The organism is Flavobacterium dankookense, assembly GCF_004362665.1.
Lineage (GTDB): Bacteria > Bacteroidota > Bacteroidia > Flavobacteriales > Flavobacteriaceae > Flavobacterium > Flavobacterium dankookense.
Genome location: NZ_SNXR01000015.1, coordinates 1 through 115343 on the forward strand (window position 1 = coordinate 1; position 115343 = coordinate 115343).

The 115343-nt window shown below is 32.3% G+C and carries 113 protein-coding genes and 3 tRNA genes (1 of these 116 running past the window's edge); 51 read left to right on the top strand and 65 right to left on the bottom strand.

The window, feature by feature from the left end:
- The 3 genes from BC748_RS10235 to BC748_RS10245 all read left to right on the top strand — a co-directional run.
- Window positions 1–117 (top strand): T9SS type B sorting domain-containing protein (locus BC748_RS10235; RefSeq protein WP_133532187.1); only part of this gene is annotated, 117 nt, incomplete at its 5' end.
- An 8-nt stretch (window positions 118–125) separates the two neighbouring features.
- The gene (locus tag BC748_RS10240; protein ID WP_133533666.1) at window positions 126–1124 is read left to right on the top strand and encodes a PorP/SprF family type IX secretion system membrane protein; all 999 of its coding nucleotides are present in this window, start codon (window positions 126–128) and stop codon (window positions 1122–1124) included.
- Between the two features lie 41 nt (window positions 1125–1165).
- Window positions 1166–1681, top strand: coding sequence for a gamma carbonic anhydrase family protein (locus BC748_RS10245; RefSeq protein WP_133533404.1), 516 nt, complete (start codon window positions 1166–1168; stop codon window positions 1679–1681).
- Window positions 1682–1836: 155 nt separating this feature from the next.
- Here BC748_RS10245 and murI read toward each other — a convergent pair whose 3' ends face one another.
- The 8 genes from murI to BC748_RS10285 all read right to left on the bottom strand — a co-directional run bounded on the left by murI (window position 1837) and on the right by BC748_RS10285 (window position 10140).
- A complete protein-coding gene (gene murI, locus BC748_RS10250; RefSeq protein WP_133533405.1) occupies window positions 1837–2616 on the bottom strand; it encodes a glutamate racemase in 780 nt (259 codons plus the stop codon).
- Window positions 2617–2693: 77 nt separating this feature from the next.
- A complete protein-coding gene (locus BC748_RS10255; RefSeq protein ID WP_133533406.1) occupies window positions 2694–3194 on the bottom strand; it encodes an OmpH/Skp family outer membrane protein in 501 nt (166 codons plus the stop codon).
- Window positions 3195–3222: 28 nt separating this feature from the next.
- The gene (locus BC748_RS10260) at window positions 3223–4218 is read right to left on the bottom strand and encodes an OmpH/Skp family outer membrane protein (RefSeq protein ID WP_133533407.1); all 996 of its coding nucleotides are present in this window, start codon (window positions 4216–4218) and stop codon (window positions 3223–3225) included.
- A 34-nt stretch (window positions 4219–4252) separates the two neighbouring features.
- Entirely contained in the window at window positions 4253–6916 is a 2664-nt protein-coding gene (locus tag BC748_RS10265; RefSeq protein WP_425459552.1) for a BamA/OMP85 family outer membrane protein, read from the bottom strand.
- A gap of 37 nt (window positions 6917–6953) precedes the next feature.
- Window positions 6954–7694 (bottom strand): undecaprenyl pyrophosphate synthase, encoded by a 741-nt coding sequence (locus BC748_RS10270; protein ID WP_133533409.1) that lies wholly within the window; start codon window positions 7692–7694, stop codon window positions 6954–6956.
- A gap of 2 nt (window positions 7695–7696) precedes the next feature.
- On the bottom strand, window positions 7697–8383 hold the full coding sequence (gene porG, locus BC748_RS10275; RefSeq protein ID WP_133533410.1) for a type IX secretion system protein PorG: 687 nt from the start codon (window positions 8381–8383) through the stop codon (window positions 7697–7699).
- 165 nt (window positions 8384–8548) lie between these two features.
- Window positions 8549–9430, bottom strand: a complete 882-nt coding sequence (locus BC748_RS10280; RefSeq protein ID WP_133533411.1) for an NAD kinase — start codon at window positions 9428–9430, stop codon at window positions 8549–8551.
- Window positions 9431–9480: 50 nt separating this feature from the next.
- Window positions 9481–10140 carry a CBS domain-containing protein gene (locus BC748_RS10285; RefSeq protein WP_133533412.1) on the bottom strand — a complete coding sequence of 220 codons (660 nt, stop codon included), beginning with the start codon at window positions 10138–10140 and terminating at the stop codon, window positions 9481–9483.
- 135 nt (window positions 10141–10275) lie between these two features.
- Here BC748_RS10285 and BC748_RS10290 point away from each other — a divergent pair, with 135 nt between their 5' ends.
- The 6 genes from BC748_RS10290 to clpX all read left to right on the top strand — a co-directional run bounded on the left by BC748_RS10290 (window position 10276) and on the right by clpX (window position 15577).
- Window positions 10276–10989: a pyridoxine 5'-phosphate synthase gene (locus BC748_RS10290; protein ID WP_133533413.1), complete on the top strand. Its 714-nt coding sequence runs from the start codon at window positions 10276–10278 to the stop codon at window positions 10987–10989.
- 5 nt (window positions 10990–10994) lie between these two features.
- Complete coding sequence (locus BC748_RS10295; protein WP_133533414.1) at window positions 10995–11756, top strand: alpha/beta fold hydrolase; 762 nt, start codon at window positions 10995–10997, stop codon at window positions 11754–11756.
- Between the two features lie 4 nt (window positions 11757–11760).
- Window positions 11761–12102 carry a phage holin family protein gene (locus BC748_RS10300; protein WP_133533415.1) on the top strand — a complete coding sequence of 114 codons (342 nt, stop codon included), beginning with the start codon at window positions 11761–11763 and terminating at the stop codon, window positions 12100–12102.
- A gap of 96 nt (window positions 12103–12198) precedes the next feature.
- A complete protein-coding gene (gene tig, locus BC748_RS10305; RefSeq protein ID WP_133533416.1) occupies window positions 12199–13527 on the top strand; it encodes a trigger factor in 1329 nt (442 codons plus the stop codon).
- An 89-nt stretch (window positions 13528–13616) separates the two neighbouring features.
- Window positions 13617–14306, top strand: a complete 690-nt coding sequence (gene clpP / locus BC748_RS10310) for an ATP-dependent Clp endopeptidase proteolytic subunit ClpP (RefSeq protein WP_133533417.1) — start codon at window positions 13617–13619, stop codon at window positions 14304–14306.
- A gap of 38 nt (window positions 14307–14344) precedes the next feature.
- Window positions 14345–15577: an ATP-dependent Clp protease ATP-binding subunit ClpX gene (clpX, locus tag BC748_RS10315; protein ID WP_133533418.1), complete on the top strand. Its 1233-nt coding sequence runs from the start codon at window positions 14345–14347 to the stop codon at window positions 15575–15577.
- A 65-nt stretch (window positions 15578–15642) separates the two neighbouring features.
- Here the strand turns inward: clpX and BC748_RS10320 are convergent, their stop codons facing one another.
- The 6 genes from BC748_RS10320 to BC748_RS10340 all read right to left on the bottom strand — a co-directional run bounded on the left by BC748_RS10320 (window position 15643) and on the right by BC748_RS10340 (window position 21327).
- The gene (locus tag BC748_RS10320; RefSeq protein WP_133533419.1) at window positions 15643–17829 is read right to left on the bottom strand and encodes a TonB-dependent receptor domain-containing protein; all 2187 of its coding nucleotides are present in this window, start codon (window positions 17827–17829) and stop codon (window positions 15643–15645) included.
- Window positions 17830–17903: 74 nt separating this feature from the next.
- Window positions 17904–18050 (bottom strand): hypothetical protein, encoded by a 147-nt coding sequence (locus tag BC748_RS14200; RefSeq protein WP_162846445.1) that lies wholly within the window; start codon window positions 18048–18050, stop codon window positions 17904–17906.
- Window positions 18047–18682 (bottom strand): hypothetical protein, encoded by a 636-nt coding sequence (locus BC748_RS10325; protein ID WP_133533420.1) that lies wholly within the window; start codon window positions 18680–18682, stop codon window positions 18047–18049. The genes BC748_RS14200 and BC748_RS10325 overlap by 4 nt, the downstream gene beginning before the upstream one ends.
- A gap of 2 nt (window positions 18683–18684) precedes the next feature.
- Window positions 18685–20211, bottom strand: a complete 1527-nt coding sequence (locus tag BC748_RS10330; protein WP_133533421.1) for a GH3 auxin-responsive promoter family protein — start codon at window positions 20209–20211, stop codon at window positions 18685–18687.
- Window positions 20212–20295: 84 nt separating this feature from the next.
- Window positions 20296–20907, bottom strand: a complete 612-nt coding sequence (locus BC748_RS10335) for an N-acetylmuramoyl-L-alanine amidase family protein (protein ID WP_133533422.1) — start codon at window positions 20905–20907, stop codon at window positions 20296–20298.
- A 15-nt stretch (window positions 20908–20922) separates the two neighbouring features.
- Entirely contained in the window at window positions 20923–21327 is a 405-nt protein-coding gene (locus BC748_RS10340) for a hypothetical protein (protein WP_133533423.1), read from the bottom strand.
- Between the two features lie 85 nt (window positions 21328–21412).
- Between BC748_RS10340 and BC748_RS10345 the strand changes: the two genes are divergently transcribed.
- Window positions 21413–22207 (top strand): DUF2797 domain-containing protein, encoded by a 795-nt coding sequence (locus tag BC748_RS10345; RefSeq protein ID WP_133533424.1) that lies wholly within the window; start codon window positions 21413–21415, stop codon window positions 22205–22207.
- 156 nt (window positions 22208–22363) lie between these two features.
- On the opposite strand, the gene BC748_RS10350 is transcribed toward BC748_RS10345, so the two are convergent.
- On the bottom strand, window positions 22364–24964 hold the full coding sequence (locus BC748_RS10350; protein ID WP_133533425.1) for an AsmA-like C-terminal region-containing protein: 2601 nt from the start codon (window positions 24962–24964) through the stop codon (window positions 22364–22366).
- A gap of 167 nt (window positions 24965–25131) precedes the next feature.
- Here BC748_RS10350 and folK point away from each other — a divergent pair, with 167 nt between their 5' ends.
- Window positions 25132–26265, top strand: a complete 1134-nt coding sequence (gene folK / locus BC748_RS10355) for a 2-amino-4-hydroxy-6-hydroxymethyldihydropteridine diphosphokinase (protein ID WP_133533426.1) — start codon at window positions 25132–25134, stop codon at window positions 26263–26265.
- Between the two features lie 4 nt (window positions 26266–26269).
- Here the strand turns inward: folK and BC748_RS10360 are convergent, their stop codons facing one another.
- From BC748_RS10360 to BC748_RS10370, 3 genes are all read right to left on the bottom strand, one after another.
- Window positions 26270–28405, bottom strand: coding sequence for an Ig-like domain-containing protein (locus tag BC748_RS10360; protein ID WP_133533427.1), 2136 nt, complete (start codon window positions 28403–28405; stop codon window positions 26270–26272).
- Between the two features lie 56 nt (window positions 28406–28461).
- Window positions 28462–28992 (bottom strand): RNA methyltransferase, encoded by a 531-nt coding sequence (locus BC748_RS10365; protein WP_133533428.1) that lies wholly within the window; start codon window positions 28990–28992, stop codon window positions 28462–28464.
- Window positions 28993–29078: 86 nt separating this feature from the next.
- A complete protein-coding gene (locus BC748_RS10370; protein ID WP_133533429.1) occupies window positions 29079–29543 on the bottom strand; it encodes a DUF1573 domain-containing protein in 465 nt (154 codons plus the stop codon).
- 152 nt (window positions 29544–29695) lie between these two features.
- Here BC748_RS10370 and mutS point away from each other — a divergent pair, with 152 nt between their 5' ends.
- The 5 genes from mutS (at window position 29696) to BC748_RS10395 (ending at window position 33402) form a co-directional block, all read left to right on the top strand.
- On the top strand, window positions 29696–32302 hold the full coding sequence (gene mutS, locus BC748_RS10375; RefSeq protein WP_133533430.1) for a DNA mismatch repair protein MutS: 2607 nt from the start codon (window positions 29696–29698) through the stop codon (window positions 32300–32302).
- A gap of 143 nt (window positions 32303–32445) precedes the next feature.
- Window positions 32446–32518, top strand: a tRNA-Gly gene (locus BC748_RS10380).
- Window positions 32519–32532: 14 nt separating this feature from the next.
- Window positions 32533–32618: transfer RNA gene (locus BC748_RS10385), tRNA-Leu, on the top strand.
- Window positions 32619–32637: 19 nt separating this feature from the next.
- Window positions 32638–32943: a GIY-YIG nuclease family protein gene (locus BC748_RS10390; protein WP_133533431.1), complete on the top strand. Its 306-nt coding sequence runs from the start codon at window positions 32638–32640 to the stop codon at window positions 32941–32943.
- 84 nt (window positions 32944–33027) lie between these two features.
- On the top strand, window positions 33028–33402 hold the full coding sequence (locus BC748_RS10395) for a DUF1508 domain-containing protein (RefSeq protein ID WP_133533432.1): 375 nt from the start codon (window positions 33028–33030) through the stop codon (window positions 33400–33402).
- 57 nt (window positions 33403–33459) lie between these two features.
- On the opposite strand, the gene BC748_RS10400 is transcribed toward BC748_RS10395, so the two are convergent.
- The 4 genes from BC748_RS10400 to BC748_RS10415 form a co-directional block, all read right to left on the bottom strand.
- Complete coding sequence (locus tag BC748_RS10400) at window positions 33460–33687, bottom strand: PG1828 family lipoprotein (protein WP_133533433.1); 228 nt, start codon at window positions 33685–33687, stop codon at window positions 33460–33462.
- Window positions 33688–33826: 139 nt separating this feature from the next.
- Complete coding sequence (locus BC748_RS10405) at window positions 33827–35986, bottom strand: S46 family peptidase (protein ID WP_133533434.1); 2160 nt, start codon at window positions 35984–35986, stop codon at window positions 33827–33829.
- Between the two features lie 5 nt (window positions 35987–35991).
- Entirely contained in the window at window positions 35992–36438 is a 447-nt protein-coding gene (locus BC748_RS10410; RefSeq protein ID WP_133533435.1) for a GNAT family N-acetyltransferase, read from the bottom strand.
- Window positions 36439–36527: 89 nt separating this feature from the next.
- Window positions 36528–37787, bottom strand: a complete 1260-nt coding sequence (locus tag BC748_RS10415; RefSeq protein ID WP_133533436.1) for a 3-deoxy-D-manno-octulosonic acid transferase — start codon at window positions 37785–37787, stop codon at window positions 36528–36530.
- Between the two features lie 99 nt (window positions 37788–37886).
- Between BC748_RS10415 and BC748_RS10420 the strand changes: the two genes are divergently transcribed.
- Genes BC748_RS10420 through BC748_RS10430 form a run of 3 tightly spaced genes read left to right on the top strand, consistent with a single transcriptional unit; the run spans window position 37887 to window position 40982 of the window.
- The gene (locus BC748_RS10420; RefSeq protein WP_133533437.1) at window positions 37887–39017 is read left to right on the top strand and encodes a DegT/DnrJ/EryC1/StrS family aminotransferase; all 1131 of its coding nucleotides are present in this window, start codon (window positions 37887–37889) and stop codon (window positions 39015–39017) included.
- 9 nt (window positions 39018–39026) lie between these two features.
- Complete coding sequence (gene galE / locus BC748_RS10425) at window positions 39027–40043, top strand: UDP-glucose 4-epimerase GalE (RefSeq protein WP_133533438.1); 1017 nt, start codon at window positions 39027–39029, stop codon at window positions 40041–40043.
- A gap of 48 nt (window positions 40044–40091) precedes the next feature.
- Window positions 40092–40982 (top strand): DMT family transporter, encoded by an 891-nt coding sequence (locus BC748_RS10430; RefSeq protein ID WP_133533439.1) that lies wholly within the window; start codon window positions 40092–40094, stop codon window positions 40980–40982.
- 33 nt (window positions 40983–41015) lie between these two features.
- Here BC748_RS10430 and BC748_RS10435 read toward each other — a convergent pair whose 3' ends face one another.
- The 3 genes from BC748_RS10435 to fabD are packed head-to-tail and all read right to left on the bottom strand — an operon-like array spanning window position 41016 to window position 42834.
- The gene (locus BC748_RS10435; RefSeq protein ID WP_133533440.1) at window positions 41016–41276 is read right to left on the bottom strand and encodes a hypothetical protein; all 261 of its coding nucleotides are present in this window, start codon (window positions 41274–41276) and stop codon (window positions 41016–41018) included.
- Window positions 41277–41278: 2 nt separating this feature from the next.
- The gene (locus tag BC748_RS10440) at window positions 41279–41956 is read right to left on the bottom strand and encodes a peptidoglycan DD-metalloendopeptidase family protein (protein ID WP_133533441.1); all 678 of its coding nucleotides are present in this window, start codon (window positions 41954–41956) and stop codon (window positions 41279–41281) included.
- A gap of 8 nt (window positions 41957–41964) precedes the next feature.
- Window positions 41965–42834: an ACP S-malonyltransferase gene (fabD, locus tag BC748_RS10445; RefSeq protein WP_133533442.1), complete on the bottom strand. Its 870-nt coding sequence runs from the start codon at window positions 42832–42834 to the stop codon at window positions 41965–41967.
- A 133-nt stretch (window positions 42835–42967) separates the two neighbouring features.
- Between fabD and BC748_RS10450 the strand changes: the two genes are divergently transcribed.
- The gene (locus BC748_RS10450; protein WP_133533443.1) at window positions 42968–44593 is read left to right on the top strand and encodes a hypothetical protein; all 1626 of its coding nucleotides are present in this window, start codon (window positions 42968–42970) and stop codon (window positions 44591–44593) included.
- 30 nt (window positions 44594–44623) lie between these two features.
- On the opposite strand, the gene BC748_RS10455 is transcribed toward BC748_RS10450, so the two are convergent.
- The 5 genes from BC748_RS10455 to BC748_RS10475 are packed head-to-tail and all read right to left on the bottom strand — an operon-like array spanning window position 44624 to window position 46848.
- The gene (locus BC748_RS10455; RefSeq protein WP_133533444.1) at window positions 44624–45148 is read right to left on the bottom strand and encodes an NADPH-dependent FMN reductase; all 525 of its coding nucleotides are present in this window, start codon (window positions 45146–45148) and stop codon (window positions 44624–44626) included.
- Window positions 45148–45375, bottom strand: coding sequence for a (4Fe-4S)-binding protein (locus tag BC748_RS10460; protein WP_133533445.1), 228 nt, complete (start codon window positions 45373–45375; stop codon window positions 45148–45150). The genes BC748_RS10455 and BC748_RS10460 overlap by 1 nt, the downstream gene beginning before the upstream one ends.
- Window positions 45376–45377: 2 nt before the next feature.
- The gene (locus BC748_RS10465) at window positions 45378–45785 is read right to left on the bottom strand and encodes an OsmC family protein (RefSeq protein WP_133533446.1); all 408 of its coding nucleotides are present in this window, start codon (window positions 45783–45785) and stop codon (window positions 45378–45380) included.
- Between the two features lie 9 nt (window positions 45786–45794).
- Window positions 45795–46079, bottom strand: coding sequence for a GNAT family N-acetyltransferase (locus tag BC748_RS10470; protein WP_133533447.1), 285 nt, complete (start codon window positions 46077–46079; stop codon window positions 45795–45797).
- 52 nt (window positions 46080–46131) lie between these two features.
- Window positions 46132–46848 (bottom strand): pirin family protein, encoded by a 717-nt coding sequence (locus BC748_RS10475; RefSeq protein ID WP_133533448.1) that lies wholly within the window; start codon window positions 46846–46848, stop codon window positions 46132–46134.
- A gap of 143 nt (window positions 46849–46991) precedes the next feature.
- On the opposite strand from BC748_RS10475, the gene BC748_RS10480 reads away from it, so the two are divergent.
- Entirely contained in the window at window positions 46992–47975 is a 984-nt protein-coding gene (locus tag BC748_RS10480; protein WP_133533449.1) for a Gfo/Idh/MocA family protein, read from the top strand.
- On the opposite strand, the gene BC748_RS10485 is transcribed toward BC748_RS10480, so the two are convergent.
- From BC748_RS10485 to BC748_RS10505, 5 genes are all read right to left on the bottom strand, one after another.
- The gene (locus BC748_RS10485; RefSeq protein ID WP_133533450.1) at window positions 47972–48553 is read right to left on the bottom strand and encodes a Crp/Fnr family transcriptional regulator; all 582 of its coding nucleotides are present in this window, start codon (window positions 48551–48553) and stop codon (window positions 47972–47974) included. The genes BC748_RS10480 and BC748_RS10485 overlap by 4 nt on opposite strands.
- Before the next feature lie 2 nt (window positions 48554–48555).
- Window positions 48556–48879 carry a DUF6370 family protein gene (locus BC748_RS10490; RefSeq protein WP_133533451.1) on the bottom strand — a complete coding sequence of 108 codons (324 nt, stop codon included), beginning with the start codon at window positions 48877–48879 and terminating at the stop codon, window positions 48556–48558.
- Window positions 48880–48890: 11 nt separating this feature from the next.
- The gene (purT, locus tag BC748_RS10495) at window positions 48891–50054 is read right to left on the bottom strand and encodes a formate-dependent phosphoribosylglycinamide formyltransferase (RefSeq protein ID WP_133533452.1); all 1164 of its coding nucleotides are present in this window, start codon (window positions 50052–50054) and stop codon (window positions 48891–48893) included.
- A 98-nt stretch (window positions 50055–50152) separates the two neighbouring features.
- Window positions 50153–51340 carry a pyridoxal phosphate-dependent aminotransferase gene (locus BC748_RS10500; protein ID WP_133533453.1) on the bottom strand — a complete coding sequence of 396 codons (1188 nt, stop codon included), beginning with the start codon at window positions 51338–51340 and terminating at the stop codon, window positions 50153–50155.
- Between the two features lie 74 nt (window positions 51341–51414).
- Entirely contained in the window at window positions 51415–52515 is a 1101-nt protein-coding gene (locus BC748_RS10505; protein WP_133533454.1) for a fatty acid desaturase family protein, read from the bottom strand.
- Between the two features lie 110 nt (window positions 52516–52625).
- Here BC748_RS10505 and rsmG point away from each other — a divergent pair, with 110 nt between their 5' ends.
- Window positions 52626–53255: a 16S rRNA (guanine(527)-N(7))-methyltransferase RsmG gene (rsmG, locus tag BC748_RS10510; protein WP_133533455.1), complete on the top strand. Its 630-nt coding sequence runs from the start codon at window positions 52626–52628 to the stop codon at window positions 53253–53255.
- Between the two features lie 33 nt (window positions 53256–53288).
- Here the strand turns inward: rsmG and BC748_RS10515 are convergent, their stop codons facing one another.
- From BC748_RS10515 to BC748_RS10545, 7 genes are all read right to left on the bottom strand, one after another.
- Window positions 53289–55586, bottom strand: a complete 2298-nt coding sequence (locus tag BC748_RS10515; protein ID WP_133533456.1) for a T9SS type A sorting domain-containing protein — start codon at window positions 55584–55586, stop codon at window positions 53289–53291.
- A 275-nt stretch (window positions 55587–55861) separates the two neighbouring features.
- A complete protein-coding gene (locus BC748_RS10520) occupies window positions 55862–56308 on the bottom strand; it encodes a TlpA family protein disulfide reductase (protein ID WP_162846446.1) in 447 nt (148 codons plus the stop codon).
- Between the two features lie 22 nt (window positions 56309–56330).
- The gene (locus tag BC748_RS10525; protein ID WP_133533458.1) at window positions 56331–57383 is read right to left on the bottom strand and encodes a hypothetical protein; all 1053 of its coding nucleotides are present in this window, start codon (window positions 57381–57383) and stop codon (window positions 56331–56333) included.
- A 63-nt stretch (window positions 57384–57446) separates the two neighbouring features.
- On the bottom strand, window positions 57447–57662 hold the full coding sequence (locus tag BC748_RS10530) for a hypothetical protein (RefSeq protein WP_162846447.1): 216 nt from the start codon (window positions 57660–57662) through the stop codon (window positions 57447–57449).
- A gap of 522 nt (window positions 57663–58184) precedes the next feature.
- Window positions 58185–59813 carry an L-glutamate gamma-semialdehyde dehydrogenase gene (gene pruA / locus BC748_RS10535; protein ID WP_133533460.1) on the bottom strand — a complete coding sequence of 543 codons (1629 nt, stop codon included), beginning with the start codon at window positions 59811–59813 and terminating at the stop codon, window positions 58185–58187.
- Between the two features lie 114 nt (window positions 59814–59927).
- On the bottom strand, window positions 59928–60314 hold the full coding sequence (gene apaG / locus BC748_RS10540) for a Co2+/Mg2+ efflux protein ApaG (RefSeq protein ID WP_133533461.1): 387 nt from the start codon (window positions 60312–60314) through the stop codon (window positions 59928–59930).
- 69 nt (window positions 60315–60383) lie between these two features.
- Window positions 60384–61637, bottom strand: a complete 1254-nt coding sequence (locus BC748_RS10545; protein WP_133533462.1) for a type IX secretion system plug protein — start codon at window positions 61635–61637, stop codon at window positions 60384–60386.
- Window positions 61638–61825: 188 nt separating this feature from the next.
- On the opposite strand from BC748_RS10545, the gene BC748_RS10550 reads away from it, so the two are divergent.
- Entirely contained in the window at window positions 61826–64636 is a 2811-nt protein-coding gene (locus BC748_RS10550) for a M16 family metallopeptidase (protein ID WP_133533463.1), read from the top strand.
- 60 nt (window positions 64637–64696) lie between these two features.
- Here BC748_RS10550 and BC748_RS10555 read toward each other — a convergent pair whose 3' ends face one another.
- From BC748_RS10555 to BC748_RS10610, 12 genes are all read right to left on the bottom strand, one after another.
- The gene (locus BC748_RS10555; RefSeq protein WP_133533464.1) at window positions 64697–65467 is read right to left on the bottom strand and encodes a class I SAM-dependent methyltransferase; all 771 of its coding nucleotides are present in this window, start codon (window positions 65465–65467) and stop codon (window positions 64697–64699) included.
- A gap of 49 nt (window positions 65468–65516) precedes the next feature.
- Window positions 65517–65894 carry a GxxExxY protein gene (locus BC748_RS10560; RefSeq protein ID WP_133533465.1) on the bottom strand — a complete coding sequence of 126 codons (378 nt, stop codon included), beginning with the start codon at window positions 65892–65894 and terminating at the stop codon, window positions 65517–65519.
- A 47-nt stretch (window positions 65895–65941) separates the two neighbouring features.
- Window positions 65942–66760, bottom strand: coding sequence for a type I methionyl aminopeptidase (map, locus tag BC748_RS10565; RefSeq protein WP_133533466.1), 819 nt, complete (start codon window positions 66758–66760; stop codon window positions 65942–65944).
- Between the two features lie 42 nt (window positions 66761–66802).
- On the bottom strand, window positions 66803–68188 hold the full coding sequence (locus tag BC748_RS10570) for a TolC family protein (protein ID WP_133533467.1): 1386 nt from the start codon (window positions 68186–68188) through the stop codon (window positions 66803–66805).
- A gap of 143 nt (window positions 68189–68331) precedes the next feature.
- A complete protein-coding gene (locus tag BC748_RS10575) occupies window positions 68332–69678 on the bottom strand; it encodes an HlyD family secretion protein (RefSeq protein WP_133533468.1) in 1347 nt (448 codons plus the stop codon).
- A 5-nt stretch (window positions 69679–69683) separates the two neighbouring features.
- Window positions 69684–71348, bottom strand: coding sequence for a peptidase domain-containing ABC transporter (locus tag BC748_RS10580; RefSeq protein ID WP_133533469.1), 1665 nt, complete (start codon window positions 71346–71348; stop codon window positions 69684–69686).
- A 2-nt stretch (window positions 71349–71350) separates the two neighbouring features.
- The gene (locus tag BC748_RS10585) at window positions 71351–72025 is read right to left on the bottom strand and encodes a TetR/AcrR family transcriptional regulator (RefSeq protein WP_133533470.1); all 675 of its coding nucleotides are present in this window, start codon (window positions 72023–72025) and stop codon (window positions 71351–71353) included.
- An 8-nt stretch (window positions 72026–72033) separates the two neighbouring features.
- Complete coding sequence (locus tag BC748_RS10590) at window positions 72034–72735, bottom strand: TerC family protein (RefSeq protein WP_133533471.1); 702 nt, start codon at window positions 72733–72735, stop codon at window positions 72034–72036.
- 10 nt (window positions 72736–72745) lie between these two features.
- The gene (locus BC748_RS10595) at window positions 72746–73378 is read right to left on the bottom strand and encodes a leucine-rich repeat domain-containing protein (protein WP_133533472.1); all 633 of its coding nucleotides are present in this window, start codon (window positions 73376–73378) and stop codon (window positions 72746–72748) included.
- Window positions 73379–73463: 85 nt separating this feature from the next.
- Window positions 73464–73841: a mechanosensitive ion channel domain-containing protein gene (locus BC748_RS10600; protein WP_246014035.1), complete on the bottom strand. Its 378-nt coding sequence runs from the start codon at window positions 73839–73841 to the stop codon at window positions 73464–73466.
- Between the two features lie 138 nt (window positions 73842–73979).
- A complete protein-coding gene (locus BC748_RS10605; protein WP_133533474.1) occupies window positions 73980–74759 on the bottom strand; it encodes a DUF2490 domain-containing protein in 780 nt (259 codons plus the stop codon).
- A 54-nt stretch (window positions 74760–74813) separates the two neighbouring features.
- Complete coding sequence (locus BC748_RS10610; RefSeq protein WP_211338555.1) at window positions 74814–75479, bottom strand: hypothetical protein; 666 nt, start codon at window positions 75477–75479, stop codon at window positions 74814–74816.
- 200 nt (window positions 75480–75679) lie between these two features.
- On the opposite strand from BC748_RS10610, the gene BC748_RS10615 reads away from it, so the two are divergent.
- Complete coding sequence (locus BC748_RS10615) at window positions 75680–76951, top strand: acetyl-CoA hydrolase/transferase family protein (RefSeq protein WP_133533475.1); 1272 nt, start codon at window positions 75680–75682, stop codon at window positions 76949–76951.
- A gap of 138 nt (window positions 76952–77089) precedes the next feature.
- Here BC748_RS10615 and gpmI read toward each other — a convergent pair whose 3' ends face one another.
- Both gpmI and BC748_RS10625 read right to left on the bottom strand, forming a co-directional pair.
- Window positions 77090–78607: a 2,3-bisphosphoglycerate-independent phosphoglycerate mutase gene (gpmI, locus tag BC748_RS10620; RefSeq protein WP_133533476.1), complete on the bottom strand. Its 1518-nt coding sequence runs from the start codon at window positions 78605–78607 to the stop codon at window positions 77090–77092.
- A 90-nt stretch (window positions 78608–78697) separates the two neighbouring features.
- Window positions 78698–81133 carry a DUF5916 domain-containing protein gene (locus BC748_RS10625; RefSeq protein ID WP_133533477.1) on the bottom strand — a complete coding sequence of 812 codons (2436 nt, stop codon included), beginning with the start codon at window positions 81131–81133 and terminating at the stop codon, window positions 78698–78700.
- Window positions 81134–81320: 187 nt separating this feature from the next.
- Between BC748_RS10625 and BC748_RS10630 the strand changes: the two genes are divergently transcribed.
- A complete protein-coding gene (locus BC748_RS10630; protein WP_133533478.1) occupies window positions 81321–82013 on the top strand; it encodes a murein L,D-transpeptidase catalytic domain family protein in 693 nt (230 codons plus the stop codon).
- Here the strand turns inward: BC748_RS10630 and BC748_RS10635 are convergent.
- Window positions 82010–83593, bottom strand: a complete 1584-nt coding sequence (locus tag BC748_RS10635; RefSeq protein WP_133533479.1) for a L,D-transpeptidase family protein — start codon at window positions 83591–83593, stop codon at window positions 82010–82012. The two genes, BC748_RS10630 and BC748_RS10635, sit on opposite strands and share 4 nt — an antisense overlap.
- The gene (locus tag BC748_RS10640; protein ID WP_133533480.1) at window positions 83590–84033 is read right to left on the bottom strand and encodes a GNAT family N-acetyltransferase; all 444 of its coding nucleotides are present in this window, start codon (window positions 84031–84033) and stop codon (window positions 83590–83592) included. The genes BC748_RS10635 and BC748_RS10640 overlap by 4 nt, the downstream gene beginning before the upstream one ends.
- A gap of 158 nt (window positions 84034–84191) precedes the next feature.
- Between BC748_RS10640 and BC748_RS10645 the strand changes: the two genes are divergently transcribed.
- Window positions 84192–84267: transfer RNA gene (locus BC748_RS10645), tRNA-Gly, on the top strand.
- A gap of 39 nt (window positions 84268–84306) precedes the next feature.
- On the opposite strand, the gene pepE is transcribed toward BC748_RS10645, so the two are convergent.
- Window positions 84307–85020, bottom strand: a complete 714-nt coding sequence (pepE, locus tag BC748_RS10650; protein ID WP_133533481.1) for a dipeptidase PepE — start codon at window positions 85018–85020, stop codon at window positions 84307–84309.
- Window positions 85021–85115: 95 nt separating this feature from the next.
- Here pepE and BC748_RS10655 point away from each other — a divergent pair, with 95 nt between their 5' ends.
- The 5 genes from BC748_RS10655 (at window position 85116) to BC748_RS10675 (ending at window position 89649) form a co-directional block, all read left to right on the top strand.
- Entirely contained in the window at window positions 85116–85892 is a 777-nt protein-coding gene (locus tag BC748_RS10655) for a hypothetical protein (protein ID WP_133533482.1), read from the top strand.
- Window positions 85873–86370: a DUF6702 family protein gene (locus tag BC748_RS10660; RefSeq protein WP_133533483.1), complete on the top strand. Its 498-nt coding sequence runs from the start codon at window positions 85873–85875 to the stop codon at window positions 86368–86370. Before BC748_RS10655 ends, BC748_RS10660 begins: the two co-directional genes overlap by 20 nt.
- Before the next feature lie 63 nt (window positions 86371–86433).
- The gene (locus BC748_RS10665) at window positions 86434–88692 is read left to right on the top strand and encodes a M1 family metallopeptidase (RefSeq protein ID WP_133533484.1); all 2259 of its coding nucleotides are present in this window, start codon (window positions 86434–86436) and stop codon (window positions 88690–88692) included.
- A gap of 76 nt (window positions 88693–88768) precedes the next feature.
- Window positions 88769–89092 carry a Sec-independent protein translocase subunit TatA/TatB gene (locus BC748_RS10670; RefSeq protein WP_133533485.1) on the top strand — a complete coding sequence of 108 codons (324 nt, stop codon included), beginning with the start codon at window positions 88769–88771 and terminating at the stop codon, window positions 89090–89092.
- Window positions 89092–89649 carry a phosphatase PAP2 family protein gene (locus BC748_RS10675; RefSeq protein WP_133533486.1) on the top strand — a complete coding sequence of 186 codons (558 nt, stop codon included), beginning with the start codon at window positions 89092–89094 and terminating at the stop codon, window positions 89647–89649. Before BC748_RS10670 ends, BC748_RS10675 begins: the two co-directional genes overlap by 1 nt.
- A 3-nt stretch (window positions 89650–89652) precedes the next feature.
- Here the strand turns inward: BC748_RS10675 and BC748_RS10680 are convergent, their stop codons facing one another.
- Window positions 89653–90294, bottom strand: a complete 642-nt coding sequence (locus tag BC748_RS10680; protein ID WP_133533487.1) for an O-methyltransferase — start codon at window positions 90292–90294, stop codon at window positions 89653–89655.
- Window positions 90295–90354: 60 nt separating this feature from the next.
- Between BC748_RS10680 and rlmN the strand changes: the two genes are divergently transcribed.
- From rlmN to dnaG, 6 genes are all read left to right on the top strand, one after another.
- Window positions 90355–91395 carry a dual-specificity RNA methyltransferase RlmN gene (gene rlmN, locus BC748_RS10685; RefSeq protein ID WP_133533488.1) on the top strand — a complete coding sequence of 347 codons (1041 nt, stop codon included), beginning with the start codon at window positions 90355–90357 and terminating at the stop codon, window positions 91393–91395.
- 232 nt (window positions 91396–91627) lie between these two features.
- Window positions 91628–92608, top strand: coding sequence for a polyprenyl synthetase family protein (locus tag BC748_RS10690; protein WP_133533489.1), 981 nt, complete (start codon window positions 91628–91630; stop codon window positions 92606–92608).
- 230 nt (window positions 92609–92838) lie between these two features.
- Window positions 92839–93399 carry an RNA polymerase sigma factor gene (locus tag BC748_RS10695; protein WP_133533490.1) on the top strand — a complete coding sequence of 187 codons (561 nt, stop codon included), beginning with the start codon at window positions 92839–92841 and terminating at the stop codon, window positions 93397–93399.
- Window positions 93386–94180 carry a hypothetical protein gene (locus BC748_RS10700; protein ID WP_133533491.1) on the top strand — a complete coding sequence of 265 codons (795 nt, stop codon included), beginning with the start codon at window positions 93386–93388 and terminating at the stop codon, window positions 94178–94180. Before BC748_RS10695 ends, BC748_RS10700 begins: the two co-directional genes overlap by 14 nt.
- Before the next feature lie 107 nt (window positions 94181–94287).
- Complete coding sequence (locus BC748_RS10705) at window positions 94288–95424, top strand: hypothetical protein (protein WP_133533492.1); 1137 nt, start codon at window positions 94288–94290, stop codon at window positions 95422–95424.
- Window positions 95425–95590: 166 nt separating this feature from the next.
- Window positions 95591–97582: a DNA primase gene (gene dnaG / locus BC748_RS10710; protein WP_133533493.1), complete on the top strand. Its 1992-nt coding sequence runs from the start codon at window positions 95591–95593 to the stop codon at window positions 97580–97582.
- A 32-nt stretch (window positions 97583–97614) separates the two neighbouring features.
- Here the strand turns inward: dnaG and BC748_RS10715 are convergent, their stop codons facing one another.
- Both BC748_RS10715 and nadE read right to left on the bottom strand, forming a co-directional pair.
- Window positions 97615–98244, bottom strand: a complete 630-nt coding sequence (locus BC748_RS10715; RefSeq protein ID WP_133533494.1) for a response regulator transcription factor — start codon at window positions 98242–98244, stop codon at window positions 97615–97617.
- 69 nt (window positions 98245–98313) lie between these two features.
- Entirely contained in the window at window positions 98314–99135 is an 822-nt protein-coding gene (gene nadE, locus BC748_RS10720) for an NAD(+) synthase (RefSeq protein WP_133533495.1), read from the bottom strand.
- 96 nt (window positions 99136–99231) lie between these two features.
- Here nadE and gldB point away from each other — a divergent pair, with 96 nt between their 5' ends.
- Window positions 99232–100197, top strand: coding sequence for a gliding motility lipoprotein GldB (gene gldB / locus BC748_RS10725; RefSeq protein ID WP_133533496.1), 966 nt, complete (start codon window positions 99232–99234; stop codon window positions 100195–100197).
- On the top strand, window positions 100190–100525 hold the full coding sequence (gene gldC / locus BC748_RS10730) for a gliding motility protein GldC (protein ID WP_162846448.1): 336 nt from the start codon (window positions 100190–100192) through the stop codon (window positions 100523–100525). The genes gldB and gldC overlap by 8 nt, the downstream gene beginning before the upstream one ends.
- 33 nt (window positions 100526–100558) lie before the next feature.
- Here the strand turns inward: gldC and BC748_RS10735 are convergent, their stop codons facing one another.
- From BC748_RS10735 to BC748_RS10745, 3 genes are all read right to left on the bottom strand, one after another.
- Window positions 100559–101110: a hypothetical protein gene (locus BC748_RS10735; protein WP_133533497.1), complete on the bottom strand. Its 552-nt coding sequence runs from the start codon at window positions 101108–101110 to the stop codon at window positions 100559–100561.
- On the bottom strand, window positions 101100–101717 hold the full coding sequence (gene yihA / locus BC748_RS10740; protein WP_133533498.1) for a ribosome biogenesis GTP-binding protein YihA/YsxC: 618 nt from the start codon (window positions 101715–101717) through the stop codon (window positions 101100–101102). The genes BC748_RS10735 and yihA overlap by 11 nt, the downstream gene beginning before the upstream one ends.
- 69 nt (window positions 101718–101786) lie before the next feature.
- Window positions 101787–102551, bottom strand: a complete 765-nt coding sequence (locus tag BC748_RS10745) for an alpha/beta fold hydrolase (protein WP_133533499.1) — start codon at window positions 102549–102551, stop codon at window positions 101787–101789.
- Between the two features lie 398 nt (window positions 102552–102949).
- Between BC748_RS10745 and mraZ the strand changes: the two genes are divergently transcribed.
- From mraZ to murC, 12 genes are all read left to right on the top strand, one after another.
- The gene (gene mraZ, locus BC748_RS10750; protein WP_133533500.1) at window positions 102950–103420 is read left to right on the top strand and encodes a division/cell wall cluster transcriptional repressor MraZ; all 471 of its coding nucleotides are present in this window, start codon (window positions 102950–102952) and stop codon (window positions 103418–103420) included.
- Entirely contained in the window at window positions 103407–104303 is an 897-nt protein-coding gene (rsmH, locus tag BC748_RS10755; protein WP_133533501.1) for a 16S rRNA (cytosine(1402)-N(4))-methyltransferase RsmH, read from the top strand. The genes mraZ and rsmH overlap by 14 nt, the downstream gene beginning before the upstream one ends.
- A 6-nt stretch (window positions 104304–104309) precedes the next feature.
- On the top strand, window positions 104310–104657 hold the full coding sequence (locus BC748_RS10760) for an FtsL-like putative cell division protein (protein WP_133533502.1): 348 nt from the start codon (window positions 104310–104312) through the stop codon (window positions 104655–104657).
- Window positions 104648–106648 carry a penicillin-binding protein gene (locus BC748_RS10765; RefSeq protein WP_133533503.1) on the top strand — a complete coding sequence of 667 codons (2001 nt, stop codon included), beginning with the start codon at window positions 104648–104650 and terminating at the stop codon, window positions 106646–106648. Before BC748_RS10760 ends, BC748_RS10765 begins: the two co-directional genes overlap by 10 nt.
- Window positions 106645–108108 carry a UDP-N-acetylmuramoyl-L-alanyl-D-glutamate--2,6-diaminopimelate ligase gene (locus tag BC748_RS10770; protein ID WP_162846449.1) on the top strand — a complete coding sequence of 488 codons (1464 nt, stop codon included), beginning with the start codon at window positions 106645–106647 and terminating at the stop codon, window positions 108106–108108. The genes BC748_RS10765 and BC748_RS10770 overlap by 4 nt, the downstream gene beginning before the upstream one ends.
- Window positions 108109–108163: 55 nt before the next feature.
- The gene (gene mraY / locus BC748_RS10775) at window positions 108164–109390 is read left to right on the top strand and encodes a phospho-N-acetylmuramoyl-pentapeptide-transferase (protein ID WP_133533504.1); all 1227 of its coding nucleotides are present in this window, start codon (window positions 108164–108166) and stop codon (window positions 109388–109390) included.
- A gap of 24 nt (window positions 109391–109414) precedes the next feature.
- The gene (locus tag BC748_RS10780; RefSeq protein ID WP_133533505.1) at window positions 109415–109768 is read left to right on the top strand and encodes a four helix bundle protein; all 354 of its coding nucleotides are present in this window, start codon (window positions 109415–109417) and stop codon (window positions 109766–109768) included.
- Window positions 109769–109828: 60 nt separating this feature from the next.
- Entirely contained in the window at window positions 109829–111160 is a 1332-nt protein-coding gene (murD, locus tag BC748_RS10785; protein WP_133533506.1) for a UDP-N-acetylmuramoyl-L-alanine--D-glutamate ligase, read from the top strand.
- Between the two features lie 73 nt (window positions 111161–111233).
- Entirely contained in the window at window positions 111234–112535 is a 1302-nt protein-coding gene (locus BC748_RS10790) for an FtsW/RodA/SpoVE family cell cycle protein (protein WP_133533507.1), read from the top strand.
- Between the two features lies 1 nt (window position 112536).
- Complete coding sequence (gene murG, locus BC748_RS10795; RefSeq protein ID WP_133533508.1) at window positions 112537–113631, top strand: undecaprenyldiphospho-muramoylpentapeptide beta-N-acetylglucosaminyltransferase; 1095 nt, start codon at window positions 112537–112539, stop codon at window positions 113629–113631.
- The gene (locus tag BC748_RS10800) at window positions 113628–115088 is read left to right on the top strand and encodes a T9SS type A sorting domain-containing protein (RefSeq protein WP_133533509.1); all 1461 of its coding nucleotides are present in this window, start codon (window positions 113628–113630) and stop codon (window positions 115086–115088) included. Before murG ends, BC748_RS10800 begins: the two co-directional genes overlap by 4 nt.
- 8 nt (window positions 115089–115096) lie before the next feature.
- Window positions 115097–115343: the beginning of a UDP-N-acetylmuramate--L-alanine ligase gene (murC, locus tag BC748_RS10805; RefSeq protein ID WP_133533510.1), read on the top strand. Its footprint extends 1094 nt past the window's final position; only the first 247 of its 1341 coding nucleotides appear in the window; the start codon lies at window positions 115097–115099; its stop codon lies beyond the right edge, outside the window.

The following is a 115343-nucleotide window of genomic DNA, read 5'->3' on the forward strand; positions in this document are numbered from 1 at the left end:
TGGGATGGAAGTTACAACGGTCAACCACTACCATCAACTGATTACTGGTTTAGTGTACAGTATTTAGAACAAAATGTAAGTAAGGAGTTTAAGGCCCATTTCTCAATAAAAAGATAATAACAATGATGATTTTAAGAAAATTTTATTTAGCACTTTTATTAGTATTTGCTAGTCAAACTTTCGCTCAGGAAGGATTGCCAGTTTATTCAGATTATTTATCTGACAACTATTATTTACTACATCCTTCTATGGCTGGAGCAGCAAATTGTACCAAAGCAAGATTAACAGCAAGACAACAATGGTTTGGACAAGAAGATGCGCCAGCATTACAAACGTTGAGTATAAACGGTTCGATTGGTGAAAGGTCTGGTGGAGGAATTATTGTTTTTAACGATAAGAACGGTTACCATTCACAAAAGGGTATGAAGTTGACTTATGCGCATCATTTAATGTTTTCAAGAGACAATGTTGATTTAAACCAACTTTCATTTGGTATGAGTGCTGGTTTTGTTCAAAGTCAATTGGATGAAACTAGTTTTTATGATAATAACCCGGAGTTAGATCCAGCAATTTATGGAATTGTACAAAGTGCTTCATATTTTAATATGGATATTGGTGCATCTTATAATTTTCTAGATTTTTATGTTCATGCTACTGTGAAGAATGTTTTGGCTAGTGATAGAAAACTATATACAGACAGAGAACCTGTTAATTTACGTCGATTTATTTTGAATTCAGGCTATACTTTTGGAGAAGAAGATGGAATTCTTTGGGAACCATCATTTATGTTTCAATTGGTAACTCAAACACAAGAGAAAACAGTAGATTTAAATTTAAAAGCTTATAAAGAACTTGACTTTGGAAGGCTTTGGGGTGGAATATCTTATAGAAGAAGTCTTGATGGCGCACAGTTTGTTGAAGGGCAATCTGTAGGCGATCAAAAATTACAATATGTTACTCCAATTGTTGGATTGAACTTTAAAAATTATATGGTTTCCTATACTTATTCTCACTTGTTAGGAAATGTTCAGTTTGATACTGGTGGTTTTCACCAAATAACTTTGGGTATTAATTTGTTCTGTAAAAGAGATAAATACCACTGTAATTGTCCTGCTATTAATTAATATAAATGTCCCGATAGTATCGGGACAATTTTTTTTGAACTATGGTTATAAAAGCTGTAAACGGAAAATCGCCTTCAGTTCCTGAGGATTGTTTTGTTGCTGAAAATGCAACTATTCTTGGCGATGTTACTTTTGGAAAGTTATGTAGTGTTTGGTATAATGCTGTCATTCGAGGTGATGTTCATTATATCAAAATAGGTGATAAAGTAAATATTCAGGATGGAGCTGTTATTCATTGTACGTATCAAAAGCATCCAACAGAAATTGGGAATAATGTTTCTATTGGTCATAATGCAATAGTCCATGGTTGTAAAATTCATGATAATGTTTTGATTGGAATGGGAGCAATTGTTATGGATAATTGTGTTGTTGAAAGTAATTCTATTGTTGCGGCTGGCGCTATTGTTACTCAAAATACAGTGATTGAATCGGGTAGTATTTATGCTGGTGTTCCTGCTAAGAAAGTGAAATCTATTGATCAATCTGATTTTGCTGGTGAGATTGAACGGATTTCGAATAATTATGTGATGTATTCGAGTTGGTTTAAGGAAGATTAAAAGAAGCCGATAGTTTGATTTTTAGCCCCGATTGAAGTGGAAATCCTGTCATTGCGTTTGCGTAATGTGTTTGATTGGATTGCTTCGTTCCTCGCAATGACAGATTGCAACGGAAAGCAGGAAAAAGGCTTAAAAAAGTTATTATTGTTTGGCTTCTAAAAATCTTTTTTTATTACCGAGTGTTTATTCTTTAGAATTTCTTCAAGTACTTTTGGGTCTGAATTGGTGTAGAAAATGGTTTTGGCTTTGTGATTTTCTTCGTTTAGTATTTCTTTTTCTTGTAGAATATTTTTTGTTTGACGGGCAACAGCTTCGCCAGAGTCTATAATTTTAATCTTTTTTGGCAGAATTTTTTTTATCTGTGGAATCAAGTAGGGATAATGACTGCAACCAAGGACTAGATAGTCGATATTAGCATCGATCATGGGTTGTAAGTAATCATTGAGCAGTTGTTTCATTTCGGGCGAATTAATGGCTCCATTTTCGATTAATGGTACTAATCTGTGCCCAATTTGTTCTATGATTTTGGTATTGTGGAATTGTTGGGCTGTTTGATGGAATAATTCACTATTTAATGTTCCTTTTGTTGCTAGTATTCCGATGGTTTGTGTTTTCGAATGTAAAGCGGCTGGTTTTATTGCTGGTTCTATTCCGATGAAAGGAATGTCGTATTTTGCTCTTAATTCTTTGATTGCGTTTGTGGTTGCAGTATTGCAGGCAACGACTATTATTTTACAATTTTGGTTGAGAAGGAACTCGGTGTTTTTAATGCTTAAAGCAATAATTTCTTCTTTGGATTTTTGTCCGTAAGGTGCGTTTTTACTATCGGCTAGATAAATGGTATCTTCATTTGGGAGTAGTTCGTGTATTTCTGCCCAAATGGATGTTCCGCCAATGCCAGAATCGAAAAGTCCTATAGGATTATTTTTTGTCATAGAAACAAAAGTAAAAAAAAACTGCTCAATCCATCAATTTGGTTGAGCAGTTTTTTGATAATTATTTGAATTAATTCTTAGAAACCTAAGTCTTTTTTAATGTCATCTGTTAAGTCTGGTCCATCAGTTAAAAGTAAGTCTGCAGCATTAAGTACATATTGGTATCCTTTTGCTTTACCCACTTTTTGGATTGAAGCTTTTACTTTGTCCATAAGTGGTTTTACTAGGTCAGATTCTTTCTTTTGTAATTCTTTTTGAGCATTATCTCTGTAATCTGTAATACGTTTTACTAAGTCTTGCACTTCTGTTTGACGAGTTGCATTGACAGCGTCTCCAACAGTTGCAGCTTCTTGGTCGTATTTTTTGATTTTGTTTTGATATTCCTCAGCCATTGTTTTGTATTCTGCATCATAAGTAGCGCTCAATTTTTCTAATTGTTTTTGAGCATCTAACATCGCTGGCATTTTAGAAATAATTTCATTTACATCTACGTGTGCAGTTTTAGCTTGAGCATTCATCGTTTGCATTGTTCCTAGAAACAATACTCCAGCTATAAGTAATGATTTCAATCTTTTCATTGTTTTAAAAGTATTAATTAATTATTGTTTATTCTTCTTTTTTTGGTTCTTCCTTTGGTTGCGTTTTTTTCTCTTCTCTTGCTTTCTTTGCTGCTTCCCTGTCTTCTAGAATTTTTTTCTTTTTGTCTTCTAAAGCTTTTTTTCTGTCTTCTATAATTTTTGCTTTTGCAGCTGCTTTATCTTCTTTTGGTGTTTCAGTTGCTGTTCCGTCAACTGCTTTCTCCGTTTCATCAACTTCACCTTCTTTATTGTCATTTGCAGAAACCGTGCCAGTTTTTTTATTTTCTCTTGCTTCGGCAGCAGCTTTTCGTTTATCGTCTTGTTCTTTTTTTCTAGCTTCAGCTGCTAATTTTCTGTCTTCTAGCTGTTTGTCTCTTAAAGCTTTTTTGTCTTCAAGCGCTTTTCTTCTTGCTGCTAAAGCTGGATTTTCATCTTCAACATCTTCTTGATATTCTTTAGCTTCTTGCGCTTTTAATTGTTTCTTTGTCATTTCCTGTCTTTTTTCAGCTCTTGTAATTGTTCTAATTACTTGGTCGCTTATATCGTGTCTTTTGGCTGTAAAAAGCATAGTTAAATCGGAAGATTTGTCAAAAACGTAATCATATTTTTTTAGTTCAGCTATATCTTGAACGGCGGTAAAAACTTGGTCTTGAATTGGTTTTACTAGAACGGCTTTTTGGGTAATTAAATCACCATTCGGACCAAATTTCTTTTGTTGGAAGTCTAGTAGTTCCGTTTCTTGAAATTTTATTTCTTCTTCACGTTCTTCAATTAATTCTCTTGTAAGCAATGCTTTTTCAGTTTTTAACGCATCTTTTAATTTAGCGATTTCAATTTTTTTTGCTTCAATATCTTGTTTCCACTTTTGTGCTTTTTGCTCTAATTGACTATTAGCTTCGGCATAATCAGGTACATTCTGTAAAATGTATTCCATATCTATATAACCTATCTTGATTCCTCGTGATTGGGCATTTGCTTGGAATACTAAAAGTAGAAGAAATGCTGCTAAAAAATATTTTTTCATACAATTATGATTTAGAAATAAATATCAAATATAATTAAAATTGTTGACCAATGATAAAATGTGTTTCCCAACCGTTCTTTTGTGTCAATCCTGGCAACGCATCAAATCCATGTGCGAAATCAATTCCTAATAATCCAAAGGCTGGCATGAATACACGTAAACCAAATCCTGCTGAACGTTGTAGCACAAATGGATTGTATTCTTTAAAACCATCATAAGAAGCTCCAGCTTCAAGGAAAGTTAAAGCATAAATGGATGCAGCCGCTTTCAATGTTAATGGATATCTTAATTCTAGAGAGAATTTATTATAAATTGTTCCACCTACTTGGTCTCCATTAGCGTCAATTGGTGTTAGCGATTGGTTTGGATAACCTCTTAGTTGAATTACTTCTCTACCATCAAGTGCAAAATTCGCTAAACCATCACCACCAAGAAAGAATCGTTCAAAAGGAACTACACCTCGTTCATTATTGTACGCGCCTAGGTAACCGAATTCGCTCAGTGCTCTTAATACTAATGCTTTTTGTGGAGTACCAATTAATTTAGTGTACCAATCGGCTTTGAATTTTAGTTTATAGTATTCTAACCAATTGAATCGCTCTTGGTCAACTTTTGGTTCGTTTGCAGAGGCTTGTGTAAAATCTGAACCAACGGTTTGATATATTCTTGAACCTTCCGAAACTTCTTGAAGATAATCTCCAATCGCTGGACTTTGATTATTGGCATTAGGTTGAACTGTAAATTGAAAATCATCAGTATATTTCAATTTGTATTTTTCTTGATTTGAAAGATTACCATAATCAATTCCATTCCATAAAGAATAAGGTAATGTGAATTTTGCAGAAAAGCTAAACTCAGAACCAGATGTTGGATATATTGGGTTAACACCTTTGTTGTTTCGTGTTAAGCCTAAAGTAAACGCTAAATTTCTTGATGCACCATTTCCAAAAGTAAATAAGCCGGTATTATAATTGTTCAAATCATAATATTGAAAACTTGTTGCGGCTGATAATACAAAGAAATCGTCAGGAATAGTCAAGCGTTTTGCTAAACCAACAGATAACGATGTAATGTTGAAACTTCTGCTTCTGTCTACATTACTGTTTCCTCCGTTGAATAAAAATTGTTTACTGTGAGAAAGCGATGTAGAGAATTGAATTGGTTTTTTTCCACCTAACCATGGTTCTGTAAAAGATAAACTATAGGTTTGGAAGAATGTACTTGCTTGAGCTCTCAAAGATACTTTTTGACCATCACCCATTGGAAGTGGTTTGTAAGCTTCTTTGTTAAATAAATTTCTTAGCGAAAAATTATTGAAAGATAAACCAAGCGTTCCAATAAATCCACCACCGCCATATCCACCTTGAAGTTCAATTTGGCTAGAACCTTTTTCTACTAAATTATATTCAATATCTACTGTTCCTGCTGCTGGATCAACATTTTTAAATTTAGGATCAATAGCTTCTGGATCGAAGAAACCTAGTTGACCAATTTCACGAATGGTTCTTACTAAATCCTCTTTGCTATATTTTTCACCAGGATGTGTTTTTAGTTCTCTGTATATTACTCTATCATGAGTTTTTTCGTTTCCAACAACTGTTATATTATTGAAGTAGGCAATTGGACCTTCAACTACTCTAATTTCAAAATCGATTGTGTCGTTTGCTGTTTTTACTTCTACTGCATTTATTGTCGAGAACAAATAACCGTTATTTTGGTATAAATTGGTAATGTCTTCTCCGTCGGGTTTTGATTTGTCAGCAATGCGTTTTTCTAATAAAACGCCATTATAAGTTTCTCCTTTTTTAATTCCAAGAATTCTTCCCAACAGTTGGTCTGAATAAACCGAATTTCCTAAGAACTTGATGTTTCCAAATCGGTATTTTTTTCCTTCTTCAACCTTAATATTAATAGCAAGTTTTGATTTTTTGTCATTTAAATATACTGAATCCGTAATTACACGTGCATCTCGATACCCTTTTTCTTTATATTTTTCTACAATAGAAGTAAGGTCTTCTTTGTATTTATCTTTTACAAATTTTGAGGCTTTAAATATTCTAATTGGATTGATTTGCTTGGTGTTTTTCATTGCTTTTCGCAATGCTTTATCACTCAATTGTTCGTTACCATCAAAAGCTATCTGAGATATTTTTAATTTATCACCTTTGTCAATATTTACAAGCATTCTTACATTGTTTCCTTCTGCTGTGTCTACCTCTGTTTTTATAAGTACTTTGGTGTTGAAATATCCGTCTTTTTTATACTTATTTTCAATATAGTTTTTGGTTGTGGTGATAAGGTTTTCGTTTACAATTTTTCCTTTGGTAAGTGAATTGTCTTTAATTAAACCTTCAACTTTTGATTTTTTTACACCATTAATTTTTACTTCACTAAGTTTTGGAAGTTCGCTAATATTTAAATCTAACCAAATACTATCGTTTTCAATTTTATCCACATAGAAGTCTATATCACTAAACAAACCAAGTTTTCCAAGTTTTTTGATGGCATTACTAACTTCTTCACCAGGAACAGTAATTTGTTGACCTTTTTCAAGTCCAGTAAAGGTTACTACTGTTTGTTGGTTGTAGCTAATTTTGCCAATAACATTTACATTAGCTAAAATGTATTTTTTTCCTTGATCAAAAGGTGTTCTTTCTTGGGCTTGTAATTGAAAAATATTTCCAAGGCACAATGCCATTAGAAATAGTTTAAGTGTCTTTATTTGCACTGAAAATTTATTTAATTTGTTCACTTGTTTTTCCAAATCTTCTTTCTCTTTTTTGATAGCTAATGATGGCATCGTATAAATCGTTTTCTTTAAAATCGGGCCACAAAACATCAGTAAAATAAAATTCGGCATAGGCAATTTGCCATAGCAAAAAGTTACTGATTCTGTGTTCGCCACTGGTTCTTATTACCAAATCTACATCGGGTAAATTGTGCGTGTAAAGATGCTCATTAATAATTGATTCGTCAATACCGTCTAGAGAAATTATATTATTTTTAACTTTATCACTTATTTTTTTAACAACATTTAACAGTTCTTCTCTTGAGCCATAACTCAAGGCAAGCGATAATGTCATTCGGGTATTATTTCTTGTCTTTTCAATTACTGAGAGGAGTTCTTTTTTTACTTTTTCAGGAAGGTGCTCAAGATTGCCAATACAGTTTAATCGAATGTTATTTTTTTGAAGTGTATCAAGTTCTTTTTTTAAGGAAGAAATTAATAATTTCATCAAAGTATCTACTTCTAGTTTTGGTCTGTTCCAGTTTTCGGTAGAAAATGCATAAAGCGTTAGATTTTGAATTCCAAGTTTAGCACAAGTTTCAACAGTAGTTTTCACGGATTTAGTTCCATTTTCATGACCAAAAACGCGTAGCATTCCTTTTTGTTTTGCCCATCGACCATTGCCATCCATAATAATGGCTAGGTGTTTTGGAAGGTTGTCTTTATCTATTGTTGTTTCTAAACTCATTTTTATTCTGCGCAATAACACGGTTTGTTTCCAAAGGTGTAAGTTAATGTAAACCCAGTAAAAACATACCAATCATTACTATTTATATTACCAAATTTTAATGGTTCTAAATTTTTATTTTTTGGCAAACTTCCATCTAAATTATCAGTGAAAGTATATCTTGCTCCAACTTCTACACCAAGAATGAAATGATCCAGAATATTGGTTTTAATACCAATTGTCATCGGAATCGCAATTGCTCCCGTTGTATAGTCTTTTTTTGTTTCATTATTCAAAACGTATAATTCATCATACACGACATAGGTCAATCCTGAATGCACATATGGTGTTATTTTTCTAACTAGAACTTCGTGAAGATTAAAATCAAAAAAATTAAATTCTAATCCTGCTGAAAATTCTTTTATATTATTCTTAAAATTATAGCCTCTTAAATATCTCCCCGGAACATTAGAATCTAAATCGTTTGCCGTGATGGATGTTTGAGTATAGGAAAATCGATACGAATGTCGTGGCGATTTGTTCCATTTATACAAAATTCCAACGGCAACTTCATTAGGATTGATGTAGTTGGTTTTTCCAACATCTCCAATATAATTGCTTCCACCAAGAAATACTCCAATCTCGTGGATTTGAGCACTTAAATAGTTCTGAAACAGCAAACAAAAAAATACTATTAAACTCTTTTTCATCAATTTGAAAATAGCGTGCAAATATAACAATTCTGACTACTTATGAAACATCTAAACTAGATTTCTGTTAAATAAAATTGAAGTAGTCAATGAATTGGAACTTGAACAATGATATTTTTAAAACGATTTTTTTTGATTTGTAGTATAATTAGAAATACTTTTTTTCTAATTTCTTTTGTCTTCTCCCCAAAGTAGCTTGTTGCGTAAGGTTTTTAGAAATGTTTCTTCAGGTATTTCTACCATGTTGATTTTGAATGGTGTTTTTCTGATTTTTAATTCAGTGTGGTTACTAACAGAAGTGATTCTAGAGTCTAATGAAACTAAATATTGCTCTTCTCTTCCAGAAACTTTTAGTTTTATTTCGGTGTCATCAGGAATTACTAATGGTCGAGCATTTAAATTATGTGGTGCAATTGGCGTAATGACTAAACCTTTTACTTCGGGTGTTAAAATTGGTCCGCCACAACTTAGTGAATAGCCAGTAGAACCTGTTGGTGTTGAGATTATTAAACCATCAGCCCAATAGGAATTTAAATATTCATCGTTTAAAAAAGTTTCAATAGTAATCATCGAGGTTGTATCTTTTCTTGAAACGGTAACTTCATTCATCGCAAAGTTGATATCAAAATTGGCTTCAAGTTCAGAACTTTCAATACTTAAAAGTGTTCGCTCTGAGATGGAATATTTTTTTTCTAAAACTATTTTTAAAAAAAGTTCAATATTTTCTTTCTGAACTTTGGCCAAAAAACCAAGTCGTCCTGCATTTACACCAAGAATTGGAATGCCAGAATCTCGAACAAAAGTTGCTGCTCTCAAAATCGTACCATCGCCACCAATACTAATTAAGATATCAAAACTACTGTTTAAATCTTCGTGAGATGAAAATGTTTTGTATTGTCTTTCAACAATTTTTTCTTCATAAAGTATTTTCAAAAACTTTTCTTCAATAACCATTTCAACGTTATTTCTGTTGAAAAAAACAAAAATATCCTTGATAATTGGTCGAGTGTCGTTTTGATAATATTGTCCGAAGATGGCAACTTTCATATGGTTATTTTTTTATTTTGTAAGTCGTAGTTCAAACTTAGTACTTTGAATTACATATTTAAATATTTATCCAAATATTCCGAACGCTCTTTCAAATTGTTCAGATAATTATCTTCTTGATGCTCTGAAACAATTTCATAATTGTATCTTCTAAAGGTTTGAATGATGTCGTTCATCACGCCAAGCGTAATTTTAACAGTAACTTGAATTTTTTCTAAATTGGCTTCAGAAACAAAAAGGCCTAGCAATTTACCGTTATTACTTTCCACAATTTGTGCAATTTGACTCATTGAATAATCAACCAAGTTTTTTTCGACAACGATTATTCCTCCTGTTTCTTTTAGAAAAGGCGTTTCGTTTAAAAATTTTATAACATCAGTAATTTCATAATAGCCAACATATTTATTATTTTCATCAAGAATTGGAACTAGATTGGCGTTATTTCGAGCAAAAACCTCTAAAACATCAAGCCAAATCATCGAACTTCTAACAAAAAAACCCTCTAAAGCATAACGATAATCGGCAATGTTTTTATTAAAATCAAATGTTTCAGCATCAACAGATGAAATACAACCCAAATAAATGCCATCATCCAAAACTGGAAAATGGGACAACGTACTTTCGGCAAAAAAATCTTGAATTTCTGCCACAGTTTCGTTACTCGAAAATGGTTTAAAATCGTTATTGATATATTCTGAAAGATGTCTCATGTATTCATTTTTTAATCGACTGCAAAATAATCAAATTTTCGGACATGTTGACTTGCTTTAACTTTGTATTTTTGTGAAAATAATAATTCGAATTGAAGCGTATGAGATTGCTTCGTTCCTCGCAATGAAAAAAAAATGACAAAACTAAGTGTAAACATCAATAAAATAGCAACTTTACGAAATGCTCGTGGCGGAAACGTACCCGATTTATTAAAGGTTGCAACGGATATTCAAAAATTTGGCGCACAAGGAATAACTATTCATCCGCGACCAGATGAAAGACATATTCGCTATCAAGATGCTCGCGATTTGAAATCAATTGTTTATACCGAATATAATATTGAAGGAAATCCGCAACACAATTTTATCGATTTAGTACTGGAATGCAAACCGACACAAGTAACTTTGGTTCCCGATGCGATTGGTGCGATAACTTCGTCGGCTGGTTGGGATACAATAAAATTCCAGGATTATTTAACCGAAGTAATTGCAGAGTTTCAACGAAACGGAATTCGAACCTCAATTTTTGTTGATCCAATTCAAGAAATGATTGAAGGCGCCAAAAAAACCGGAACCGATAGAATTGAATTATACACAGAAGCTTTTGCACATCAATATAGTTTGGGAAACGAAAAAGGAATTGAACCGTATACAAAAGCCGCAATTTTAGCCAATGAATTAGGTCTTGGAATTAATGCTGGACACGATTTGAGCTTGGATAATATTAAATTTTTCAAAGAAAACATTCCTAATTTATTGGAAGTTTCTATTGGTCATGCCTTGATTTCTGAAGCGTTATATTTAGGTTTGGATAATGTGGTAAATATGTATTTGAATAAACTAAAGTAAAATTTATGATGTTTTCACGAATTGAAGGAGAAGGAAAGCCACTTTTAATTATTCATGGTTTTTTAGGAATGAGTGACAACTGGAAATCATTTGGCTCACTTTATGCTGCCGAAGGTTTTCAAGTTCATATACTCGATTTACGAAATCACGGAAAAAGTTTTCATTCGGATGAGTTTAGTTATGAAATCATGGCAAACGATGTTTTGGATTATTGCCAACACCATAATCTGTCGAACATTTCAATAATTGGGCATTCGATGGGTGGAAAAGTAGCGATGCTTTTTGCAACAACTTATCCCGATTTGGTTGAAAAATTAATTGTAGCTGATATTGGTCCAAAATATTATGCGCCACATCATCAAGATATTTTAGCTGGATTGAATGCGGTTGATTTTTCTGAAAAACCAGATAGAAGTCAAGTTGAAGAAACGTTGTATCCATTTATTCCCGATTTTGGAACACGACAATTTTTAATGAAAAATTTATATTGGATTGAACCAGGACAATTAGCATTTCGATTCAACTTGCCTGTTTTTAATGAAAAAATTGAGCAAATCGGAACAGCTTTACCAAGTGAAAATCGTTTTGAAAAGCCAACACTTTTTATTCGTGGCGGAAATTCGAAATATATTTTGGATACGGATTTGCCCCAAATTCAAAATCATTTCCCTAACTTTAAACTCGCAACTATACCAAATGTTGGTCATTGGCTTCATGCCGAAAACCCAAAATTGTTTTTTGAAGAAACCAGTAAATTTTTGAAATAAATATATGAAACTCATCATCCGACTACTTGTTACATCCGTTTTAGTAATGATTATTTCTCACCTTATGACAGGTGTAATTGTTGACGAATTTACCTCGGCATTAACCGTTGCAATTGTTTTAGGACTTTTAAATCTTTTTGTAAAACCCATTTTAGTCATTTTGACATTGCCTGTAACTATACTAACTTTAGGCTTTTTCTATCTGGTTATAAATGCTGGAATGATTTTGGTTTGCGACCATTTTGTTGATGGTTTTAAAGTCAATTCGTTTTGGACGGCAATGCTGTTTAGCATAATATTATCGTTGTCGCAGTCAATAGTCTTTAAATTGACAAATAATGACTAAAATAATGGGCTAAAAATCAATAAAATAAAAACTTGGTTGGGTTGTAGAAATGTTATAATTTTGCAACCCAATTTTAGTATGTAAAAAACACAAGAAATGAACATCACAAAAAATAATGTAGACGCATTAAATGCAATAGTTACAGTTGAAATATCAAAATCAGATTACTCAGCAAAAGTTGAAAAAACATTAGCAGATTATAGAAAAAATGCTGCCATTCCTGGTTTTAGAAAAGGTGCAGTTCCAATGAGCTTAATCCAAAAACAATATGGAAAAGCGGTTTTATTGGATGAAGTAAATAAATTATTGCAAGAAAATTTAAACAGATTTCTAGTTGAAGAGAAATTAGACATCCTTGGAAATCCGTTGCCAAAAGTAACTGAAGATTTCAATTGGGATGTTGAAGATTATAAATTTGAATTCGAATTAGGTTTAGCTCCTGAATTTTCAGTTGATTTAACAGCAAAAAATGACTTGGTACAATACAAAATTGTTGCCGATAATAAAATGTTGAACGACCAAGTAGCAAGAATTCAAAAACAATACGGAAAACTTATCGCAAAAGATACTGTTGAAGACGGAAACGACGTTTCTGGAATTTTTGCAAACGAAGAAAAAGGAATCAACAACAGAACAACTCTTTCTTTGGATGTTTTTGCTGATAAAAAAACAGCTAAAGCTTTTATTGGTAAAAAAGTTGGTGACGTTATCACGCTAAATACCAAAGGTTTGTTTGATGACGATCACAAATTGATGGATTATTTAGCAGTTAGTCACGACGATGTTCATGGTTTGGATGTTGATGTTACTTTTACAATTGATGAAGTAACTACTCACGAACCAGCAGTTTTAGACCAAGAATTATTTGACAAATTATTCGGGCCAAAAGTTATTACTTCAGTTGATGAATTGAAAGCAAAAATCAAGGAAGATGCCGAAAAACAATTTGAACAACAAGCAGATCAAAAATTCTTAAATGATGTTACTGAATTTTTAGTTACTTCGACGAAGTTTGATTTACCAGCTGAATTTTTAAAAAAATGGATACAAACAGCAGGCGAAAATCCACTTTCTGCCGAAGAAGCTGAAGTAGAATACTCAAAATCAGAAAATGGATTACGCTACCAACTAATTGAAGGAAAAGTAGTTACTGATAATAATTTACAAATTACTTTTGAAGATTTAAAAACTTATACTTCAGATGTAATCAGAAAGCAAATGGCACAATTCGGTCAAATGAACCCAACTGATGAAGATATTCAAGGAATTGTTGCTCGAGTAATGTCTAATCAAGAAGAAGTAAAAAGATTATCACAACAAGTGATGAACGAAAAAATGCTAAACTTATATAAAGATAAAGTTAAGGCAAAATCCAAAGAAGTTTCTTATGATGATTTCATCAAAGCTATGTATGGTGAGATTTAATTAAATTTTTATTATCTTTGAATGTTAAATAAAGATTATATTTAGCATTATTGCTGTAAAAAGAAATATTAAAGATTATACATTAAATAATGAACTACGGAAAAGACACGAGAGCTTCGCTCGAAATGGCGAAGCAATTTAAAAAGTTTGCTACAAAAAATCACGGTGTAAACAGTATGTATTATGACAAAATCGTAAGCAGCATGACACCTTATATTATAGAAGAACGTCAGCTGAATGTATCTCAGCTTGACGTTTTTTCTCGTTTGATGATGGATAGAATCATCTTTTTAGGAACAGGTGTTGATGATCATATTGCTAACATTGTTCAAGCTCAGTTGCTTTTTTTAGAAAGTGTTGATGCATCAAAAGATATTCAAATCTACATCAATTCTCCAGGCGGAAGCGTTTATGCTGGTCTTGGAATTTATGATACTATGCAATACATCAAACCAGATGTAGCCACTATTTGTACAGGAATGGCAGCATCAATGGGTGCGGTTTTACTTTGTGCTGGAGCAGCTGGAAAACGTTCGGCTTTACCTCATTCAAGAGTAATGATTCACCAACCTTCTGGTGGCGCACAAGGTGTTGCAACAGATATGGAAATCAACTTGAAAGAAATGTTGAAGTTGAAAGACGAATTGTATCAAATTATCTCACATCATTCAGGTCAAACATTTGACAAAGTACACAAAGATTCAGAACGCGATTATTGGATGATTGCTGACGAAGCGAAAGAATACGGAATGATTGATGAAGTATTAAGAAGAAGCTAATAAAATAAGATTCCCTAAATCTTATAAAACCTATAAAAATGGCAAGAGAAGTACTAGAATGCTCGTTTTGTGGTAGAAAAAAACCAGAAACAAATCTATTGATTGCTGGAATTAATGCACATGTCTGTGACAGATGTATTGAACAAGCACATGGAATTGTATTGGAGGAATTGAAAACCACTTCAAAGGTTAAAATTGCTACGGATTTAGTTCTAAGAAAACCTAAAGAAATTAGAGCTTTTCTTGATCAATATGTTATAGGTCAAGATCAAACTAAAAAAGTAATGGCTGTTGCTGTTTACAATCATTACAAAAGATTGATGCAACAACAAGTTGCTGATGACGTTGAGATTGAAAAATCAAACATCATCATGGTTGGACAAACCGGAACAGGAAAAACATTGGTTGCCAAAACCATTTCAAAGATGCTTGACGTTCCACTAGCAATTGTTGATGCAACGGTTTTGACCGAAGCAGGTTATGTTGGAGAAGATGTAGAAAGCATTTTAACACGCTTGCTTCAAGCTGCCGATTATGACGTCACAAAAGCGGAAAGAGGAATTGTATTTATTGACGAAATTGATAAAATTGCTCGAAAAAGTGATAATCCATCTATAACACGTGATGTTTCTGGTGAAGGTGTGCAGCAAGCTTTGCTAAAACTCCTTGAAGGAACAATTGTTAATGTTCCGCCAAAAGGTGGAAGAAAACATCCTGATCAAAAATTTGTTGAAGTAAATACGCAAAATATTCTTTTTATTGCTGGTGGAGCTTTCGATGGCATTGAAAGAATTATTTCAAAACGTCTAAATCGTCAGGCAGTTGGATATAGCACGTCAAAAAACGGAGATAATATTGATAAAGACAATTTATTGCAATATATAATTCCAAAAGACATTAAAGACTTTGGTTTAATTCCTGAAATTATTGGACGTTTACCTGTTTTAACACACATGGATCCGTTAGATAAAGAAACTTTGCGTTCTATTTTAACAGAGCCAAAAAACGCTTTGATTAAGCAATATGAAAAGCTTTTCGCAATGGATAACGTGAAATTTACAATCACAGACGATGCATTGGATTATATAGTGGAAAAAGCGTTAGAATATAAATTAGGAGCAAGAGGTTTGCGTTCACTTTGCGAAGCAATTTTAACCGATGCTATGTATGATTTACCAAGTAGTAACGACAAAACACTTCATATTGATAAAGAATATACCGAAGATGCTTTAAGCAAAAATTTATTAAAACGATTGGAAATAGCGTCTTAGAACAAATTAAAAAATCCCTCAATTTGAGGGATTTTTAATTTAAAAAAATTTTTGAAATCTGTGTTTTACTTCACAAAACCACCACCACTTTTTACTTTCTCCGTTTCAATAGTAGTGTTTTCGTTTTGCAATTTTAAATTTCCAAAGTTATAGGTCAACGAAATTCTAAAATGTCTCGAGTCATTCTTTTCATAGAAACGTGTTTGCAAATTGGTTGATGAAATCAAAGCATTTACTTCGTTTTGATTGAAAATATCAAACATATGTAAACCCAATTTCAGTTTTTTGTTCATGAAATCTTTATTAAACGAAATATCAAATTGTTGGATTGGTTTGGTGATTTTGTAAATTTCCCAAACACCACCTTCAGGTAAAATGAAATAATTCAATGTATTTTTTACATCCCAAGGCAACATGATTTGCGCTTGCGCACCATAATTCCAAACTGGCGAAGAATCAAATGAGAAATCGTATCCATCGGTTAAATTCTTGATGTAATTGATGTTTACGAAGATGTAATTCATCTTGTCGATATTGTTCATTCGCTTTTGGAATTCTTCTTTTCCTTTGAAGAAATAATCCAACGGAATTGGGAAATTGGCATAAGCACTGAATGTCTTAAATCGATCAAACTGTTGGAAGGTTTGTGTGCTAACCAATTCGCCTGGTTCAGCCGTCATCAAGAACAAATTGTGATCTTTAGAAACGGTATAATTTGTTCCTAATTGTATGAATTGCAACGCTGAAATTTTAAATTCAAAATTGTCAAAAAAGCTTGGGTTCAACAATAAATTTCCTCCCGAAGTGTTATATTGGTCAAAATTTCCACCATTTGGATCCAAAACACTATAACTAGGTTGTGAAATTTTTCTCGAATACGAAGCGGTAACGTTTACATCATTGGTTACTTCATACATTGCACTAACATTTGGAAACAAATTATTGTTCTTAAAATCAATATTCGTTTTTACATCATCAACAATTCCAATTCTATCCACTTCAAAATTTTCAAATCGCAATCCAGCCGTTAAATGTAGTTTTTTGATTTTTTTTCTAACTTCAGCATAAAAAGCTAAATTGGTTTCTGTATAATCAAAATCGATTATGTCAGTTGTAGCCGAATTCAAATTGTAGCTTCCTAAGTTATTCACTTTTATAGTATTGAATTTTCCACCAGTATTTATCGAAAAGTTTTGTTTTTCAAACGGAATAGCAAAATCATATTTCAAATAATAATTCAATAGCTCAAAGTCATTTTTGAAGTTATTGAAACTCGATACATTATTTTCTACTGCACTAGTTTTGGTGTCTGGATTTCGGTTAAATGTATTGGTGAACGCAATAATATCTAACGTTCTACCAATTGTATCTAACTTGGTTTTGTATTGCAAACTGATTTCGTGGTTGCTCGCTTTTGTTTTAGTTGTTCCATTATTGAAATAATCTGGAATTTCTGAACCAGAAGTTAGCGCATCAAAATTTCCTCTATCGTTTGCAAATGTTGTATTGTAATTAAATAACAAATTCGATTTTTCGCTCAATCTGTAATTGGTTCCAACTCGTGCATAAAAATTACGGTTGGTGTTTACATTCAAACGGTTTTGGTTTATGAATTTGTCGGGATCAAAAGTGGTAAAAGTTTGTCCATTTCTAGATTTTTGTTCCCACTCAATATAATTATAACCAATCATTGTTTGCCAACTCAAGTTTTTTTCTTTTCCGTTAAGCAAAATCTGCGGACTTGGTTTTTGGTATTTATTGAAATTGTAGTTAATGTTAAAACTAGCGTTTATTCCTTTTAATCGTTTCGTACTTGTAACTAAATTGATAATCGAACCGCTTGCATTGGCATCAAAAGCGGCTCCAGGATTATAGATTAATTCCGCTTTTTCGATTGCATTTGCAGGCAATGATGATAAATAATTCTCCAAATCGCTTCCGCTTAAAGTACTTGGTGCGCCGTCAATATAAATGACAACGCCTTTTCCGTTGAGTGACAATCCGCCAGTTGGAGAAGCAATTACGCCAGGCATTTTTTTCACGGCATCATACGCATTACCGGTACTTAACATTGCATTGTCTTTTACGCTAACCGTTGTTTTATCAGAATCAACTTTGATGAATTTTTTCTGTTGCGTGATGGTAACTTCCTTAAGTTCTTTGGGTTTGATAGTGTCGTTTTCTGTCTTTGTTTCTTGGGCAAAAACGGTTGTTGCTGCTAAAGACAGTGCAGCCATAAAGAATGATTTCATTTTGATTAATTTTCGATTGATGATTGTTAGTAAGACTTTATTTCAATCAAAATGTTACAAAAAATCAAAAAAAATTAAGCCTTTTGAATTTCGACTTTCTCAAAATTGTCTTTTGATACGTTTTCAACCAAACATCTTCGTCCAACGCCACATTTCATTCTTCTTGGTCCACAAGAAGTTAGAAATCCGAATAGTAAAAGTATAACTAGAAGTTTTTTCATTTTTTCATTTTTGAATATTTTTCAATCTCTTTTTCTCGTTCTATTAAAAAATTGTCATCAATAATTTGAAACATACAAGGAATTATATGAATACTCATAATACCTTCATTAAATAGTAAATGTGCGTACATATTTAATTCATTGTGATTTTCTCCAAAATCAATAGCAGGATATTCTTTCTTTGCTATTAACTTTACCAATGAATCAAAATTAATTCTGTTTTTAAATTCAGCTAAATCATTTTTGGAATAAGAATTAAATCCAATATTATTTAATGCTGCGGTATCTTTAAATTCAAAATATCGTTCTTTATTTTGAAGTAGAATTTCAGTGTAATGTTTTATTTCTTCTAATAGAGTTTCATCGTCATATTTTTTGTTTTCTATTCGAAAAGCACCGTATAAAAAATCAGGATAAGTACAGATTTCCTTTATTTCATTGGTGTTTAGGTTTTTTACGTTTACAACAACATAAGAAGCTGTGTGAGAGTTGTTTTTGTAATTGACTAATTTAACGTAGTTTGTATATCGAATAGAATCAGTTGTTGATTTGAATTGTTTTTTCTCTTTGCTTTTTGTGTTATTGCAAGCAACTAGGAGTAAAGTCAAGAAAAGAGCAAAGATTTTTTTCACTTTTAAAACGATTTCTTCGTTTGCATTCCAATAAGTTGTTCCAAATAATCTCGTTGATTGGAAAGTCTCGGAATTTTGTGTTGTCCGCCGAGTTTGTTATTGTCTTTCAGCCAATCATAAAACAAGTTTTCTCGCGCTACATTAATTTTTAATTGGTTTAATGTCATGTTGTTGTAGCGTTTGGCTTCATAATCGGAATTGACTGATTGTAGATTTTCGTCCAAAACTTTTTGGAACAAATGGATATCTTCGGGATGTTTTTTAAATTCAATCATCCATTCGTGTGCGCCTTTTTCTTTATCTTTCATAAAAATAGGAGCAACGGTATAATCTTTTACTTCGCAGTGCAAAGCGGAACACGTTTTTGCAATGGCCGAATCGGTGTTTTCAACCATTAATTCTTCGCCAAAAACATTAATATGATGTTTCGTTCGTCCTGAAACTCGAATTCTGTATGGATTTAATGAAGTAAATCGAACAGTATCACCAATCATGTATCGCCATAAACCTGCATTGGTAGTGATGACAACTGCATAATTTTTAAATAATTCCACATCGGCTAAACGAACAATTTTTTGATTTGGTGTGCCAAAAGTATCCATTGGAATAAATTCATAGAAAATACCATAGTCCAACATCAGCAGTAAATCGTTGGAATAATTCAAATCTTGAATGGCAAAAAATCCTTCGGATGCATTGTAAATTTCGTAGTATTTGAAATTCGAATTTGGTAAAATCTTTTTGTATTGTTCACGATACGGTTCAAAACTTACGCCACCGTGAAAATAGACTTCTAAATTTGGCCAAAGTTCAAAAAGGTTTTCTTTTCCCGATTCAGTTAAAATTCGGTTTAACAAAACCAACATCCATGAAGGAACGCCAGCAAAACTGGTTACATTTTCGTTTCTAGTTTCGTTGATTATGGCAGTGAGTTTGCTTTCCCATTCGCTCATTAGCGATGTTTTATTGCTTGGTGTACTACTGAATTCTGCCCACATTGGCATGTTTTCAATCAGAATTGCTGACAAATCACCAAAAAAAGTATTGTTATTTTCGTGGATTTGTGAACTTCCACCGAGACGCAAACTTTTGCCTAAAAACATTTCGGAGTTTTCGTTGTTGTTCAAGTACATGCAAAGCAAATCCTTGCTGGCTTTGTAATGACAATTCTCTAAAGCTTCGTTACTAACGGGAATAAATTTGCTTTTGGCATTGGTTGTTCCGCTTGATTTGGCAAACCATTTGATTGGTGTATTCCAAAAAATATTTTGATAACCTTTTCGCGTTTCTTCTATCATGGGTTCCAAATCTTCATAGGAAGAAATCGGAATTCGTTCGGCAAAAGTTGAATAGGATTTTATGCTTTCGAAATCATATTTTTTTCCAAGAACAGTTTCTTCACATTGGCGAAGCAAGTTCATTAATAATTCGTCCTGAACTTCATTAGGATATTTTAAAAACAACTCAATCTGATGAATGCGCTGTTTCAAAACCCATGAAGCAATCGAATTTATTAAGGGATATAACATGTTTTGAATTAAGAATTAAGAATTAAGAATTAAGAATTAAGAATTAAGAATTACGAATTACGAATTTTGTCAATTATTCACTAATTACTTTAAATTAGACACAAAGTTTAAAATCGTTTGTGCAATTTGATTTTGTCCTTCTTCACTTGTAATATATTCTCTGTCAGTTGTGTTTGAAAGAAAACCCATTTCTAAAGTTAAAGCTGGAGCTTCAGAATTTTTTAAAATCCAAAAAGGAGCTGTTTTTACACCGCGGTTTTTTAATGGAATATTTTTTTCGAAGTCTAATACTAGTTTTTGAGCCAATTCGTTTGATTTTTCATAGGCAACCGATTTATCGGAAACAAAAATTTCGAAACCGCTAGCTGTTATATTTTTATTTTGATTGACATGTAATGAAAGTACTAAATCAGGTTTGATACTGTTAATGAAGTTAGTTCTTTCGGCTAACTCCACAAATTTATCGTCATCACGAGTAAAAAGTAGCTTGATGTTTTTATCAGAATTTAGCGCTTCAATTTTTTTGGAAATGCTGTTTGCCAAATCTTTTTCTAACAAATAATCGTGTTTTCCGCCAAAATCATGTCCGCCATGACCAGCATCAATAACCACAGTAATAGTTTCTTTTTCAGAAGAAATAAAAGATACGGTTGCAAAAGCAACAACGAGAAGTAAAACTTTGAATAGGTTTTTCATGGTTGGAGATTTAGGTTAGTTAAATTTTATAAATTTACCCGAATAAATTGTGTCATTTTCAGACTCTTTACCCAAATAAAAAGTATAGATTTTTTCATTTTGCTTGGTAATATTGAATGTAGCTCTGTATTCTTTTAATATTTCTTCAATCTCTTCTGTTTTAACTAATGGTTCGGTGTAGCCAATAACTCTAAATGAATTTTCATCTATCCAAATAATGTCTAAACTTTCAATTTTTTTTGCAATTTTAATGATAAATTTATCATCTTTAATTTTAAAATCATAATCTAACAAACCAACTTTTTTGAATTTCTTATCTAATACTGTTTTATAATTTCCGTCAGGAATTCTTTTTGTCTCTGAGTTAATTGTGAAAGCGCAAAAAAATGTAAAACTAAGTAGGATAATTATATTTTTCATTTTATAAATTTATTTAAACAATCTTTGTATAACGCTAAAATACTAAAATTATTATAAATTTAGCCAAAAATCTGAAATTGATAGTATGACATACGAAGGCGTTCTCACCAAAATGCAAACCGAATTTTCAAATCCAATTCAATATTATTTGGTATTTGAAAATAGTTTTTTAAGCTTAAACCAACTTTTAGACAAATCGATGGAAATTAATTTCATTGGTTACCAATGTTTGAATTGTGGTAAAAAGAAAAAAATTTTCCGACAAGGATTTTGCTATGATTGTTTTATGAGTTCGGCTTCGGCTGGCGATTGGATTATGAAACCCGAACTTTCCACAGCGCATTTGGATATTGAAGACAGAGATTTAGAGTATGAAAAAAAAGTACAATTACAACCACATATCGTGTATTTAGCATTGTCAAGCGAAGTGAAAGTTGGCGTTACGCGAAAAACTCAAGTTCCAACACGCTGGATTGATCAAGGTGCTGTTCAAGCCATTCCAATTGTTGAAGTTCCCAATCGTTTTTTGGCAGGAATTACCGAAGTTGCCTTGAAAAATCATTTTGCCGATAAAACCAATTGGCAAAAAATGCTAAAAAATGAAACACCAGAAGTTGATTTGCTAAAAGAAAAATCATCATTAAAATATTTAATTCCAAAGGAAGTTCAAGAATATTATGATGTTGATAAAAACGATTTATACAAATTGCATTTTCCAGTTTTAGAATATCCGAAGAAAGTAACTAGCTTAAATTTGGATAAATCTCCCAATTTTTCTGGAAAATTAACTGGAATAAAAGGACAATATTTACTTTTTGAAGACGGAACAGTTTTTAATGTTCGCACTTTTGAAGGTTATGTAGTGAAGATTTCGATATAAAAATAAAATTATAACGCAAACTTTGTCATTCCGTAGGAATCTCAAAATTACTATAAGATTCCTACGGAATGACAAAAGAAACTCTGAATAACAAATGCAAAAAGCACAAAATTCTGGTGAACTTTGTGCTTTCTTTGTGTCTTAGTGGTTAAAAAACTATTCCGTTTTCTTTGGTTCTTCTTTTTTCTTTTTACCAAAAATATCTTTAATCAAGTTGTTGGCTTTGGTTTTGACATCTTTTTTGACATCAGTTTTTGTAGTGTCATTTTTAGGTTTTGTAGCATTGGAAATGATAGAATTCACGGTATTTTTAGTACTTGAAACAACTTTTTCTTTTTGTTGTTTTACCAAATTATTTACCAAGTTCGTTGTGGCTTGTTTCACATCGGTAGTGATTTTTGGCGATGAAAAATTTCCTCCAATGATTGCATTTACAGGAATACTTTGTACTTTTTGAGCATCGGCTGGCGATAATTTTGCAATTAAATTATTGGCTTCGGTTCCAAGATATTTTGCTGGAACATCTAGTTTTAAATTGTAATTCATGTTTTGATCAAAACCATGTGTTCCGCCAACATTCACTTTGATGTCTTGGTATTTGATGTCGAATGGTTTTACATTTACTTTTCCATCTTTAAACGTAATTGCTGCTTTTAAATCATTCAAATTTAATTTTTTCAAATCCACAAAATTCAAGTTGTTATCCAAAGCAGTTAACAATGTTGAATTACTAGAATTTACTGTTGTTGAAAGCAATTGACCTAACAAATCTCCGGTTAAACTACTCAGAATTGGTGTCATTTCTGTTTCATTAAGATTTCCAGATAATTTGATGGTTGAATTTAATTTTCCATTAATAATTCCGGCAATTGGAGCAATTTTTTTCATCATATCCAATTGGGTAAACGTTTGCATTATATCTACTTTGTTTAATCCTAAATCCATGTTGAATTTTGGTGTTTTTTCTTTGGTAGAAACATCGCCATTAAATGAAATTGAGCCTCCGAAAATATCCGTTTTTCCGTTTTGTAATGTTGCCTTTTGGTCTTTAATGATGATTTTTCCTGAAACGTTTTTCAAAGTTAAATTATCATACAAAACCGTGTTGGCTTTGGCAGTTAAAGAACAATTCAAGAACGCTGGAATTTTCATTGCTTCTGATTTTTTAGTTGCCGTTTCCGTTTTTGGAGCTTCGGTTGTCATAAAATCATTTACCGCTAATTGATTGGAATTTAGGTTGAAATTTCCTTTCAACTCTTGATTTTTGAATACAAATCCGTAGAAATTTTCCAAAACGCCATTAACCGAAATATCACTTTTTCCTGTTGTGGCACTAAATTGTTGTAGGTTTACTGTGCTTGGATTGAAAGCGACTAAAACTTTGCTGATGTTCATTGTTTTTCCGTTTTCATCGGTATAATTAAATCCAGATAAATCAATAGTTCCAGCATTTTTTATCCTCGCATAATCACTTTTTTCTACCGATTGCATATCAAATTCAGTTGTGACATCGGCTTTCAACATTCCACTTAAAGGTTTGTCCAATTTTACTGGATAAGCTTTTGTAACGTTTGCTAAATTGATTGTTCCTTTTAAAGCGGCATTAACTAAAGCATTTTCAGCTAAATTTTTAATATTAGCTTTCGCATTGAAAACATCTTGGTCAATTTGAAATGATAATTTGTCCAGATTCACATAGGTATCATTCATTACACCAGTTTCGTTGATAATTTTGGTGTCAATCACAATGTTTTTGACCGATTTTGGTAAATTAGGATATTGGAATGAAGCATTATTGGATGCAATTTCGATGTTGAATTTTGGTACAGTAGTTTCAGAATACAAACCTTTAGCAAAACCCGCAACGGTAAAGTCGCCACTCGTTTTTACATTGTCTAAATTAGCTGCATATTGCGCCGGAATTAATCCTAAGAAATTCTTGAACGACGAAGTTGGCGTTTTGAACTTCAAGTCATATTCTTGTCCAGCTTCAACAATTTGGATAAATCCGTCAAATTCTAAAGGCAATTCGTTGATTTTCGCCTTGTTTTCTTTGAAGGTATATTTACTTTTTTCTAAATCAATTCCTAAAATGGCGTCCAACGAAAGTGCCACATTATTCATGTAGTTGGCTTTGTCCATCGAAAGAGAAACTTTGGTTGTTGTTTTCGTAATTAAATCTAATTTCGTTGAAGTAAAATCGCCTTTTCCTTCATGATTGATACTGTCAAGAACCATTTTCATTTTTGATTTTTCATCATAAAACTGAAATCTGAAATTCTCGATTTCGTATTCTTTTATTTTTAAGGCTAAAGGTTTACTTTTTTCGTCTTTTGCATCTTCTTTTTTATTTTTTAAGGCAATGTCAAAGTTTCCAATACCATCTTTATTGAAAATAATGTTTATCAAACCGTTTTTGGATGAAATTCCGTCAATATTCATTGGTTCGTTTTCACCTTTAAATAATTCTTTGATGGACATTTTTAAATTTAGTTCTTCAAAAGAAACCAAAGTATCGCCTTCAAAAGGCGCTTTGTTGATAATCGAAAGTTTATCAATCGTTACACTTGCATTTGGAAAGTTCTTGAACAAACTCAAATCAGCATCGGCAAAAGCTACTTTCGCATCTACATTTTCATTAATAGAAGTTAAGATTTTAGCTTTGATTTGGTCTTTGAAAAAGTAAGGAATAGCAAAAGCTGCCACAACCAACAATAGAAAAACAATTCCAACGATTTTTAAAATTTTCTTTAGCATGATTTAACGATTTAATTTTTCAATTACTTAACAAAAATAATGCCTTTTAGGGTAATCATCTTCATTGTTTATATAATTTTTAAGAATTTTATCACTAAAATAGTTATCAACAGCCTGATTGTTTTTTTATCTAATCTGAAATAGTTTTATTTAATTTGTGCCTACGTATGAGTAAGCAGCATCAAGTAATTTTATCGTTAGGAACTAATCAAGGTAATCGTCTTGAAAATATTGAGCGTTGCATTACCGCAATTCATCAAGAAATTGGTACTGTTATTAAAGTTTCAAAGCTTTATGAAACGCCATCTTGGGGTTTTGAAAGTGAAGATTTTTACAACTGTGCTTTAATTGTTCATACATACAAAACAGCACACAAAGTTTTGGATGAAGTATTGCTTTTAGAAGAAGCTTTGGGCAGAGTTCGTTCTGAAGTGGAAGGTTATCAGGCTAGAATAATTGATATCGATGTCATTTCTTTTGATGAAGAAATAATTGCTACCGAAAAATTAAAATTACCACATCCTGAAATGCAAAATCGTTTGTTTGTTTTGCTGCCAATGCGTGATTTAAATTTGGATTGGCGTCATCCAATCTTGCAGCGATATCTACACGAGTTACTTGTGCTTTCAGAAGATAAAAGCAATTGTAAGTTTGTTCAAAACCTAGAAAATCCCATTGCGAAAATAAAGTTAAGTGACTTTAATTATATTGCCATTGAAGGAAATATTGGCGCAGGAAAAACAACATTGGCAAATAAATTAGCCGAAGATTTTAATGCAAAAATGGTTTTAGAACGTTTTGCTGATAATCCGTTTTTGCCAAAATTTTATGAAGATCAAAGTCGCTATGCTTTTCCACTCGAAATGTCATTTTTAGCCGATAGATATCAGCAAATTTCAGATGATTTAGCGCAATTTGACTTGTTTAAGGATTTTGTTGTAGCCGATTATCATATTTTTAAATCCTTGATTTTTGCAAAAGTTACACTGGCCGAAGATGAGTTTCGATTATACAAAACGATGTTTGACATTATTTATAAAGAAATGCCAAAACCAGATTTGTATATTTATTTGTATCAGAATACGGAACGATTACTGCAAAATATTAAGTTGCGTGGTAGAAGTTATGAGCAAGAAATTCCAGCCGAATACTTAGAAAAAATCAACAGCGGTTATTTGGATTATATTAAATCACAAAAAGATTTGAATGTCTTAATCATTGATGTTTCGAATAAAGATTTTCTTCAAAATCAAGAAGATTATGCTTTTATTTTAGAAGAAATCCAGAAAAAACTTCAATAAACAATTATCTTTTTAAACTAAAATGTCCTTTTTTCTCAGGCAAAGTTGCATCAATTATTGCCGAAAACCAATAATCATCACTTTGTAACAATGCGCCATTAAATGTTCCGTCCCAAAGCGGATTTTGAGAATTTAAAATGGTGATTAATTTACCGTATCTATCAAAAATTGAAATTTTCGGATTATTATAAAAACTCATCCCTTTGATAGTCCAATAATCATTATATCCGTCGCCGTTTGGAGTGAAAACAGATGGATAAACAATATGTGAAAAAGGAAAATCATCAAAACCACAATTATTTTTATCATTTACAAAAGCAATATAAATTCCTCCAGTTGGAAGGTAAAAAGTGTTTGATGATTGATAGTTAATTCCGTCAATAGAATATTCAAAATCGCCGGGATTGGTTTCAATTGTTGCAAAATTATTTGAAATAGTAACATTTGAAATAGTTGGCGATTCATTTACGTTTACAATAAAGTTTTGATTGATTGAACATCCAAAACTATTTGTGATTTTTACTGAAAAAGTTGCTTCGGTTGATGCCAAAATACTTTGTGATAATTCACCAGTTGACCATTCATAATCCATTCCATTGATTCCTGCGGTCAAAGTTATTTCATCATTTTCACAAATTGTAATTTCAACATCGCTTACCGCAGGTGGATTTTGATTTACAGTGATATCCACAGTTGTTCTTGGATTTGAAATACAGTTGTTATTGTCTGACTCTACATAATAGGTTGTAGATGCATTTAGAACTGGAGTTGTAAAAGGATTTCCTGTAAAAATAGGAGTTGTTGATGCTATATCGTCATACCATTTTACTACTCCAATAGAAGTATTTGCGTTTAGTGCGATTGAATTTCCTTCACAAAGTGGAGTTGTAGCATTAATGTTTAAAATGGGTCTTTCAAAAACAGTTACTGTTATCGGTGTTCGATTAAAAGTTGTACAACCTACAGGAAAAGCATCTAAATAATAAGTTGTAGTAGTATTTAAAATTGGTGTTGTAAAGGAATTTCCAGTTGTAATTGGACTTCCGCCGGTTTGAGTATCATACCAAGAAATGGTTCCGTCAGTTGCAGTTGCATTTAAAGTTACTGAACCCGAATCGCAAATTCCATAACTACTAACTGGATTTATAACCGGAATAATAATAGTTGTACTTGTCGAAATATTTAAAACTGGATCGCCAGGCATTCCGCCATATTCTACGATATATCCTTTGGGTTGATAATTGCCGCTTGCTTCTCCAGTGTTAGATAAATCATTCCACGAACCAGGAATTCCAACGCCTGGTGCAGTTATATGAGCATAGTCTTCGTCTCCAGCATTGTTTGGTTCTCCATTATTCCATTTTGCATATGATGATGTAAATCCATTTATTCCTCCATTCCAAAAAATAGTTCCAATTTCTGGTCCAGTCATCCATCTCCAAATTCCTTCTATTTGTTCATCGCTTCCGCCAATCCATCCAGCTCCAGCAGCTTGTTCTCCAGAGAGTTGTGCTTCATCCGCTGAGGCTATAGTTGCTAAATAACCTTGAAGTCCATAATAAGTACTGTTTTCGGCTGCAATTTTTGCATTTGACCAAGTTATTCCAACATTGGGAACATATTGATAATAATGATCTGTTGAGGGTAAATAATTTGCTTGACCAACTGTGATGGAAAAAGTTCTAGTTCCAGATGGATTTGTTGTGTTATTTTGAAATACAATATCTTTTACCGCAGCTATAATTTCGGCATAAGTTGGCTGACTAGTAATGCCAGTTACAGTTAGTTTTCCTGAAGCTTGGTTCCAACTCGAAGTTATGTTGGGATGAATTCCTGTCAATGTTAATACATCTTGCCCGTTTACATATCCAGATGAAATTTGAATATAAATGGCATCAATTCCTGTATCATCAGGATCAACAATATTAAAATCGGTAACAATTTTAGTTTGAGTTTGCGGACAATAGATTTGATTTCCCGTTGCTGTTAGAATGGGAGCAACATTTGAAAGCGGATTTTTTGGCTTGTTTTTTTTCCAAAAATGAGTTTGCAACTGATTAATTTTCAGCGAGTCATTCGTTGGATTGTGTCCGAAAATAAATTGAAAGAAAAATAAAAAGAGTAAAACTGATTTTTGCATCGTTAAAATTAGAGAAAATAAATCGTATAAACTCTTAATAAAATCGTAATGAAATGTTAGAATTTCATTTTTTGAAACAAATCCCAAACCACAATTCCAGCACTTACTGAAATATTTAGCGAATGTTTGGTTCCCAATTGAGGAATTTCAATTGTCCCATCACAAAGTTCAATTGCTTTTTGATTTACGCCATATACTTCATTTCCAAAAACTAAAGCATATTTTTTTTCTTTTTCTACTTTGAAATTTTGAAGAAATGTAGCGTTTTCTACTTGTTCAATTGCATAAACTGCTATCATTTCATTTTTAAGTTTTTCAATTACAGCAAGAACATTTTCCTGATATTCCCACATAACAGTTTCAGTAGCGCCAAGAGCTGTTTTGTGGATTTCTTTATTTGGAGGAATGGCAGTTATACCACAGAGATAAATTTTTTCAATCAAAAAAGCATCAGATGTTCTAAAAACAGAACCAATATTGTGAAGACTTCTGATGTCATCGAGAATAATAACGATAGGCGTTTTTTTAGCTTCTTTAAAATCAGCAATTGATTTTCGCTCTAGTTCTTTATTTTCAAGCTTTCTCATTTTAGAATTTTTAGACAAATATATTCAAAAAAAATCTCGTCTCATTTTTACAACGAGACGAGATTTTTAAAATCAGTAATTAATAATTAACTTTTTGTTGGTTCAGCTGCTGGAGCGTTGTCAACAACAGTTCCTTTTATAGTAAGAACTTTTGGTGTTTCTGAAGCGTTTGATGTTACAGTTACAGTTTTTGTAAAAGCACCAACTCTGTTAGTGTCATATTTTACACCAATAGTAGCTTTTGCGCCAGGAGCAATTTCTCCTTCAGGTTTTGTTGGAACTGTACAGCCACATGAACCTTGAGTGTTAGTAATTTTTAATGGTTTTGTACCATTGTTAGTCAATACAAATTCTCTTTTCCCGTCAGCACCTTTTGCAATTGTTCCATAATCAATGGTTTCATTTTCGAAAACTAATCCAGCACCGTCAACTTTTGGTGATGCAGTAATAGTTGCAGCAGTTTCTTTTTTTACAGCTTTTTTTGCTGTTTGAGCATTTGTTGTTGCAATACCGAAAACCGTTACTGCAGCTAATAAAATTATTTTTTTCATTTTAAAAAGTTTTTAAGTTACAGGACAAAACTATCTAAATTTTCATTGCGTGATTTATTTTTTACCTTAATTTTAAATTAATTTTTTTTAAGTAATCTAATCGTTCTAAAATATTTAAATTCGCTTTTTCATAAATTTAAATTCAAAATCCATTGTCAGCTAAAGAAATTCAAACGAAAGAAACGCCTTTAATGAAACAATACAACGAGATAAAAAGAAAGTATCCCGATGCTTGTTTGCTTTTTAGAGTTGGTGATTTTTATGAAACTTTTGGAGAAGATGCTATTCGGGCGTCAAAAATTCTAGGAATTGTTTTAACCAAACGTGGCGCAGGAAGCGAAACCGAAACGGCACTAGCAGGATTTCCACACCATTCGTTAAATACTTATTTGCCAAAATTAGTGAAAGCAGGACTTCGAGTAGCAATTTGTGATCAATTGGAAGATCCAAAAATGACTAAAACAATTGTAAAACGTGGTGTTACAGAATTAGTAACTCCTGGAGTTTCTATGAATGATGAGGTTTTACATGCTAAATCTAATAATTTTTTAGCTTCAGTGTATTTTGGAAAAAAACAACTGGGCGTTTCTTTTCTTGATGTTTCAACAGGTGAATTTCTTACATCGCAAGGCAATGAGGAATACATAGATAAGCTGTTGCAGAACTTTCAACCAAGTGAAATTTTAATTCAAAAGAACAATAAAGCGGCTTTTAAACATAGTTTTGGCGATAATTTTAATGTGTTTTATTTGGAAGATTGGATATACAAAGAGGATTATGCTCAAGAAATATTGACCAATCATTTTCAAACGAATTCCTTAAAAGGTTTTGGTGTAGAAGAACTTATGGAAGGAATTGTAGCTTCAGGAGCAATTTTATATTATTTATCAGAAACACAACATAATAAAGTTCAGCACATTACCAATATTCAAAGAATAGCTGAAGATGCCTATGTTTGGATGGATCGATTTACCATTCGAAATTTAGAATTATATCACAGTCACTCTCAAAATGCGGTCACACTTTTGGATGTAATTGATAAAACGCTTTCGCCAATGGGTTCAAGATTATTGAAACGTTGGTTAGCATTGCCTTTGAAAGATATTCATAAAATTAGAAATCGACATGAAGTTGTTTCCTATTTGAATGAAAACCAAGAAATTCTTCAAAAAATTCAATATCAAATTAAGCAAATCTCGGATTTAGAACGATTAATTTCGAAAGTTGCAGCTGGTAAAATTTCACCACGAGAAATTATTTATCTTAAAGAATCGTTGGATGCCATTATTCCTATAAAAAATTTGGCATTAGAAAGTAAACAAGAAGCGGTTCGAATAATTGGCGACAGTCTTCACGGTTGTGATTTGCTTCGCGAAAAGATAAAAACAACGCTCAATCAAGATGCGCCAGTTGCTATTGCTAAAGGAAATGCAATTGCAACAGGAGTTCATCAGGAGTTAGACGAATTGCGAAAAATTGCCTTTTCTGGAAAAGAATTTCTAGAAGGAATTGAAAAAAGAGAATCGGAACTCACAGGAATTTCCTCCTTAAAAATTTCATTCAATAATGTTTTTGGTTATTATATTGAAGTTCGAAATACTCACAAGGATAAAGTTCCAGCGGAATGGATTAGAAAACAAACTTTAGTTAATGCCGAAAGATATATTACCGAAGAATTAAAAGAATACGAGTCAAAAATTCTAGGTGCTGAAGAAAAGATACACCAAATAGAAACACAATTATTTGTACAGTTAGTGAATTGGATTTCGACTTACATTAAACCAGTTCAGTTAAATGCTAATTTAGTTGCACAGCTGGATTGTTTAACTTCGTTTGCCCAGCTTGCAATAGAAAACAACTATGTTTGCCCAATTCTTGATGAAACTTTCGACCTAGAAATTAAAGAAGGTCGTCATCCTGTGATTGAAAAACAATTGCCTGTTGGTGTTCCGTATATTTCAAACGATGTTTTTTTAGACCGAGAAACACAACAATTGATCATGATTACTGGTCCAAACATGTCTGGTAAATCAGCTATTTTAAGACAAACCGCTTTGATAGTTCTTTTAGCCCAAATGGGAAGTTTTGTTCCAGCTGAAGCCGTAAGAATGGGAGTTGTTGACAAAATATTCACCAGAGTTGGTGCTAGTGATAATATTTCAATGGGTGAATCGACGTTTATGGTTGAGATGAATGAAACGGCTTCGATTTTAAATAATATCTCAGATAGAAGTTTAGTGTTATTAGACGAAATTGGTCGTGGAACAAGTACCTATGACGGAATTTCAATAGCATGGGCAATTGCTGAATTTTTGCATGAAAATCCAGCCAGAGCCAAAACGTTGTTCGCCACACATTATCACGAATTGAATGAAATGAGTGAATTGTTTCCGCGTATTCAGAATTATAATGTATCGGTCAAAGAATTAAAAGACACTGTTTTATTTATACGAAAATTGGTTAAAGGCGGAAGTGCTCATAGTTTTGGTATTCATGTAGCAAAAATGGCTGGAATGCCACAGACGGTAATTCAAAAAGCGCAAAAACTACTTAAAAAATTAGAAAAAAACCATTCAAACGAATCGCTAAATGGTGTTAAAGCTGTTAAAGATGAAATGCAATTAAATATTTTTAGTCTTGATGATCCTTTGCTAGAAGAAATTAGAGAAGATATTCTTGCGCTTGATATAAATACTTTAACGCCAGTAGAGGCTTTGATGAAGTTAAACGAATTGCGAAAAATGCTTCAAAAAAAATAAGTATTCGCTATTGATTTTGCTATCAAGCATTTATCATGGTTAGAATTTTTTTTCTATAAAAACGTTTGCATTATTCAATTTTAGTATTACATTTGCATCCGCAATACGGAACAAGTATTGATGTTCAAACAAAATTTGAGAATGCGAAAATAGCTCAGTTGGTAGAGCGCGACCTTGCCAAGGTCGAGGTCGCGGGTTCGAGCCCCGTTTTTCGCTCAACTATCATAAATGCTCGGATGGTGAAATTGGTAGACACGCTGGACTTAAAATCCAGTGAACAGCAATGTTCGTGCGGGTTCAAGTCCCGCTCTGAGTACAAAAGCTTCAAACTATGTTTGGAGCTTTTTTTATTGTATAAAACGTATCTTGTCTATATATTATTTTCAGAAAAACTCGATAGATATTATGTTGGAACAACTGATGAAGTCGAGAGAAGATTAAATGAGCATAATTCAGGTTTTTATACTGGTGTGTTTACATCAAAAGGAATTCCTTGGCGATTATGTTTGAGTTATAATTGCAAATCAAGTAAAAAGGCTTATGCTTTAGAACGATTTATTAAGAGAATGAAATCAAGAAAATTCATAGAGAAATTGATTGATGACAAACGGCTTATTGATGATATAGTTGGGAAGTTATGATAGCGGGTTCAACTCCGAAGCTTCGGAGCCGCTCTGAGTACAAAAGCTTCAAACTATGTTTGGAGCTTTTTTTATTTAAAAAAAATGGGAACATTCGTAATTACAAAACGGCAAAATGGTTATTATAAATATGAATTTACCTCAAGAAAAGGTAAAACCATATTTGTTAGTAATGATTTTGAATTACGATTTGAATGTGAAGATGATATTGAAGTGTTGAGAAAAGCAATTGACGATGTCTTTTTTATGAAGTTTAAATCTAAAAACGGAAAGTTCTTTTTTAAAATTATTTTAAAAGAAAAGGAAATAGCTGTCAGCCGAAAATATACTACGCAATTATTACTCCAAAAAGGAATTGACGAAATAGTTAGAACGATTTCAAAATCAGAAGTACTTGATTTTACTGTTCAAGATTTTGCGTTTCCACCAGCTGAGGATATTTTTGATAACATTCCTTAAGTATTGCGCAAAAAAAAGCCCTGCAGAGCAGAGCTTAAAACTAGAATTAAATTCTAATTATTTTTTTGCAGCGTCAGCAGCTTCTTCTACTTTTTCAGCAGCTCCTTCAACAGCTTGAGCAGCAGAATCTACAACTTGAGCAGCAGAATCTACAACTTGAGCAGCAGTATCTACAACTTCAGTAGCAGTTGAGTCAACAGCTTCAGTAGCAGCAGCATCAGTTTGTTTACAAGATACTACAGTTAATGTAGCGATAACAGCTAAACTTAAAAATACTTTTTTCATCTTACTTAATTATAAAAGGTTAATTATTAATTCGGAGCAAAGATATAAATTTTTTTATTTCGAAAAACTTTTATTTAACTTTTTTTAAAATCTCTAACTTTGAATTCCGATTTTTATTTTACAATAATTGTGCCAAACTTTATTTTTTAACTTGTTTTTTTGATTTTGGGTAAATTATATTTAATTCGTCTATTATATTTTGGGCTCCAGCAAATTTATCAATGATGAATAATATGTATCGAGCATCAACCATGATGTTTCTGCAAATATCTGGTGAGTAATAAATATCACTCATTGTTCCTTCCCAAACTCTATCAAAATTCAAGCCAATTAAATTGCCATTTGCATCTAATGCTGGACTTCCAGAGTTTCCACCTGTTGTATGATTTGTTGCAATGAAACAAACTGGCATTTTTCCTTTGTGGCTGTATTTTCCATAATCTTTTGTATCATACAATTCGATTAATTTTTTTGGAACATCAAATTCATAATCGCCAGGAACATATTTTTCCATCACACCATCAAGATAGGTTATTGGTTCATACAGAACGGCATCATTTGGTTTATAGCCTTTTACTTTTCCATAGGTTACGCGTAAAGTGCTGTTTGCATCAGGAAAAATTCGTGCTGATTTTGGGCTCAACTCCAAAATGGCTTTCATATAGGTTCTTTGTGTTGCAATATTTTTCAAATTGATTTCATCATATTTTGGCACCACACTTTTTGTGTAAGAATCGGCCATCGCTTTCAAAATCTGATAACCTTTATCGTTATTGATTTTTTCTAAAACTGTTTTGGAATCACCTTCCAACAAACTTCTGAAATCTTGTAGGTTTACTAATTTTGAGTTGGTGTAAATATCGTTTGCTAATTTATTGGCATCTAAATTTTTCAATTCATTTGGTAGAAATTGACTTGGTAATCTTTTAGCATAAATAGCAATCAATTGTTCAAATACATTTTTGTCAACTGTTGGATTAAAATCTTTGTAGAATGCATCAATACCTTTTGATAAATTATTTTTTCTATCGGTAAAAGCTTGCTCGCCTTTGGTTGCCAATAATTGTTCTAATTGATATAAGCGATAACCGTTTTGTAATAACTCAGTATTTCGCATTGCAACTTCAGAGAATAAATCTCTTGCTAGGGCATAATCTTTTATTTCAGTATAATTTTTCTCGAAATCGCTCAATAAATTACCATATTCAGCTTGTTTTCCTGCTTTGATAACTTTTTCCTGAAATTCCTTTTCAAATTTTTGTTTTACACCTATAGCATTTGATTTTTTCAAACCTTTGGTTTCGCCAATCCATTTTTTCCAATAATTGGCAATACTTGCATACTTGGATGCATATTGGATTTTGATAGCATTGTCTTTTCGCATAAAACCATCTTGAACTTTCAAAGCTGCATCACGAACTTCAATTTTTGCCGGATTTGTAGTGTTTACAATTTGTTCTACAGCAACAGCAGGCAAATATTCCTGAGTTCTTCCGGGATAACCCATAACCATCGTGAAATCATTTTCCGAAATTCCTTTAGCAGAAATAGGGAAGAAGTGTTTAGGTTTATAGGGAACGTTGTCTTTTGAATATTCCGCTGGACGGTTATTTTTGTCTGCATAAATTCTAAATAACGAAAAATCTCCGGTATGTCTTGGCCAAACCCAGTTATCAGTGTCTGAACCAAATTTACCAATAGAACTTGGTGGCGCACCAACCAATCGTACGTCTTTGTAGTTTTCGATTACAAATAATAAGTATTGATTTCCGTCATAAAACGTTTTAATACTATTTTCTTGCCATGATTCTTTAGGCAAAGTTTTAGTTAATGTACTGATGTTTGCCTGAATTTTTTTCTGTTTTTCAGCCTCAGATGTCATTGTTTCTGTTCCTTCTAGAACTTTAGTCGTTACATCTTCAATTCGGATAATGAAGGTTACATATAAATCTTTGTTTGGTAATTCATCGTCCATTTTATAAGCCCAAAAACCATTGGTCAAATAATCATTTTCCACCGTTGAATGACTTTGAATATTGTCGTAACCACAATGATGATTGGTTAGAAGCAAACCTTTATCCGAAATCATTTCGGCAGTACAACCGCCATCAAAATGAGGAACAGCATCTTTTAAACTGGATTTGTTAATCGAATAAATGTCTTCGGCAGAAATCTTCATGCCGAGGTTTTTCATTTCGCTTTCGTTCATTCCTTTTAATAAAGAAGGAATCCACATTCCGCCTTGTTGCGCTTGTGTTTGAATGAAAACGAATAGTAATAGTAATTTAATGTATTTCATATTGTTTAGTATAGTTTGTATTTTAAAATTTTTCGATTATGAATTTCAAAACCGTTGGCAAGATACAATTTTTGTGCGTTTTGATTGTGATGTTCCACCTCAAGATAGAGCAGTTTTAACGATAATTTAGCAGTTTGCTCTTTTATAAATTGAATTGTTTTTGCTCCAATTCCTTTTCCTCTTGCCGATTCGTTGAGGTATAATTCGTCCAGAAAAGCAATTCGACCTTTGTATTCAAAACTGAATATAAAAGTTAAAATTACGTAACCTACAATTTCTCCTTCATGATAAATAAGCCAACATTTGCCTAAATTTTCATCAATAATGAATTCTTGAAATAATTTTTTAGTGGTTTCAATGTCGATAGGATAATTATCTATTGCATAGAACTCTTGCATCATTTTAGTGATGGTTTCGATTTGGGATAATTCTAATGGTTGGAAGTTTGTCATTTTTTACCTATTTATCATTCCGAGGAACGAGGAATCTCATATTATAATGTGTAAAGTTGTGCGATTCCTCGTTCCTCGGAATGACAAAATTATGGATTGATATGATTCATGATAGTTTGCGTCGCACCCTTATTCATTTGAACAAATGTTTCACAAATATGTCCTTTTTCATGGCGAATGTCTTCGTTTGAAATCAAATTATCAAAAGCTTCGTTCAATTCGTTTTGATTTTTGATAGAAATACAACCTTCTTGATGAACCAAAGCCGTTGCTTCGGCAAAATGAGAATAATTTGGACCAAGAATAATCGGAATACCAAAAGTTGCCGGTTCTAAAAGATTATGTACACCGGGATTTCCAAATCCGCCGCCAACATAAGCGATATCAGCATACGAATAAATTTTTGTCAAAATTCCAATGGTGTTGATAATGAAGACATTGAAATTAGATAAATCAAGGTTGTTTTTCTCTGAAAATAAAACTGTTTTTTTTGTGATTTGTGATTTGAGATTTGAAATTTGTTCTTCCTTTATATTATGTGGCGCAATAATAAATTTAATTTCTTCCGAAGATTGATTGATGTAATTTATCAATAATTCTTCGTCTTTTGGCCACGAACTTCCGATGACGATGGTTGTACATTTTGTCACTCCGAGCGCAGTCGAGGAGCTTTTTGTAAAACTTTCAATAAAATCAAGCGAATTATCTCTTTCCAAAATCGAAACCACTCTGTCAAATCGTGTATCGCCCGAAATTTTTACATTTTGAAATCCTAAGCTTTGAAGTAATTTTTTCGAACTTTCATTTTGTACAAAAAAGTAATCAAATGTTTTAAGCGCTTTTCGATAAAATCCGCCATACCATTTAAAAAATGCCTGGTTTTCTCTAAAAATTCCTGAAATTAGGTACGTTGTAACATTGGATTTTTTTAATTCATTCAAATAATTGGGCCAAAATTCATATTTGATGAAAAAAACCATTTCAGGATGAACGAGTTTGAGAAATTTTTTAGCATTTGATTTGGTGTCCAAAGGCAAATAAACTGTTGCATCAGCAATAGTATTGTTCTTCCTAACTTCATATCCCGAAGGCGAAAAAAAGGTAACTACAATTTTATGATTGGGGAATTTTTCTTTGATTTTTTCCATTACAGGCAAACCTTGCTCAAATTCGCCCAGTGAAGCTGCGTGAAACCAAATCGTTTTATCTGAAGGTTTGATTTTGTCTTCCAAGGTTTGAAAAACAGCTTTTCTACCATTAACAAAAAGTTTTATTTTCGGACTGAAAACAGCAACAATTTTTACACCTAAACCTGCAATTTGAACCAAGAGATTGTAAAGAAAAAACATAACTTATGAATTGTGACGCTAAAATACATCAGTTTGTAGAATTTTCATTGGAATAAGTCATTAAATTAGTAGTTTTGCTTGACTTTAATTTACTTTTCAATGAGAAAAATTCAAATGGTTGACCTTAAAAGTCAATACGAAAAAATAAAAAATACCGTTAACGCTTCTATTCAAGAAGTTTTAGATACCACAACATACATCAATGGACCATTGGTTCATGAATTTCAAAAAAATCTGGAGCAATACCTCGATGTAAAACACGTTATTCCATGTGCGAACGGAACTGATGCCTTGCAAATTGCCATGATGGGATTGGATTTAAAACCCGGTGATGAAGTTATTACTGCCGATTTTACGTTTGCTGCAACCGTTGAAGTAATTGCTTTGTTACAATTAACACCTGTTTTGGTTGATGTTGATTTAGTAAATATGAATATTTCTATTGAAGCCATCAAAAAAGCCATTACACCAAAAACAAAAGCCATCGTTCCGGTACATTTGTTTGGTCGTGCTGCGAATATGGAAGCGATTATGAGAATAGCCAACGAGCATAATTTATATGTTATTGAGGATAATGCTCAAGCTATCGGAGCCAATTGTAAATTTTCTGATGGTACAAAAAAGAAAGCAGGAACTATCGGTCATGTAGCTTCAACTTCATTTTTCCCAAGTAAAAATTTAGGTTGTTATGGCGATGGTGGAGCAATTTTTACCAATGACGACGAACTAGCACATAAAATTCGCGGAATTGTAAACCACGGAATGTACGTTCGATACCATCATGATGTTGTTGGTGTAAATTCCCGTTTAGATAGTATTCAAGCAGGAGTTTTGAATGCCAAATTACCTTTACTTGATGAGTATGGAAAAGCTAGACAAGATGCTGCAAGAAAATATTCGGCTGCTTTTGAAGGACATCAGCACATTGTAGCACCAACAATTTGTGATATTTGCGATTGTCATGTTTTTCATCAATATACATTGCGAATTACCAATGGAAAACGCGATCAATTGATGGAACATTTGCAGTCAAAACAAATTCCATGTGCTATTTATTATCCAATTCCGTTGCATAGTCAAAAAGCGTATGTTGATAGTCGCTACAAAGAAGAAGATTTTCCAGTAACCAATCAGTTGGTAAAAGAAGTAATTTCTTTGCCAATGCACACAGAACTTGACAACGAGCAAATCAAATATATCACAGATAGTGTTATAGAATTTTTCAAATAATTTATAAAAATGAAAAAAGTATTAGTAACTGGCGGATTAGGTTTTATTGGTTCGCACACGGTGGTTGAACTACACAACGCAGGTTTTGAAGCTATTATTATTGATAATTTGTCTAATTCTTCTATCAGTGTTTTGGATGGAATAGAACGAATTATTGGAAAAAAACCAGTTTTTGAAAATCTTGATTTAAGAGACAAAGCTTCGGTTCAAAGTTTCTTTGCAAAATATAATGATGTTGTTGGTGTAATTCATTTTGCAGCTAGTAAAGCGGTTGGTGAAAGCGTTGAAAACCCTTTGTTGTATTATGAAAACAATATCAATGCATTGGTTTATATTCTTCAAGAATTATCAAAAATGGCTGAAGCTAATTTTATTTTTAGTTCCTCTTGTACGGTTTACGGTCAAGCCGAAAAAATGCCAATTACTGAAGATGCATCCATACAACCAGCAATGTCACCTTATGGAAATACTAAACAAATAGGGGAAGAAATTATTACTGATACTGCAAAAGTGACCTCAATTAATTCCATTTTATTGCGATATTTTAATCCAGTTGGAGCACATCCAACGGCTGAAATTGGCGAATTACCAATTGGTGTTCCGCAGAATTTGATGCCGTTTATAACACAAACAGGAATAGGTTTGCGTGAGCAGCTTTCAGTTTATGGTGATGATTATCCAACACCAGATGGAACAGCAATTCGAGATTATATTCACGTAGTTGATTTAGCTAAAGCACATGTTGTAGCAATGCAACGATTATTGAACAAGCAAAATCTTGAAAAAGTAGAAACCTTCAATCTTGGAACTGGAACAGGAAGTTCTGTTCTTGAGGTTATTACTGCATTTGAAAAAGTTTCAGGTAAAAAATTACCATACAAAATAGTTGGTAGAAGAGAAGGCGATATTACTTCGGCTTATGCAAATACCGATAAAGCCAATCAAGTTTTAGGTTGGAAAGCAGAACTAACTTTAGAAGAAAGTCTTGCTTCAGCTTGGAAATGGGAACAGAAAATTAGAAGTTAAAATTCTATTTTCAACTTAATAACCTAAGTAAGCAACTCTTTTCTATTAATGAATTCTAAACACGATTTCAAATTACTTTTTTGCTTACTGATGGTAGCGGTAGTTTGGGGCACAACTTATTTAGGTATTCGTGTAGCTGTAGAAACTATTCCGGCGTGGTATATTACTTCGGTTAGACAAGGATTAGCAGCGTTACTTATTTTAATTTTTTTGCTCTACAAAAAACAATTAGCTTGGATTGGTTGGGAAAATTTTAAACTTCAATTTATCCCAGCCGTTTTAATGATTGTTATCGCTAACGGATTTACAACTATTGCAGAAAAAACAGTTCCCAGCGGATTAACATCAATATTAAGTGCATTGTCACCATTGCTTGTTTTTCTAGGAAGTACGATAATTGGTTTACAAAAACCAACCTTCAAAGGTTTTATAGGGGTTTTTATTGGTTTTCTTGGAGTAGTTTTTATTTTTAGAGATGGATTGGACGATATTTTAGATCCAAATTACAAGATTGGAATATTGTTTTTGAGTTTTGCTATTTTGTCTTGGTCAATTGGAACTGTTTATACCAAATTACATGTGCATAAATCCACTAATATTGCACTAAATTTATTCTATCAATTTTCAATTGCTGCGATTATACAATTTGTTTTGGCATTGATTTTTAATCCAAATGTTGATTTTAGCACGTGGAGTTCAAGAAGTATTATCGCAACGTTATACTTAGCTGTTTTTGGATCAGTAATTGCTTTTTTCTGTTATCATTATGCCATCAAGAGAGTTTCCGCCATTCAGGTTTCGGTACTCAATTATATCAATACAATTATAGCGGTATTCTTGGGATGGTTGTTGCTTGATGAAGTTATAAAATTAGATTTTGTTATAGCAACTATGCTGATAATAGTAGGCGTTTTTATCACAAATTATAAACGAAAATAAAAATCCTGTGTTTTTTTACACAGGATTTTCACTTTATTTCTTTACACTTTCTTTGAGTTTTTTTGCCGTTTCTTCCATTTTTTCGGCACTTTTCACTTTTAAGCTATCTACTTTAGATTTTGTTTTCAATTTTAAACTATCTAATTCTGATTCTGCTTTTATTTTAGCCGAGTCAATACTGCTTTTCATTTCTTCGGTTACGGCATCTTTCGCTGCGTCGAGCTTTTCTTTTGTTTCTTCTTTGCAGGAAACAAGTAAAGTTGCCAATACTAAGGATAAAATTATTTTTTTCATAATTAATATATATTTAATAGTTCGTTTGGATTAGGACAATTGTTTTTATAAAAATTTAAGTTGTTTTCTGAACTTACTCCAGGATAATCTCCTGTTTTTCCTTCCATATTCATGATGATTTGAAAATGTAAATGTGGCGCATAATCTCCATTTATTGGTGGTAATCCCAATGTGGCTATTTGTTCGCCTTTTATTACTTTTTGACCTATTTCTTTTTCTTGTAAACTTTCTTCACTTAAATGACCATACAAAGAATAAAATAGGACATTGTTATATTCATGTTCGAGAATTATAGTTGGTCCATAATCACCTAAAGCAGTATTGTTTTGAAAACTATGAATTACACCATCTAAAACCGCATGAATGGAAGCTTGTTTGTTAATCCATAAGTCTAAACCGATGTGAATGTCTCGCTCATCAGCATTTTCACTATTAAAAACAGTACTTCTTTTATATAAATTTCTTTTTTCTAAATAACCGCCATAAGCTATTTTTGCTTGCTTTTCATCAAGTTGGGATTGAATAAAAAGTTCATAATCTGACGCGTTTTCTAATTTATAGTTCTTTAAATTTTCATTAAAAACAGATAAATCTAAAGGTATATATTCACTATAATTAATGCTTGGTTCAATGACTTTTGCGCCATTAATAAATGCTACTATCTCTCTGAATTTTTGCATTATAAAATTTAAGCTGAAATTGTTTCAACTTCTTTGTCAATTTTGTTTACCAATCCAACTAATACTTTTCCAGGTCCAACTTCAGTAAAACTAGTTGCTCCGTCTTTAATCATTTGTTGTACCGACTGTGTCCATCTTACTGGTGCAGTCAATTGAATAATTAGGTTTTTTTTGATTTCATCTGCATTTGAAACGGCATTTGCGGTTACATTTTGATACACAGGACAAGTTGGTGTTGAAAATGTTGTTGCTTCAATCGCTGCTGCCAATTCTTCTCTTGCTGGTTCCATCATTGGTGAATGGAATGCACCGCCAACAGGCAAAATCAGCGCCCGTTTTGCGCCAGCTTCCTTCATTTTTTCACAAGCTAGTTCCACCGCTTTATATTCTCCAGAAATTACTAATTGTCCAGGACAGTTATAATTAGCAGCAACAACAACTCCGTCAATTGAAGCACAAATATCTTCTACAACTTTGTCATCTAAATTTAAAACGGCTGCCATAGTCGAAGGCGTTATTTCGCAAGCTTTTTGCATTGCCAAAGCACGTTTGGAAACCAACTGCAATCCATCTTCAAACGATAAAGCTCCATTAACAACCAAAGCAGAAAATTCACCTAATGAATGTCCGGCAACCATATCTGGTGTAACATTTAGTGTTTTTGCTAGAATAACCGAATGTAAAAAAACGGCAGGTTGTGTAACTTTAGTTTCTTTCAATTCTTCGGCTGTTCCTTCAAACATAATATCAGTAATTCTGAAACCTAAAATGTCATTTGCTTTTTCGAATAATGCTTTGGCTTCCGCCGAATTCTCATATAAATCTTTACCCATTCCGGTAAATTGTGCGCCTTGTCCAGGAAAAACGTATGCTTTCATTTGTTTAGTTTTATTTTATAGATTTAATTCTAGAACAAAAGTAATAATTTATAAATAACTCTGTTGTCTTCTATTTTTATCTGGATTGTAACTTTTTATCATTAATCCGACGTATAAGTGTAAAAATATAACAATGAAAAAAACACTACTCGTTTCTTTACTATTGATTTTTGGTCTTATTTTGGTTTATTTAAACCATCCGGTTCTTCAGTTTGGGTTTTATGGATTTCCTATCATTGTTCTGATACTATTAGGAATTTACTTTTTCATATCGCTCGGGCTTTCTGTTGATAGCACTGGAAAAAAATTCATTATTTCATCACGACCAGGTAAATGGTTGTTGGTCATAATGCTCTTGGTTGGGTTGTACGTTACTATCGTTCCGTTACTAACTTCAGCCACGATTTTTCACACTTCAAGCTATCAAAAAATGATTGGAGAAGTTAAAAATGGTGAAAAAATCTCCACACACATTGCTCCAATTTCAATGGATAAAATTCGGGTGGTTGATCAAGATTTAGCGTATTTGCTTGGCGAAAAAATTATTGGTTCACAACCTGCTTTGGGAAGTCAAATTGTTCTTGGTAAGTTTTCGATACAAAAAGTAAATAATGAATTGTATTGGGTTGCGCCATTATTACATTCTGGATTTTTCAAATGGTTGAACAACCGCGAAGGCACGCCAGGTTATGTTATGGTTTCGGCAACCAACGAACGTGACGTAAAACTGGTGCAAACCGTAAACAATAAACCAGTAAAGATAAAATACCAGTCAGGTGCTTATTTTCAAAGTGATATTTACAGACATGTTTATTTAAATGGTTATGCAACAACAGGTTTGGCTGACTTTACTTTTGAAATTGACGAACAAGGAAATCCATTTTGGGTAATTGCTACTTATGACAAGCAAATTGGTTTTTCAGGAGAAAACACCAATGGAATAGTAGTTGTTGATGCGCAATCAGGTGATATTAAAGAATATTCTATTGACAACGCACCAGCTTGGGTTGATAGAATTCAGCCTGCTGAATTTATTGAAAATCAACTTAATGATTGGGGTGAATATATCAAAGGATATTGGAATTTTTCTAACCAAGATAAGTTGCAAATTACGGAAGGATTGACATTAGTTTATGGTAAAAATGATCGTTCTTATTGGTACACAGGTTTAACATCAGTTGGTAGTGATGAAAGTTCTGTTGGGTTCGTTTTGGTTGATACACGAACAAAAGAAACAACGTTCTATAAACAAAGTGGAGCAACGGAATATGCTGCGCAAAGTTCTGCCGAAGGTAAAGTGCAAGAGAAAGGATATAAAACGTCTTTACCTATTCCTTATAATATCAATAACATTCCAACTTATGTAATGACGCTTAAAGACGATGGCGGTTTGGTGAAAATGTATGCCATGGTTGCTATTAATGATTATACTATCGTTGGTGTTGGCAACTCAATGAGAGAAACGCTAACATCGTTCAAGAGTGCTTTCAACTCTACTGGAAATAGAATTAATCCTTCGAGTGCTGATGCTAAAAAGAGTTTAAAATCTATAGTGACTAGAATTCAAAGCGATGTAAAGAATGGTAATAGTTTCTATTATTTTACTATTAAAGATTATCCAAATATTTTTGTGGGTTCATCTCAGGTTTCAGCAGAATTGCCAGTAACCATCGTTGGAGATAGTATAGAAATATCGTTCGACATCGATGAAGAAAAGGTAATTGATGTAACTCGATTTGATAATAAAAATTTTAAATAAGTAAAAGCCCTAACTATGTTAGGGCTTTTTTTATAGAGCTATGGATTGTATCAATTCAATAAGGTCGGCATTTAATTCCTCGTTGATGATTTTCTCTTCCTTAAAGTTCTCATGAAAGCTAGGTAATGAAAAACTTCCTTTTACATTGCCACCTTGAAACGGAAATCGCTTATTTGCAATGTCTAAAACGGAACTTCCACCACGTGCGCCAGGCGAAGTAGCGAGAAGTAACATTGGCTTTTGTTGAAACGTTTTTGCATTGATACGCGAAGCCCAATCAAATATATTCTTAAATGCTGCAGAATAACTACCATTGTGCTCTGCAAACGAGATTACGATACAATCGGCAGTGCCAATTCGATCATAAAATTGTTGTGCTAAGGGATGAATTCCATCTTCTTTTTCTCTATCTACAGAAAAAACAGGCATATCATAATCGTTCAAATCTAATACTTCTACACTGGCATTTTCAAACAAGCTTGCAGCATAAATTGCCAGTTGTTTATTGATAGAATTTTTGCTTGACGAAGCGCCAAAAGCGATGATTTTTTTCATTATTTATTGTTTAAGTAATAGGTTAATGCTCCTGATGGGCATTTTTTAACGGTTTCAACAATTTTTTCTGTCGTTGAATTTTCTGGGTTAATCCATGGTTTTTCTTTTGGTTTAAAAACTGCAGGATTATTTTTCACACATTCTGCGGCATGAATACATTTCCCAGATTGCCAAACAATGGTCACTTCACCATTGGTATATTCTTTTTTTAAATTGTTTGCATCCATAATTATATTGTTGTTGGTATGGTTATTTTGTTTTTCAGAATTTTAGAAACAGGACATTTCTCAGCAATAATCAACAATCGTTTTTTGGTTTCTTCGTCAACAATATTAGAAAAAGTGATGTCTCTTGTAATTATAGTTTCTAAATCGGGATTGTTTTTCTGAGATAAATTTAGTGAAATTTTTATTTCTGGAATATCCCATCCTTTTCGATCAATATACATTCGTAAAGTGGAAAGTGTACAACCGGCTAACGAAGCTAAAAGTGTACTGTAAGGATCAGGTCCAAGATCTTTTCCATCAATGCTTACTGGTTCATCCATAATCAACTGACCATTTCTCCAATTGATAGTGCATAAATATTTTTGTGTGCCAATTTGACCTTCAATATTTTTTTCTAAAAGTGTTGCCATAATTATTAATTATAAAACGTCTCTGATTTCGGAAGTTTTGTCAAAAACACTCTTCGCAAAAGGACAAAGCGGAAGAATTTTAATTCCGTTTTCACGAGCATATTCTACGGCTTTTAGAACCATTATTTTACCGAAACCTTTTCCGTTATTTCCTGGATTTACTTCCGTATGGTCTATGATGATTTTGTCCTCACCAGCAAAAACAAAAGTCATCATGGCTTCGCGTTTTCCATCAACTTCAACAAAGAAAAAACCTTTATTTCCGTCTATTTTTAATTGTGCTTCGTTGTTCATATGATTGATTACTTTTTTAACTGAATACTAAAAACTGATTACTGAACATTATTTATTGTTCCATCGGAATTTCCATCAACAAAAATTTCGCATCTGTTGAAGCTTTTATCTCCAAGGTTTCAAAATCGGTAATTCCCAATCCGTCACGAGTTTCTAATTCTTGTCCATCAACTGTTATGTTTCCTGAAATTACAAAAACATACATTCCATTTCCTTCTTTTTTTAATTGATAAGTCTTGGTAAAATCTTTATCAAAATCTGCTAAATGAAACCACGCATCTTGATGTATCCATACACCTTCATCATCAGCATTTGGTGAAAGTATTTGAGCGAAATTATTTTTTTGTTTCCTTACATCCAATGTAATTTGTTGGTAACGCGGTTCCACATTTCTGTATTTTGGAAACAACCAAATTTGAAATAATTTAGTTTGTTGATTAGCATTTGGATTGAATTCACTGTGTTGAATTCCTGTTCCAGCACTCATTACTTGAACATCGCCTGTTTTTATTGTAGCGGCATTTCCCATACTATCTTTGTGTGCCAAATCGCCTTCAAGAGGAATGGTGATGATTTCCATATTATTGTGTGGATGAGTTCCAAAACCCATTCCAGCAGCAACGGTATCGTCATTCAAAACGCGCAACATACCAAACTGAACTCTATCTGGATTGTACCAACTTGCAAAACTAAAACTATGATAAGCGTTCAACCATCCGTGATTAGCATGACCACGAGTATTTGCTTTGTGTAAAACTGTATTTTTCATGATGTATAAATGTATTAATTATTATGATACAAATTTACAATGATGTGTTTCTATATGCACTTAATGTAGATTAAGAAATTAGAGCTCTATGAATTGCGTCTAGAGATATAAATTTCATTATTTTTATACTCAATAATTAAGTTATGATTGATAGAAACAGAAAAGTAAAATGGGGAATTTTAGGTTGTGGAAAAATTGCACACAAATTTGCTAATGATTTATTGTTAAATGATAATTCAGAACTAGTTGCTTGTGTTTCAAGAGATGTCGAAAAAAGTACTGCTTTTGCTGAAAAATACAACATACGTTTTTCGTTTGATTCTTATGAAGATTTTGCCAGATGTGATGAAATTGATGTAGTTTATATTGCCACTCCAAATTCTTATCACAAAGAACATAGCTTACTTTGCTTAAGGAATAAAAAAGCAGTATTGTGTGAAAAACCATTAGCTACAAATAAAGCAGATGTAGAAGAAATGATTAAAGTAGCGCAAGAGAACAAAGTTTTTTTTATGGAAGCAATGTGGACAAGTTGTTTGCCTAATATTATCAGTATTAACAACACGATACAAAAAGGTATTATTGGAGAACTAATTCACATTACTGCTGATTTTGGTTTTAAAACGGGTTATGATCCTAAAAGTCGACTTTTTGATCCGAATTTAGGCGGTGGTTCACTATTAGATATTGGTATTTATCCGTTGTATATTTCTTTGTTGCTTTTAGGAAAACCAAAATCAATTCGAGTGTCAATGCGTTATTGTGAGACAGGTGTAGATACATCTTGTTCTGCTCTGTTGAGTTATGAAAATGGAGCAACAGCTGCTCTATTTTCCTCTTTTGAAACGGTTACTGATATAAAATGCGAAATATACGGAACCGAAGGCAAAATTGTAATTCCTGGTCGATTTCATGAACAAAATGAATATCTGTTATCAAAACAAGGGTTTTCAGAACAATTAATAAAATCGGAGAAAGTCGGATTGGGTTATTATCATGAAATAGAGCATATTAACGAATGTCTTTACAGAGGAGAAGTAGAAAGTTTTATAATGCCATTTCGTATGTCTTTAGACCTAATTGAAATTATGGATGAGATGAGGTTTAAATCTGAAAAGTTTTCTTAATTGTTGTTTTTTAACAACCTGCTTTTCATTTTACTAAAAAACTCAGGAGTTACACCAATATAAGATGCAATTTGTTTTTGCGGTACACGTTGAATGATGGTTGGATAGCGTTTGCAGAACTTATCAAATCGTTCTTCAGCAGTTAAACTTAAATTATCCATCAATCGTTCTTGATTAGCGACGAGTGAGTTTTCGGTTAAAATTCTAAAGAAACGTTCTAGTTTTGGAATTTCTGTAAAAAGTTCGTTTTGACTTTCTCTCGTAAGCAAAACCACTTCTGCATCTTCTAAAACTTCAATAAAAAGATTGCCTGGTTTTTTTGAAATCAAGCTGTAGATATCGCCAATCCACCAACCTTCGCAAGCAAAACTCAATACATGTTCGACAATATCATCGTTAATATTGAAACTTCTCAACAAGCCAGAGTTGACAAAATAGGAATACTTGCTTATTTCGCCAGCATTAACAAGTATGGTTTTGGCTTTATATTGTTTGATTTCGGTTTTAGACAAAAATAGCAACTCTTCCTCTGGAGAAAGCGTTACTATTTTGTTGATACTGTCTATGATTTTTGCCAAAATTATTTCTTTTGAGGAAGTAATTTAAAATGAGAAACAACAAATTTGTTGTCTTTTACTTCTCCAACAACTTCCGCTTGACGAATAGCTGAGCAAAATCCGTCTTCGGCATGAGCATCGCCATGTTTGTTGATGTCTGTTCCTTCAACGAAATAGCTTTTTCCGTCCATTCTAACGGCTAAATCGCAGCCACTTTTAGATTTCATTCCAAACTGGCATTGTCCGCAAGATGCTTCTACAATTTGAGTTTTTGTTGTTTCTTTTTTGTCTTGTGCAAATCCTAAACTAAACGTTAGGATAAATAATAAGCTTACAATTGATTTCATGTTTATCTATTTTAATATTTTATAGTAATTAATTTTGCTGCACTTTTCGCTTTCTCAACTATTTCTTCAATAGGAGTTTCTAAAGTGTAATTTACTAATGAAACTCCCATTCTTCGATATGGTCTTGAAGTTGGTTTTCCAAAGATACGAAAATCAGTTTTTGGTAAAGCAGCAATTTTTTCTAGTCCAGAAAATGTTGGATTTGTAGAATTCTCTGAAGCTAAAATTACTGCACTTGCTCCATTTTTTTCTAATGTAATTTCGAATATTGGTAAGCTTAAAATCGCACGAAGATGCAATTCAAATTCGTTGAAGTTTTGTGTTCCTGCAAGTGTAACCATTCCGGTATCGTGTGGTCTTGGTGATAATTCTGAGAAATAAACGCCATCATCAGCCAAGAAAAATTCTACACCAAAAAGTCCTGCGCCACCAAGTGCTTCAGTAACTTTTTCGGCCATGTCTTGAGCTTCAAATAAATCTTTGTCGGAAATTCGTGCTGGTTGCCAACTTTCTTGATAATCACCACGTTCTTGACGGTGACCAATTGGAGCGCAGAATAATGTTGGATTATTATTTTGAGTTACGGTTAATAATGTGATTTCTGAATTGAAATTTACAAACGCTTCTACAATTACTTCAACTACATCACCACGCGAACCTTCGACTGCATAATTCCATGCTTTTTCTATGTCTTCTTGAGATTTTATAGTTGATTGGCCTTTTCCAGACGAACTCATTAATGGTTTTACCACACACGGAATTCCAACTTCTTCAACTGCTTTTTGTAATTCTGATGCTGAGGTTGCGTATCTGTAATTGGCTGTTTTCAATCCGAGTTCTTTGGCAGCCAAATCGCGGATTGCTTTTCTGTTCATGGTGAAATTTGCAGCTTTCGCAGATGGAACTACGGTAATTCCTTGTTTTTCGTAATCGTAAAAACGTTCGGTTCTTATGGCTTCAATTTCTGGAACGATGAAATCGGGTTGGTGTTTGGCTATAATTCGATCTAATTCTGAACCATCAAGCATGTTGATTACATCGAAACCATGTGCGACTTGCATTGCTGGAGCATTTTCGTAATTGTCAACTGCGATTATGGTTTGCCCGATGCGTTGTGCTGCGATTACAAATTCTTTTCCTAGTTCGCCTGAACCTAATAATAGTATTTTTGCCATTTTAATATTACTTTAAAACATTAAGGTATTAAGAAAATTAAGGTTTTACACTTAATGAAACTTAATACCTTAATGGTTTTTTTATGAAAATTATTTCTTTATGCTAAAACTGCTGCAATTCTTTTCATTGCCTCAGTAAGTAATTCTTCGCTGGTTGCATAAGAAAAACGGATGCAATTTGGGTTTCCAAAAGCGTCACCTGTTACCGTTGCAACGTTGGCTTCTGAAAGTAAATACATTGAGAAATCATCGGCATTGTTGATTAAAGTGCCGCGTAATGTTTTTCCGAAGAACGAAGAAACGTCTGGGAAAACATAAAATGCGCCTTCTGGAGTATTGATTTTTAATCCCGGAATTTCTTTGATTAATCCAACGACTAAATCGCGACGGCTTTTGAAAGCTGCAACCATTTCGTTTAGTACGCTTGGATCTGCATCGACTGCTGTAATTGTAGCTCTTTGTGCAATAGAATTGGCTCCAGAGGTTACTTGGCCTTGCATTTTTGTACAAGCTTTGGCAATGAATTCTGGTGCGCCAATGTAACCAATTCTCCAACCTGTCATGGCGAAAGCTTTGGCAACTCCGTTTACGGTAATCGTTCTTTCAAACATTCCTGGAATGGATGCGATGCTGCAAAATGTTCCCGAAAAATTGATGTGTTCGTAGATTTCGTCTGCTACGATAAAGATGTTTGGGTATTTTTTTAATACTTCGGCAATGGCTGTAAATTCTTCACGAGAATAAACAGAACCACTTGGATTACAAGGCGAACTGTACCAAATCATTTTAGTTTTTGGTGTGATTGCTGCTTCTAATTGTTGTGGTGTGATTTTGAAATCATTTTCGATTGAGGTTGGAACTTCAACAGGAATTCCGCCTGACATTTTAATAATTTCTGAATAGGAAACCCAATATGGAGCAGGAAGAATTACTTCGTCTCCATCATTTAACATCACTTGAGCAACGTTGTATAATGATTGTTTTGCACCAGTAGAAACTACTATGTTTGCTGGTTTATAATCTAAATTGTTGTCTCTTTTGAATTTTCTGCAAATGGCTTCTTTCAATTCCATGTATCCATCAACAGGAGAATAGGTTGAGTAGTTTTCGTCGATGGCTTTTTTTGCAGCTTCTTTGATAAAATCTGGAGTGTTGAAATCTGGTTCTCCCAAACTTAAACTGATAATATCTTTTCCTTGTGCTTTTAATTCTCTTGCCAAAGCAGCCATAGCAAGTGTTTGTGATGTAGATAAATTGTTAATTCTGTTTGATAAATGGTTTTCCATAGTTGTGTGTTGTGTGCTGTAAAATTGTTGTAAATAAAAAAGACGTACAAAAATACGTCTTTAGAATTAATTTTTTATGCTGAAAGCAAAGGTTTTTGTCCCAAATCTCTCAGATGTTTGAAATGAGCTATGACAGCACTTCTCATGGTTTTGAATTCGTGGTAAGGAAGATTACATTCTTTAGCAGTTTCTTTTACAATTTCTGCAATTTTACCGTAATGAACATGACTGATATTTGGAAAAATATGGTGTTCTATTTGATGGTTTAGTCCACCTGTGAACCAATTTACAATTTTGTTTTTTGGAGCAAAATTGGCCGTTGTATACAATTGGTGAATTGCCCAAGTGTTTTCCATTTCGCCTTCTTCATTCGGAACAGGATTTGTAGTTTCATCAACAACGTGTGCCAATTGAAATACAATACTTAAAATTAGACCAGCAGTATAATGCATTACAAAAAATCCGATTAGAACTTGCCACCAAACGATTCCTAAAATCATTGGAATAGCTAGCCAAATAGAGAAATAAATAATTTTAGTAATTATTAAAGTCGTCCATAAAATCTTTGGACTTTTAGCTTCACCATAAGATAATTTTCTTCCTAAATAGGCTTTCATCTGTTTGAAATCGGTTGTAATTGCCCAATTGAAAGTCAATAAACCATAAAGGAAAACCGAATAATAATGTTGAAATTTGTGAAAACGTCTCCATTCTGCTTCTTGAGTAAAACGAATTACTCGACCAGCATCTAAATCTTCATCATGACCATGGATGTTTGTATAAGTGTGATGTAAAACATTATGTTGTACTTGCCAGTTATAAACATTTCCAGCTAAAATATAAATGCTTCCACCCATGATTTTATTTATCCAAGATTTGTTGGAATAGGAACCGTGATTTCCGTCGTGCATTACATTCATTCCAATTCCTGCCATCCCAATTCCTGTTACTATTGATAACAATAAAAACAGCCAAAAAGGCATATCGGTAAGTGTGATGATTAAAAAATAAGGAGTTAGAAAAACGGTAAATAAAATGATAGTTTTTAAGTGTAACTTCCAGTTTCCGGTTTTTTCAATTTTATTCTCTTTGAAGTAAGCATTAACTCGAGAATTTAATGTTCTAAAGAACTTCAAACTATCTTGTTTAGAGAAAGTTGGCATTGTTGTATTCATGTGGTAATAATAATTTTGACAAATATAAATATTAATCAGATTGCACAAGTGTTAATTATTTAAAAAATAACATTTGCAAATTGATTACTTTTGTCAAAAAGTAGCATTTTATGGAAGAAATTTTAAAACAATTTCCAAATCTAACGGATTTACAAAAGCAACAATTTCAAAAACTTGAGGCATTATATCAAGATTGGAATACTAAAATCAATGTAATTTCTAGAAAAGATATTGACGAATTATATACCAAGCACGTTTTACATTCGTTGGCAATTGCAAAAATTCAGCCGTTTGAACCTGGAACTTATGTGCTAGATGTTGGAACTGGTGGTGGTTTTCCTGGAATTCCGTTGGCGATTTTATTTCCAGAAACTCGATTTTATTTGATTGATGTAATTCTGAAAAAGATAAATGTGGTTAAAGCCGTTGCAGAAGCATTGGAACTTAAAAATGTAAAAGCCGAACAACTTCGTGCCGAAAATGTCAAAGGTGATTTTGATTTTATTGTAAGTCGTGCCGTAACCAACATGCCCGATTTTTATTCTTGGGTTAAAGACAAAATAAAAAAACAAAATAAGCACGAGCTAAAAAATGGAATTCTATATTTAAAAGGCGGCGATTTATCCGAAGAATTAAAGGATTTTCCAAAAGCAACGGAATACAACATTTCAGAGTTTTTCTCGGATGAATTTTTCGAAACTAAGAAAGTTGTTCATTTGCCGTTAAAGTTTAAAGTATAAAAAAAAAGTCTCCAATTACGGAGACTTTTTAGTTTATGATTTTATAATCTTCTTCGTAATACTTCCTTTTTCATTTGAAATAGTTATTAAATAAACACCTTTATTTAATGATATCGGAATTTCTAAAACTCCATTTATAATATTGTGTTTTGTGTTGTAGATGGTTTTTCCTAGTAAATCCACAACTTTAATATTCGCGTTTTCAATTGCATACGATGTATTAATTTCTATGGAATTAACAACTGGGTTTTTTATCCATAAACTTTCAAATGCAATTTCATTAGTTGCTAACTCACCATTTAAAATTTCATTAATGGCGAAAGTTACATTGTTTTCGTTTAAAGTCACATGATTTTCATTTACTGTTGGTATTGAAGAAGCAACAAAAGGTGTAACCGAATTTGAATCTACAGGTGAATATAAATTATTAGTACTCGATATTGCCATCGAACTCCAAGTTGGAATAAAGGTGAAATAGTCTGCATTTAAATTATTGAAAAACTCAGTTAACAACGGATCGGTTCCAAGTCCTTCTTCAAATCCAGTCATATCAAATCTTCCACCAGGAGCAGAGTCTAAACCATCAGTAAATGTTGGAGCTTTTGAATTGGCTAAACTTTCGAAACCAGTAAACCAGAAGAAAACCAAATATTGTTGACCTTGCAATCTGCTCACCTGATTCGTTTGATTTGCTGCAGGAGTAAATCTGAGATTTAAGATAGCTCTTTGTGTTGAGCTAACATTGAAGGTATAGTTCATTACTTCAAAATTTGGAGTGTAATTCATAGCTCCATTACTGGCTCCATTTGAAATAGTTACATTTCTAACTGTTGTTGGAAATCCCATTGTATTTAATTCATTTTGAAAAGCAGTTCTAAAATTTGGAGCTCCAGTTGGAACTAATGAAGCTGAAGCAGTGTTAAATTCAAAAGCACTATTAGGCTGTAGATGTCCTTCAAAATGGTCAATTAGCATTTGTCTTGCTGCTGGACTTTTTATCAAACCATCAACAACAGGTTGAACAGCAGCTATTCCTAATGGTCCATAAGCCATGTAATTGAAAAGATGTTGAAAACCTATCGGAACATTGGCACCTTGATGTGGCGAGTCAAACGAAATATATAAACGCGTATCATGATTTAAATTATTCATTTCCATATAGCGTAGAGCATATCTAGAAATCAATCCACCCATACTCGGTCCAATAACGACGTTTTTTTGATTGCCAACTTTTTGAGCATTAATTTGATTGATTAACTCCACTAAAATAAATGCATTTCTTTGAATAAAATCAACGCCACCATCAACAACAGTTGCGGTATTTGTTCGAGTATAAGTTGGAAAATTTAAAAGCACAATGTCATAACCTTCTGTTCTTAAATAATCAGCAAGGTTTTGGTTTGAACCATAATTTAAAGAGGAATAAAGAGTTGCAATATCACGAGTATCTCCAGGATCAAAACCATCTACTAGGAAAATTGGTTTGTCTAAAATTCCATCAACAGTGTCGAGGAAAACTTCATATTCGCCTTGTCCAAAAAAACTTTGACTTTCTCCATAACCTTGATAAGGAATGGTTGCTGTTATTTCTGATACAATATTTGGAGAAAATGCTGTTGAACTATTTCTGTTTGCGACTAAATTTTTCTTGTCAAAAACTTCAATATCAAATGATTGAATGATTGATTTTCCATCAGTAAATTGAATTTTGCAAGAGACTGTTTGTTTTCCAATTTGATTAAAATTAATTTGAAATGGAATATTACTTTGTATTGTTTTCCAATCATTATGACCATTGTATTGAAGCCCAATACTTTTAATTTTTCTTGATGTAGTGTTGAAAATCAATTCATCTTTGAGAATAAAGCTTACTGCTTTACTGTTTGATTTTGAGAGCAAAGCCGACATTAAATTTACTGAATGTGTATCGAAAATAGCATTAGCATTTTGCTTTGCTTCAAACTGTTGATTAGCATTTAAAACCAAATCACCATTAGTTAGGCTTTTTTGACTAATTTTATCAAAATCAGCAATTAAAATACTCAATGGAACTTGATTTTGAGCAAAACCTAAATTTGCAACTTCTTTTAAAGTTTCCAGTTTTGGTAAACGATTTAAAAAATCAGCCCGTTGCATTTCATGATAAACTTGAAAAAAATAAGTTGAAGTTATACCTACTTTTTTTAATTCGGTTGCATTTGAAATTCCGAAAACTTTGTCATAGATGATTTTTGTTTCTGATTTGTTTTTCAATAAATCATACGATTTGTCTTGTCCAAAAGTGAAAATGGAATAAAGAACGAAAAGGAGTAGCGTAATTTTTGTCTTCATAGGTTGTTTTTTTGATGTTCGAATATACAAAAAATCTACAATTTAAAAAATAAAAAAAGTTCAAGTTTCGGCTTGAACTCTTTGATTTGCTATAGTTGCTAAACTGAAATTTAGTTCAAATTAAAGATTAAAACAGTTTATTATATATCGATTCAATACATTTGCCTGTTGCTACTTTAACAGCTGTAAACTTTCTACTAAGAAGAAATTTTATCAAAGGGAAGTCAGAATTATTTATGTTTAAAAAAAATGCAAAGGACTATAAAATTTATATCTCATATAGTTTTCAATTCATCATAATCTATTATTTCCTTAACAAAATTACCATTTTTGTCATAATGCAATATTGTGGGAATTGACATGCTAAAACCTAAACCAAAGTCTTTCTGAAAATTCTTGTTGTAGTCGATTAAAATATATGGAGTAATTTCATTAAGTTTATTCTTTTTTACGAAAGTAGAAACAGAAGTCAAATCTTTTTCTTCTGTGACAAATAAATAATTGACATCTTTTCTTTTTATTGATATTTTTTTAATTTCACTTATTGCATCCGTACAATAATCGCAATCAGTTGAAAAAAAAACTATTAATGTTTTTAATCTTGGTAAAGATGAAACTCTTACGATTTTGTTATTGATGTTTTTATATGAAAAATCAGGTATTTTGCTCCCTGATATATGTAGTATAAATGTTTGATATACAATAAATAGTGATACAAACATAAATAATAATTTAAGAATATTTTTATAATTTTTCATAATTGTTTAGATCAAACTTTATTGCATTATTGTCGCAGAAATCTGACGTGCTTTCAATCCTAAATTTGTTTGTGAATTTATTACCTTTAAAATTACCTTTTGTTTGTGTGAAAATTAAATCGTATTTTGATGTTACTAATTCATATTTTAAATCATTTTTTTTAAATGAATAGAATAATGTCTCATTTTCAATGAAGTATGATTGTTGAGCTTTATCATCAACAATCAAACAGTCTACAGTGTTAGATTTATTTTTAGTTAAATTCATTTGAAGTTCATAGATGCCAAAATCATCTTTATCAACAATTATATAACCTTCGTAGCTAAATTTTCTTTTTTTCTTACTTTTAAATATAATTTTGTGAAATACACTGTCGTTTATTATGTTGAAATAATAATCTTCTTTGTTTTTTAAAATTTCTGGAAAATCTTTCTGAAAATAAATACTTCTCATTCTTGAATTAATAGGAATCCAAAAAGAAACATTCTTGTCTCGAACATTGTATGTTAATGTGTTTTTAGCTTCTTTAAAATTTTTAATAATTTTATTCTGAAGATTAATATATCTGCCATCGTTCATTTTCCAAATTAATCTGTTGTTTAAGTAATGTAAAGTGTCTTTTTCAACTAGCAATAAATTATAGTATTGTGTTTTTAGCGAATTGGAATATATCTGTTGGTTTTTTGTTAAATTATATTCGATTTTTTCTAAAATTTGTTTGTTGCTCAAATTTTGTATTCTAACTTCATTTAATTCAATAGTTTGGATGAAATCTAAAAAAATAACATCTGAAATATCTCCTTTAGATAGTGATAAATCATAATAATCCTCTTTTACAAGTTGAATAGAATTTAAGTTAGTAATATCAATTTTTACTTTTCCATAAGTGTTTGTGGCTCCAATCAATTTGTTTTCACTATACAAGAGAACATTATGTAGGCCTTCATTGTTTATTGATGACTTGATAATTATTTCTTTAACTTGACTTATTGAAAATGATACGTTTATTAAAAATAGAAATAAGATTATTTTTTTCATTAATTAATTTTTTTATTAAATATTTTCAGGGTCATAAACCCTGAAAATATAATGATTAGTTCATTATTCCCAGAACCAATCCCATGAACCATTGTTTTTACCACAAGGAGTTGAAGAAACTAAAACCTCTTGTCCATTAGCATCGAAGTCATAGACATCAATACTTCCTGTCCATACTTTTACAATTCCTAGAAAGTTAATGCTTGTTTTACAAGTGTTTACAGTTCTTCTTGCTTCTGCTGTGTACACAACACCTAGGAGACAAAGCCCCAAAATCATTTTTCTCATTTTGATAAGTTGAATTGTTAATAAATTATTTTTTTGTTTAATTCGGTAAACAAACTTTCTTTCCTACAACCATTTTTTTCTTTGAGTAATGGATATATCTCGCAATTCGTAGCTACTGAATATTTTTAAGAACGACTTTTTATGCATTGATTTGATAAGTTTTAGATGGTATTAGAATTATTATCTAACAAAATTTTAATAAATTATAGTATTCTGTGACAGACAAATTTCCAATTACCTTATAAGCATCAGTAAAAACTTATATTAAACTCCCATAACAAAGCAGAAAACCCTTTTTTAGATCAACAATTTAGATTAATTAAATAACCTCAATTCGTAAATGAGTATTCAAATTTATATTTTGATTAAATAATTTTTTGTAGCTTTTTTTTTTTTTGGAATAGAATTTTTTCTACAAATATGTAATTTTGAACTAAACACCTTATTTATGCAAATAAAAAAAGTCCAAGCTTTCACTTGAACTTTTTGATTTGTTTTTAAAAAAAATAGGTATTATTCTCCCAAAAATGGATAACGATAATCTTCTGGTGTTACAAATGTTTCTTTAATTGTTCTAGGTGAAACCCAACGCAATAAATTTTGCATTGAACCTGCTTTATCGTTTGTTCCCGAAGCTCTTGCGCCACCAAAAGGTTGCATTCCAACAACAGCTCCAGTTGGTTTGTCGTTGATGTAGAAATTTCCAGCACAGTTTTGTAAAGCAACAGTCGCTTCTTCAATGGCGTATCTATCTTGGCTAAAAACAGCTCCAGTAAGTGCATATTCAGAAGTTCCATCAACTAATTGCAGTGTTTCGTGCCATTTTGAATCTTCATATACATAAATGGTAATTACAGGACCAAAAAGTTCTGTTTCCATAGTAGCATATTTTGGATTTGTTGTAACAATAACAGTTGGTTCAATAAAATATCCTTTGGATTTATCATAATTTCCACCAGCGATAATCTCCGCATCAGCATCTTTTTTCGCTTGGTCGATGTAACTTGCTAGTTTGTCAAAAGAAGCTTCGTGAATTACAGCGGTTATAAAATTTCCAAAATCTTCAGGCGAACCCATTTTTAAAGATTGTAAATCGGAAAGTAGTTTTGATTTTACATCATTCCATAAACTTTGCGGAATGTATGCTCTTGATGCAGCCGAACATTTTTGTCCTTGGAATTCGAAAGCACCACGAACAATTCCAGTTACTACTTGTTTTACATTAGCCGATGGATGAGCAAGAATAAAATCTTTTCCTCCAGTTTCACCAACTATTCTAGGATAAGTTTTGTAGTTGTGAATATTGTTACCAATTTTTTTCCAAATTTCTTTAAAAATAAAAGTAGATCCAGTGTAATGAATTCCTGCAAAATCAGGACTTGCAAAAGCAGTATCAGAGATCATTGCGGCATCACCAAAAACAACATTAATTACGCCATCGGGTAAACCTGCTTCTTTGAAAATATCAATAATTACTTTTGCCGAAAACACTTGACTATCACTTGGTTTCCATAAAACTACATTTCCCATCATTGCTGCACTTGCTGGCAAATTAGCAGCGATTGCAGTAAAATTAAAAGGTGTTACAGCATACACAAAACCTTCTAATGGACGATATTCAACACGATTCCAAATATCGGAAACCGAAGTTGGTTGGTCGTTATAAATTTGCGTCATGAATTCAACATTGTATCTCAAAAAATCGATTAATTCACAAGAAGCATCAATTTCGGCTTGAAATATTGTCTTTGATTGCGCAATCATTGTTGCAGCATTAATTCGTGCACGATAAGGTCCAGCAATTAACTCAGCGGCTTTTAAGAAAATAGCAGCGCGTTGTTCCCAAGCCATGTTTGCCCATTTTGTTCTGTTTTCTAAACAGTTGGCAATTGCTTTTTCAACGTGACTTTTTTCAACCAAATGATAGGTTCCAACAACATGCTGATGATCATGTGGCGCAGTCATGTTTCTTGTATTTCCGGTTCGAATTTCTTCACTTCCAATATAACTTGGAACATCAATGGTTTCGTTCCACATTTTTTTATAAGCTTCCAAAACTTTTGCTTTTTCGGGCGAATTTGGAGCATATGATTTTACGGGTTCGTTGACTGCTTTTGGCACGTGAAAAAATCCTTTTAACATAATAGAGGTTTTAAGATTATTGAACTATTTTATAATTAGATAGCTTAAAAATTGAGAATTACTTAATTTTAAACAAAAGTACAAAGGTTTTTTTGAATTATTATCAAGTAGAAATTAATTCAATGCAAATGGTGCGCTTAACTTAAATGTTGGCACAATTACTTTAAAATTTCGAGTAGAAGTGAAGTTGACCATATTAAAATGACCTCGCATTGCTCCAAATGGCGACGAGAGTAAACAACCCGAATTATAAGTATGGGATTCTCCAGGTTTTAGCACTGGTTTTTTGCCAATTACGCCTTCACCATCAACAACTTCAAGGTTGTTTAGAGAATCAAAAATTTCCCAATGACGAGTTATTAATTGTACTGAGTCTTTACTATGGTTTTCAATCGTAATTTCATAACTGAAGGCAAAATGAATCTTATAGTTTTTGAAGTACGTGCCTTCAAAACTAGTAGTGACTGAAATTTTTATACCTCGTGTTATTTGAGTAACCATATAGAAAATTGTATAACGATGTCAAATTTACAAAAAATACAATTCTCAATGCTATTTTAACGTTAATTTTTAATAGGTTGCGTCAATTGAATTTGCCAATCCTTTCCCGATAATTCTATCGTATCTTTGGTTGTTTTCTTTGTAGTAGACTAATGCAAAATAATTATTTTCTGTTTGATGAAAGTTGCCATCGATAGCATTTTCTTCATCAATTTTACCAGACGAGTCGGAAATCACATATTGAAAATTAGTGAATCCTTGTTTTATCATAATCGCTTTTTCATAAACGCCTTTTTCTGCATTATAATCCATCTTGGTTTCGTCGTTGATTGCGAAATTATTGAACATTCCATTAACATAAATTGATTTTTTTCCAAAATAATTTGGAGCAGAAAGTGTAAAGAAAACCCATGCATAATCGGCTTCAATCTCGTTTCGTTCCGCATTAATGTTTTTGATTATAAAATTTCCATTAATATCTGGAAAAAAGGTATAAGGAACATTTGCTCTTGCTTGACTAGTATATAAATGTGAATTGTAAACACCTCCATTTGTATCTATTCCTGCAATGTTATTATTGGCAGCTCGAATGTCTTTGTTTTCAAAGAAAAGAAATTCATTTCCTGCCCAAAATTGAGTTTCAGAATCATATCTGTAAATTAAATCATTGCCGATAGTAAATTGCGGTTTTATATTGGTAATAGCATTATCAAATTTTCCATTTTGCATCAGCATTACTTTCACGTTTTGCAACGGACTTTGAAAATTAATTGTTGCTGATTTAATGCTAAATTCAATGTTGTGTTTTTGATTTATTACAGATAAATTTCTTGGTCTTTTTACTTGCATTGGAACCGTAACTAAGTCTTCAAATAAAATAAATTTTCTAGAAAAAACAACTTCTTTATCATCATTTAAAATTTTGATAACATAATTTCCACTTACTCTAAATTGTGTAAATCGATTTGGAAAAGTTAACCGATAATGGGAATAAAGTTGAAGTGTAGTCAATGAATTGGTGTAATCTTGAATTCGTTGATCATCAAATCCATTTAGATATTCATTTTTTGATAATTGTGACGGTTTCCAGTCATAATCACAATGGGTAATGGTGTAAAAATAATTGGCTTCAGTTCCGAATAAGTCATCAAATTGAAATTGAAAACTATCTCCAAGCCGAAAAATAGGAATCATGTTTTGCTCGTTTTGAACAAAAGTGATGGTTTTAATATTGTATGGTGGCGGAATTTCTTTCTCTATTTGAGCAAAAAGATTTCCTGAAAGTAAAATTGTAGTTAATAATAAAATATGCTTCTTGATCATAGGTTTAAAATTTCTATTTGTAAATATACTAATTTTTGCTACACAAATTATGCCGTAGTTTATTGTTCTATTTTGATTGCTAAAATACAGTTAAATAAAATCGAACAAAAAAAATATTTTCCTACACTTGCAATAAATGTAATATTTATCCGTTATAATATTTTTAAACTTAACTAATTTATAATCTTATGAAGAAAAATTTCAAGTCTCTTTTTCTTTTTTTATTTGCTTCAGCATCAGTTTTTGCTCAGCAATTAAAAGAAACTGATGTAATTCCTTTTGACAAAAGTGTCAAAAAAGGAACATTAAAAAATGGTTTAACCTACTACATTAAAAAGAATGCAAAACCTGAAAACAAAGTCGATTTACGATTGATTATCAATGCAGGTTCCATTTTAGAAAACGATGACCAACAAGGTTTAGCGCATTTCATGGAACACATGTGTTTCAACGGAACCAAAAGATTTCCAAAAAATCAATTGGTAGATTATTTACAAAGTATTGGTGTAAAATTTGGTCAGCATTTGAATGCTTACACTAGTTTTGACGAAACCGTTTATTTCCTTCCAATTCCTTCGGATAGTCCTGAAAAAGTTGAGAAAGGTTTTCAAATTATTGAAGATTGGGCTTTTAACGCTAATCTAACTCCTGAAGAAATCGACAAAGAAAGAGGAGTTGTTTTAGAAGAATATCGTCTTGGACTTGGAGCAGACAAAAGAATGCAAGATAGATACATTCCAAAAATGATGTACAATTCTCAATATGCTAATCGTCTCCCAATTGGTAAAAAAGAAATTCTTGAAAACTTTACCTATGATAAAGTAACAAGTTTTTACAAAGATTGGTATCGACCAAATTTGATGAGTGTAATTGTTGTTGGAGATATTGATGTGGCTGAAATGGAGAAAAAAATCAAAGACCATTTCGAAAAATATCAAAATCCTAAGAATGAAAAACCAAGAAAAGCATTTGAAGTTCCAAATCACAAAGAAACCTTTGTTTCAATAGAAAGTGATAAAGAAGCAGCTCAAACGCAAATCCAATTACTTTATAAAGATTACGGTTCGCCGAAAAAAATCAAAACAATTGGCGATTATAAAAACAGATTGGCGGAAGGTTTATTTTCAACGATGTTGAATAACCGTTTAAACGAATTAACGAATTCTCCAACGCCACCATTCACTTATGGTTATACGTATCACGGTGGAACTTTTGCTAGAGAAAAAGAAGCTTTTCAGTCGTTTGCAATGATTGATGAGAAAAAACAAATTGAAGCGTTGAAAGTCTTAGTTTCTGAAAACGAAAGAGTGAAGAAATTTGGATTTACAGCTGGTGAATTTGAAAGAGCTAAAAATGAAATTTTATCCAGAGTTGAAAGTCAATTTAAAGATAAAGACAAAACAGAATCGGAGAATTTTGTTTGGGAATGTCAGTCTAATTTCTTGGAAGGAATGCCAATGTCCGGAATTGAATGGGAATATGCAACGATTCAAAAAATCTTACCAACAATTAATTTAACGCAAGTTAATGGTTTGATAAAGGATTTTATTAAAGATGACAATAGAGTAATTGTAATCACATCGCCAGAAAAAGAAGGTTTGAAAAAAGTAACTGAAGCGGAAGTTTTAGATGCTTTAAAAGTTAATTCAAACGATTTAAAACCGTATGAAGATAAAGCAGTAGCTTCGAGTTTGATTAGAAATACTGTAAAAGAAGGAAGCATTTCAAAAAAAGAAACCAATGATAAAATTGGCGCAACAACTTTAACTTTATCTAATGGAGCAAAAGTAACGTACAAGAAAACCGATTTCAAAAATGACGAAATCATGTTAGAAGCCATCAGTTTTGGAGGTTCAAATTTGTATTCTAATGATGAAATGAAGAAAACGCAGTTCGCTAACGGCGGTTTGACAGAAGCAGGTTTTTCTGGATTAAAACAAAATGATATTGATAAATTTATGGCAGGAAAAATTGCTTCTGTTTATCCATTTATAAGCAATACTACAGAAGGTTTCAGAGGAAGCACAACTCCAAAAGATTTAGAATATGCTTTCCAAATGATTCATGCCTATTTTACCGATTTAAATTTTGATGCCGATGCTTTTGAAGGTTACAAGCAAAAGCAATCTAACTTTTTCGAGAACATGATTTCACAACCTAATTTCTATTTCCAACAAGAGTTTTATACTTATTTGAATAAAGAAAATCCAAGATGGAACGGAATAGTACCAACAGCTGAAAAATGGAATGAAACGGATTATAAGTTAGCTTACAATAAATTTAAAGAACGTTTTTCTAATGCTGGTGATTTTGAATTTTTCTTCGTAGGAAATGTTGATGATGCAAAAATGGAAGAATTTGCCAAAAAGTATATAGCTTCATTACCATCAAACGGAACAAAAGAAACGGCAAAAGATTTAGGATATAGATTCTTAAAAGGCGATATCAAAAAAGTAGTGAATAAAGGAAAAGATCCAAAAAGTAATGTAACCATTATGTTCTATGGCGATGCACCTTATTCTGCAAAAGAAGCTGTTGCCATGACAGCACTTGGAGAAGTTTTAACTATCAAATTGGTTGAAGAATTAAGAGAAAACGAAAGTGGTGTTTATGGAGTAAATGCTCGTGGAAGTATGTCAAAAGTTCCTTATGGTTCGTATAATTTCAACATTAGTTTCCCTTGTGGACCAGAAAATGCTGAGAAATTAATAGCATCTGCTTTGGCTGAATTGGATAAAATCATCAAAAACGGTCCAGAAGAAAAAGATGTAAACAAATACAAAGAAGCAGAAGCTTTGGATTACAAAAAGAAAATCAAAGAAAACCGTTATTGGATGACTAATTTTACTCGTTCGTTTATGAATGGTTCTAGTCCAGAAGAAATTCTAACGGCTTCGGATAAAGTGAAAGAAGTTACAGCTAAAGATATTCAAGATGTAGCAGCTAAATATTTATCGAAAGATAAAGTAATTGGAATTTTAATGCCAGAAGCAAAATAAAAGGTTGATTTATAATTAAAAAACCACGTCTTGTTTAACTTGACGTGGTTTTTTTACTTTTTATTTAAAACAAACTGGAATTATTTCTCCTTTAGCCAAACAGCATTTTTCTACTAAATCAGCCGAAATTTTATTAGTATAATCTTCTTCGACAACTTTAAAACCGATACTTCTCAGTTTATCAAAATAATCTCGTCCATAAACGCGAACGTGATCGTATTGCCCGAAAATTTTAGCACGTTCTTTTTGGTCAACAATGCTATCATCCGAAAAAGTTGTTGCTCTTGATAAATCCTGCGGAATTTGAAAAATACCCATTCCACCAGGTTTTAAAACACGATATAACTCTTGCATCGCTTTAGTATCATCAGGAATATGTTCTAAAACGTGATTGCAAAAAATAATATCATAACTGTTGTCTTCAAAAGGTAAATTACAAATATCTGCTTTTACATCTGCCAACGGCGAAAGTAAATCGGTTGTTGTATATTCAATATTAGTTTGCTTTTTGAACCTTTTGTAAAATTCTTGTTCAGGAGCAAAATGTAAAACCTTTTTCTTTTCTTTTGAAGTAAAAAAATCAGTTTCATTTTGAAGATACAACCAAAGTAAGCGATGTCTTTCTAAGGATAAAGTACTTGGCGACAATACATTGTTTCTTTGTGTTCCATAGCCATAAGGCAAAAACATTCGAAAACTTTTACCGTCAATTGGATCAGTAAAACGATTTCCTTTTAACAAAAATGCCAAAATCGGACGAACTACAATACTCAATCGGATTAATATCGGACGAGGAATAGTATTTAATATAAATTTGAATGCTTTTTTCATAGTTATTTCACGGAGTTTCTCAGAGAAAACACAGAGTTTCGCAAAGATTTTAAGTGTTGTTTATAAATCTTTTTATATTGTTTTTTAAAATTTTACTGTGAAAATTCATTAGTAAACCAATCGGATGATTTCCTAGTTTTAAATAGGTTAGTATTTGAGCAAAATGTACATCAGTAAAATTTTCAACAGTTTTAATTTCGATGACCAATTTGTTTTCAATCAATAAATCTATACGATATCCATGGTCAAGCTTTATGTCTTTGTAAATTACGGGTAACGCTTTTTCTTTTTCTACTTTTAGTCCAGCATTTTTTAACTCATAAAAAAGACATTCTTGATAAGCAGATTCTAATAAACCTGGACCAAGTTCTTTATGAACTTCTATGGCTAAACCAATGACTTTATATGTTAATTCGTTTATTTCCATTTCTTTGTGAAACTCTGTGTTTTCTCTGAGAAACTCTGTGTAATAAATTATAACACCAATGGATTTTTTCTAAACTCATTTTCTTCCTCAGATTTTATTCCCAAAACATCATAAATATATTGAAATGTAGAAAGCAATTCGGGTTTTCCATTGACTAAAGCTACATTATGTTCAAAATGCGCGCTTGGTTTTTTGTCGGCAGTAACAATCGTCCAGTTATCTTTTAGTGTTTTGATGTTTTTGGTTCCCATATTAATCATCGGTTCGATAGCAACAACCATTCCTTCGATAAATAGTTTTCCGCGACCGCGTTTTCCGTAGTTCGGCATTTCTGGACCTTCGTGCATTTTTTTTCCTAATCCGTGACCAACCAACTCACGAACAACACCATAGCCAAAACTTTCGGTGTATTTTTGAATAGCATTTCCAACATCTTCTACACGATTTCCAGCTTTAAATTCACGAATTCCGATATAGAGACTTTCTTTGGTTACTTCTAACAACTTTTTGGTTTCTGGAGCAACGTTTCCAATTTCAAAAGTATAAGCGTGGTCGCCATAAAATTCATTCATCAAAACACCACAATCTACCGAAACAACATCGCCATCTTCAATTGGACGATTGGTTGGCAGACCATGAACAACTTGCTCATTAACGCTAGTTAACAATGTTGACGGACAACCATATAGTCCAAGAAATCCTGGAATTCCACCGTTGTCTCTAATAAATTCTTCGGCTTTTTTATCGAGTTCTAAAGTAGTAACACCTTCTTTTATTTCAGTAGCAATCATACCTAAGGTTTTAGAAACCAATAAAGCACTTTTGCGCATTAATTCAATCTCTTCTGAGGTTTTTGGAATAATCATTTTTCTAATTTTTCAGTGTGCAAAAGTAGTTATTTTTAATCATTATTCCGGATTAGCCATGATTTTGAACAACGAAGCATTGGATTCAAAAAATTTATTTTCGATGGAAAGCTGTGATAGTTGTGCTGAAACCAAATTATTTTCGCGACTATTAATCAAAAAAATTGAGCTTTCGCCAAATGAAAAAAGTCTTTCTTCGGAGTTGAGCATTGTACTGTAGTCAGTTACCAATTCATCAATATAGTTTTTTTGTTTTTCTAATGAAGTGATTTCTGCTTGTTGAGCATTGATTTTATTTTTCAGTTGAACACGTTCCAAATCCAAATCGAATTGCGCATTTTGCAGTTTTAATTTAGCTAATTTTAAACTCCCACGTTCTTTTCGAAGAAAAATAGGAAACGCAAAATTAACACCAACTTTATAATCTTGAAAACGATAATTGTCAATATAGCTTGGTTCGGAAAGATAGGAATAACCTAAGTCAATTTTGGGCAAAAGCATGTTGGCTTTTAATTTTCTTTCTACATCGAGCATCTGTATTTTGTTTTCCAAAGCATTGATTTTTGGATGGTTTTCCAACGAAGGTGTCATCATCAATTCGTTTGTTCGAAGTGTTTCTCTAATGGTTAATTCAAGCTTTTCTTCGGGTATGATATTTTCTTGTAATTCTAACGGAACATTGTTTTCTAACCAAAGAAAATTTGCTAACTCCAATTTGGACTTTGTAAGTTTAAGTTTTGATTCTTCTAAACTCAATTTGCGATTTCTAACAATTATTCCAGCTTCAACGCTATCAATAGCAGGTTTATCACCTTCTTTTATTAATCTTGAAACTCCATTAAAACGAATTTGAGCATTGGATAAATAGTTTTCATATAGTTTAACTTCATTGTAGTTTCTTTTCCAATTGAAATAGGCAACAGATGCATCATAAAGTACAGCAACTGCCATTAAATTTCTTTCGGCTTGACTGAGGTTTAGTTGTATTTTGGCTTTTCTCAAGTCGGCCATTCGTTGATTGATGAACAAACCTTGTCCTATTGGAACTGAAATTCCGAAGGATGTTAAACCTTGGTTTGGAACGGTGTTTTCTGGATTTAGATAAATGCCTTCGTTGTTGTCAAATCCGGCTTTTACTTCTATTCCGTACCAAGTTGGAATTTTAAAACTACTGTTCAATATCGAATAATATTCGCTGTCTTTGAATTTTTTTTGTTCAAAATCAACTTCGATTTTTGGATCAAATCCACCGCGTGCCATCATTAAATTAGCTTGTGCTTGATTGATTTCTAAACCTGCGCTTTTTACTAACGGATGGTATTTTTTTACGTAACCTAAATATTCATTGAAAGTGAGTTCTTGAAGGTTGTTTTCTTGTGCAACAACCCAAGTTGAGAATAGTAAGAGTATGAGTGATTTTAAATTCATATTTTGTTGCCTTTTGATTGTGTTTTAACCCTGATCTCGTCATTGTTGGAGCTCTTAACTTATTGATTAAATAAGTTAAAGCGACTGACGAGAGCAGGAACATGGATAGCATAAATGCGCAAGCCATTCGTTTCTAAAAAAAATTATTTTTTCTCTGTTGTGGTTTCTCCTTTGGGTTGATAATAATTTGGTGGAAATCCGTTCAAGGTTCGCCAAATTTCAAACCAAATTGGAACGTTGTCTAATAATGCAAGTGTTTGTGCACCAGATCCAATACTAACTTGTTTTGGCCAAGCTTCTTCACTTTCATCGGGTGCAATTAGTACTCGAAATTTTCCATTTGAACTGATGAAGTTTTCAACGGCTACGATTTTTCCTCCAAAAGTTCCATAGGACATATTTGGCCAGCCGGAAAAGACAATGGTTGGCCAACCGTCGAACCAAATCCTAACTTTTTCGCCTTTGTGGATTAACGGTAAATCGGTTGGATTAACATAGGTTTCTACTGCAATGTCATATTTTGAAGGCATAATACTTACGATTTGTGTGCCTTCTTTTATAGTTTCTCCAATTCCTGATTGTAATGCACGGTTTACATAGCCACTTTGTGGTGCTTTTATGTAGTACATTCCGTTACGGATTTTATAATTACTGTATTGATTTTTCAGTTTATTTACTTGTGCTTCTGTGTCAAATTGGTTACTCAATGCTGTGTATTGATCACTTCGTGCTTTTTGTTCTTTTTCGTTATACTCTGCTATTATTCTGTTGATTTCTACCTTAGCATTAATCAATTCGTTTTTGCTGGTTAATAATTTATTTTCTTGTGTTATTATTTTGGCTTCAACATCTTGAAGTTTTAGTCTTTTTTCTTCGACATCTACTACTGCTTTAAGTCCTTCTTTTTCGAGAGTTGAAGAACGGTTGAATTGTGTATTAGCAATTCTTACTTGTGTTTTTACAGCAATTAGATCCATGCTGTCACTTTTTACTTTTAGAATAGACTGTCGGATTTTGTTTCTTGCTTGTTCAAGTTTTAAGTTTCTTTCATTCTGAATAGCTACTATTTGTGATGATAAAGTAGTTACTTTTCCACCATATGATTGTTGTGCCATTTCTTTTGCTTTGAGTTGGCTTTCGGTGTTTTGTACTAAATTTGGGTCAAGATATTCCTCTTTTGTTTCTGAAATGAAAAGAATTGTATCTCCTTTTTTAACAAAATCGCCTTCTTTTACATACCACTTTTCAATTCTTCCAGCTATTGCAGTATGAATGGTTTGTGGACGTTGATCGGGTTTTAAAGTTGTAACTGCACCAGTTCCCGAAATATTTTGTGTCCATGGTAAAAACAAAAATACTAATGCAAGCAGCGAAACTCTAATAATAATTTTGTTCAAAATTTTATAATGAGGTCGTTCACTTAGGTTTTTATAAGTGCTGTACTTTTCAATATTTTCATTGATTTTGTTGTTATTTGAAATGTTAAGCATGTTGATTAGATTTTAATATCGTTGATGATTTTTCCTTCGCTCATTTTTATAACTCTATTGCATTTAGCTTTCCAATTTTCATTTTTAGAAGTTACTATTAATGTCCATTTATTTTTATCGGAAGTAATAAAATTGATGATGTCGTTTGCAGCATCGGCATCCATTTTGTCAAGTACATCCTCATAGAAAAGAATTTTTGGTTTGCTAATGATGCTTCTTGCAACTAATATTTTTTGGGCGTTTGATGAAGAAAGTTGTTTTCCTTCGGGAGAAATTTTAGTATCAAGTCCATTAGGTAACGATTTTATAAAATCGCCCAACTTTACGCTATCAACTGCCCATTTTATATTTTCTTGAGTTATTAATGGATTATTGAAAGTGATGTTTTCTTGAATTGTTCCTTCAAATGGTGTTTCGCCGTTCATAATGGTGCTAATTTGTGAACGGAAATGAGTTAAGTCAATTTTTCTATAGGTATCGTCGTTTATATAAAACGAACCCGATGTTGGTTGTAATAATCCCGAAAGTACTCGAATAAGTGTGGTTTTTCCAGAACCATTTAAGCCGTCAAGATATATTTTTTCGGATTGTTCTATCGTTAAATTAATTTTTTCTAAAACAAAATCAGTTGAATCGGGAAATTTGTAACTCATGTTTTCAGTTGCCAATTGAATGTTGGTGTAGCAAAAATCAGCATTCGATGTTGATGATTCCTCAATTTCTAAATCGGTAATTTGACCAATTTTTTCCACCGCTGTTAATACATCATAAAGTGTTTCTAATCCAATAATTATTTTTTCTACTGAATTGATAACCAATAAAATAATGATTTCGGCTGCTACGAATTGTCCAATATTCATTTTTTGATTTAAAACTAAATAACCACCAATGAATAGTAATCCTGCAGTAATTATAATTTTGAAAATGATAAGTTGTGTGTATTGTCTTTTGATTACATTAAAGTGTTTTTCTCTGTAATTAATATATTCTGAAACCAAATGATTGTTTTTACTTAATGCAAAGTCAAAATTGGTTGCTTTCTTAAAACTGAAGTTATTTCGAGCGATTTCTTGTAGCCAACTTACAACTTTATACTTGTATTTGGATTCTTTTAAACTACTTGATAATCCTGAGTTAAAAGAGAACTTGAAAATAATATAAAGTAAAATAATTAGGAAAAAACCAAATAATATAAAAAAGGAATGGTAAAATGATAGCAATATAATTCCAAATAGAATTTGAAGTATTGCTGTTGAAAAATCAATCAATAATTTAGAAATTCCTTTTTGAATGGTCAAAGTGTCAAAAAAGCGATTGGCCAATTCTGGTGGATATTCGTCGTATAATTCTTCTGACTTTATTTTAGGAAGTCTAACACCAAATTCAAAAGATGAACGAACGAAGATTTTTTGTTGTAAATTTTCAGTAATTCGGAGTTGCATTAACGATAATATTCCGGCTAATGCAACACCAATAATTACAATAAAAACCAAGACAATCCACGAAATACTAACGCGTCCAGATTGGATTAAATTAATAATTGCTTGTATTCCAAGTGGAAGAGATAAACTCACTAATCCGGCAAAAATGGCGTAGAAAATAACTTGGATAATGTCTTTTTTATCCAGTTTTAATAGATTGATTGTTCTTTGTACGGCAGTTAATTTCATCTTTATTTCTTTAATGTTTTGTAGGCAAGTTCAATGTAAAAATCAGTTGGAGAATTATTTTCATTGCAATTGGTTATCGTTTTTAAATGGTCTTTTAAAAAATGTTGGTGCAACGAACCTTCAACAATAGACGAAGCTAAACTTTTTGAAAAAGAATAGTTTGGATTTACTTCTTCAATAATTGAGATTAATCTATTGATTACACTTTTATATACTAAAAAGAAACCTTCTTTGTTTTCTTCATCAACCTCTTTAGTTAATAGTGTTTTGGTGAATTCTGCAATTATAATTTGGTTCAAAACCGCTTCGTTAATATGTAGTGTTTGAGTGTCATCATCAATTTTTTCAGTAACTATAGTGATTGCTCTTTTTAACTTTTCCAATGGATCACTAATATTTGTGATTGAAAAAAGCATTCGGTATTCCATCCATGCCCAATACCATGAACATAAATATAGTAATAATTTGTGTTTACTTTCAAAATAACGATAAATAGAACTTTCGTTGGAACCAATTTTTTCGCCAAGCTTTTTAAATGTAAAATCTTCAAAGCCAATTTCGTTGATTAAAATAATGCTCTGGCTAATGATTTTTTTTCCTAAATCCGATGTTTCAGGGTTTTTGACAAATAATTTAGGATTTACAGTGATTGTGATATTTGAAAGTATATTTTGCATGATATTAACTATTTTTTTGTTTTATTCGGCATCGTTTTCATTTGAATAACATCTACCAAAAAGGCAAATGCCATTGAAAAATAGATATATCCTTTAGGTATTTCAAAGTGAAAGCCTTCAGCAATAAGCGAAACTCCAATCATCATCAGAAAACAAAGTGCTAATATTTTAAACGATGGATGTTTTGAAATGAATTCGCTGATAGGTTTAGAGGCAAATAACATAATAATAACGGTAACAATTACTGCAGTGTACATCACCCAAAGTTCATCGACCATTCCTACAGCTGTAATAATAGAATCAACTGAGAAAACTAAATCCAGTAGAATAACTTCGCCTAAAAGTTTTTTAAAACTTCCTTTTTTTGGTAGCTCATTTTCATGTGAATTGGCAATTTCTGTTTTGTGATAAATCTCTTTGGTACTTTTATATATTAAAAATAAACCACCAAGTATTAAAATAATTCCTTTTCCAGTGAAGTCAATTTCGAATAACGAAAATAGTGTTTTATCTAATTTTAAAATCCATGAAATGAAAGCAAGTAAAGCCAATCGCATTACCATAGCCAATCCAATTCCCCAAAATCGCAATTTATTTCTCTGACTTTCGGGCAATTTATCAGCAAGAATGGAAATAAAAATGATGTTATCAATTCCTAGGATTACTTCGAGTGCAATTAATGAAATTAAAGGTATTAAAGCGTCTATCATATTGTTTGTTTTAGAAATTTATTTTAAATCCAAAGTTTAAATTTTTCATATCTTGTAATTCTGGTTTAATATCATTTCCTCTTAAATCAAGATATTTTATATGGTCTAAGGTTTGTATTTCAGGAATTTTTTTAAATTTATTCTGATTAAGGTATAAGTTTTCTAAACTTTTAAATTCTAAAATTTCACTTGGTAATTTCGATAAATTATCGTTTTCAAGATGTAGTGTTTTTAAATTGGGTAGTTTTGCTAAAGTGGATAATGTTTTTGGTAGATTCATGTTCTTTTCATCATTCAAATAGATTTCTTCAAGGTTGGTTAAGTTAGAAATTTCTTCTGGTAATTTTATGAAATCGTTTCCACTTAAATCCAATACTTTTAGTGATTTAATTTTGGTTATTGCTATTGGTATTTGCTTTAATCGATCGTTTTTTAAAGTAAGATATTCTAGATTTATAAACTGTAACCATTGTTCATCGGTTACATTGATTTCTTGATTGCTAAGATTTAATCTAATAACTTTTTCAGGATTTTTGAGTGCTTCGCTCAAAGAATTAAATTCTTTATTCTTTTCATTGTCTTGACCAAAAATCATATTAGAGATCAAAAATATAAATGCGAAAGTGTAATTTAATTTTTTCATGATTGATATGTTTTAGTGTTCAACAATAAATGTAAGTGCAAATATAATAGTAAAACTATTAATATATGGTTTCATACTATTATTTTCACTTTGTTTTAACTTTTGTTTTTTCAATAACAGCAACTGACTTTTGTAGAATTAAAGAATTTGGTATTGTAATAATTTTTTCATTTGATAATTTTAAATGAACAAAAAAATATGTTAAATCTGAAATCTCTCCTTCAATTGTGTAATCTTTGTCTAAAATTTCTATGGTATCACCAATTTTCAAAGGATGATTAAAAAAAAGAATAATACTTGATGTAATATTTGATAATAAAGACCATTGAGCAAAAAATGCAATACCAAGAGCGGTTAAAATAGTACTAGTAAAAAGTGCTATTTGATTTTGTTTTAATCCCCAAATTGCTCCTATAAGTAAAATTGCAGCAAATAAGGAAATTAAGTTAAACGCTTTTATCATTATTTTTCTTCTACCTCTTTGTAGTTGTGTGTTTTTTAAAAATTTATTTACTGTAACCTTTGTCATAAAGAAACAAACTATATAGGCAACGATTACAATTACGGTCTCAATTACTCGAATGTCAAATGGTTTCATCTTTTACTTATTTTTTTTAGACAAATCAAAGCTGAAGTTAGTGTTAACGATAAATCCATTATTGTTTTGATAAACATTTTGGTTATTTACTTCTCTACCAAGTTGTAGTGTTTGATTTAGATAACCTGCTTCAATTCGAAGTGTATTATTAAATCGATAACCAAATAATAAACCAATTCTATTTTGATCGAAAATATTTTCATTTACATTTTTTCCAAATCCAATGAAAAGTTCATTGTAAGCAGCAACATAAGGTGTTTTGTTTTCAATTTTATCACCTTTTAATGGTATTTGAACTCTAATCATGTATCGAAATCGGTTTAATAAAGGGAATTCATCTTCTTTTGATAAACTTATATTAGAATACCTGCCAACCCATCGTTGTTCTAGCATAAATCGATGTGAAATATCTATTTTTGAAATTTTATCGGTTAATGTTATCATCTGAAAAGTTCTATGTTCAGTAAAATCTTTTCCCATTCCGTTTATTGGTGTTTCACCATATGCATAGGTTTCTATCCAAGCATAGCCAAGTCGAAATTGAACTTTAGGATTTAGTTGATAATTTACGCCCAATCGAAGCAAACTTTGCTGTTTATCTGTAATAAAATTGTCTCTTCGAATTTGATACTCACTATGAATACTGTATTTTTCATTCAATTTGAAAGTGCCAAAATAGTTGTACCAGCCAATATCATTTCGCTCTATCTTACGATTATTTTGAGCAAATAGGTTGTTAAATGAAAATAGTAAAATAAAAGTCAAAAAGTAAAATTGTTTCATAGTTTATAAAAATTTAGGGCTAATCCACTAAAATGAATTAGCCCAATTTATTTCTTATTTTGTTGGAGAAAAAGGCAATGATGATTTGTGAACTATTATTCTTAGTTTACCATCTTTTCCTTTTTTGAAAACCCAAGTTTTATCAACCATTACTTCTTTACCGTTTTTATCGGTTACCCAAACATTACCCATGGTTATTGCAATAGAACCATAAATTTGAATGCCTTCATTGTTTTTTCCTGCATTATCATATCTTGCTTTTACCCATGGCGTTAGTGCAAAACCTTTATCATTCGGATAATCAGCATCTCCACCAATAAAGTATGCTAAAGCACCTTTTTTATCATTTCTAAAAGTTTGATCTCCATAAGCCAATGTTGGTTTGAAAAACACTTTTCCATAATCATAATTGTAAGCATCAGATAAGACTTGTTCAGCAAACGCTTTGTAATCGCCTCCTTCTTCTTTTAGTTTTCCAATTTTAACCAGTGCATCACACCAATCTTGTTGCGCTTTGTTTACTTCTTCATAAGTGATGATAGTTTGTGCACCTTCTTCAACATACACTAATCCAAGTTCATCAATTACTTTTTGAACTTCATCCGAAGTTTTTGTAACTTGATTTTTTACTTCTTCTTTTTTTTCTTCTTTTGATTGATTACAAGAAATAAGGAATGTTCCAGTTGCAAGTGCTAAAAATAAGGTTTTTCTAATTTTCATTTTTTTTAAATTTAATGTTAGTACTTCTTTAAAATAATTTAGCTAAACTTTTAATTTTGAAATTAATCTATACAAAGATAATAGTAAAACTATTAATTTTGAGATTTTAACTTTTATTTATAATTTGTTTTGTTCAATTTCTATGAGAATTGTCATATTTTTAAAATGATAATCTCAATAATTTTACAAAAAATAGAAATATGAGCAAATATGTAACCGCTGATGAAGCTGTAAAAGTGGTAAAATCTAATGATAGAGTTTATGTCCAAGCAGCAGCAGCAACACCAACCGTTTTAACTAAAGCATTAGCAAAAAGAGCAACCGAGTTACGCAACGTTGAGGTTTGTCATCTTCACACCGAAGGCGATGCGCCTTATGCAAATCCTGAATTTGCCGAAAGTTTTCACGTGAATTCCTTTTTTATCGGTGCCAATGTTCGTCATACCTTAACTGCTGGAAATGGTTCTTATACACCAGTTTTTTTAAGTGAATTGCCCAATCTTTTCCGAAAAAATGTCTTGCCAATTGACGTTGCGTTTATTCATGTTTCGCCACCAGATAGTCACGGATATTGTTCGCTAGGCGTTTCTGTTGAAGCAACCGTTGCAGCCATTGAAAATGCCAAAATTGTCATAGCACAAGTCAATCCACAAATGCCACGAACCTTTGGTGACGGAATTCTACATGTTTCCGAAATCAATTATTTAGTAGAAGTCAATCTGCCAATTCATGAACATCCAGTTGCCGCTTTTTCAAAAGAAGAAGAAAAAATTGGCGAGTACATTGCTTCATTAATTGAAGACAGAAGCACACTTCAAATGGGAATTGGTTCCATTCCAAACGCAGCGTTGAGTAAGTTAAAAAACCATAAAGATTTAGGATTACATACCGAAATGTTTTCCGATGGAGTGATTGATCTGATAGAAAGTGACGTTATCAATTGTAATTATAAAGGAACACTTCGCGGTCGAGCTTTGGCTACATTTTTAATTGGTTCCAAGCGATTGTATGATTTTGTAAACGACAATCCGTTTATCGAAATGAAAGAATCCTCAATGGTTAACGACACAGCCCGAATTCGTAAAAACCCAAAAATGGTCGCTATAAATTCGGCAATCGAAGTCGATTTAACCGGTCAAGTTTGTGCCGATTCCATTGGTGCCAAAATGTATTCTGGAGTTGGCGGACAAATGGATTTCATTCGCGGCGCATCATTAAGTCCAGGTGGAAAAGCCATCATCGCTTTACCGTCAATCACTAAAAAAGGCGAAAGTCGCATCGTTCCATTCTTGAAGCAAGGCGCAGGAGTTGTGACGACTCGTTCTCATGCGCAATACATCATTACCGAAAATGGAATTGCCAATTTGTATGGCAAAACCCTAAAACAACGAGTGTCAGAATTAGTTAAAATTGCCCATCCAAATCATCAAGAAAGCATCGAAAAAAGCTATTTTGACCTGATAAATAAATAGGAGCGAATCGTTTGGGACTTTTTGGATTCCCTATTCCTGCTTTTCGTTACAATAAAAAATGCTTCCAAACAATGGAAGCATTTTTTATTTACACTGCAATCAGGGCTAAATAGTTTTTGTCTTTTGTAAAATCAAAATTTACAACAACGATTTTCCTGTCATAACTACTGGTTTTTCAATTCCCATCAATTCCAAAATCGTTGGAGCAACATCGCCAAGAACACCATCTTTTACTTGAATTGGGTCATTGTCAACCATAATTATCGGTACAGGATTGGTTGTGTGTGCAGTATTCGGACTTCCATCTGGATTAATCATCGTTTCGCAATTTCCGTGATCGGCAATAATAATGGTTGTATAATTATTTGCCAAAGCGGTTTCTACAACTTCTTTTACACAAACATCAACTGCTTCACAGGCTTTGATGGCAGCTTCCATAATTCCAGTGTGACCAACCATATCGCCATTAGCAAAATTCAAGCAAACAAAATCAACTTCACCTTTTTGTAATTCAGGAACCAAAGCATCTTTTAATTCAAACGCACTCATTTCGGGTTGTAAATCATAGGTAGCAACCTTTGGAGAATTTCTCAAAATTCGTGTTTCACCTTCAAATGGAACTTCTCTTCCGCCAGAAAAGAAAAACGTCACGTGTGGATATTTTTCAGTTTCAGCAATGCGGATTTGTTTTTTTTCCGCTTTTTCCAAAACTTCTCCAAGTGTTTCTGTAATATTGTCTTTGTCATAAATCACATGAACATTAGAATAGGTATCATCATAATTAGTCATTGTGACATAATACAAATTCATTTTGTGCATATTGAATTCGTGGAAATCTTTTTGCGACAACGCCTCGGTTAATTCTCTTCCTCTGTCTGTTCTAAAGTTAAAGAAAATCACCACATCATCCTCTTCAATTTTAGCCAAAGGCTTGTTGTTTTCATCAACTACAACTAATGGTTCGATAAATTCATCGGTTATATTTTGATCATAACTTTGTTGGATGCTTTCAACTGCATTTGTTGAGTGTTTTCCAATTGAGTTTACTAATAAATCATAAGCTAGTTTTACTCTTTCCCAGCGTTTATCTCTATCCATTGCATAATATCTTCCAATAACTGAAGCGATTTTTGCAGATGTGTTTTGAATATAATTTTCTAAATCTTGAATGTAATTTTTTCCCGATTTTGGATCAACATCGCGACCATCAGTAAAAGCGTGGATATAAACTTTGTCAAGTCCAAAAGCTTGCGAAGCATCAACTAAACTTCTTAAATGCGACGTGTGAGAATGAACGCCACCATCGGAAACTAATCCTAAAAAATGAACGGCTTTGTTGTTGTCTTTGGCATATTGAAATGCATCAATCAACGGTTTTTCTTGCGCCATTGTTTTATTGGCAACAGCCAAATTAATTTTTGCTAAATCTTGATATACAATTCTTCCAGCACCAAGATTCATGTGTCCAACTTCGGAGTTACCCATTTGACCTTCGGGTAAACCTACGTTTAAACCATCAGTTCTAAGTTGCGCATTGGGATATTTAGTATATAATGAGTTTATAAAAGGAACATTTGCATTGTCTATTGCAGAAACTTTTGGATCGGGTGATTTTCCCCAACCATCTAAAATCATAAGGATTACCTTTTTATTCATGGCTAAAAATTTTAGCAAAGATAAACGATTTTCAAAATTTGAAATTAGAAATGGTATTGCGAATTTGATAAAAATTAAAGCCTAAATCGACTATTTTTTCAAAGAATTGTAATCAATAAAATAGCGAATGCTAAAAGATAATGTATGGTTTAGGTTTTCGTTGTTTATTGCGCTGTTGAAGTTGTTGTCAAAATTTCGATTGAACTCTCTTGAGAATTGAGCAGATTGGTTTCTATATAGTATTGATAGTTGGCTACCTGGAGCAAACCACCAAGAATAAGATAAATCCAAGTTCCAAGTGTTAAAGTTTTGATTTAAGTTTTCATTAAATACAAAGTTATTTTCGAAAGTTCCGTCTTCTTTTAAAGTTAAAAACTGTTTATTAGTTACATACGACCAGTAGTGTCTTACAAGAAGGTTAAAATTCATTTTTTCGTTTATGGAATATTTTGCTTGAATTTCGTTAGTGAAATTTTTCCGGTCTCTTCTAGCAAAAATTGTATTATCAAAATCATCAAAAGCAACCCAACCTGTATTGTTATTTTGTCTAAAGAAATTAAAACCATAAACCAAAGATATTTTATCATTTACTCTATATCTTGGACCAAAATAGAAGCCATAGTTTACTCTTCGAAGTTCGTTTATAAATGTATACGATGGATTAAAATCAATTGCAAATTTATTATTGTAGTTTTCAGAAAAGAATAAGAAGAACTGAATTTGTTCTGGTATTTCTACAAATTTCCTTTCGTCGATAGATCGAGGTTCGTAAAAATCATAAGTCACTAATGGTTTTGAATTAATTCCAAATCCGAAGTAGTCATTTTTCTTATTGTCAATATTAAAGTTTAGGCTTAATCTATTTGCTTGTAATCTTCCAGTCCTATTATCGAATTCATTATAAAAATTCATGTTTGGACTGAATGCATTGAAAAGGTTATTAGGTTTTAGAATTCTGTAACTAACACTACCATAAATCGAATGGTAATGGGTTTGGAAATTTATACCTAAATCATTGTTGTCATAATCATTTGAAACGTATTGACTACTGAAGGCAAAACGATATTTTCCGCTTGTTTTTCTAAATTCAAGGTAGCTGTCGTATCCTTTTTTATCTTCATTATTATAAAGCTCATTGATATAGCTGTATTTGAAATTTCCAGATAGATTATAGGAGTTTTGCTTTGTATTCAAATCCCAAACTAGTGCTGAGACGTTGGCATCGCGAAATTCACCGTTTCTTGTTACATTAGTATTAACGAATGCGACGGATGAGTTTTGGTTGAAACGTTGGTCTAAAACCAATACATTGAAATTAGTTAAAGGTTCTACAACTACTTTTCTGTTTTCTGTTGTTGTGGTATTATCGCTGTTAACAGTTGTTTTTCTAATTGTAGCATCTGTTTTTTCAGTTACTGCATTTAATACTCCTATTCCTAAACCGCCTTTTGTTCTTCCTGAAACTTTTACAGCATTTAATAGGTCCACTGTAGTTGGATAATCAATAACCTCTTCGTTAGAATCAATTATTGGATATGTGGAAGGCGAACCACCAATTCGTCTAGTATATAATAGGTTTCCTTTATTGAACAAATCTGTTCCTTCAGTAAAGAATGGTCTGTTTTCGGCAAATTGTTGTTCAAAAGCGCTTAGATTTAGTTCGACGTTGTCAAATTTTGTTTGACCAAAATCAGGGACTAGTATTGCATCTAATGTGAAAGCATCGTTAATTCCGTATTTTACATCCAATCCACCTCTAAATTCTCCGTAAGCTTTTTGTTTTGTGTTAGCGTTTAGGTAGTATGAAGAATAAGGTATTAGAAATAAACGTGTTGGAGTTTTAATGTTTTCAATTCCTTCAAGTATTCCGGCTTGAACACTTTCATTAACTATTTTATTGTCCAATAAACTCCATGATAGTTTTTGTCTTTCGCGTCTTACTTCACGATAAATGTTGAAACCCCAAGTTTGTTTTTCAACAGTTGAAAAACGTAATGCAGCATAGGGAATTTTCATCTCAACAACCCAGCCAAAATCAGTTACTTTAGTTTTACTATCCCAAATAGCATCCCAAGTATAATCTTCATCACTAGCTTCTGTATAAACTGCATCAATTTGAACTCCAGCAGCGCTCACAAAAAAACGAAACTCTTGTTGACCATCATTATAACCATTAAACCAAACTCCAAAATGGTCTGCTGTTGCAAAATTATCTCGAAGAGTTAATTCTTTTAAAATCTTATTGGGTTCGTTGTCGAAAAGTTTTGCAGCAACATAAATGGCTTCGTTGTCGTATATTATTTTTACTTCACTTCGTCTATTGTTGCTTTCTGGTTTTCCGTTGGTTGGAAATATTTCGATAAAATTTGTAGCAATTTCCGCATTTTCCCAGCTTTTTTCATCAAAATTGCCATCAATTGTGATTTTTTCCGAAATCAATTGTGTTTTTAAACTCCTTTTTTGTGCAAAAAGAGAAACAGAGGAAAATAAAATTATGGCAAAGTAATAATGAAAAACTTTGGGCATTTAGTTGGTTTTTAGACAACAAAAATAAATATTTAATTGTTTCTTACAACATGCAAACAATAATTTTAGAGAATTTTCGTTATCTATAATAATGGTAATGACTATGTTTTTTGTTTTTTATTTGGAAGTTATCATTTTTTTTATAGTTTTGTCGTCCCAAGTCTAATTTTTAAACCTATAACTATCAATGAATTATAAGATTTTTTCCCTTATTGCGTTTGTGTTGTTGACTTCTTTTAACAACGTTCCAAATAAAAATTTAGTTACATCATTTCCAACAGAATCAGTTAAGCCAACCGTTTCTAGAGTTGTATCTGTTTATAATGAATTGAGCTCAAATTCTTTTACTTCGCCTAGTTTTGAAAGCTTTTCTATTGCTTTGGAAGGATTTTATAAACTAAAAAGAAACGGTCAAGTTACCAAAGATATTTTAACATTGATTGATTTTTCTTTGTCTTCCAATTCAAAACGTCTTTGGGTTATTGATTTAACTAATAACAAAGTCTTGTTTAACTCACTTGTTGCTCATGGAAAAAACACTGGAGAAGAATTTGCTTCTTATTTTTCCAATAAAGCAGAGTCTTTTCAGAGCAGTTTAGGATTTTATGCTACTGCCGAAGTTTACAATGGAAAACATGGAATGTCATTGAAACTAGATGGTTTGCAAAAAGGACTAAACGATAAAGCAAGAGAAAGAGCAGTTGTAGTTCACGGTGCTGATTATGTTTCTGAAAGTTTCATCAAAATCCACAAACGTCTTGGTAGAAGTCAAGGTTGTCCAGCATTGCCAGTGGAGTTAAATGAAAAAATTATCAATGTGATTAAAGATAAATCATGTTTGTTCATTTATCATCCTTCAAAAAGCAACCTGTTTATTTAATTCATCTTTTTGAATAATTCCTCGTCAAGATTGTAGATGTCATCTCTGAAAATGAGTTTGTTGTCTTCGCTCCAAGCTGTCCAATACCATTGATGAACATAGATTGGTGTTTTGATAGAAGCATTTTTTGTCTCGCCCGTTTTTAGAATTTCTTTTATTTTTTCTGAATCATAATTCATAGTATCTTTTAGTAGAGAAGAAGTCAATTCTAGTGGGTTTTCTACTCGAACGCAACCCGAACTCAATGAGCGATTCCATTTTTCAAAATAATCTCTGTGGTTCGTATCATGTAGATAAACCGAAAATTTATTCGGAAAAATAATCTTCACCATTCCAAGTGAATTAAAACTTCCTGGACTTTGAACATATCGATAACCTTTCGCTTTTGAAGCATTCCAATCGCTAGCCGATACTTTGTTTCCAGTATTATCATAAACCGTAATGTTTTTACTAGCAAGATAACCTCTATTTTTTATTGTTGCAGGAATAATATCTTCTTTCAAGATTGTTGGCGGAACAGTCCATGTTGGATTAAAAACAGCATAACTTAGCTTTGAACTTAATATTGGTGTTTTTCTTTTATTGGTTCCAACAATCACTTTGTGCGTTCTAACGGTATCGTTATTTTCAACTAGACGAAGTTTGTATTCTGGAATATTTATGATGACATATTCATTTCCTAAATCTTGAGAAAACCATTTCCAACGTTCCAAATTAGCCATGATTTGATGCTTTCTTTTGGTTTTAGAAAAGTTTAAAGCATTCAACGTTCCTTTTCCAATTACACCATCGGCTGCTAAACCATGTCTTGCTTGAAAACGTTTTACGGCTTCAACGGTTTTAGAATCATAAATTTTAGTCAATGAATCTTGAGGCTTTAAATCCTTCCAATACATCAATCTTCGTTTTATAGTAAGAATAGAATTTAATGTGTCGTTTGGGAGTATTTTTTCTGAAAAAGCAATTGTTTTTATGGTGTCTTTTGGAAACGAATTTAAAATTCCCATAGCTTTTTTCAGTCTTTTGTAAACAATATGTTGCGGTTTACAGCTATCAAGTACAGTCTGCAATTTGTTTTCTTTGAATGCTTTTAAAAGAATAACATTGACATCAGTATTTTTAGGTTTTAAATCCCAATCACCATAAATAGCTTTTGGATTTAATTTCCCCTGACTGATGTGCCAAATGTATTTTTGCAAATTATAAGTCAGAAGTAAATCATAGTCGACCAATTCTTTATCATTCAGTTTATTGATTTTTGTCTCAAGTTTATTTAGCTTTTCAAATCGATAATCATCAGGAAAAAGTCCTTCGTTTTCAGCATTTTTGAATTCGTTTAAAATGATTTTTCTAAATTCGGTCGATTGCCAAACGGTTTCATTATTGTAGTTTGCATAAAAATCCACTAAGACTGGACTTTCAAATTTGGCATAAAGTGTAGTATCAATTTTTAAGATCTTACCTTCATAAGGTTTGTCCCTTTTGATGATTTCAACTTTTTTGGGAGATGTTTTTTTTTCAACCTCTTTTTTACAAGAAACGAAAATCAGAATAGAAAGGAGTAAGAAAAAATATTTCATAGTTGAATTTTTTTATACATCACAAAATGTGTACCAATGTCTAAAATTTCAAAAGAATCGCCACTTTTTTGATAATCTTGTTTTTCATAAAAAGGAACTGCACTACTTCTTGCGTTAAACCAAAGTAAAGCTTTTTTTTCTTTTTTCAAAAACGATTCACAATGAGAAAGTAATTTTTCGCCCAAACCCATTTTTTGATGTGATTCTAAAACTGCCATACCACGGAGTTGTATTTGTGTTTGTTCTGAAAAATAATCGTGATTTTGATTAAATAATGAGGCAACACCAACTAATTTATCGTTTTCATAAATTCCAAAATGGGTAGTTGAAACTTCATCATCGCCCTTAAAAAAGCAACTTTCAATAGGTTTTCCTTTTCTCAAAACAGGATGTCGAACAGCAAAAGCTTCTTGAAAAGTAATTTCTTTAATGAGTGACATACAGAGTTGGGTCTTTTTGTATTTAGAATAAAGATATAACTTTTTAAATGTAAATTACTTATGATTTGAAATTACTTTTTTTGTTTTAAATCGAAAAAAAATAGTTTAAAAAATTTGCAACAAAGAAAACAAATTCTTTATATTTGCACTCACAAAATGCGGAAGTAGCTCAGTTGGTAGAGCTCCAGCCTTCCAAGCTGGTTGTCGCGAGTTCGAGCCTCGTCTTCCGCTCCAAAAGAAAACCTCAAACGAAAGTTTGAGGTTTTTTGTTTTCTATATTTTCTTTAAAAATGCTAAATTAGTTTCAGGCTCCAATTCTTCTGGTGTTTGATTTTGTCTAAAAATCCTTGCCGTTAAATCTCCTTTTAAAATGATAGTTTCGCCATTTACTTCAAGCCAACTTCCTTCGCGCAAGCCCAAAACAGGAATGTCGTTAAAAGCATGAAACTCTTTAATTCTAGTTTCGCGCGTTTCGCCCATGTGTTTGCTCTGCAAATCGGGATCAAGATAATGTGGATTTAAGTTAAACGGAATTACACCAAGCGTTTTAAAACTCGGCGGATAAATTATTGGCATATCATTAGTGGTTTGCATCGAAATTCCAGTAATGTTACTTCCTGCACTTGAACCAAGATAAGGTGTTCCGTTTTCGATGGCATTTCTTAAAACATCAATTACATTATTTTGATACAGTTGAGTAACCAATAAAAATGTGTTTCCGCCACCAGTAAAAATGCCTTCGGCTTGTTCAACGGCTTTTGCAGCATTGTCAAATTCATGAAGTCCAACTACTTTTTTGTTTATTTTAGAAAAAGTTTCGGCTACTTTTTGAGTGTATTCATCATGAGAAATTCCACCTGGTCGAGCATAAGGAATGAATAAAATGGTTTTGCAATCCTTGAAATGATTTTCTAAAACTGGCAAAATATAGTCCAAATAAGAACCGCCGTGAAGTGTTGATGTACTGGCAATAATTAGCTTTTTCATTTTCTGAATTTTAAAGGTCAAATATAAGTTTTAACAAAAGATTATAGTGTAATTATTTTATAAAAAGATATTTTTACAACGTAAAATTGTAGTCAATGAAACGCTTTTTGGTTTTAGCATTTTTTGTTTTTTATATTCCAATGTTTTCACAGATTGATGAGTTGCATTTCTTAAAAGGAAAAGTGATTTGTCAAAATGTTGATTTTACTTCGATTATAATTACAAATCAACGTTCCCAAAATTCGTTAAATCCAGAAGTAAAAGGTGATTTTTCGCTTTTTGTTAAACTTGGTGATAAATTACTTTTTGAAGGATTAGCAGTTGATACAAAAGAAATTGTAATTACAAAAGAAGATTTGGCTAAAAAACTTTTCACAGTAACGTTATATGCTAAAGTCATTCCACTTCAAGATGTTGAAATTAAAACCTATCCTAATATCAATGCCGTTTCGTTAGGGATTTTGCAAAAACCTGCAAAAGTTTACACGCCAGCCGAACGAAAATTAAGAACAGCTGGTGATTTTCGTTGGTATTATCCACTCTTAATTCCGCTTGGTGGAATGCCACTTGATGGTTTAATTAATGGGATTTCTGGTCGAACGGCAATGCTAAAAAAAGAATTAGAAGTTGAAAGAAAAGAATTGACTATAAAGAAAATTGAAGATAATTTCGAGGAAAAATATTTTACCGAAACATTAAAAATTCCAAATGATTATGTAAAAGCATTTCTTTTTTATATTTCGGATAATAAAGAATTAAGAACTGTTTTGGCTGCAAAAGATAAAGTGCAAATTGACTTTGTTTTTGCTAAATTAGCAACAGAATATACAACACTTTTAAAAGAAAAAGAAAATGAAGTGGAAGCAAAGTAGTCTTTTTTTATTGGCGATAATCGTATTGTCATCATTTACTGTGCATAAATTTTATGTTGGAATGTTTCAAATGAAATTTGTGCCACAAAAAAAGGAATTACAAATCACAACCCGAATTTTTGTAGATGATTTAAACTTGGCATTAGAAAAAAAATTCCATAAAAAAACATTCATTGGCGAACCAAAAGAAAGCCAAGAAGACGAAGTTTTTATGCAAAAATACCTAGCCGAAAAATTCAAATTAAAAATTAAAGGGCAACCAAAGAATTATACTTTTTTATCCAAAGAAATAGAGAATAACGTTGTCATTTGTTACTTGAAAGTCAAAGATTTAGCAAAGATTAATTCGCTCGAAATTGAAAACTCCATCTTGATGGAAATCTATCCTGAACAGCAAAATATAATCCAACTTGACAATAACGGCGAAAAGCAAAGCTTATTGCTAACCGAAGAAAACTATAAAGGAATGTTAAAATAAATCCGTAGTTTCTTCATTTTTAAAACAATTGTTCTATTTTAGTTCCCTAAAAATTAATGAAATATGACTAAAACTAACCCGATTTTAGTAACCATATTATACTTGACTACCAGCTTTTTAGTAGCGCAAGAAGTTCAAAAAGAAACAAAGTCTACTGAACGAAATCCTGATAAATTCATGCAAATGTATGATTTGTTGGCAACGCCAAACATGTATCGTACTGCTTCTGGCGCACCTGGACCAGAATATTATCAGCAGCAAGCCGATTATAAAATCGATTTAGAACTCGACGATAAAAATGCAAAATTATATGGTCAGGAGACTGTAACTTACACCAATAATGCCAAAGAAAGTTTGGATTATCTTTGGATGCAATTAGACCAAAATCAACAATCTCGAAAATCACTTTCACCATTAGTTCAAAACAGTGTAACCGATCCAGCTATGTCGCCAAAAGGTTTTTCTAGAACGTATTTGGAGGAAAAGTTTGATGGCGGATTTAATATCGAATACATCAAAGATGCTGCTGGAAAACCGATGAATTATACCATCAATCAAACGATGATGCGTATTGAGCTACAAAAACCATTAAAGCATGGCGAAAAAATTTCATTTTCTATAAAATGGTGGTACAATATTAATAATTATCGTTTAGATGGCGGACGTTCTGGTTATGAGCAATTTTCCGACGGAAATAGATTGTATGTTTTGGCACAATTTTATCCAAGAATGGCGGTTTACAATGATGTTGAAGGTTGGCAAAATCAGCAGTTTTGGGGTTCTGGAGAATTCACGTTGCCTTTTGGGAATTTTGATGTAAACATTACCGTTCCATCCGATCATATTCTAGAAGCAACAGGTGATTTATTGAATAGAAACGAAGTTTTTACAGCAGCACAATTAGCTCGTTATCAATTAGCGGAAAAAACATTCGATAAACCTGTAATTGTAGTTACACAAGCCGAAGCCGAAGCTGCTGAAAAAGGTTTTTCAGACAAGAAAAAAACATGGAAGTTTAAAGCGACCAATGTGCGCGATTTTGGAATTTCTTCTTCACGAAAGTTTATTTATGATGCAATGGCTGTAAAATTGGAAACTAGAACCGCTATGGCAATTTCATTGTATCCAAAAGAAGGTAATCCGCTTTGGGAAGAGTATTCTACTCGAATGGTTGCGCATACGTTGAAAAGTTATTCAGCACATACTTTTGATTATCCGTATCCAAAAGCCATTTCAATCAATGCCGAAGATCAAGGAATGGAATATCCAATGATTTGTTGGAATTATGGTCGTCCAGATAAAAATGGTGTAACTTCTGAACGAATAAAAAACGGAATGATGAGCGTAATTGTTCACGAAGTTGGGCACAATTATTTCCCAATGATTGTCAATTCGGATGAACGTCAATGGACTTGGATGGACGAAGGTTTAAATTCATTTATGGAGTATATGGCTTTGATGGAATGGGATGAAAAATTTCCAGCACAACGCGGACCAGCAAAAAATATCATTCCCTATATGAGTGGCGATCAAAAAGGATTGGAACCAATTATGACCAATTCCGAAAGCATTCGACAATTTGGAAATAATGCTTATGGAAAACCAGCTACGGCTTTGAATATTCTTCGTGAAACCGTTATGGGAAGAGAGTTGTTTGATTACGCTTTTAAAACCTATGCTAATCGTTGGAAGTTCAAACATCCTACACCAGAAGATTTTTTTAGAACGATGGAAGATGCGTCTGCTTTTGACTTAGACTGGTTTTGGCGCGGTTGGTTCTACACAACAGATTATAACGACATCGGAATTAAAGAAGTGAAAAAATATTTTGTTAGCAACGAACCTTCAAAAGAAGTGGAAGCGTTTTTAAAAACACGTCGTCGTAGAAATCAAATCGAAGGTCCAGCCGTTTATATGATTGCTGATGGAAGTGAAAGCTACAAACCAAGCTTAAACAAACTATTTGAAATTAAAGACAGCAAACCTTTAGAAGAATATCTAAATGCAACGTTTACCAAAGAAGAACAAGCCAAATTGAAATCGCCGAAATATTTTTACCAAGTGACCTTTGATAAACCTGGAGGTTTGGTAATGCCAATTATTGTGGAAATGACTTTTGAAGATGGAACGACCGAAAACCATCATTTTCCGGCGCAAATTTGGCGAATGAACGATAAAGAAGCGATTAGAACATTTGCTACACAAAAAGCGGTGACAAAAATTGTGGTTGATCCAAAAGAAGAAACTGCCGATATTGATGTTTCAAATAATACTTGGCCAAAAGCGGATGTAAAATCTAAATTCGACGAATCTAAGAAATAAGTTAATTATCTGTTTACTGATAAAAGCTCTTGCAAAAACTTTGTAACTTTGCAACTCGAAATAAAAGATTAAAATTATGTTTGGAATTGGCGGCGGAGAATTAGTATTCATCATTTTTATAGCATTAATGCTTTTTGGTTCCGATAAAATACCGGGAATTGCAAGAACGTTAGGTAAAGGAATGGCGCAGCTGAAAAATGCTACTAACGAAATCAAATCAGAAATTCAAAAAAGTGCAGATGCCAATGGTGTAACCGATAGCATGAAAGAGTTGACGTCAAGTTTTACAAAAGAAGTTGATGATATAAAATCGGGAATTGCTGCTCCAGATATCAATCCTGTAAATCAAATTGCAGAAGATTTTGAGGATTTGACCGGTCCAATAAAACGTCAACTATAATGTTTGAAAAAATAATCGATTTAGACAAAGAGTTATTGGTTTATCTCAATAATTTAGGCTCCGAAACGTATGATGATTTGTGGTTGATTATTACCAAACAATTATATTGGTCACCTTTGTTTTTATTGATTTTTTATTTACTTCAAAAAAAAATCGGGTGGAAAAAATTCGGGTATTACATTTTGTTCACAGCAGTTTTACTCTTGATTTGCGACCAAACTGTAAATCTTTTCAAATACGGCTTTGAACGACTTCGTCCAGTAAATGATACAGAAATAAATGGATTACTTCGTATTATAAAAACCAGTAAATCATTCAGCTTTTTCTCTGGTCATGCAACAAATTCTATGGCTTCTACAGTTTTTGGAGTTTTGATTTTAAGAAAATATTATAAACACGCTTACTTACTGTTTTTGTTTCCTTTAATCTTCGCTTATAGCCGAATTTATCTCGGATTGCATTTCCCAACAGACATTCTAACCGGATATGTTTTTGGCGCAACAATGGGATTTGTTTGTTATAAGGTATATAGTAAATTCGTAATTCGTAATTCGTAATTTTTATTTCACTCGACTTACCGTCAATCCATCCCGAATAGGTAATAAAACCGTTTCAACGCGTTCGTCATTTTTCAAAAGTTGATTGTATTCCAATAGTACTTTAGTCGATACATCGTTTGGTTTTACATCTTCCAAAACTTTTCCGCTCCATAAAACGTTATCCGAAAGAATTATTCCGCCTTTGTTCATCATCGGAACAATTAAATGAAAATAATTGATATAGTTTTCTTTATCTGCATCAATAAAAACTAAATCATACTTTTTATTCAAGGTTGGAATAATTTCTAAAGCATCACCAAGATGTTGAAAGATTTGAGTTGCCCACTGACTTCTATCAAAATACTTTCGTTGAAAATCAACTAGTTCTTCTTCTATATCTAACGTGTCTATTGTTCCATTTTCTGCTAAACCTTCAGCCAAACACAAAGTTGCATAACCAGTATACGTTCCAATTTCCAAGATGTTACTAGGATGAATAATTTTAGAAAGCATACTCAAAACTCTACCTTGAAAATGTCCGCTTAACATTCGTGGCTGCAAAATTTTTTGATGAGTTTCTTTGTTCAGTTGCGCCAATAATTCGGGTTCGTTTTCAGAATGAAGCGTTACATAATGATCTAATTCGTCGGAAAGGAAATGCATGTTTTTATTTTTTACAAAAATACGAATTATGAAATAATTAAAATACCCTAAATTTGCGCCATGGAAATCGAGAAAAAAGACATTCGCAGTTTAACCAAAGAGCAACTTCGTGATTTTTTTGTAGCCAACGGCGACAAAGCTTTTCGCGGAAATCAGGTTTATGAATGGCTTTGGAGCAAAGCATCGCACAGTTTTGAAGACATGACCAATGTTTCCAAAGAAACTCGTGCCATGCTCGAAAACAACTTTGTTATCAATCATATCAAGGTGGATCAAATGCAACGCAGCGAAGACGGAACCGTAAAAAATGCCGTTCGTCTGCACGATGGTTTGATTGTAGAAAGCGTTTTAATTCCAACCGAAACACGAACAACTGCTTGTGTTTCCAGTCAAGTTGGTTGTAGTTTGGATTGTAATTTTTGTGCTACAGCACGATTAAAACGAATGCGAAATCTCGAACCAGGCGAAATCTACGACCAAGTTGTTGCCATCGACCGCGAAAGCCGTTTGTATTACAATCGACCTTTGTCCAACATCGTTTTTATGGGAATGGGTGAACCGTTGATGAACTACAACAACGTCATGAAAGCCATCGACATGATTACTTCCGATGAAGGTTTAGGAATGTCGCCAAAACGTATTACCGTTTCCACATCAGGAGTTTCCAAAATGATAAAAAAAATGGCAGATGACGAAGTAAAATTCAAGTTAGCCGTTTCCTTGCATTCCGCCATCGAAGAAACTCGAAACCACATTATGCCGTTTACAAAAAACTTCCAATTGCCTGAATTACGTGAAGCATTGCAATATTGGTACAAAAAAACCAAAAGCAAAGTCACTTACGAATACGTGGTTTGGAAAGGAATTAACGATGACAAAGCGTCTATCGATGCCTTAGTGAAATTTTGCAAATATGTGCCGTGCAAAGTCAATTTAATCGAATACAATCCAATCGATGATGGCGAATTCCAACAGGCGTCAGACCTTGCTATCGACAACTACATCAAAGCCTTAGAACAAAACGATATCGTTGCCAAAGTGCGTCGCAGTCGCGGAAAAGACATCGATGCCGCTTGCGGACAATTGGCTAATAAATCGTAAAGTGTCAATCCCAATTTAGTTGGGATAGGAGCGAAAGGTTTAGGCATTTTTGCAATCCATTTTCCTGCTTTCCGTTTCAATCTTTTATGAATTGCCACGGGTTTAAACCGTGGCAATTCATAAAAGGATTTCCACTACAATCAGGGCTAAAAAAGGAATTGTATTGAATACCGTTAAGATTATTATAACACTAACGCTACTTCAAGCAAAATACCTATTTTTGTACTCATAAATGAACGTCACTTCTCAAATAAAACAACCTATTTTGATTGAAATGGAACTTTTCGAAAAAAAGTTCTACGAATCAATGACTTCCAAGGTTGCGTTATTGAACCGAATTACCTATTACATCGTTAACCGGAAAGGAAAACAAATGCGACCAATGTTTGTTTTTTTGGTAGCAAAAATGCTTTCCGAAAACAGCGAAGTAAACGAACGAACCTATCGTGGAGCAAGTGTAATCGAACTTATTCACACTGCAACTTTAGTTCACGATGATGTTGTGGATGATAGCAATCGCCGTCGCGGATTTTTCTCTATTAATGCGTTGTGGAAAAATAAAATTGCCGTTTTAGTTGGTGATTATTTGTTGTCAAAAGGATTATTGCTTTCCATTGACAACGGCGATTTCGATTTGCTTCAAATCATTTCGGTTGCCGTTCGTGAAATGAGTGAAGGCGAATTACTTCAAATAGAAAAAGCCAGAAGATTAGACATTGTCGAAGACGTTTATTATGAAATCATCCGCAAAAAAACAGCAACATTAATTGCTTCGTGTTGTGCGCTTGGAGCAAAATCAGTTTCAGAAGATAAAGATTTAGTAGAAAAAATGCGTCTTTTTGGAGAACTCATCGGAATGGCTTTTCAAATCAAAGATGACCTTTTTGATTATACGGATGATGCTATTGGAAAACCAACCGGTATTGACATCAAAGAACAAAAAATGACGTTGCCGTTGATTTATGCTTTGAATAATTGTTCGCCAAAAGAAAAAAGTTGGTGCATCAATTCAATAAAAAATCACAACAAAGACAAAAAAAGAGTTAGAGAAGTTATTCAATTCGTTAAAGACAAAAACGGACTAACTTACGCCGAACAAAAAATGGTTCAATTCCAGCAAGAAGCACTTTCCTTACTTCAAGATTTTCCAAATTCAACATACAAAGAAAGTTTGATTTTAATGGTTAATTATGTTATCGATAGAAAAAAATAATTTTCAGTCGCAGTTTTCAGTCGCAGTTTTCAGTCCAGTTAACACACAGCTTGTTCACGCAGTTTGTCATTCCGAGGAACGAGGAATCTCATAATTTTATTTAAGAAAAATTGATTGATAATCAATCATTTAAAAACTTTTTAATTTTTAATTCATAATTTTTATTTATTTCATACAACCATTTTCCATCGACATTCGTCTATGCTAATAGAAACACTTCATAATAGATTTTGAAAGTAATAAGCTTACATAAAGAAGAAAAAGAATTAATCGAATTGGCTGTCGAGAACAATCGTCATGCACAACATCAGATTTATTCCAAATATGCTCCGAAAATGCTAAGCGTTTGCCGCCAATACATCAAAGATGTTCATCAGGCAGAAGATATTATGATAACCGCTTTTATGAAAGTGTTTACCAATTTAAAAAATTTCAAACACGAAGGAAGTTTTGAAGGTTGGATTAGACGAATAATGATTAACGAAAGTATTTCATTTATTAGAGTTCAAAAGAAAGTGAAGTTTCTTGAAGACGAAAACTTTGTTGAGGAAAAAGCAAACAATATCGAAAGTCAGTTTTCAGTGGAAGACATTCAGTTTTTGATAGACAATTTGCCCGATGGTTACAAAATGGTTTTCAATCTCTATTGCATTGAAGGTTTTAAACATCAGGAAATTGCCCAAATGCTTGGAATTAGCGAAGGGACATCAAAATCACAATTGTCTCACGCACGTAAAACACTTCAAGACAATGTTTTAAAATTAAAGAATTATCAAAATGGCACAGAATAAATTAGAAAATCAAATCAGAGAAAAGTTGAATTCAAGAGAAATTCAGCCTTCTGCTCAAGCTTGGGATCGATTGGATGCAATGCTAACCGTTGGCGAAGAAAAAAAAACAAAGCGTTCTTTTTTCTCCTTCAAGTATATTGGAATTGCTGCCAGCGTTTTGGTATTCGTAACACTTGGTTTGTTCTTTTTCAATCAAAAAAATACAACAATTGAACAACAAAATACCGTTGTTGAAAGTGACAGCAAAAAACAAAATACCAAAGAATCGGTTTCTTTAAAAGAAAATGCAATTCTAGGAAAGGATCAAAATACTGAAGTCATAGTTTCAAATGAAAAAATGACAACTAATAAATCGACATCTGAAACTCGAAATTTTGAGCCAAAAAATAGTAGCGAAGTTTCAATCATCAATCAAAAAAACAATCAATCCCAAAGTCTCGGGACTATCATCAATCGTGAAAAAGAAATTGAATACATGATTGGAGAAGCCATTGGAATTAAAGATTTACCCATTATTGAAAGTCCAACAAAAGTTTTTATCTCCAAAAAAAGTAATTCAAAAAAACCATCTTACATTGATGTTGATGAACTTTTAGCATCGGTTGAAAAAGATAGAGAAAAGGAAACTAAAGTCAGCAAATCCAATATAAATGTTGATGCCAAAAGTCTTCTTTCTGAAGTTGATACCGAATTGGATATGACGTTTAGACAAAGAGTTTTGAACACGGTAAACAAAAATTACAAATCGGTGAAAGAAGCTGTAGTCAACAGAAATCATTAGTCAATAACAATAGCAAATTCAAAAATCAACTTCAAAAATCAACTTCAAATATTGACATTGAAATTGACATTGAAATTTAAAAATCATTAATCTTAAAATAAATAATCATGAGAAATTTTACAATTTACTTAGCAGTAGCATTATGTCTTTTTGTTAGCAAAATGACAGCGCAAGAAAATACTTTTAACGAAAGTGTTAAAGTCATTTCGGCAAAAATCGATAACGTAACCAAGCAAGAAAAAGAAGCGCTTAAACGAGAAGTGGAAAGCGTCAACGTAGAACTTGAAGAAGGAAAAATTTCGGCTAAAGAAGCAGAAGAAAAAAAGAAAGCTTTCGCTTCAAAAAGAGCCGAAAATATTGAACAGAAAGTTGCACTATACGAACAAGAATTGAAAGACTTAATTCAATTAAAAGCCAATGGAAAATTAGTTGACAAAAAATATAAAGTAGATACATTGGTGATAAACGGAAAAAAATATCCAACAACATATGAGGTAATTGATGACACAGAAATAAGTTTAAAAAAAGGAAAATTTACGGTGCAATGGAGAAATTGGGAAACAGATAGAAAGAGAAGAGATTCAATAGTTAGAAATATCTCAGAATTGCGAACAACATCACAGTTTGTTTTTGCTGCTGGAGTGAACAATTTGGTTACCGACGGAAGTGTTGCAAACTCTGATTTCAGATATTGGGGTTCACATTTTTACGAATGGGGAATTACTGGAAATACCCGAATTTTCAAGAATAACAATCTTTTACATGCCAAATATGGTTTTTCAGTAATGTACAATAATCTTCGTCCAACGGATAATCGAGTTTTTGTAACCGACGGAAATCAAACCAATTTGGAAGATTTTGGAGCTAAATTAAAAGATTCACGTTTACGAAATGTTTTTGTAACGGTTCCGTTGCATTTGGAATTTGATTTTACCAAAAAAAGAATCAACGATGCTGGAAAAGAAATCTTCAAAACTCATAAAAGTGTTCGTCTTGGAATTGGTGGATATGCAGGTTTCCGAGTAAAATCGAAACAAAAATTGTGTTATGAAATTGACGGAAATGATTTTACTACTAAAGAAAAAGGGGATTTCAATGTAAACGATTTTATTTATGGAGTTAGTGCATATCTCGGTTTTTCAGAAACCAGTTTGTATGTGAAATACGATTTAAATCCAATGTTTGCTGACAATGCAGTAAAACAAAATAACGTTTCACTTGGAGTGCGATTTGATTTCAACTAAAAATTGTTTAGGTTAGTTTATACTTTAAAAAGATGTTTCAGCAATGAAGCATCTTTTTTCTTTTAAGTATAAATTATAAATTCGGAATGCGTAAATTTACGGTCTTTCAATTTCAAGATTTTAGTAATCTAATAATCTAAAAGTCTAACAATCTAAAAGTCTAAATTTGATAACCCGCGAAACTATAGATAAAGTATTCGAAACCGCTAGAGTGGAAGAAGTCATTGGCGATTTCGTCCAACTAAAGCGTGCTGGAAGTAATTACAAAGGATTGAGTCCTTTCTCTGAAGAAAGAACACCTTCTTTTATGGTTTCGCCTGTCAAACAAATTTGGAAAGACTTCAGTACCGGAAAAGGTGGAAGTTCAGTAACATTCTTAATGGAACATGAGCATTTCACTTATCCAGAAGCGATTCGTTATTTGGCAAACAAATACAATATTGAAATAGAAGAAACCGAAGTTTCTCAAGAAGATAAAATTGAAGCTAACGAACGCGAAAGCATGTATTTGGTTTCGGAGTTTGCTAAAAGTTATTTTCATGATACACTTTTACAATCGGAAGAAGGAAAAGCAATAGGACTAACTTATTTCAAAGAAAGAGGTTTTACATCTGAAACCATTGCCAAATTTGGTTTAGGTTATTCGCCCGAAACTTGGGATGCATTTACCAAAGAAGCATTGTCCAAAGGTTATCAACTCGATTATCTCGAAAAGGTAGGTTTGACCATCGTTCGTGAAGACGGAAAACATTTCGACCGTTTCAAAGGAAGAGTAATGTTTCCTATTCAAAGTTTATCGGGACGAAATTTAGGTTTTGGCGGAAGAATTTTGACCAACGATAAAAAAGCGGCAAAATATCTCAATTCACCAGAAAGCGATATTTATCATAAAAGTAAAGTTTTGTATGGAATTTTCCATGCCAAACAGGCTATTGCTAAACAAAATAATTGTTATTTAGTTGAAGGTTATACAGATGTTATTCAAATGCATCAAGCTGGAATTGAGAATGTTGTAGCTTCGTCAGGAACGGCTTTAACGCCAGACCAAATTCGACTAATCAATCGTTTAACGAAAAATATAACAGTACTTTTTGATGGCGATGCTGCTGGATTGCGTGCTTCCATTCGTGGAATTGATTTAATTCTCGAAGAAGGAATGAACGTAAAAGTTTGCACCTTTCCTGACGGCGATGATCCAGATAGTTTTGCTCGAAAAAATTCCTATGAAGATGTTATTCAGTATTTAGAAAATAACGCCAAAGATTTCATTCAGTTTAAGGCATCAATGCTGATGGATGAAGCTAAAAATGATCCTATCAAAAAAGCCGATTTGATTAGAGATATGGTTGTGAGTATTTCTAAAATTCCAGATAGAATTAAGCGCGAAGTTTACATTCAAGAATGTTCCCGAATTATGGAAATTTCGGAGCAAGTTTTGTTGAATACTTTGGCACAATTAATTCAAAAAGATATTTCTGAAGCTAATAAAAAACTGAAAAGTTCGGATAATTCAGAACAAAAAGCGTTTGAAGTTGTTAAAAATGAACCACAATTTACTCAAGAAAAAGTAAATATCGTTTTTGAACTCGAAAGAAAAATTATTGAGATTTTGCTTTTATACGGGAATTATGAAGAGCAGTTTGAAGATGTTATTTTAAAAGCAAATGACGAAGGCGAAGTAACCGAAGTCGTAGAAAAAGTAGATTATAAAGTTTTTCAGCGAATTTATCTCAGTTTGCAGGAAGACGAAATCGAATTGGCAAATCCATTATTTAGAGATATTTATAATGATTTAATCGAAAAGTATAATCAAGAAGAATTCAATCGCGAACACTATTTCCAACAACTTTCACCAGAATTTGCTCAAACGGTTACCGATATTTTGATGCAAGAAGAAAAAGAAGTTTTGCATAATTGGGAAACTAAACACATTTACGTAAAGCAAAAAGAACAAACGATTGGTCAATATGTAACCGAAACGATTATTTCCCTTCGTGAGTATTTAATCAATAAACTGATAATGGATTTAATGCAAAGTTTCACGCCAGATATTCCTGAAGAGGTTTTGGAAGAAATAAAAACTTCGATAAACGATTACAATAAGTTGAAAGTAGTTTTGACTAACAATATTGGCAGAATTCGTTCAACGTATTATTAAAAAAAAATCCCGATTGCTCGGGATTTCTTTTTTTAAACGATTTCTAAAGTTTTTGCTTTATTAACCAAGTCTACCAGGTTAGTTACGTTTAGTTTCGTTAGTAAACGAAGTTTATACGTACTGATGGTTTTCTCGTTAAGACCTAAAATCTTAGCAATTTCGTTGTTTTTCTTTCCGTCGCTTAGAAAACGTAATACCTCGATTTCTCGATTTGACAGTTTTCTGTACAAACGTTCTGATTTGTTTTGCTTAGCTATTAAAGCTAAGTTTTTCTTGATTTCTTCATTTAAGATAATCTGACCATTGTTTACTTTAACAATGGTAGTTCCTAAACTCTCAAGTTTTGATGTCTTGTGAACATATCCTGCACAACCAGCTTTGATAGCATTTGGTGCATAAATGTGCTCTGACAAGCTACTGAAAATGATAACTTTAGTTTTAGGAAAATTTTTAATGATTGATTTTACTTCATAAATACTATTTAATCCGTCTAAATCTAGATCCAAAATAAGAACATCGATTTCCTTATTTCTTAAGGCATCTGGAATCATAAAAAAATTCCCTACGTTCGAAACAATGCTTATTTCAGAGTGATCTTTAAAATAAGCTTTCATTCCAAAGTGTACTACTGGAAAGTTATCAGCGATACATACGTTTATCATAATTGTGGTATTTGATAAAGTTAATAGAAATTAAAGGTATAAAATTATTGAAAAATAAATAATATACTGTTAAAAAAAATTAAATTTTTTAATTTTTTTAGGGATTAAACATACAGGAATTGGATTCATCTTGTGTTTGTTGGCAAAATGTAACCGTTTATAGATTTTATATACCTCTTTTTCTCTTTCAACAAAGTCTGACTCTTCTTTTCCATCTTCAATCTGTAGCATTGCCCATTCTAGTTCATCATAACTCGCTCCAAGTTGATCTTCATCCGTTCTTGAATCGCCAAATAAACCATCAGTTGGTGCTGCTTTTTGAATAGATTCAGGTATATTTAAATAGGCAGCCAAGGCATAAACATCTGATTTCATCAAATCAGCAATTGGACTTAAATCAACTCCACCGTCACCATATTTTGTGTAAAATCCTACGCCAAAATCTTCTACTTTATTTCCAGTTCCTGCAACGAGTAATCCATGAATTCCCGCAAAATAGTATAGAGTTGTCATTCTAAGTCTAGCTCTTGTGTTAGCCAAAGATAAATTCAACTTAACGTCATTATCAGTTTTTGGAACTTCTGTTTTGAATGTCTCAAACACGGAAGTTAAATCCGCAATGGCGTGTCTCACGTTTGGGAAACGAGACTGTAGCTGTTTAATATGTTCTTTGCCACGATTAACTTGGGAAACATGCTGGTGAATTGGCATTTCGATGCACAAGGTTGTCAAACCTGTTTGTGCACAAAGCGTTGAGGTAACGGCAGAATCAATTCCACCTGAAATTCCAATTACAAATCCATCTACTTTTGCATTGGTCGCATATTCTTTTAACCAATTTACGATATGTTGATTTACTTTTTCAACATTAATTGTACTTTTTTTAGCCATCTGTTATGAGAGTTTTTAGAAACTGAAATGTATATTTGCAAAGTTAAAAAATCAGAAGTTTTTCAACGTAATTTTAAGTTTTTAATTCATTTGAAGATGAACAAATATTTCACCTTATTATTATTGTCATTATTGTTTATTGCCTGCGACAAAAAAACGAAAGTAGAGAAAGCAATAGAAGAAATTCCAGTAGAAGTAAAAGTTGATCGTTTTGATAAAGCTTTTTTTGAAACAAAACCTGAAGACTTAGCTAATCTAAAAGCCGAATATCCATTTTTTTTTCCAGAAGGAAATGATGATAAAGTTTGGATTGACAAAATGCAAAATAAAGATTGGAGAGATTTATATGCAGAGGTACAAAAAAAATTCCCCGATTTTGGAAAGCAAAACAACGAAATTGAGGAAGTTTTTAAACACATCAAATATTATTTCCCACAAACCATTATGCCAAAAGTTTACACGGTAATTGGTGAAATGGATTATAATAATAAAGCAATATATGCCAATGATAAATTGATTATAGCATTAGAATTATATCTAGGAAAAGAGCATAAATTCTATACATTCCCAGTTTATTTGAAACAAAATTTCGAAGAAAGACAGATGATGCCAGATGTTGTTTCGAGTTTTGCCCTAAGAAGTATTCCTGCGCCAAAAGATATTTCGTTGCTTTCAGAAATGATATATTATGGTAAAGAGTTGTATTTAAAAGATGTATTATTAACTTCTTATACAGATGCTGAAAAAATAGGTTATTTGCCAGAACAAATCACATGGTGTCAAGAAAATGAAAGCTATATTTGGCGTTATTTTATTGACGAAAGCTTACTTTATAGTTCGGATTCTAAATTAGCAAATCGATTTATAAATTTAGCGCCATTTTCTAAATTCTATCTCGAGATTGATAATGAATCTCCTGGACGAGTTGGGCAATGGATTGGTTGGCAGATTGTTCGCTCTTATATGGAAAACAATCCAAAAACTACTGTTCCTGATTTGTTGAAAATGAACGAAAAAGAACTATTTGAAAGATCAAAATATAAACCAAAAAAGAATGAGTAATAGTATCAAATCCGAAATAAAATTTAATGTAGAACTTGATGAAAATCGTGTTCCAGAAAAATTGTCTTGGACAGCACAAGATGGTGGTGTTTCTAATGAAGAAGCAAAAGCTATTATGTTGTCTATTTGGGATAGTAATGCGCAAGAAACATTACGAATTGATTTGTGGACCAAAGATATGCCAGTTGACGAAATGAAAAAGTTTTTTCACCAAACATTGGTTGGAATGTCGGAAACGTTTCAACGCGCAACTGCCGATGAAAAAATGACAGAAACTATGAAAGATTTTTGTGATTTTTTTGCTGAAAAAATGGAGTTGAAAAGATAATATGAGGTTTGTCAATCGTTGACGAACCCTTTTTTAAAAGGTATAACCAACGCGAAGATGTAAATCTATAGCAATTTTTCTATCGGGTTCAAATTCGTTTAAAACTATGAATCCACCAACACCAATCCCAGTTTCATAAGTAAAATGGCTGCCAACAGTTCGTTTAATTCCCCATTTCGGAATAAAAGCTACAGTGCTGATCACATTAATGTTATCTTGGTTTGAAATATAAAACTTATCCGGATTATAAGTAATGTTTAAGGCTAAAAAATTACCGCTATTATTTTCTATCTTCCTATTTTTGGCAATTCTTTTTTCTAAATTATAATACCAACGTGGTTCAATTTTAATGCTTGGTATCAAAACAGTAGTTGTTGAGCTAAAATTTCCATGAATTCCAATATCTAATCCAATTTCAGTTCTTAAAGCAATACTGTTTGTTAATCTGGATTCATTGTGAATCCAAGCACCTAAAAGGCCAGTCTGAATTCCAAAAATTGTTTTTTCAACACTTGGTTTTTCTTGAGCAAATGAAAAAGTAGTGTTTAAAATAAGTAAAACGATTGTTAGGTTTCTAGAAATCATTATTCTTAAATATATCTTGATTTACATTGTCAATAAAAGTTAACAATTCATCTCTTCCTGTATTTTCTAATGATGAAGTAACAAAATGTTGCGGCATTTCTTCCCAGTTGTTGGCCAAAAGTGCTTTTCTATAGGCAGCAATGTGTGAAGCAACTTTGGTTTTACTGATTTTGTCTGCTTTTGTAAAAATAATGCAAAACGGAATTTCAATTTCTCCTAAATAAGTGATGAACTCTAAATCAATTTTTTGTGCTTCCAAGCGAATGTCAATCAACACAAATGCACAAACTAATTGTTCTCTTTTTTCAAAATAATCAGTAATAAATTGTTGAAAAACTTCCTTAGTTTTTTTGGAAACTTTTGCATATCCATAACCAGGTAAATCCACCAAAAACCAATTTAAATTGATTTTGAAATGATTAATTAATTGAGTTTTCCCTGGTTTTCCCGAAGTTTTTGCTAAGTTCTTATGATTGGTTAGCATGTTGATTAATGATGATTTACCAACATTAGAACGACCAATAAAAGCATATTCGGGCAAACGTTCTAACGGACATTTACTCACATCAGAATTACTTATAATAAACTCAGCAGAATTAATTTTCATAATAGTCATTGCGAGACACGAAGCAATCTCTTATTAAGGTTGTTAGGATTTATTCGTAAAAGAAACGTTTTACAAATGCACTTCTTTAAGCCATTCATCTAATAATCGGTTGAACTCATCAGGATGTTCCATCATAGCTGCATGTCCACATTTGTCAATCCAATATAAATTGGAATTTGGCATCAACTTATGGAATTCTTCAGCAACTTCTGGTGGAGTTACTTGGTCGTTTTTACCCCAAATGATACAGGTTTTTACATGCATTTTTGGTAAATCTTTTGCCATATTATGACGAATTGCACTTTTAGCAATCGTTAATGTTTTTATAACTTTTATTCTGTCATTAACTACCGCAAAAACTTCGTCAACTATTTCTTTTGTTGCTACATTCGGGTCGTAAAAAACAGCTTCAGCTTTCTTTTTAATGTATTCATAGTCACCGCGTTTTGGATAACTGTCGCCCATTGCGCTTTCATAAAGACCTGAACTTCCTGTAATTACAAGTCCAGCTACTTTCTCGGGATACATTTTTGAATGATACAAAGCAATATGTCCGCCAAGTGAATTGCCTAACAAAATGACTCTGTCAAAACCTTTGTATGTAATGAAATCTTTCACATATTTTGCAAAAGCTTTCACGTTTGTTTTTAAGATATTTTGGGTATAAATTGGCAATTCCGGAATTACAATTTTATATCCTTTTGTAGAAAAATAATCGGCTACACCACCAAAGTTGCTTAATCCACCCATTAATCCATGCAAAACAACAATTGGTGTTCCTTCTCCAACTTCATAATAGCTGTATTTACCGTCTTTTATATAATTCTTATCCATTTAAATTTTCCATTTCCTTATGTCCACAAATATATAATTTTCTAGATAGAATTAGAGAAGAATTATTTTTATTTACTAAAAACATAGTGCTTTTCCGATTAATTTCATCAGTTGTCATAAAGTGTTAATTGTCAACATTTTTGATATTTTTTTTCGAGTATAAAGTTTTTCAATTCTTTAGCAGATTTTCAAAAAAAGTCTTTTAAAGCAAATTTTTTTCTCAATTCTACTTCAAAATCTTCATTTCCTTAATTTTTTGTTAATAAAACGACTTTAGGTTTTTAAAGACTACTTCTGATTAAATCTCAAAAGTGGTAAAACTTATTAACAAAGTGGTATTTTGTGGTAAAATGTGGTAAATATTTTTATATTTTTGCTCATTATCAAATAAGAACACATTGAATTCAATAATTGGAACATACGAATGCAAGATTGATGCAAAAGGAAGATTGATGATTCCTGCTGCATTGAAGAAGCAATTGGCTGGTTCGCTGCAAGATGGCTTTGTCTTGAAGCGTTCAGTGTTTCAGCCTTGTTTGGAATTATACCCAATGAGCGAATGGAATTTAATGATGCAAAAAATCAACAAACTGAACCGTTTTGTTAAGAAAAACAATGATTTTATTCGTCGTTTTACAGCTGGTGTAAAAGTGGTTGAAATTGATGCTTTGGGACGACTTTTGGTTCCTAAAGATTTGATGAGTTTTTCTCAAATTTCAAAAGATATTGTGCTTTCGTCGGCTGTTAATATTGTTGAAGTTTGGGATAAAGAGTTGTATGAAAAGTCAATTGCTGGTGATGATATTGATTTTGCTGATTTGGCAGAAGATGTAATGGGAAATATAAATGATGATAATGGAATATCATAATCCAGTTTTGTTGTATGAAACAGTCGATGGTTTGAATATTAAACCTGACGGAATTTATGTAGATGTAACTTTTGGCGGTGGCGGACATTCCAAAGAGATTTTGAAACGTCTCGGGCCAAACGGAAAATTGTTTGGTTTTGATCAAGATGAAGATGCTTTAGAAAATGCTTTGCCCGATGAAAGATTTACATTGATACATGAAAATTTCAGATACATCAAACGTTTTTTGAGATTTCACGGTGTAAAAAGTGTTGACGGAATTTTGGCAGATTTAGGTGTTTCATCGCATCAGTTTGATGTTCCAGAAAGAGGTTTTTCAACTCGTTTTGAAGCTGATTTGGATATGAGAATGAGCAAAAGAAATGAACTCGATGCCTACAAAGTGGTAAACGAATATGACGAAGCCAACTTGAAGCGTGTTTTTTCAGATTATGGTGAGTTGAAAGTTGCGCCAGCTTTAGCAAGAACAATCGTTGACGCTAGAGAAAAAAAAGAAATCAAAACATCGGAAGAATTAAAAACAGTTTTGTCAAAATATTTGCCCGAAAAAGTTAAAAACAAAGTTTTAGCCCAAATATATCAAGCCATTCGAATTGAAGTCAATCAAGAAATGGAAGTTTTAAAAGAATTTTTAGAACAATCACTCGAAATTTTGAAACCCGAAGGAAGATTAAGTGTCATTTCTTATCACTCGTTAGAAGATAGATTAGTGAAGCGATTTATGAAAAACGGAATGTTTGAAGGCGAACCTGAACGTGATTTTTTTGGAAATTTTTCCGTTCCGTTCAAACTTGTTGGAAAACTAATTGTTCCAACCGACGAAGAAATCAAAATAAATAATAGAGCGAGAAGCGCAAAACTAAGAATAGCAGAGAAAATTTAGAATAAAATGAAAAAAGGTGTTTATAGCATATTGAAAGCAAGATTTCTTTTGAACGAAGATGCTACCAAAAACTGGCGTTTCATTTTGTTTCTTATTCTAATTGCAATTCTGATGATAGCCAACACACATCGATACGAACAAAAAGTATTTCGAATTGCCGAATTGACAAGCGAAGTAAAAGAATTGCGTTCGGAGTTTGTAGATAAACGTTCAGAATTGATGAAATTAAAAATGGAATCGACCGTTTCTAAAAAAATGGAAGAGCGAAAAATTTTTCCATCATCGGTTCCTCCAAAAAAAATAAAAGTAAAAAAACCAGTTGAAAAAACTTTTTTCCAAAAGTTATGGCAGTAGAAGATAAACAAATGTCTTATCGAATTTACCTAGTTGCGTTTGGCATCTTTTTGATGGCAATGGCTGTGGTATTCAAACTGTCCAGAATTCAATGGGTTGAAGGTGCGCATTATAGAAAATTAGCGGCAGAACAAACCGTAAAAGATTTTGTAATTCCAGCCAATAAAGGAAATATTTATTCGTCTGACGGAAGTTTGTTAGCAACATCGATACCTAATTATACTATTCGTTTTGATGCAGTTGCGCCAAAACAAGAAGATTTTGATAAAAATGTAAAAGGTTTAGCCGATTCATTATCTGTAATGTTAGGAAAACCAAGTTCGTATTATCATTCGGAATTGAGAAAAGCACATGCTAATAAAAATCGTTACTATTTATTGGCAAAAGGATTAAGTTATACTGAATACATGCGATTGAAAACCTTTCCGTTGTTCAATCTCGGAACGTATAAAGGTGGAATGATTACGGAGCAAAAAACGGTTCGCGAACATCCAATCGGGAAAATTGCCGAAAGAACTATTGGATACGAACGCGTAAAACCCAATGGCGAATTAGACGGAAAAGGAATTGAATGGTCATTTAGAAATTATTTGAATGGAAAAGACGGAAAAGTTTCCAAACAAAAAATCGCCAAAGGTCAATGGAAACCTATTCGTGATGTAAACGAAGTTGATCCTCAAGATGGTTATGACGTAATTTCTACGATTGATGTTTACATCCAAGACATTGCGCATCATGCTTTGCTGAAACAATTGGAATTATACGAAGCAGATCATGGTTGTGTTGTAGTAATGGAAACTCAAACGGGTCATGTGAAAGCAATTTCTAATTTGGGTAGAGCAGAAGATGGTTCGTATTATGAAACGGTAAATTATGCTGTAGCAGAATCGCACGAACCAGGTTCAACATTCAAATTGGTGGATTTGATTGCGTTGCTTGATGATAATAAAGTCGATACAAGTCAAGTATATGATTCTCGTGGTGGAGAAATCACTTATTATGGTAGAAAAGTTCGCGATTCTCACAAAGGTGGTTATGGTAAAATTTCGTTAGCACGTGGTTTTGAAGTTTCATCCAATACTGTTTTGGTACAAGCCGTTTATGAAAATTATAAAATCAATCCAAAAGAGTTTGTGGATAGAATTGACAGAATGGGTTTAAATAAACCGCTTGGATTACCGTTTCAAGGCGAAGGAAAACCATTTATTCCACAACCAGGAGAAAAAGGTTGGAGCGGAATAGCATTGCCTTGGATGGCTTATGGATATGGCGTTTCTGTAACACCATTGCAAACATTGGCTTTGTATAATGCCATTGCTAATAACGGCGAAATGGTAAAGCCAATTTTTGTTTCGGAAATAAAAGAATGGAATAAAACCATAAAAAAATACAACAAACAAGTTATCAATCCTAGAATCTGTTCGCAAGAAACAGTGAAGAAAGTAAAAGCTGTTTTGGAAAATGTGGTTAAAAAAGGAACAGGTTCGAAATTGTATTCCAAAGATTTTTCGATGGCAGGAAAAACAGGAACAGCACAAGTTAATTATAGTAGAGGAAAAGATGAAATGTATTATGCATCGTCTTTTGTTGGATTTTTCCCTTCCGATAAACCAAAATATTCGTGCATCGTTGTTGTTCATAAACCAAATACGGCTAAGAATAATTATTATGGTGCCGATGTTGCTGGACCAGTTTTTAAACGAATTGCCCAAAAGATTTTCACCGATGCGCCATCAACCAATGAAATTAAAAACCTGAATAAGAAAATCAATAAACAAGAAGTGGCTTATTCAGTTTATAACGATAAAATTAACAGCGAGAAAAAAGTAGTACCAAATTTAAAAGGAATGGCAGGAATGGATGCAGTTGCCTTGCTAGAAAATTTAAAAATAAAAGTAAAAATCATCGGAACTGGAAAAGTAAAAAAACAATCCATCCAACCTGGTGAAGCATTAGAAAAAGTAAAAACTATCACACTCGAATTATCGTGATTATATTAAAAGACATATTATATAAAGTTGCTATCGAAGTCGTAAAAGGTTCGACGGAAATGGCTGTGAACAAAATTGAATTCGATTCTCGAAAAATTCAAGAGAACGATGTTTTTGTGGCAATTCGCGGAACGGTTTCTAATGGTCATGATTTTATCGAGAAAGCCATTAATCTTGGCGCAACGGTTATCGTTTGTGATACTTTACCAGAAATTATCGTCACTGGAATAACCTATGTTCAAGTAAAAGACACGAATTCAGCGTTGGCTTTTATGGCTTCCAATTATTACGACAATCCATCGTCAAAAATTCGTTTGGTTGGAATTACTGGAACAAATGGAAAAACTACAATTGCTTCACTTTTATATCAGTTATTCAAAAAAGCAGGTTATAAAGTAGGTTTGCTTTCGACCGTAAAAATTATGGTTGATGAAACTGAGCATAAAGCAACGCATACAACGCCAGATTCGTTGACAATAAATCATTATTTGAATGAAATGGTTGAAATCGGTTGCGAATTTTGCTTTATGGAAGTGAGTTCGCATGGTGTTCATCAAAAACGTACTGAAGGTTTGCAGTTTGAAGGTGGCGTTTTTACTAATCTGTCACACGATCATTTGGATTATCATCCAACTTTTGCAGAATATCGCGATGTAAAAAAATCATTCTTCGACCATTTGCCAAAAACAGCTTTTGCATTGACCAATGTTGATGACAAAAACGGTACGGTGATGTTGCAAAATACCAATGCTAAGAAATTAACCTATGCATTAAAATCCTATGCCGATTATAGAGCGCAAATTCTAGAAAATCAATTATCAGGATTGCTTCTTAAGATTAATGAAAATGAAGTTTGGGTTCGATTAATAGGAACTTTTAATGCTTATAATTTATTGGCAATTTATGGAACAGCGGTTCAATTAGGATTAGAAAATCTTGAAGTGTTGAGGTTGTTGTCAGAATTAGAAAGTGTTTCAGGACGTTTTCAATTTATTGTTTCCAATGAAAAAATCACGGCAATTGTCGATTACGCACATACGCCTGATGCTTTGGAAAATGTATTGAAAACCATCAACGATATTCGAACTAAAAACGAGCAATTAATTACGGTTGTTGGTTGTGGCGGCGATAGAGATAAAACCAAACGACCAATAATGGCAAACATCGCAACGCAAATGAGCGATAAAGTAATCATTACGTCTGATAATCCTCGCACAGAAAATCCGTCAACGATTATCGCTGAAATGGAAGCTGGAGTTGAACCACAAAATTTTAAAAAATCACTTTCTATCGAAGATAGAAAACAAGCTATAAAAACCGCTTGTCAATTAGCCAATACGAATGATATTATCCTAATTGCTGGCAAAGGACACGAAACGTATCAAGAAATTCACGGCGTACGCTATGATTTTGATGATATGAAAATAGTAAAAGAATTTTTAGAACAAATGAACAAGTAATAGTTTAAAAATTAGAGAAATCTCATAAACTTTTAAACTCATAAACACATAAACTATGTTATACTACTTATTTGAATATTTAGACAAAACATTAGACATTCCGGGAACTGGAGTGTTTCAATATATTACGTTTCGTTCTGCGTTGGCTTTGATACTTTCGTTGATGATTTCAACTATTTATGGTAAAAAAATCATCACTTTTTTAAGAAATCAGCAAGTTGGCGAAACCGTTCGCGAATTGGGTTTAGAAGGTCAAACTCAAAAAGCAGGAACACCAACAATGGGTGGATTAATCATCATTATTGCAACTTTAATTCCAGTAGTTTTATTAACTAAACTAAATAATATTTACATTTTATTGTTGATTGTAACCACACTTTGGATGGGAACAATTGGATTTATTGACGATTACATCAAAATATTCAAAAAAGACAAACAAGGTTTAAAAGGAATTTTTAAAGTGATTGGTCAAGTTGGTTTGGGATTAATCGTAGGTTCGGTTTTGTATTTTCATCCTGGCGTAACCGTTAGAGAAAAGTCATCTAAGCCAATTACATTCAACCAAACTGAAAATGTGATTTCTCAAATTCCAGTGGAACATAAATCAACCATAACCACAATTCCGTTTACAAAAAACAACGAATTAGATTATGCTCAAATTTTAAAACCTTTTACAGATGATTATCAAAATTGGGCTTGGTTAGTATTCATTCCAATTGTGATTTTTATCATCACAGCAGTTTCAAATGGAGCAAATCTTACTGATGGAATTGATGGTTTAGCCGCTGGAACATCCGCAATATCGGTTCTCGCGCTTGGAATTTTCACCTTCATTTCGGGTAATATCATTTTGTCGAGTTATCTCAATGTGATGTACATACCCAATTCAGGAGAAATGACGGTTTTCATTGCCGCATTTGTTGGAGCATTAATCGGATTTCTTTGGTACAATTCTTATCCAGCATCAGTATTTATGGGCGATACAGGAAGTTTAACCATCGGTGGAATTATAGCTGTTTTGGCAATTTCTGTTAGAAAAGAAATGTTACTACCAGTTTTATGTGCTATTTTCTTTGCCGAAAGTGCTTCCGTAATTATTCAAGTTACCTATTTCAAATACACTAAAAAACGTTTTGGCGAAGGTCGAAGAGTTTTCCTCATGTCGCCATTACATCATCATTATCAAAAGAAAGGCTATCATGAAAGTAAAATCGTTACCCGTTTTTGGATTGTCACAATATTATTAGCAATCGTTTCAATAGTAACCTTGAAACTTCGCTAAGCAATTAAAAATTACTAATTAAAAATGAAGGAAAATGTTATTCAACAAAAATCGTTTCAGTTTGCAGTTAGAATAATCAATTTATACAAATATTTAATTAATGATAAGAGAGAATTTGTTTTAAGTAAACAATTATTAAGAAGTGGAACATCAATTGGAGCAAATATAGAAGAGTCTATTGGAGGTCAATCTGAAAAAGATTTTTTAGCAAAGTTGAGTATATCATACAAGGAAGCGAGAGAAACAATTTATTGGCTCAAACTTTTAAAAGAAACAGAATACATATCAGAAGTTGAGTTTGAAAGTATTCACAATGAAGCAGAGGAGATTTGTAAAATATTAGCAAAAATTATAATAACTCTAAAAAATAAAATATAAATCAATTATGAATTTTAATCACTGTGATTTTTAATTCTTAATTCTCAATTTTTAATTTATATGAGATTAGTGGTTTTAGGCGGTGGCGAAAGTGGAGTTGGAACAGCAATTCTAGGAAAAAAAGAAGGATACGAAGTTTTTGTTTCCGATTTTGGAAAAATAAAAGAAGATTATAAAAACGTTCTTAATCAATATGAAATAAAATGGGAAGACGAACAGCATACAGAAGACAAAATACTAAATGCTGATGTCGTGATGAAAAGTCCAGGGATTCCAGAAAAAGCGCCAATAGTGAAAAAACTATTGGAAAAAGGAATTCCAGTCATTTCCGAAATTGAGTTTACAGCTCAGTTTACTAATGCCAAAACCATTGGAATAACAGGAAGCAACGGAAAGACAACCACGACAATGTTAACCTATCATTTGCTTAAACAAGCAGGATTAAATGTCGGTTTAGCAGGAAACATCGGAAAAAGTTTTGCATGGCAAGTAGCCGAAGAAAATTTTGATGTTTACGTTTTAGAACTAAGTAGTTTTCAGCTCGATGGATGCATAAATTATAAGCCAAATATTGCGGTAATAACCAACATAAGTCCAGACCATTTAGACCGATATGAATATAAATATGAAAATTATATCGCATCAAAATTTAGAATAACAATGAACCAAGATGAAAACGACTATCTGATTTATGATAATGATGACGAAGCCATTTCAAACTGGTTACAAAACAATAAAACAAAAGCACAATTAATTCCTTTTTCATTGCTTGAAAAAATGAAAAATGGAGCATTTATAAATAACGACACTATGGAATTTTCTATCAACAACGAGGAATTTGCAATGAAAACAACCGACATTTCATTGGAAGGAAAACACAACATGAAAAACGCAATGGCAGCCACTTCGGTAGCGCAATTGATGAAAATCAGAAAAGAAACAATTAGAGAAAGCTTATCTAATTTTCAAGGTGTAGAACATCGTTTAGAAAAAGTGCTAAAAATCCAAAATGTGCAATACATCAACGATAGCAAAGCTACCAATGTAAACGCTACATTCTTTGCTCTAGATAGTATGAATGTACCAACAGTTTGGATTGTTGGTGGAGTTGACAAAGGAAATGATTATTCCGAGTTGATGTCGTTAGTTCGCGAAAAAGTAAAAGCCATCATCTGTCTTGGAATTGATAACAGAAAAATCATCGATGCCTTTTCTGATGTAGTCGATATGATGGTAGAAGTTGACAATATGCGCGATGCCGTAAACACCGCAAAACACATTGCTGAAAAAGGCGATAACGTATTGCTTTCACCAGCTTGCGCCAGTTTTGATTTATTTCAAAACTACGAAGACAGAGGAAATCAGTTCAAAGCAGCGGTGAGAAATTTGTAAAGGTTATAAGGTTTATGAGTTTATTAGTTTATAAATAACCTCATAACCTCATAAACATCATAAACTAAAAAAAATGAAAGAGTTAATAACAAATTTAAAAGGAGATAAAGTCATTTGGGCATTCGTTGCGCTATTGGCGTTGTTTTCGTTTATGCCTGTTTTTAGCGCGAGTAGTAATTTGGCTTATATGCGCCATGGTTCTGGAAACGCATTTACCTATTTGTTAAAACACGGAATACAAATTTTCGTTGGGTTTTTTATCATATACAAAATCCATAAAATTCCGTATCATTATTTCAAAACCATTTCATGGATAATGCTTCCAGTGGTTTGGATACTTTTGGCTTACACGTTGATGAAAGGAACAGTAATCGATGGAGCAAATGCCAGCCGCTGGATACAAATTCCGTTCGTTGGTATTACTTTTCAAACATCAACCTTAGCATCAATTGTATTGTATGTTTACGTAGCAAGATATTTATCTAAAAAACGCGAAACACCAGTCACTTTTCAGTCATCGCTTATCGAGCTTTGGTTGCCGGTTTTCATTACGCTAATATTAATTTTACCAGCCAATTTCTCAACAGCAGCGTTGATTTTTTCAATGGTAATCATGATAACATTCATTGGAAAATATCCGCTAAAATACATTGGAGTTATTCTTGCGGCAGGAATTGCAGGTTTGACCTTTTTCATTTTGGTTGCCAAAGCTTTTCCCGATGCATTTCCAAACCGTGTTGATACATGGATGAAACGTATTGACAATTTCGCCTCAGATAAACCAGATGAAGATGTATATCAAATCGAAAAAGCAAAAATAGCAATTGCTTCTGGTGGAATTTATGGACTTGGACCTGGAAAAAGTGTTCAAAAAAACTTTTTACCTCAATCGTCTTCCGATTTTATTTATGCAATTATTGTTGAAGAATACGGGTTGATTGGCGCATTTTCGGTGCTAGCAATGTATCTTTTATTACTATTCCGATTTGTAATTGCAGCTCATAAATCGCCAACGCTTTTTGCTAAACTCGTCGTTGTTGGATTAGGATTTCCAATAATTTTCCAGGCAATGACTAATATGGCTGTTGCCGTAGAATTATTTCCAGTAACAGGACAAACATTACCATTAATCAGTTCCGGCGGAAGTTCAATTTGGATGACATGTATTGCATTAGGAATTATACTTTCGGTAACCAGAAAAGAAGAAGAAATAGCGCAAGACGAAGCCGAAAAAGAGAAGCGTGAAATTGCGCTGCAAAAGCTAATCGATAAACAATTACAAGAAGACGAAGAAGAGGAAAAGATAAATGAAAATGAGGATTTCTCTATTGAAGACAAGGCAAATCCATTGGAACCAATTTTGAAGAAAAATTAGCATGAAAAAATTAAAATTCATAGTAAGTGGTGGCGGAACTGGCGGACATATTTATCCGGCAATTGCTATTGCGAATGAATTAAAATCGCGTTTCCCTGATGCGGAATTTCTTTTTGTTGGTGCCAAAGACAAAATGGAAATGCAAAAAGTGCCACAAGCGGGTTACAAGATTGAAGGTTTGTGGATTGCTGGTTTACAACGAAGATTAACTATTGATAATTCGCTTTTTCCTTTAAAATTATTGTCGAGCTTATTAAAATCAAGAACGATAATTAGAAATTTTAAACCCGATGTTGTTATCGGAACTGGTGGTTTTGCCTCTGGACCATTATTACAAGTGGCAACAATTGCAAAAATCCCAACAGTTATACAAGAGCAAAATTCATACCCAGGAATAACTAATAAATTGTTAAGTAAAAAGGCAAATAAAATTTGTGTTGCGTATGAAAATTTAGAACGATTTTTTCCAAAAGAAAAGATTGTTCTAACAGGAAATCCGGTTCGAGAAGATTTGTTAAATATTGATGCGAAAAAGGATGAAGCAATTGCTCATTTCAATTTAGACGCAAATAAAAAAACGCTTTTGGTTCTCGGCGGAAGTTTGGGCGCAAGAAGAATTAATCAATTGATTGAGAAAGAAATTTACAATATAGTTTCTAAAGAAATTCAAGTCATTTGGCAATGTGGAAAGTTTTATATAAACGAGTACAAGCATTTTTCAGACGGAAAGAATGTGCAAGTTTTAGATTTTATTGATAGAATGGATTTGGTTTATGCTGCAGCAGATTTCGTGATTTCTCGTGCTGGTGCATCATCAGTTTCAGAGTTATGTTTGGTAGGAAAACCAACGATTTTTATTCCATCACCAAATGTAGCCGAAGATCATCAAACCAAAAATGCAAAAGCGATAGTTGATAAAAATGGTGCCATTCTTTTGAAAGAAAATGAATTAGATGAAAATTTTGAAACTGTTTTTTCAGAATTAGTAACCAACCAAAATTTGCAGTTAGAGTTGAGCCAAAACATAAAAAGCTTGGCAAAACCAAATGCAACAAAAGACATAGTGGAAGAAATAATTAAATTAATCATAAAATGAAGAGAATATTAATATTGTTATTTTCAAATATAGTTTTTTCACAAACTCAAATAGGTTCTAGTTTAAACGGAACTTTTGCAGAAGATCGTTTTGGACAATCAACTACTATTAATTCTACAGGAAATATTATTGCAGTTGGAGCTCCAACGAATAGTCAAGTTGGTAATGAGACTGGACAAGTAACAGTGTTTTCATTTGATGGAGAAAATTGGAATCAATTAGGTGGTTTGTTGAATGGTTTAACTTCTTCTGATGAAGTTAATTTTGGATCTTCTCTATCAATTTCTTCAAATGGTGAGATATTAGCCGTTGGTTCGCCAAATTATGATTCAATAGGAAATGATTTTGGAGCAGTTCAAATATTCAAATTTGAAAACTCAAATTGGGTACAATTGGGTAATACTATTATTGGAACTCAAGATAATTCATTTACTGGAGCTTCAATTTCATTGTCTTCTGACGGTAATAGAATTGCAGTTGGTTCACCTGGTAAAAGTATAGATGGATTGCAAAGAGGTAATGTTACTATTTACGAATTAGTTTCTAATGTTTGGTCGCAATTGGGCACATCAATAATTGGGGATTTAAATCAAGTTTTTTTTGGTAACCAAATTAAACTTAATTCTACAGGCGATAATGTTATAATTAGTGATTTCAACATAGATATTGAACCAACAAAAATTGGAAAAGTTAAGGTTTATAGTTTTGATGGAACCAATTGGACACAAAAAGGGAATAGCATAGTTGGTCTTCTTTCAGAAGATAATAGATTAAAATCTGTGGATATGAGTAATGATGCTAGTACAATTGTGATTGGGATTCCAGGAAGTGATGTTAATGGGAATGACTCAGGAAAGGTTAGAGTTTATTCTTTTAATAACACAGATTGGTTACAAAAAGGGTTGGATATAAATGGAACTTTGATGTCGGATTTATTTGGTTTTTCAGTTAAACTCTTTAATAGTGGAAATGGAATAATAATTGGATCACCAAATTTTAACAATAAAGGAAAAATGTCTTTTTATGAATATATATCAAATAATTGGCAACAATCTGGCAATGATGTTATTGGAGAAAATGTTGGAGACTTTTTTGGAATTTCAATTTCAATTTCAGAAAATAATTTAGTTTCGGTTGGTGCTTTTGGAAATGATACAAATGGAAATAATTCTGGACAAGTTAAAGTTTTTGATATAAACTCTTCTTTAAAGTCATCATCATTCATTAATAATAGAGTGACTGTATATCCAAATCCAGTTGAAAATTATTTGTTTTTTAATTCGGAGGGCAAAATAGTTGAGAATATTTTAATTAATAATTGTTTAGGAATGAAAATTTTAAATAAATCATTTTTGAATAATAACTTATTAGATATTGAAGATTTTCCAAAAGGAGTTTATTTTTTGGAGTACTCAGTTGAAGGAACAAAATATTATCAAAATATTTTGAAGAAATAAGTGAAAAAATGAACTTAAACCAAATACATAACGTCTATTTTATAGGAATTGGAGGCATCGGAATGAGTGCTTTGGCTCGTTATTTTCAAAACATTGGAAAGAATGTTTCGGGCTACGACAAAACGCCAACCATGTTAACCGATGAATTGATTGCAGGCGGAATGCAAATTCATTTTGAAGACAATATCAATTTAATTCCTCAAGAATATTATATAGAAAACACATTGGTTATTGTAACTCCAGCTGTTCCTGTTT

What these genes read in the sequence shown, in the direction of transcription:
- BC748_RS10240 (WP_133533666.1), top strand. Translation starts at nt 126, where the DNA reads ATGATTTTAAGAAAATTTTATTTAGCACTTTTATTAGTATTTGCTAGT.
- BC748_RS10245 (WP_133533404.1), top strand. Translation starts at nt 1,166, where the DNA reads ATGGTTATAAAAGCTGTAAACGGAAAATCGCCTTCAGTTCCTGAGGAT.
- murI (WP_133533405.1), bottom strand. Translation starts at nt 2,616, where the DNA reads ATGACAAAAAATAATCCTATAGGACTTTTCGATTCTGGCATTGGCGGA.
- BC748_RS10255 (WP_133533406.1), bottom strand. Translation starts at nt 3,194, where the DNA reads ATGAAAAGATTGAAATCATTACTTATAGCTGGAGTATTGTTTCTAGGA.
- BC748_RS10260 (WP_133533407.1), bottom strand. Translation starts at nt 4,218, where the DNA reads ATGAAAAAATATTTTTTAGCAGCATTTCTTCTACTTTTAGTATTCCAA.
- BC748_RS10265 (WP_425459552.1), bottom strand. Translation starts at nt 6,916, where the DNA reads ATGGCATTGTGCCTTGGAAATATTTTTCAATTACAAGCCCAAGAAAGA.
- BC748_RS10270 (WP_133533409.1), bottom strand. Translation starts at nt 7,694, where the DNA reads ATGAGTTTAGAAACAACAATAGATAAAGACAACCTTCCAAAACACCTA.
- porG (WP_133533410.1), bottom strand. Translation starts at nt 8,383, where the DNA reads ATGAAAAAGAGTTTAATAGTATTTTTTTGTTTGCTGTTTCAGAACTAT.
- BC748_RS10280 (WP_133533411.1), bottom strand. Translation starts at nt 9,430, where the DNA reads ATGAAAGTTGCCATCTTCGGACAATATTATCAAAACGACACTCGACCA.
- BC748_RS10285 (WP_133533412.1), bottom strand. Translation starts at nt 10,140, where the DNA reads ATGAGACATCTTTCAGAATATATCAATAACGATTTTAAACCATTTTCG.
- BC748_RS10290 (WP_133533413.1), top strand. Translation starts at nt 10,276, where the DNA reads ATGACAAAACTAAGTGTAAACATCAATAAAATAGCAACTTTACGAAAT.
- BC748_RS10295 (WP_133533414.1), top strand. Translation starts at nt 10,995, where the DNA reads ATGATGTTTTCACGAATTGAAGGAGAAGGAAAGCCACTTTTAATTATT.
- BC748_RS10300 (WP_133533415.1), top strand. Translation starts at nt 11,761, where the DNA reads ATGAAACTCATCATCCGACTACTTGTTACATCCGTTTTAGTAATGATT.
- tig (WP_133533416.1), top strand. Translation starts at nt 12,199, where the DNA reads ATGAACATCACAAAAAATAATGTAGACGCATTAAATGCAATAGTTACA.
- clpP (WP_133533417.1), top strand. Translation starts at nt 13,617, where the DNA reads ATGAACTACGGAAAAGACACGAGAGCTTCGCTCGAAATGGCGAAGCAA.
- clpX (WP_133533418.1), top strand. Translation starts at nt 14,345, where the DNA reads ATGGCAAGAGAAGTACTAGAATGCTCGTTTTGTGGTAGAAAAAAACCA.
- BC748_RS10320 (WP_133533419.1), bottom strand. Translation starts at nt 17,829, where the DNA reads ATGAAATCATTCTTTATGGCTGCACTGTCTTTAGCAGCAACAACCGTT.
- BC748_RS14200 (WP_162846445.1), bottom strand. Translation starts at nt 18,050, where the DNA reads ATGAAAAAACTTCTAGTTATACTTTTACTATTCGGATTTCTAACTTCT.
- BC748_RS10330 (WP_133533421.1), bottom strand. Translation starts at nt 20,211, where the DNA reads ATGTTATATCCCTTAATAAATTCGATTGCTTCATGGGTTTTGAAACAG.
- BC748_RS10335 (WP_133533422.1), bottom strand. Translation starts at nt 20,907, where the DNA reads ATGAAAAACCTATTCAAAGTTTTACTTCTCGTTGTTGCTTTTGCAACC.
- BC748_RS10340 (WP_133533423.1), bottom strand. Translation starts at nt 21,327, where the DNA reads ATGAAAAATATAATTATCCTACTTAGTTTTACATTTTTTTGCGCTTTC.
- BC748_RS10345 (WP_133533424.1), top strand. Translation starts at nt 21,413, where the DNA reads ATGACATACGAAGGCGTTCTCACCAAAATGCAAACCGAATTTTCAAAT.
- BC748_RS10350 (WP_133533425.1), bottom strand. Translation starts at nt 24,964, where the DNA reads ATGCTAAAGAAAATTTTAAAAATCGTTGGAATTGTTTTTCTATTGTTG.
- folK (WP_133533426.1), top strand. Translation starts at nt 25,132, where the DNA reads ATGAGTAAGCAGCATCAAGTAATTTTATCGTTAGGAACTAATCAAGGT.
- BC748_RS10360 (WP_133533427.1), bottom strand. Translation starts at nt 28,405, where the DNA reads ATGCAAAAATCAGTTTTACTCTTTTTATTTTTCTTTCAATTTATTTTC.
- BC748_RS10365 (WP_133533428.1), bottom strand. Translation starts at nt 28,992, where the DNA reads ATGAGAAAGCTTGAAAATAAAGAACTAGAGCGAAAATCAATTGCTGAT.
- BC748_RS10370 (WP_133533429.1), bottom strand. Translation starts at nt 29,543, where the DNA reads ATGAAAAAAATAATTTTATTAGCTGCAGTAACGGTTTTCGGTATTGCA.
- BC748_RS10395 (WP_133533432.1), top strand. Translation starts at nt 33,028, where the DNA reads ATGGGAACATTCGTAATTACAAAACGGCAAAATGGTTATTATAAATAT.
- BC748_RS10400 (WP_133533433.1), bottom strand. Translation starts at nt 33,687, where the DNA reads ATGAAAAAAGTATTTTTAAGTTTAGCTGTTATCGCTACATTAACTGTA.
- BC748_RS10405 (WP_133533434.1), bottom strand. Translation starts at nt 35,986, where the DNA reads ATGAAATACATTAAATTACTATTACTATTCGTTTTCATTCAAACACAA.
- BC748_RS10410 (WP_133533435.1), bottom strand. Translation starts at nt 36,438, where the DNA reads ATGACAAACTTCCAACCATTAGAATTATCCCAAATCGAAACCATCACT.
- BC748_RS10415 (WP_133533436.1), bottom strand. Translation starts at nt 37,787, where the DNA reads ATGTTTTTTCTTTACAATCTCTTGGTTCAAATTGCAGGTTTAGGTGTA.
- BC748_RS10420 (WP_133533437.1), top strand. Translation starts at nt 37,887, where the DNA reads ATGAGAAAAATTCAAATGGTTGACCTTAAAAGTCAATACGAAAAAATA.
- galE (WP_133533438.1), top strand. Translation starts at nt 39,027, where the DNA reads ATGAAAAAAGTATTAGTAACTGGCGGATTAGGTTTTATTGGTTCGCAC.
- BC748_RS10430 (WP_133533439.1), top strand. Translation starts at nt 40,092, where the DNA reads ATGAATTCTAAACACGATTTCAAATTACTTTTTTGCTTACTGATGGTA.
- BC748_RS10435 (WP_133533440.1), bottom strand. Translation starts at nt 41,276, where the DNA reads ATGAAAAAAATAATTTTATCCTTAGTATTGGCAACTTTACTTGTTTCC.
- BC748_RS10440 (WP_133533441.1), bottom strand. Translation starts at nt 41,956, where the DNA reads ATGCAAAAATTCAGAGAGATAGTAGCATTTATTAATGGCGCAAAAGTC.
- fabD (WP_133533442.1), bottom strand. Translation starts at nt 42,834, where the DNA reads ATGAAAGCATACGTTTTTCCTGGACAAGGCGCACAATTTACCGGAATG.
- BC748_RS10450 (WP_133533443.1), top strand. Translation starts at nt 42,968, where the DNA reads ATGAAAAAAACACTACTCGTTTCTTTACTATTGATTTTTGGTCTTATT.
- BC748_RS10455 (WP_133533444.1), bottom strand. Translation starts at nt 45,148, where the DNA reads ATGAAAAAAATCATCGCTTTTGGCGCTTCGTCAAGCAAAAATTCTATC.
- BC748_RS10460 (WP_133533445.1), bottom strand. Translation starts at nt 45,375, where the DNA reads ATGGATGCAAACAATTTAAAAAAAGAATATACCAATGGTGAAGTGACC.
- BC748_RS10465 (WP_133533446.1), bottom strand. Translation starts at nt 45,785, where the DNA reads ATGGCAACACTTTTAGAAAAAAATATTGAAGGTCAAATTGGCACACAA.
- BC748_RS10470 (WP_133533447.1), bottom strand. Translation starts at nt 46,079, where the DNA reads ATGAACAACGAAGCACAATTAAAAATAGACGGAAATAAAGGTTTTTTC.
- BC748_RS10475 (WP_133533448.1), bottom strand. Translation starts at nt 46,848, where the DNA reads ATGAAAAATACAGTTTTACACAAAGCAAATACTCGTGGTCATGCTAAT.
- BC748_RS10480 (WP_133533449.1), top strand. Translation starts at nt 46,992, where the DNA reads ATGATTGATAGAAACAGAAAAGTAAAATGGGGAATTTTAGGTTGTGGA.
- BC748_RS10490 (WP_133533451.1), bottom strand. Translation starts at nt 48,879, where the DNA reads ATGAAATCAATTGTAAGCTTATTATTTATCCTAACGTTTAGTTTAGGA.
- purT (WP_133533452.1), bottom strand. Translation starts at nt 50,054, where the DNA reads ATGGCAAAAATACTATTATTAGGTTCAGGCGAACTAGGAAAAGAATTT.
- BC748_RS10500 (WP_133533453.1), bottom strand. Translation starts at nt 51,340, where the DNA reads ATGGAAAACCATTTATCAAACAGAATTAACAATTTATCTACATCACAA.
- BC748_RS10505 (WP_133533454.1), bottom strand. Translation starts at nt 52,515, where the DNA reads ATGAATACAACAATGCCAACTTTCTCTAAACAAGATAGTTTGAAGTTC.
- rsmG (WP_133533455.1), top strand. Translation starts at nt 52,626, where the DNA reads ATGGAAGAAATTTTAAAACAATTTCCAAATCTAACGGATTTACAAAAG.
- BC748_RS10515 (WP_133533456.1), bottom strand. Translation starts at nt 55,586, where the DNA reads ATGAAGACAAAAATTACGCTACTCCTTTTCGTTCTTTATTCCATTTTC.
- BC748_RS10520 (WP_162846446.1), bottom strand. Translation starts at nt 56,308, where the DNA reads ATGTTTGTATCACTATTTATTGTATATCAAACATTTATACTACATATA.
- BC748_RS10525 (WP_133533458.1), bottom strand. Translation starts at nt 57,383, where the DNA reads ATGAAAAAAATAATCTTATTTCTATTTTTAATAAACGTATCATTTTCA.
- BC748_RS10530 (WP_162846447.1), bottom strand. Translation starts at nt 57,662, where the DNA reads ATGATTTTGGGGCTTTGTCTCCTAGGTGTTGTGTACACAGCAGAAGCA.
- pruA (WP_133533460.1), bottom strand. Translation starts at nt 59,813, where the DNA reads ATGTTAAAAGGATTTTTTCACGTGCCAAAAGCAGTCAACGAACCCGTA.
- apaG (WP_133533461.1), bottom strand. Translation starts at nt 60,314, where the DNA reads ATGGTTACTCAAATAACACGAGGTATAAAAATTTCAGTCACTACTAGT.
- BC748_RS10545 (WP_133533462.1), bottom strand. Translation starts at nt 61,637, where the DNA reads ATGATCAAGAAGCATATTTTATTATTAACTACAATTTTACTTTCAGGA.
- BC748_RS10550 (WP_133533463.1), top strand. Translation starts at nt 61,826, where the DNA reads ATGAAGAAAAATTTCAAGTCTCTTTTTCTTTTTTTATTTGCTTCAGCA.
- BC748_RS10555 (WP_133533464.1), bottom strand. Translation starts at nt 65,467, where the DNA reads ATGAAAAAAGCATTCAAATTTATATTAAATACTATTCCTCGTCCGATA.
- BC748_RS10560 (WP_133533465.1), bottom strand. Translation starts at nt 65,894, where the DNA reads ATGGAAATAAACGAATTAACATATAAAGTCATTGGTTTAGCCATAGAA.
- map (WP_133533466.1), bottom strand. Translation starts at nt 66,760, where the DNA reads ATGATTATTCCAAAAACCTCAGAAGAGATTGAATTAATGCGCAAAAGT.
- BC748_RS10570 (WP_133533467.1), bottom strand. Translation starts at nt 68,188, where the DNA reads ATGAATTTAAAATCACTCATACTCTTACTATTCTCAACTTGGGTTGTT.
- BC748_RS10575 (WP_133533468.1), bottom strand. Translation starts at nt 69,678, where the DNA reads ATGCTTAACATTTCAAATAACAACAAAATCAATGAAAATATTGAAAAG.
- BC748_RS10580 (WP_133533469.1), bottom strand. Translation starts at nt 71,348, where the DNA reads ATGAAATTAACTGCCGTACAAAGAACAATCAATCTATTAAAACTGGAT.
- BC748_RS10585 (WP_133533470.1), bottom strand. Translation starts at nt 72,025, where the DNA reads ATGCAAAATATACTTTCAAATATCACAATCACTGTAAATCCTAAATTA.
- BC748_RS10590 (WP_133533471.1), bottom strand. Translation starts at nt 72,735, where the DNA reads ATGATAGACGCTTTAATACCTTTAATTTCATTAATTGCACTCGAAGTA.
- BC748_RS10595 (WP_133533472.1), bottom strand. Translation starts at nt 73,378, where the DNA reads ATGAAAAAATTAAATTACACTTTCGCATTTATATTTTTGATCTCTAAT.
- BC748_RS10600 (WP_246014035.1), bottom strand. Translation starts at nt 73,841, where the DNA reads ATGATAAAAGCGTTTAACTTAATTTCCTTATTTGCTGCAATTTTACTT.
- BC748_RS10605 (WP_133533474.1), bottom strand. Translation starts at nt 74,759, where the DNA reads ATGAAACAATTTTACTTTTTGACTTTTATTTTACTATTTTCATTTAAC.
- BC748_RS10610 (WP_211338555.1), bottom strand. Translation starts at nt 75,479, where the DNA reads ATGAAAATTAGAAAAACCTTATTTTTAGCACTTGCAACTGGAACATTC.
- BC748_RS10615 (WP_133533475.1), top strand. Translation starts at nt 75,680, where the DNA reads ATGAGCAAATATGTAACCGCTGATGAAGCTGTAAAAGTGGTAAAATCT.
- gpmI (WP_133533476.1), bottom strand. Translation starts at nt 78,607, where the DNA reads ATGAATAAAAAGGTAATCCTTATGATTTTAGATGGTTGGGGAAAATCA.
- BC748_RS10625 (WP_133533477.1), bottom strand. Translation starts at nt 81,133, where the DNA reads ATGCCCAAAGTTTTTCATTATTACTTTGCCATAATTTTATTTTCCTCT.
- BC748_RS10630 (WP_133533478.1), top strand. Translation starts at nt 81,321, where the DNA reads ATGAATTATAAGATTTTTTCCCTTATTGCGTTTGTGTTGTTGACTTCT.
- BC748_RS10635 (WP_133533479.1), bottom strand. Translation starts at nt 83,593, where the DNA reads ATGAAATATTTTTTCTTACTCCTTTCTATTCTGATTTTCGTTTCTTGT.
- BC748_RS10640 (WP_133533480.1), bottom strand. Translation starts at nt 84,033, where the DNA reads ATGTCACTCATTAAAGAAATTACTTTTCAAGAAGCTTTTGCTGTTCGA.
- pepE (WP_133533481.1), bottom strand. Translation starts at nt 85,020, where the DNA reads ATGAAAAAGCTAATTATTGCCAGTACATCAACACTTCACGGCGGTTCT.
- BC748_RS10655 (WP_133533482.1), top strand. Translation starts at nt 85,116, where the DNA reads ATGAAACGCTTTTTGGTTTTAGCATTTTTTGTTTTTTATATTCCAATG.
- BC748_RS10660 (WP_133533483.1), top strand. Translation starts at nt 85,873, where the DNA reads ATGAAGTGGAAGCAAAGTAGTCTTTTTTTATTGGCGATAATCGTATTG.
- BC748_RS10665 (WP_133533484.1), top strand. Translation starts at nt 86,434, where the DNA reads ATGACTAAAACTAACCCGATTTTAGTAACCATATTATACTTGACTACC.
- BC748_RS10670 (WP_133533485.1), top strand. Translation starts at nt 88,769, where the DNA reads ATGTTTGGAATTGGCGGCGGAGAATTAGTATTCATCATTTTTATAGCA.
- BC748_RS10675 (WP_133533486.1), top strand. Translation starts at nt 89,092, where the DNA reads ATGTTTGAAAAAATAATCGATTTAGACAAAGAGTTATTGGTTTATCTC.
- BC748_RS10680 (WP_133533487.1), bottom strand. Translation starts at nt 90,294, where the DNA reads ATGCATTTCCTTTCCGACGAATTAGATCATTATGTAACGCTTCATTCT.
- rlmN (WP_133533488.1), top strand. Translation starts at nt 90,355, where the DNA reads ATGGAAATCGAGAAAAAAGACATTCGCAGTTTAACCAAAGAGCAACTT.
- BC748_RS10690 (WP_133533489.1), top strand. Translation starts at nt 91,628, where the DNA reads ATGAACGTCACTTCTCAAATAAAACAACCTATTTTGATTGAAATGGAA.
- BC748_RS10700 (WP_133533491.1), top strand. Translation starts at nt 93,386, where the DNA reads ATGGCACAGAATAAATTAGAAAATCAAATCAGAGAAAAGTTGAATTCA.
- BC748_RS10705 (WP_133533492.1), top strand. Translation starts at nt 94,288, where the DNA reads ATGAGAAATTTTACAATTTACTTAGCAGTAGCATTATGTCTTTTTGTT.
- BC748_RS10715 (WP_133533494.1), bottom strand. Translation starts at nt 98,244, where the DNA reads ATGATAAACGTATGTATCGCTGATAACTTTCCAGTAGTACACTTTGGA.
- nadE (WP_133533495.1), bottom strand. Translation starts at nt 99,135, where the DNA reads ATGGCTAAAAAAAGTACAATTAATGTTGAAAAAGTAAATCAACATATC.
- gldB (WP_133533496.1), top strand. Translation starts at nt 99,232, where the DNA reads ATGAACAAATATTTCACCTTATTATTATTGTCATTATTGTTTATTGCC.
- gldC (WP_162846448.1), top strand. Translation starts at nt 100,190, where the DNA reads ATGAGTAATAGTATCAAATCCGAAATAAAATTTAATGTAGAACTTGAT.
- BC748_RS10735 (WP_133533497.1), bottom strand. Translation starts at nt 101,110, where the DNA reads ATGATTTCTAGAAACCTAACAATCGTTTTACTTATTTTAAACACTACT.
- yihA (WP_133533498.1), bottom strand. Translation starts at nt 101,717, where the DNA reads ATGAAAATTAATTCTGCTGAGTTTATTATAAGTAATTCTGATGTGAGT.
- BC748_RS10745 (WP_133533499.1), bottom strand. Translation starts at nt 102,551, where the DNA reads ATGGATAAGAATTATATAAAAGACGGTAAATACAGCTATTATGAAGTT.
- rsmH (WP_133533501.1), top strand. Translation starts at nt 103,407, where the DNA reads ATGGAATATCATAATCCAGTTTTGTTGTATGAAACAGTCGATGGTTTG.
- BC748_RS10760 (WP_133533502.1), top strand. Translation starts at nt 104,310, where the DNA reads ATGAAAAAAGGTGTTTATAGCATATTGAAAGCAAGATTTCTTTTGAAC.
- BC748_RS10765 (WP_133533503.1), top strand. Translation starts at nt 104,648, where the DNA reads ATGGCAGTAGAAGATAAACAAATGTCTTATCGAATTTACCTAGTTGCG.
- mraY (WP_133533504.1), top strand. Translation starts at nt 108,164, where the DNA reads ATGTTATACTACTTATTTGAATATTTAGACAAAACATTAGACATTCCG.
- BC748_RS10780 (WP_133533505.1), top strand. Translation starts at nt 109,415, where the DNA reads ATGAAGGAAAATGTTATTCAACAAAAATCGTTTCAGTTTGCAGTTAGA.
- murD (WP_133533506.1), top strand. Translation starts at nt 109,829, where the DNA reads ATGAGATTAGTGGTTTTAGGCGGTGGCGAAAGTGGAGTTGGAACAGCA.
- BC748_RS10790 (WP_133533507.1), top strand. Translation starts at nt 111,234, where the DNA reads ATGAAAGAGTTAATAACAAATTTAAAAGGAGATAAAGTCATTTGGGCA.
- murG (WP_133533508.1), top strand. Translation starts at nt 112,537, where the DNA reads ATGAAAAAATTAAAATTCATAGTAAGTGGTGGCGGAACTGGCGGACAT.
- BC748_RS10800 (WP_133533509.1), top strand. Translation starts at nt 113,628, where the DNA reads ATGAAGAGAATATTAATATTGTTATTTTCAAATATAGTTTTTTCACAA.